At 38.1% G+C, this 115,343-nt stretch carries 112 protein-coding genes (2 of these 112 only partly in view); 42 read left to right on the forward strand and 70 right to left on the reverse strand.

Annotation, left to right across the window (positions count from 1 at the left end; all coding sequences use genetic code 11):
* The 3 genes from CRO15_RS01250 to CRO15_RS01260 all read right to left on the reverse strand — a co-directional run.
* A protein-coding gene (locus CRO15_RS01250; RefSeq protein WP_097044805.1) for an acylase crosses the window boundary here: on the reverse strand, positions 1–2,044 show its 5' portion. The gene continues 119 nt to the left of window position 1, outside the view; only the first 2,044 of its 2,163 coding nucleotides appear in the window; its start codon is at positions 2,042–2,044; its stop codon lies beyond the left edge, outside the window.
* Between the two features lie 46 nt (positions 2,045–2,090).
* Positions 2,091–2,300 carry an alkylphosphonate utilization protein gene (locus CRO15_RS01255; RefSeq protein WP_097043911.1) on the reverse strand — a complete coding sequence of 70 codons (210 nt, stop codon included), beginning with the start codon at positions 2,298–2,300 and terminating at the stop codon, positions 2,091–2,093.
* Positions 2,301–2,364: 64 nt separating this feature from the next.
* Positions 2,365–3,411, reverse strand: coding sequence for a TPM domain-containing protein (locus CRO15_RS01260; protein WP_097043912.1), 1,047 nt, complete (start codon positions 3,409–3,411; stop codon positions 2,365–2,367).
* Positions 3,412–3,543: 132 nt separating this feature from the next.
* Between CRO15_RS01260 and CRO15_RS01265 the strand changes: the two genes are divergently transcribed.
* A complete protein-coding gene (locus CRO15_RS01265) occupies positions 3,544–5,280 on the forward strand; it encodes an ABC transporter ATP-binding protein (protein WP_097043913.1) in 1,737 nt (578 codons plus the stop codon).
* Here the strand turns inward: CRO15_RS01265 and CRO15_RS01270 are convergent.
* The 7 genes from CRO15_RS01270 to trmB form a co-directional block, all read right to left on the reverse strand.
* A complete protein-coding gene (locus tag CRO15_RS01270) occupies positions 5,277–5,609 on the reverse strand; it encodes a 2Fe-2S iron-sulfur cluster-binding protein (protein ID WP_097043914.1) in 333 nt (110 codons plus the stop codon). The two genes, CRO15_RS01265 and CRO15_RS01270, sit on opposite strands and share 4 nt — an antisense overlap.
* A gap of 2 nt (positions 5,610–5,611) precedes the next feature.
* On the reverse strand, positions 5,612–6,670 hold the full coding sequence (locus tag CRO15_RS01275) for an NAD(P)/FAD-dependent oxidoreductase (RefSeq protein WP_097043915.1): 1,059 nt from the start codon (positions 6,668–6,670) through the stop codon (positions 5,612–5,614).
* Positions 6,671–6,739: 69 nt separating this feature from the next.
* On the reverse strand, positions 6,740–6,979 hold the full coding sequence (locus CRO15_RS01280; RefSeq protein WP_097043916.1) for a NifU family protein: 240 nt from the start codon (positions 6,977–6,979) through the stop codon (positions 6,740–6,742).
* A gap of 2 nt (positions 6,980–6,981) precedes the next feature.
* Entirely contained in the window at positions 6,982–8,121 is a 1,140-nt protein-coding gene (locus tag CRO15_RS01285) for an Mrp/NBP35 family ATP-binding protein (protein WP_097043917.1), read from the reverse strand.
* A 232-nt stretch (positions 8,122–8,353) separates the two neighbouring features.
* Complete coding sequence (locus CRO15_RS01290) at positions 8,354–8,680, reverse strand: MGMT family protein (RefSeq protein ID WP_097043918.1); 327 nt, start codon at positions 8,678–8,680, stop codon at positions 8,354–8,356.
* 1 nt (position 8,681) lies between these two features.
* Entirely contained in the window at positions 8,682–9,311 is a 630-nt protein-coding gene (locus CRO15_RS01295; protein ID WP_097043919.1) for a LysE family transporter, read from the reverse strand.
* A gap of 3 nt (positions 9,312–9,314) precedes the next feature.
* Positions 9,315–9,983: a tRNA (guanosine(46)-N7)-methyltransferase TrmB gene (trmB, locus tag CRO15_RS01300; protein ID WP_097043920.1), complete on the reverse strand. Its 669-nt coding sequence runs from the start codon at positions 9,981–9,983 to the stop codon at positions 9,315–9,317.
* Between the two features lie 87 nt (positions 9,984–10,070).
* Here trmB and CRO15_RS01305 point away from each other — a divergent pair, with 87 nt between their 5' ends.
* Entirely contained in the window at positions 10,071–11,183 is a 1,113-nt protein-coding gene (locus CRO15_RS01305; RefSeq protein WP_097043921.1) for a glycosyltransferase, read from the forward strand.
* Here CRO15_RS01305 and CRO15_RS01310 read toward each other — a convergent pair.
* Together CRO15_RS01310 and CRO15_RS01315 are read right to left on the reverse strand one after the other, a co-directional pair.
* Positions 11,108–12,160, reverse strand: coding sequence for a sensor histidine kinase (locus CRO15_RS01310; protein WP_097043922.1), 1,053 nt, complete (start codon positions 12,158–12,160; stop codon positions 11,108–11,110). The two genes, CRO15_RS01305 and CRO15_RS01310, sit on opposite strands and share 76 nt — an antisense overlap.
* Complete coding sequence (locus CRO15_RS01315; RefSeq protein ID WP_097043923.1) at positions 12,160–12,846, reverse strand: response regulator transcription factor; 687 nt, start codon at positions 12,844–12,846, stop codon at positions 12,160–12,162. Before CRO15_RS01315 ends, CRO15_RS01310 begins: the two co-directional genes overlap by 1 nt.
* A gap of 183 nt (positions 12,847–13,029) precedes the next feature.
* On the opposite strand from CRO15_RS01315, the gene CRO15_RS01320 reads away from it, so the two are divergent.
* From CRO15_RS01320 to CRO15_RS01340, 5 genes are all read left to right on the forward strand, one after another.
* Entirely contained in the window at positions 13,030–15,864 is a 2,835-nt protein-coding gene (locus tag CRO15_RS01320) for a TonB-dependent receptor (RefSeq protein WP_097043924.1), read from the forward strand.
* A 98-nt stretch (positions 15,865–15,962) separates the two neighbouring features.
* Positions 15,963–18,188 (forward strand): hypothetical protein, encoded by a 2,226-nt coding sequence (locus tag CRO15_RS19845; RefSeq protein WP_207763785.1) that lies wholly within the window; start codon positions 15,963–15,965, stop codon positions 18,186–18,188.
* A 146-nt stretch (positions 18,189–18,334) separates the two neighbouring features.
* Positions 18,335–18,643: a T9SS type A sorting domain-containing protein gene (locus tag CRO15_RS01330; RefSeq protein ID WP_097043925.1), complete on the forward strand. Its 309-nt coding sequence runs from the start codon at positions 18,335–18,337 to the stop codon at positions 18,641–18,643.
* Between the two features lie 145 nt (positions 18,644–18,788).
* Positions 18,789–19,112 (forward strand): T9SS type A sorting domain-containing protein, encoded by a 324-nt coding sequence (locus CRO15_RS01335; RefSeq protein WP_097043926.1) that lies wholly within the window; start codon positions 18,789–18,791, stop codon positions 19,110–19,112.
* A 71-nt stretch (positions 19,113–19,183) separates the two neighbouring features.
* Positions 19,184–20,170, forward strand: coding sequence for a LuxE/PaaK family acyltransferase (locus CRO15_RS01340; RefSeq protein ID WP_097043927.1), 987 nt, complete (start codon positions 19,184–19,186; stop codon positions 20,168–20,170).
* Here CRO15_RS01340 and CRO15_RS01345 read toward each other — a convergent pair.
* The gene (locus CRO15_RS01345; protein WP_097043928.1) at positions 20,167–20,550 is read right to left on the reverse strand and encodes a hypothetical protein; all 384 of its coding nucleotides are present in this window, start codon (positions 20,548–20,550) and stop codon (positions 20,167–20,169) included. The genes CRO15_RS01340 and CRO15_RS01345 overlap by 4 nt on opposite strands.
* 56 nt (positions 20,551–20,606) lie before the next feature.
* On the reverse strand, positions 20,607–21,902 hold the full coding sequence (tyrS, locus tag CRO15_RS01350) for a tyrosine--tRNA ligase (RefSeq protein ID WP_097043929.1): 1,296 nt from the start codon (positions 21,900–21,902) through the stop codon (positions 20,607–20,609).
* A gap of 83 nt (positions 21,903–21,985) precedes the next feature.
* Here tyrS and CRO15_RS01355 point away from each other — a divergent pair, with 83 nt between their 5' ends.
* Positions 21,986–22,984 (forward strand): SDR family NAD(P)-dependent oxidoreductase, encoded by a 999-nt coding sequence (locus CRO15_RS01355; RefSeq protein WP_097043930.1) that lies wholly within the window; start codon positions 21,986–21,988, stop codon positions 22,982–22,984.
* On the opposite strand, the gene CRO15_RS01360 is transcribed toward CRO15_RS01355, so the two are convergent.
* Genes CRO15_RS01360 through CRO15_RS01370 form a run of 3 tightly spaced genes read right to left on the reverse strand, consistent with a single transcriptional unit; the run spans position 22,981 to position 25,481 of the window.
* Positions 22,981–23,445, reverse strand: coding sequence for a DUF4296 domain-containing protein (locus tag CRO15_RS01360; RefSeq protein WP_243396874.1), 465 nt, complete (start codon positions 23,443–23,445; stop codon positions 22,981–22,983). The genes CRO15_RS01355 and CRO15_RS01360 overlap by 4 nt on opposite strands.
* Positions 23,417–24,751, reverse strand: a complete 1,335-nt coding sequence (locus CRO15_RS01365; protein ID WP_097043931.1) for a dihydroorotase — start codon at positions 24,749–24,751, stop codon at positions 23,417–23,419. Before CRO15_RS01365 ends, CRO15_RS01360 begins: the two co-directional genes overlap by 29 nt.
* 1 nt (position 24,752) lies before the next feature.
* Positions 24,753–25,481: a polyprenol monophosphomannose synthase gene (locus tag CRO15_RS01370; RefSeq protein WP_097043932.1), complete on the reverse strand. Its 729-nt coding sequence runs from the start codon at positions 25,479–25,481 to the stop codon at positions 24,753–24,755.
* Between the two features lie 120 nt (positions 25,482–25,601).
* Between CRO15_RS01370 and CRO15_RS01375 the strand changes: the two genes are divergently transcribed.
* From CRO15_RS01375 to CRO15_RS01385, 3 genes are read left to right on the forward strand one after another with little or no spacing between them, the layout of a single operon-like run.
* Positions 25,602–27,260, forward strand: coding sequence for an ArnT family glycosyltransferase (locus CRO15_RS01375; RefSeq protein ID WP_097043933.1), 1,659 nt, complete (start codon positions 25,602–25,604; stop codon positions 27,258–27,260).
* On the forward strand, positions 27,257–27,913 hold the full coding sequence (locus tag CRO15_RS01380) for a DUF4271 domain-containing protein (protein WP_097043934.1): 657 nt from the start codon (positions 27,257–27,259) through the stop codon (positions 27,911–27,913). Before CRO15_RS01375 ends, CRO15_RS01380 begins: the two co-directional genes overlap by 4 nt.
* 6 nt (positions 27,914–27,919) lie before the next feature.
* The gene (locus CRO15_RS01385; RefSeq protein WP_097043935.1) at positions 27,920–28,663 is read left to right on the forward strand and encodes a uroporphyrinogen-III synthase; all 744 of its coding nucleotides are present in this window, start codon (positions 27,920–27,922) and stop codon (positions 28,661–28,663) included.
* A gap of 56 nt (positions 28,664–28,719) precedes the next feature.
* Here CRO15_RS01385 and pckA read toward each other — a convergent pair whose 3' ends face one another.
* Positions 28,720–30,336: a phosphoenolpyruvate carboxykinase (ATP) gene (pckA, locus tag CRO15_RS01390; RefSeq protein ID WP_097043936.1), complete on the reverse strand. Its 1,617-nt coding sequence runs from the start codon at positions 30,334–30,336 to the stop codon at positions 28,720–28,722.
* A 62-nt stretch (positions 30,337–30,398) separates the two neighbouring features.
* Positions 30,399–30,791: a DUF423 domain-containing protein gene (locus CRO15_RS01395; RefSeq protein ID WP_097043937.1), complete on the reverse strand. Its 393-nt coding sequence runs from the start codon at positions 30,789–30,791 to the stop codon at positions 30,399–30,401.
* A gap of 79 nt (positions 30,792–30,870) precedes the next feature.
* Here CRO15_RS01395 and CRO15_RS01400 point away from each other — a divergent pair, with 79 nt between their 5' ends.
* Both CRO15_RS01400 and CRO15_RS01405 read left to right on the forward strand, forming a co-directional pair.
* Positions 30,871–32,244: a saccharopine dehydrogenase family protein gene (locus CRO15_RS01400; RefSeq protein WP_097043938.1), complete on the forward strand. Its 1,374-nt coding sequence runs from the start codon at positions 30,871–30,873 to the stop codon at positions 32,242–32,244.
* A gap of 199 nt (positions 32,245–32,443) precedes the next feature.
* On the forward strand, positions 32,444–32,914 hold the full coding sequence (locus CRO15_RS01405; RefSeq protein WP_097043939.1) for an Lrp/AsnC ligand binding domain-containing protein: 471 nt from the start codon (positions 32,444–32,446) through the stop codon (positions 32,912–32,914).
* A 66-nt stretch (positions 32,915–32,980) separates the two neighbouring features.
* Here the strand turns inward: CRO15_RS01405 and CRO15_RS01410 are convergent, their stop codons facing one another.
* The 3 genes from CRO15_RS01410 to leuS form a co-directional block, all read right to left on the reverse strand.
* On the reverse strand, positions 32,981–33,676 hold the full coding sequence (locus CRO15_RS01410) for a zinc metallopeptidase (RefSeq protein ID WP_097043940.1): 696 nt from the start codon (positions 33,674–33,676) through the stop codon (positions 32,981–32,983).
* Between the two features lie 99 nt (positions 33,677–33,775).
* On the reverse strand, positions 33,776–34,027 hold the full coding sequence (locus tag CRO15_RS01415) for a SemiSWEET family sugar transporter (RefSeq protein ID WP_097043941.1): 252 nt from the start codon (positions 34,025–34,027) through the stop codon (positions 33,776–33,778).
* 87 nt (positions 34,028–34,114) lie between these two features.
* Positions 34,115–36,991: a leucine--tRNA ligase gene (leuS, locus tag CRO15_RS01420; protein WP_097043942.1), complete on the reverse strand. Its 2,877-nt coding sequence runs from the start codon at positions 36,989–36,991 to the stop codon at positions 34,115–34,117.
* A 144-nt stretch (positions 36,992–37,135) separates the two neighbouring features.
* Between leuS and CRO15_RS01425 the strand changes: the two genes are divergently transcribed.
* On the forward strand, positions 37,136–38,965 hold the full coding sequence (locus CRO15_RS01425; RefSeq protein WP_097043943.1) for a T9SS type B sorting domain-containing protein: 1,830 nt from the start codon (positions 37,136–37,138) through the stop codon (positions 38,963–38,965).
* A 7-nt stretch (positions 38,966–38,972) separates the two neighbouring features.
* Here the strand turns inward: CRO15_RS01425 and CRO15_RS01430 are convergent, their stop codons facing one another.
* A complete protein-coding gene (locus CRO15_RS01430) occupies positions 38,973–39,839 on the reverse strand; it encodes a UbiA family prenyltransferase (RefSeq protein WP_097043944.1) in 867 nt (288 codons plus the stop codon).
* A gap of 75 nt (positions 39,840–39,914) precedes the next feature.
* Here CRO15_RS01430 and CRO15_RS01435 point away from each other — a divergent pair, with 75 nt between their 5' ends.
* From CRO15_RS01435 to CRO15_RS01455, 5 genes are all read left to right on the forward strand, one after another.
* Positions 39,915–40,793 (forward strand): cell division protein FtsX, encoded by an 879-nt coding sequence (locus tag CRO15_RS01435; protein WP_097043945.1) that lies wholly within the window; start codon positions 39,915–39,917, stop codon positions 40,791–40,793.
* Between the two features lie 9 nt (positions 40,794–40,802).
* Complete coding sequence (locus CRO15_RS01440) at positions 40,803–41,066, forward strand: DUF3098 domain-containing protein (RefSeq protein WP_097043946.1); 264 nt, start codon at positions 40,803–40,805, stop codon at positions 41,064–41,066.
* Position 41,067: 1 nt separating this feature from the next.
* A complete protein-coding gene (locus CRO15_RS01445; RefSeq protein WP_097043947.1) occupies positions 41,068–41,862 on the forward strand; it encodes an undecaprenyl-diphosphate phosphatase in 795 nt (264 codons plus the stop codon).
* Positions 41,863–42,051: 189 nt separating this feature from the next.
* Positions 42,052–42,738 carry a tRNA pseudouridine(55) synthase TruB gene (truB, locus tag CRO15_RS01450; RefSeq protein ID WP_097043948.1) on the forward strand — a complete coding sequence of 229 codons (687 nt, stop codon included), beginning with the start codon at positions 42,052–42,054 and terminating at the stop codon, positions 42,736–42,738.
* 87 nt (positions 42,739–42,825) lie between these two features.
* The gene (locus CRO15_RS01455) at positions 42,826–43,545 is read left to right on the forward strand and encodes a hypothetical protein (RefSeq protein WP_097043949.1); all 720 of its coding nucleotides are present in this window, start codon (positions 42,826–42,828) and stop codon (positions 43,543–43,545) included.
* Here the strand turns inward: CRO15_RS01455 and CRO15_RS01460 are convergent.
* From CRO15_RS01460 to CRO15_RS01485, 6 genes are all read right to left on the reverse strand, one after another.
* Positions 43,528–44,160 carry a thioredoxin family protein gene (locus tag CRO15_RS01460; RefSeq protein WP_097043950.1) on the reverse strand — a complete coding sequence of 211 codons (633 nt, stop codon included), beginning with the start codon at positions 44,158–44,160 and terminating at the stop codon, positions 43,528–43,530. The genes CRO15_RS01455 and CRO15_RS01460 overlap by 18 nt on opposite strands.
* Positions 44,161–44,323: 163 nt before the next feature.
* The gene (locus CRO15_RS01465; protein WP_207763823.1) at positions 44,324–45,199 is read right to left on the reverse strand and encodes a YitT family protein; all 876 of its coding nucleotides are present in this window, start codon (positions 45,197–45,199) and stop codon (positions 44,324–44,326) included.
* Positions 45,200–45,245: 46 nt separating this feature from the next.
* Positions 45,246–46,661: a TolC family protein gene (locus CRO15_RS01470; protein ID WP_097043952.1), complete on the reverse strand. Its 1,416-nt coding sequence runs from the start codon at positions 46,659–46,661 to the stop codon at positions 45,246–45,248.
* Positions 46,645–47,997 (reverse strand): HlyD family secretion protein, encoded by a 1,353-nt coding sequence (locus CRO15_RS01475; protein WP_097043953.1) that lies wholly within the window; start codon positions 47,995–47,997, stop codon positions 46,645–46,647. Before CRO15_RS01475 ends, CRO15_RS01470 begins: the two co-directional genes overlap by 17 nt.
* 5 nt (positions 47,998–48,002) lie before the next feature.
* Positions 48,003–49,673: a peptidase domain-containing ABC transporter gene (locus CRO15_RS01480; RefSeq protein WP_097043954.1), complete on the reverse strand. Its 1,671-nt coding sequence runs from the start codon at positions 49,671–49,673 to the stop codon at positions 48,003–48,005.
* Positions 49,666–50,352, reverse strand: a complete 687-nt coding sequence (locus CRO15_RS01485; protein WP_097043955.1) for a TetR/AcrR family transcriptional regulator — start codon at positions 50,350–50,352, stop codon at positions 49,666–49,668. The genes CRO15_RS01480 and CRO15_RS01485 overlap by 8 nt, the downstream gene beginning before the upstream one ends.
* 135 nt (positions 50,353–50,487) lie before the next feature.
* On the opposite strand from CRO15_RS01485, the gene CRO15_RS01490 reads away from it, so the two are divergent.
* Positions 50,488–50,856: a hypothetical protein gene (locus CRO15_RS01490; protein WP_097043956.1), complete on the forward strand. Its 369-nt coding sequence runs from the start codon at positions 50,488–50,490 to the stop codon at positions 50,854–50,856.
* Positions 50,857–50,977: 121 nt separating this feature from the next.
* On the forward strand, positions 50,978–51,541 hold the full coding sequence (locus CRO15_RS01495) for a DNA-3-methyladenine glycosylase I (protein WP_097044807.1): 564 nt from the start codon (positions 50,978–50,980) through the stop codon (positions 51,539–51,541).
* Here CRO15_RS01495 and aat read toward each other — a convergent pair.
* The 3 genes from aat to CRO15_RS01510 are packed head-to-tail and all read right to left on the reverse strand — an operon-like array spanning position 51,538 to position 53,999.
* The gene (gene aat, locus CRO15_RS01500; protein ID WP_097043957.1) at positions 51,538–52,206 is read right to left on the reverse strand and encodes a leucyl/phenylalanyl-tRNA--protein transferase; all 669 of its coding nucleotides are present in this window, start codon (positions 52,204–52,206) and stop codon (positions 51,538–51,540) included. The two genes, CRO15_RS01495 and aat, sit on opposite strands and share 4 nt — an antisense overlap.
* A 32-nt stretch (positions 52,207–52,238) precedes the next feature.
* Positions 52,239–53,615 carry a short-chain fatty acid transporter gene (locus CRO15_RS01505; protein WP_097043959.1) on the reverse strand — a complete coding sequence of 459 codons (1,377 nt, stop codon included), beginning with the start codon at positions 53,613–53,615 and terminating at the stop codon, positions 52,239–52,241.
* Positions 53,616–53,621: 6 nt separating this feature from the next.
* On the reverse strand, positions 53,622–53,999 hold the full coding sequence (locus CRO15_RS01510; RefSeq protein ID WP_097043960.1) for a DUF3127 domain-containing protein: 378 nt from the start codon (positions 53,997–53,999) through the stop codon (positions 53,622–53,624).
* 125 nt (positions 54,000–54,124) lie between these two features.
* On the opposite strand from CRO15_RS01510, the gene CRO15_RS01515 reads away from it, so the two are divergent.
* Complete coding sequence (locus CRO15_RS01515; protein WP_097043961.1) at positions 54,125–55,273, forward strand: sensor histidine kinase; 1,149 nt, start codon at positions 54,125–54,127, stop codon at positions 55,271–55,273.
* A 6-nt stretch (positions 55,274–55,279) separates the two neighbouring features.
* The gene (locus CRO15_RS01520) at positions 55,280–55,633 is read left to right on the forward strand and encodes a hypothetical protein (protein WP_097043962.1); all 354 of its coding nucleotides are present in this window, start codon (positions 55,280–55,282) and stop codon (positions 55,631–55,633) included.
* Here CRO15_RS01520 and CRO15_RS01525 read toward each other — a convergent pair.
* Positions 55,621–56,013, reverse strand: a complete 393-nt coding sequence (locus CRO15_RS01525; RefSeq protein WP_097043964.1) for an HIT family protein — start codon at positions 56,011–56,013, stop codon at positions 55,621–55,623. The two genes, CRO15_RS01520 and CRO15_RS01525, sit on opposite strands and share 13 nt — an antisense overlap.
* A gap of 70 nt (positions 56,014–56,083) precedes the next feature.
* Positions 56,084–56,560, reverse strand: coding sequence for a transcription elongation factor GreA (gene greA, locus CRO15_RS01530; protein ID WP_097043965.1), 477 nt, complete (start codon positions 56,558–56,560; stop codon positions 56,084–56,086).
* Between the two features lie 187 nt (positions 56,561–56,747).
* Between greA and CRO15_RS01535 the strand changes: the two genes are divergently transcribed.
* A complete protein-coding gene (locus CRO15_RS01535) occupies positions 56,748–57,185 on the forward strand; it encodes a Rieske (2Fe-2S) protein (protein WP_097043967.1) in 438 nt (145 codons plus the stop codon).
* Between the two features lie 6 nt (positions 57,186–57,191).
* Here the strand turns inward: CRO15_RS01535 and CRO15_RS01540 are convergent, their stop codons facing one another.
* Together CRO15_RS01540 and CRO15_RS01545 are read right to left on the reverse strand one after the other, a co-directional pair.
* Positions 57,192–58,193 carry a Gfo/Idh/MocA family protein gene (locus CRO15_RS01540; protein WP_243396875.1) on the reverse strand — a complete coding sequence of 334 codons (1,002 nt, stop codon included), beginning with the start codon at positions 58,191–58,193 and terminating at the stop codon, positions 57,192–57,194.
* A gap of 41 nt (positions 58,194–58,234) precedes the next feature.
* Positions 58,235–60,403, reverse strand: coding sequence for a TonB-dependent receptor (locus CRO15_RS01545; RefSeq protein WP_243396876.1), 2,169 nt, complete (start codon positions 60,401–60,403; stop codon positions 58,235–58,237).
* A 346-nt stretch (positions 60,404–60,749) separates the two neighbouring features.
* Here CRO15_RS01545 and CRO15_RS01550 point away from each other — a divergent pair, with 346 nt between their 5' ends.
* Positions 60,750–63,209: a hybrid sensor histidine kinase/response regulator gene (locus tag CRO15_RS01550; RefSeq protein WP_097043971.1), complete on the forward strand. Its 2,460-nt coding sequence runs from the start codon at positions 60,750–60,752 to the stop codon at positions 63,207–63,209.
* Here the strand turns inward: CRO15_RS01550 and CRO15_RS01555 are convergent.
* From CRO15_RS01555 to CRO15_RS01585, 7 genes are all read right to left on the reverse strand, one after another.
* Positions 63,184–64,530: a sigma-54-dependent transcriptional regulator gene (locus CRO15_RS01555; protein ID WP_097043972.1), complete on the reverse strand. Its 1,347-nt coding sequence runs from the start codon at positions 64,528–64,530 to the stop codon at positions 63,184–63,186. The two genes, CRO15_RS01550 and CRO15_RS01555, sit on opposite strands and share 26 nt — an antisense overlap.
* A gap of 135 nt (positions 64,531–64,665) precedes the next feature.
* Positions 64,666–64,971, reverse strand: coding sequence for a hypothetical protein (locus CRO15_RS01560; protein ID WP_097043973.1), 306 nt, complete (start codon positions 64,969–64,971; stop codon positions 64,666–64,668).
* A gap of 678 nt (positions 64,972–65,649) precedes the next feature.
* Positions 65,650–67,188 carry a DUF4301 family protein gene (locus CRO15_RS01565; RefSeq protein ID WP_097043975.1) on the reverse strand — a complete coding sequence of 513 codons (1,539 nt, stop codon included), beginning with the start codon at positions 67,186–67,188 and terminating at the stop codon, positions 65,650–65,652.
* A complete protein-coding gene (locus tag CRO15_RS01570) occupies positions 67,185–67,748 on the reverse strand; it encodes an AAA family ATPase (protein ID WP_097043977.1) in 564 nt (187 codons plus the stop codon). The genes CRO15_RS01565 and CRO15_RS01570 overlap by 4 nt, the downstream gene beginning before the upstream one ends.
* Positions 67,703–68,341 (reverse strand): nicotinamide riboside transporter PnuC, encoded by a 639-nt coding sequence (gene pnuC / locus CRO15_RS01575; protein WP_097043978.1) that lies wholly within the window; start codon positions 68,339–68,341, stop codon positions 67,703–67,705. The genes CRO15_RS01570 and pnuC overlap by 46 nt, the downstream gene beginning before the upstream one ends.
* Positions 68,325–68,585 (reverse strand): YkoF family thiamine/hydroxymethylpyrimidine-binding protein, encoded by a 261-nt coding sequence (locus CRO15_RS01580; protein WP_097043979.1) that lies wholly within the window; start codon positions 68,583–68,585, stop codon positions 68,325–68,327. The genes pnuC and CRO15_RS01580 overlap by 17 nt, the downstream gene beginning before the upstream one ends.
* 45 nt (positions 68,586–68,630) lie before the next feature.
* The gene (locus tag CRO15_RS01585) at positions 68,631–69,272 is read right to left on the reverse strand and encodes a 4'-phosphopantetheinyl transferase family protein (protein WP_097043981.1); all 642 of its coding nucleotides are present in this window, start codon (positions 69,270–69,272) and stop codon (positions 68,631–68,633) included.
* A gap of 74 nt (positions 69,273–69,346) precedes the next feature.
* Between CRO15_RS01585 and ahcY the strand changes: the two genes are divergently transcribed.
* Positions 69,347–70,663, forward strand: coding sequence for an adenosylhomocysteinase (gene ahcY, locus CRO15_RS01590; protein ID WP_097043982.1), 1,317 nt, complete (start codon positions 69,347–69,349; stop codon positions 70,661–70,663).
* Positions 70,664–70,713: 50 nt separating this feature from the next.
* On the opposite strand, the gene CRO15_RS01595 is transcribed toward ahcY, so the two are convergent.
* Both CRO15_RS01595 and CRO15_RS01600 read right to left on the reverse strand, forming a co-directional pair.
* Positions 70,714–71,469 (reverse strand): LytR/AlgR family response regulator transcription factor, encoded by a 756-nt coding sequence (locus tag CRO15_RS01595; RefSeq protein WP_097043983.1) that lies wholly within the window; start codon positions 71,467–71,469, stop codon positions 70,714–70,716.
* Between the two features lies 1 nt (position 71,470).
* Positions 71,471–72,550: a sensor histidine kinase gene (locus CRO15_RS01600; protein ID WP_165769893.1), complete on the reverse strand. Its 1,080-nt coding sequence runs from the start codon at positions 72,548–72,550 to the stop codon at positions 71,471–71,473.
* Between the two features lie 240 nt (positions 72,551–72,790).
* Here CRO15_RS01600 and CRO15_RS01605 point away from each other — a divergent pair, with 240 nt between their 5' ends.
* On the forward strand, positions 72,791–75,166 hold the full coding sequence (locus CRO15_RS01605) for a TonB-dependent receptor (RefSeq protein WP_097043986.1): 2,376 nt from the start codon (positions 72,791–72,793) through the stop codon (positions 75,164–75,166).
* Between the two features lie 125 nt (positions 75,167–75,291).
* Entirely contained in the window at positions 75,292–75,777 is a 486-nt protein-coding gene (locus CRO15_RS01610) for a DUF1569 domain-containing protein (protein ID WP_097043987.1), read from the forward strand.
* A 17-nt stretch (positions 75,778–75,794) separates the two neighbouring features.
* On the opposite strand, the gene CRO15_RS01615 is transcribed toward CRO15_RS01610, so the two are convergent.
* Positions 75,795–76,304, reverse strand: a complete 510-nt coding sequence (locus CRO15_RS01615; protein WP_097043988.1) for a MarR family winged helix-turn-helix transcriptional regulator — start codon at positions 76,302–76,304, stop codon at positions 75,795–75,797.
* A gap of 119 nt (positions 76,305–76,423) precedes the next feature.
* On the opposite strand from CRO15_RS01615, the gene CRO15_RS01620 reads away from it, so the two are divergent.
* Positions 76,424–77,572: a serine hydrolase domain-containing protein gene (locus CRO15_RS01620; RefSeq protein ID WP_165769894.1), complete on the forward strand. Its 1,149-nt coding sequence runs from the start codon at positions 76,424–76,426 to the stop codon at positions 77,570–77,572.
* Between the two features lie 26 nt (positions 77,573–77,598).
* On the forward strand, positions 77,599–78,711 hold the full coding sequence (locus tag CRO15_RS01625; protein ID WP_097043991.1) for a D-TA family PLP-dependent enzyme: 1,113 nt from the start codon (positions 77,599–77,601) through the stop codon (positions 78,709–78,711).
* Here the strand turns inward: CRO15_RS01625 and CRO15_RS01630 are convergent.
* From CRO15_RS01630 to CRO15_RS01650, 5 genes are all read right to left on the reverse strand, one after another.
* Positions 78,708–79,739, reverse strand: coding sequence for a phytase (locus CRO15_RS01630; RefSeq protein WP_097043992.1), 1,032 nt, complete (start codon positions 79,737–79,739; stop codon positions 78,708–78,710). The genes CRO15_RS01625 and CRO15_RS01630 overlap by 4 nt on opposite strands.
* Positions 79,740–79,802: 63 nt before the next feature.
* Positions 79,803–82,613 (reverse strand): TonB-dependent receptor, encoded by a 2,811-nt coding sequence (locus tag CRO15_RS01635; protein WP_097043994.1) that lies wholly within the window; start codon positions 82,611–82,613, stop codon positions 79,803–79,805.
* Positions 82,614–82,796: 183 nt separating this feature from the next.
* On the reverse strand, positions 82,797–83,057 hold the full coding sequence (gene rpmA / locus CRO15_RS01640) for a 50S ribosomal protein L27 (RefSeq protein WP_097043995.1): 261 nt from the start codon (positions 83,055–83,057) through the stop codon (positions 82,797–82,799).
* Between the two features lie 22 nt (positions 83,058–83,079).
* On the reverse strand, positions 83,080–83,628 hold the full coding sequence (gene rplU / locus CRO15_RS01645) for a 50S ribosomal protein L21 (RefSeq protein WP_097043997.1): 549 nt from the start codon (positions 83,626–83,628) through the stop codon (positions 83,080–83,082).
* 101 nt (positions 83,629–83,729) lie between these two features.
* On the reverse strand, positions 83,730–84,176 hold the full coding sequence (locus tag CRO15_RS01650) for a DUF4199 domain-containing protein (protein ID WP_097043999.1): 447 nt from the start codon (positions 84,174–84,176) through the stop codon (positions 83,730–83,732).
* A 180-nt stretch (positions 84,177–84,356) separates the two neighbouring features.
* Here CRO15_RS01650 and CRO15_RS01655 point away from each other — a divergent pair, with 180 nt between their 5' ends.
* Positions 84,357–85,679, forward strand: coding sequence for a M16 family metallopeptidase (locus CRO15_RS01655; RefSeq protein ID WP_097044000.1), 1,323 nt, complete (start codon positions 84,357–84,359; stop codon positions 85,677–85,679).
* 1 nt (position 85,680) lies between these two features.
* Positions 85,681–87,753, forward strand: a complete 2,073-nt coding sequence (locus tag CRO15_RS01660; RefSeq protein WP_097044001.1) for an insulinase family protein — start codon at positions 85,681–85,683, stop codon at positions 87,751–87,753.
* 6 nt (positions 87,754–87,759) lie between these two features.
* Here the strand turns inward: CRO15_RS01660 and CRO15_RS01665 are convergent, their stop codons facing one another.
* Positions 87,760–88,665 (reverse strand): DMT family transporter, encoded by a 906-nt coding sequence (locus CRO15_RS01665; protein ID WP_097044002.1) that lies wholly within the window; start codon positions 88,663–88,665, stop codon positions 87,760–87,762.
* An 86-nt stretch (positions 88,666–88,751) separates the two neighbouring features.
* On the opposite strand from CRO15_RS01665, the gene CRO15_RS01670 reads away from it, so the two are divergent.
* The 3 genes from CRO15_RS01670 (at position 88,752) to CRO15_RS01680 (ending at position 91,005) form a co-directional block, all read left to right on the forward strand.
* The gene (locus CRO15_RS01670; protein ID WP_243396877.1) at positions 88,752–89,126 is read left to right on the forward strand and encodes a hypothetical protein; all 375 of its coding nucleotides are present in this window, start codon (positions 88,752–88,754) and stop codon (positions 89,124–89,126) included.
* Between the two features lie 70 nt (positions 89,127–89,196).
* Complete coding sequence (locus tag CRO15_RS01675) at positions 89,197–90,216, forward strand: transporter family protein (protein WP_097044003.1); 1,020 nt, start codon at positions 89,197–89,199, stop codon at positions 90,214–90,216.
* Between the two features lie 45 nt (positions 90,217–90,261).
* Positions 90,262–91,005 carry a hypothetical protein gene (locus CRO15_RS01680; protein WP_097044005.1) on the forward strand — a complete coding sequence of 248 codons (744 nt, stop codon included), beginning with the start codon at positions 90,262–90,264 and terminating at the stop codon, positions 91,003–91,005.
* A gap of 56 nt (positions 91,006–91,061) precedes the next feature.
* On the opposite strand, the gene CRO15_RS01685 is transcribed toward CRO15_RS01680, so the two are convergent.
* Positions 91,062–93,173, reverse strand: coding sequence for a TonB-dependent receptor domain-containing protein (locus tag CRO15_RS01685; protein ID WP_097044007.1), 2,112 nt, complete (start codon positions 93,171–93,173; stop codon positions 91,062–91,064).
* A 68-nt stretch (positions 93,174–93,241) separates the two neighbouring features.
* On the reverse strand, positions 93,242–93,634 hold the full coding sequence (locus CRO15_RS01690; RefSeq protein ID WP_133067189.1) for a hypothetical protein: 393 nt from the start codon (positions 93,632–93,634) through the stop codon (positions 93,242–93,244).
* 155 nt (positions 93,635–93,789) lie between these two features.
* Here CRO15_RS01690 and CRO15_RS01695 point away from each other — a divergent pair, with 155 nt between their 5' ends.
* Positions 93,790–94,209, forward strand: a complete 420-nt coding sequence (locus CRO15_RS01695) for a hypothetical protein (RefSeq protein WP_097044010.1) — start codon at positions 93,790–93,792, stop codon at positions 94,207–94,209.
* 8 nt (positions 94,210–94,217) lie between these two features.
* Here CRO15_RS01695 and gldD read toward each other — a convergent pair whose 3' ends face one another.
* Genes gldD through mutY form a run of 4 tightly spaced genes read right to left on the reverse strand, consistent with a single transcriptional unit; the run spans position 94,218 to position 97,637 of the window.
* Positions 94,218–94,778, reverse strand: a complete 561-nt coding sequence (gene gldD, locus CRO15_RS01700; RefSeq protein ID WP_097044012.1) for a gliding motility lipoprotein GldD — start codon at positions 94,776–94,778, stop codon at positions 94,218–94,220.
* Complete coding sequence (locus tag CRO15_RS01705; RefSeq protein ID WP_097044014.1) at positions 94,768–96,096, reverse strand: gliding motility-associated protein GldE; 1,329 nt, start codon at positions 96,094–96,096, stop codon at positions 94,768–94,770. Before CRO15_RS01705 ends, gldD begins: the two co-directional genes overlap by 11 nt.
* Before the next feature lie 24 nt (positions 96,097–96,120).
* Positions 96,121–96,576 (reverse strand): single-stranded DNA-binding protein, encoded by a 456-nt coding sequence (locus CRO15_RS01710; RefSeq protein ID WP_097044016.1) that lies wholly within the window; start codon positions 96,574–96,576, stop codon positions 96,121–96,123.
* A gap of 23 nt (positions 96,577–96,599) precedes the next feature.
* On the reverse strand, positions 96,600–97,637 hold the full coding sequence (mutY, locus tag CRO15_RS01715) for an A/G-specific adenine glycosylase (protein WP_097044017.1): 1,038 nt from the start codon (positions 97,635–97,637) through the stop codon (positions 96,600–96,602).
* A 123-nt stretch (positions 97,638–97,760) separates the two neighbouring features.
* On the opposite strand from mutY, the gene CRO15_RS01720 reads away from it, so the two are divergent.
* From CRO15_RS01720 to CRO15_RS01730, 3 genes are all read left to right on the forward strand, one after another.
* Positions 97,761–98,051, forward strand: coding sequence for an HU family DNA-binding protein (locus tag CRO15_RS01720; protein ID WP_036380395.1), 291 nt, complete (start codon positions 97,761–97,763; stop codon positions 98,049–98,051).
* 270 nt (positions 98,052–98,321) lie between these two features.
* A complete protein-coding gene (locus CRO15_RS01725) occupies positions 98,322–99,869 on the forward strand; it encodes an Rne/Rng family ribonuclease (protein ID WP_097044018.1) in 1,548 nt (515 codons plus the stop codon).
* 55 nt (positions 99,870–99,924) lie between these two features.
* Positions 99,925–100,395, forward strand: a complete 471-nt coding sequence (locus tag CRO15_RS01730; RefSeq protein ID WP_097044020.1) for a regulatory protein RecX — start codon at positions 99,925–99,927, stop codon at positions 100,393–100,395.
* A 1-nt stretch (position 100,396) separates the two neighbouring features.
* Here CRO15_RS01730 and CRO15_RS01735 read toward each other — a convergent pair whose 3' ends face one another.
* The 6 genes from CRO15_RS01735 to bioA all read right to left on the reverse strand — a co-directional run bounded on the left by CRO15_RS01735 (position 100,397) and on the right by bioA (position 107,089).
* Entirely contained in the window at positions 100,397–101,272 is an 876-nt protein-coding gene (locus CRO15_RS01735; RefSeq protein WP_097044022.1) for a cupin-like domain-containing protein, read from the reverse strand.
* Between the two features lie 61 nt (positions 101,273–101,333).
* Positions 101,334–102,434 (reverse strand): biotin synthase BioB, encoded by a 1,101-nt coding sequence (bioB, locus tag CRO15_RS01740; protein ID WP_097044023.1) that lies wholly within the window; start codon positions 102,432–102,434, stop codon positions 101,334–101,336.
* A 119-nt stretch (positions 102,435–102,553) separates the two neighbouring features.
* Entirely contained in the window at positions 102,554–103,987 is a 1,434-nt protein-coding gene (locus tag CRO15_RS01745; RefSeq protein WP_097044025.1) for a flotillin family protein, read from the reverse strand.
* Between the two features lie 4 nt (positions 103,988–103,991).
* Positions 103,992–104,570: a hypothetical protein gene (locus CRO15_RS01750; protein WP_097044027.1), complete on the reverse strand. Its 579-nt coding sequence runs from the start codon at positions 104,568–104,570 to the stop codon at positions 103,992–103,994.
* Between the two features lie 64 nt (positions 104,571–104,634).
* Positions 104,635–105,792 carry a beta-ketoacyl synthase N-terminal-like domain-containing protein gene (locus CRO15_RS01755; protein ID WP_097044029.1) on the reverse strand — a complete coding sequence of 386 codons (1,158 nt, stop codon included), beginning with the start codon at positions 105,790–105,792 and terminating at the stop codon, positions 104,635–104,637.
* A 1-nt stretch (position 105,793) separates the two neighbouring features.
* Positions 105,794–107,089, reverse strand: a complete 1,296-nt coding sequence (gene bioA, locus CRO15_RS01760) for an adenosylmethionine--8-amino-7-oxononanoate transaminase (RefSeq protein ID WP_243396879.1) — start codon at positions 107,087–107,089, stop codon at positions 105,794–105,796.
* A gap of 52 nt (positions 107,090–107,141) precedes the next feature.
* On the opposite strand from bioA, the gene CRO15_RS01765 reads away from it, so the two are divergent.
* Entirely contained in the window at positions 107,142–108,632 is a 1,491-nt protein-coding gene (locus CRO15_RS01765; protein ID WP_097044031.1) for an ArnT family glycosyltransferase, read from the forward strand.
* On the opposite strand, the gene bioD is transcribed toward CRO15_RS01765, so the two are convergent.
* The 3 genes from bioD to CRO15_RS01780 are packed head-to-tail and all read right to left on the reverse strand — an operon-like array spanning position 108,618 to position 110,769.
* Positions 108,618–109,232, reverse strand: coding sequence for a dethiobiotin synthase (bioD, locus tag CRO15_RS01770; RefSeq protein WP_097044032.1), 615 nt, complete (start codon positions 109,230–109,232; stop codon positions 108,618–108,620). The two genes, CRO15_RS01765 and bioD, sit on opposite strands and share 15 nt — an antisense overlap.
* The gene (locus CRO15_RS01775) at positions 109,229–109,615 is read right to left on the reverse strand and encodes a putative signal transducing protein (protein ID WP_097044033.1); all 387 of its coding nucleotides are present in this window, start codon (positions 109,613–109,615) and stop codon (positions 109,229–109,231) included. Before CRO15_RS01775 ends, bioD begins: the two co-directional genes overlap by 4 nt.
* The gene (locus CRO15_RS01780) at positions 109,612–110,769 is read right to left on the reverse strand and encodes an aminotransferase class I/II-fold pyridoxal phosphate-dependent enzyme (RefSeq protein WP_097044035.1); all 1,158 of its coding nucleotides are present in this window, start codon (positions 110,767–110,769) and stop codon (positions 109,612–109,614) included. The genes CRO15_RS01775 and CRO15_RS01780 overlap by 4 nt, the downstream gene beginning before the upstream one ends.
* Positions 110,770–110,833: 64 nt before the next feature.
* Between CRO15_RS01780 and CRO15_RS01785 the strand changes: the two genes are divergently transcribed.
* Both CRO15_RS01785 and CRO15_RS01790 read left to right on the forward strand, forming a co-directional pair.
* On the forward strand, positions 110,834–112,630 hold the full coding sequence (locus tag CRO15_RS01785) for a M61 family metallopeptidase (protein WP_097044037.1): 1,797 nt from the start codon (positions 110,834–110,836) through the stop codon (positions 112,628–112,630).
* Positions 112,631–113,161 carry a GNAT family N-acetyltransferase gene (locus tag CRO15_RS01790; RefSeq protein ID WP_097044039.1) on the forward strand — a complete coding sequence of 177 codons (531 nt, stop codon included), beginning with the start codon at positions 112,631–112,633 and terminating at the stop codon, positions 113,159–113,161.
* A 67-nt stretch (positions 113,162–113,228) separates the two neighbouring features.
* On the opposite strand, the gene CRO15_RS01795 is transcribed toward CRO15_RS01790, so the two are convergent.
* The 3 genes from CRO15_RS01795 to CRO15_RS01805 all read right to left on the reverse strand — a co-directional run.
* Complete coding sequence (locus CRO15_RS01795) at positions 113,229–113,507, reverse strand: F0F1 ATP synthase subunit delta/epsilon (RefSeq protein WP_097044041.1); 279 nt, start codon at positions 113,505–113,507, stop codon at positions 113,229–113,231.
* Positions 113,508–113,597: 90 nt separating this feature from the next.
* Complete coding sequence (gene atpD, locus CRO15_RS01800; protein ID WP_097044042.1) at positions 113,598–115,106, reverse strand: F0F1 ATP synthase subunit beta; 1,509 nt, start codon at positions 115,104–115,106, stop codon at positions 113,598–113,600.
* Between the two features lie 163 nt (positions 115,107–115,269).
* Positions 115,270–115,343, reverse strand: the 3' end of a protein-coding gene (locus tag CRO15_RS01805) for a TonB-dependent receptor (RefSeq protein WP_097044044.1). The gene runs 2,692 nt beyond the window's last position; the window shows 74 of its 2,766 coding nt (coding positions 2,693–2,766); its start codon lies off the right edge, out of view; its stop codon occupies positions 115,270–115,272.

Below are 115,343 nucleotides of genomic sequence, written 5' to 3' on the forward strand. Positions count from 1 at the left end.
CTGGGTTTCCACTTTGCCCCCCGGCTAAAATGGTCTTGGCTTTGACCTTATCGCCAAATTCCACTACTGCTACAAAACTATTCCCTCGTGTACCGTAGATTTTTTTTGTTCCATTATCATACCTAGCTCCATAGGCAGCCAACGCACCCCATCGTCCACTGGCAAAACCAATGGGCATACTGGGTTTGGTATCGTCAAAAGCTTGACGGATATCTCCATTCAACCTTTGGTAACGATTTACCTCTCCCCAGGGCATTTGCCATGTTCCAAAATCCTGCTTTAGCCGATATACGGTTTCTTGAAACAAAGCCAATTTTTCCGAATCTGGCGATTCGTCACCCCAATATTCCACCAATTGCATACTATACAATCCATCTGGTCTGTTAGCTTGTCGATAACACTCTGTTCCATAATAATGGGCCAAGGTCATTGCCAAGGATTCTTTGGATGTTCTAAAATCCCATTTTCGTAAAACCTCAATCGGTTCTTTGAGCTTTGAGATTGGATTCTTGTCATACGCCTCTATCAATCCTGGAATCAACGCCTCAAAAGCTGGCAAATAAGTATCATGGGCCAGTTGAATCAAACTATCCAAGGTATACCCACTTTGATTGGTCAACAACTCAATAGCATGGATTCCTCGAAAGTTTTCCTGATCACGGGACATATATTTGGGATAATCATTTCGGTTGGGACTGAACTCCAAAGCTGAGGTGTAAGGTGTTGAATTACAATTTTGAATCCATCCATTTTCAGGATTCAGCACCAAAATGTTTTCATCAACAGTGTGCAATCCTTGCCAATCGGTTTTGGGGTTATTGCCATCAACAGGACTTGAATAATCAAAAATAGTATCCCTTTTAGGGATAAAGTTCCCGTGGAAATAGGCAATATTACCTTCACTGTCAGCATAAACGGTATTGTTGGAGGAATTAGTTCGGATATCCATCATTTCCCGAAATCCCGTGTATCCATCTTGTTTTGTTCGAATGTAAGATTGTTCTAAGGCTTTGACCGGTTCCCACATCATACCCGAAGCAGTCCATTGACCATCTACCGCATGGGTAATGGGCCCGTGATGAGTACGATGCAATGGAAATTTTTTCTCTTTTAGCTCATCTCCCGTTTTATATTTTAATGTAATCTCTGATGTTTCAACCGGCCGCAGTTCCTCTCCATATTGATAAAAAAGGCTGCTGTCATTCTTAACAATTGTTTCCTTAAATTCATCCATCACATCAGTATAGGTAGATGTATGCATCCATCCTGTATTCTCATTGAAGCCCTGATATACAAAAAACTGACCCCAAGTAACCGCTCCGTATGCATTTAGTCCCTCTTCACTAACCACATGCACCTCACCTCTAAAATAAAAAGAGGTGTGAGGATTAATCAATAACATTGCATTGCCCGATTCGGTTAAGTCTCCCGATATGGCAATTCCGTTAGAGCCTTGAGGCTCGGCCATTTCCTTTTCTTTTTTAATTTGAAACTGCTCCATTTCTGGAAGCTCCATACCACTTTCATAAAATGCCTTGATTTTTCTGATTGAAATTCTTTCAATATCCCCACCTATACTCCCTTCACTAAAATACATGGGCATCCATGGTTCAAATCTGGTCAAAAGTTTGGGTTTAACTTCGGGGTGGGTATGTAAATAATAGTTGATTCCATCGGCAAAAGCATCGCAAAGTTCTTTCAACCAGTCAGGGCTTTTTTCATAATTGCCAATGGCTTCTTCCTTTGTCATGAACAAATTAGCACGTAAATCACTATAAATGGCATCTTCTCCCTCTACTTCGGCCAACCTACCTGTTGCCCAAATGTAATTTTGTTCCACACGGTTAAAATCATCTTCACATTGCGCATATAACAATCCAAAAACTGCATCAGCATCTGTTTTGCCATAAATATGGGGTACGCCAAAATCATCTCGTATAATGGTGACGCTTTCTGCTTGGGCCTTCCATTGTTCAACTTCGGTCTGTGGCTTCTCCCCACACCCAACTAGTATCAACAATCCTAGCAATGATAAAATTCTCATTGGTTTTAGTTTTTTAATTCTCAACAGCGCTGGAACTTACATTTCCTTATGCTTTTTTCAAAAACTGGGTCTTCAGAACAATTTGTGCTTTTCCAACACGACATTCAACTTCCTGCGGGCTTCCAGTCAAGCGTATATTTTTTATTATGTTTCCTCTTTTAAGGGTTTTGGACATGCCTTTGATCTTTAAATCTTTAGTCACATGTACATTATCTCCATCCTCAAGAATGTTACCATTGCTGTCTTTGGTATCCATAGGTTTATTTTAGACTGTTAATGTACAGCAAAAGCCATTGAATTACTAATTGAATATGGGCCTGTCACCAACTACCGCTTGCGCCTCCACCTCCCGAACTGCCTCCACCACCAGAAAAACTACTGGAACTGCTACCAGAAGAACTAGAACCAAAGGAGTGGCTACCAGAGGACGAGAAGGTTTTACTTATATATTTACTATCGCTTTTCAATAATGACAGCTTGAAACCATCCTTACCTTTTATCAAAATCTTTACTGAAGCCAACAATATGGTAAAACCAAAAAATCCACCAACAAGCACATAAATCCATGACGAGTCTTCCAACAAGTATCCCAAATTTTCTATGTCTATTCCAAAATCAAACACTTCCGCGGCAAATAACAAAGGCATTAAAATAAAAGCCAATGAAAAGATAACTGGAATGACTCCAAAAACCACCATAAAAAGGCCTCGCAAAACACCAAGTTTGCCAATCAGCATTCCTCTAAATGCTTCCACAATACCCGAGTATGTCCGGTAAAAAATAAAACCCCCGGCAACAATAAAAATTAGAAAGAAAAAACTCATAAAAACCCTTAATCCCCAACCCATCTCATTTTCAGATTCTAGCTCTTCTTTAAATTCTTCAAGAGCTTCAGGGTTGTTCAAAAATTTGATGAGCTGGTCAGTAGCTAAATCCAGTCCCTTAAAATAATACTCTTCCTTAAACTCGGGAATCATGGTGTTTCTAATAATTCCAGAGGCAACGGCATCAGTAATATAGGGTTCCAAACCGTAACCCACTTCAATCCTAACTTCCCTATCGTTCTTGGCAAAAAGAATCAGTATGCCATTATCTTTTTCTTTTTGCCCCAATCTATTTTGATTAAATGTCCCGTTTGCATATTCCTCAATGGTCTCATTTCCCAAAGCGTCAATCGTTAAAATCACCAGTTGGTTGGTGGTTTCGCTTTCAAACCGGGTGAGTTTGGCTTTTAGCCCATCCAGCTCTTGGGTTGAAAAAACAAGAGCACTGTCGGTAACAATTTCTCTTAATTCCAAATAGCGTTGCTGACCAAGAGTTATGAAAGAAGATAAAATCAGAAAAACAACAAGAAAGCTTTTTCTCATAATACTATGCATACCTAAACATCTAAATATACAATATGTTAGACGGATTTTATTACACCTCCATTGTGCCTGCCACAATGGTTTCACGTCAGTATAATTTCAACTAACTTGTACCTTCTTTTAAAATTCTTCATGTCAGAGAAAAAAGTAAGTATCCTAACAGCATTCAAGACCATTATCTGGCCCAAAAGAAAATTGGTGTTTATTGGTTTGTTATTAATTGCTGTTAGCAAAGCAGCAGGTTTTGTTGCCCCAATTGCATCCAAATACCTTATTGATGATATTATCGTCAAAAAAGATGTGACTATGCTCAAATATCTGGTCGCCGGGGTAATGTTGGCCATTTTAGTTCAATCGGTCACTTCGTTTTTGTTAACAAGAATATTGAGTGTCCAGGCTCAATTTTTGATTTCAGAGCTTAGAGCAAAAGTTCAAAAACACGTACTCTCACTACCTATTCGTTTTTTTGACAATTCTAAATCAGGTGCCTTGGTATCTAGAATCATGACCGATGTGGAAGGAGTTAGAAATCTAGTAGGAACCGGTCTGGTTCAATTGGTAGGAGGTGTGATCACAGCCGTAGTTTCGTTGATTCTTTTATTGGATATCGACGTTTTTATGACACTTTTTACTTTTATTCCTTTGATCATATTTGGTTTAATCGCCCTAAAGGCTTTTAAAATTATCCGACCCATTTTTAGGGAACGAGGCAAGATCAATGCTGAAGTAAAAGGAAGGTTGACTGAAACTTTGGGAGGTGTTCGTGTAATCAAGGGGTTTAATGCGGAAAAACAAGAACACGAAGTTTTTGAGGCCGGAGTGGATCGCTTGTACCAGAAGGTAAAGAAGAGCTTGACCACCACTGCATTTATGACCAGTTCTTCCACTTTTTTACTTGGGGTTGCCACCACAAGTGTTATGGGGTTTGGTGGTTATATGATCATTCAAGGAGATCTTAGCGTAGGTGAATTTGTGGAATTTACCGTGTTACTTGGTATGATGATAGCCCCCATTGTGCAAATGAGCAATATTGGAAGCCAACTGACCGAGGCCATGGCCGGTCTGGACCGAACCGAGGAATTGATGAACATGGTTCCCGAGGCTGATGAAGCTGAACGAACCATTACATTGGACTCAATTCATGGGAATATGAATTTCAATAACGTTTCTTTTGCCTATGAGGAGGACAAAGAGGTGCTGCACAACATTAGCTTTAAGGTAAAATCGGGGCAAGTGATTGCTTTGGTGGGCAGTTCAGGTTCAGGAAAATCGACAATTGCAGGGCTTGCCGCCAGCTTTTTGACCCCAGATTCAGGCACCATTACCATTGATGGGAAAGATCTGTCCAAAGTTGAGTTGAACAGTTTTAGGCAATATTTGGGTGTGGTTTTACAAGATGATTTTTTGTTTGAGGGCACTATAAAAGAAAATATTCTCTTTCCGAGGCCCAATGCCTCAGAAGAGCGGTTGCAAAAAGCTGTAAAAGCAGCTTATGTGGATGAATTTACCAACCGATTTGATGAAGGGTTGGACACCTTGATAGGGGAAAGAGGTGTGAAATTATCAGGAGGGCAACGTCAACGCATTGCCATTGCCAGAGCGGTTTTGGCCGACCCAAGGATATTGATTTTGGACGAGGCTACATCCAATTTGGATACGGAATCCGAAGCTTTGATTCAAAAAAGTTTGGCAGAACTTACCAAAGGAAGGACAACTTTTGTCATTGCCCACCGATTGAGTACTATCCGAAAAGCGGACCAAATCTTAGTAATTGAAAATGGTAGGATTGCCGAACATGGCACACATGATGAGTTGATAGCTTCCGAAGGAAGGTATTACAATCTGTTTACGTACCAGGCCAGAATTTAAGCTTCTTCCGGAGCCAATTGCACTTCCAGACCATCTAAATCATCGGTCATATGGATTTGACAGCCTAGTCTGCTATTATCCTCTACGAAAAAAGCTTCAGCTAGCATAGCTTCCTCATCATCCGACTTTTCTGGAAGTTGGTGTTCCGATTTCACATAACATTGACATGAAGCGCACATGGCCATTCCACCACAAATTCCAATAGTTCCCTCAGGAGCTAATTCATAAGAACGAACCACTTCCATAAGGTTCATGTTCATATCAGTTGGAGCATCTACTTCGTGCAATACCCCATCACGGTCGGTTATTTTTATCTTTATATCTGACATTCTTATTCAATACTTTTCACCACAGCCTTTGGAGCCTCTTTTTTACTTCCATCAAATCCAGTAACGCCACCAACAGTAGTATATTTCATTACATATTTTTTATCTGGAAAAATACGTTGATAAGCACTTTGGCACATTAATGTAGCTTCATGGAAACCACATAGAATCAATTTAAGTTTACCTGGATAGGTGTTTACATCACCTATGGCATAAATCCCTGGAATATTGGTTTGATAGTCCAAGGTATTGTCCACTTTTATGGCATTCTTCTCAATTTCCAATCCCCAATCAGAAATAGGGCCCAATTTAGGAGAAAGTCCAAAAAGAGGGATAAAGTTGTCCACATCTAGATCAATTTCTTCTGAATTATCTGTTTTTCTAACAATTATCTTTTCAAGCTTCTCTCCACCCTGAAGGTCAATCACCTCCGCGGGAGTAATCAAATTGATTTTTCCTTGGTTCTTCAATTGTTGTACTTTTTCTACAGAATCCAACGCTCCCCTAAATTCGTTACGGCGATGCACTAAAGTTACCTCAGAAGCAACGTCAGCTAAGAAAATAGACCAATCCAGAGCAGAATCACCTCCGCCAGCTATCAATACTTTTTTATCACGATAAACCTCAGGCTCCTTGATCATATAGGCCACTCCCTTATCCTCAAACTTGAAAAGATTATCCAACATGGGTTTTCTGGGTTCAAAACTACCCAGTCCGCCCGCAATGGCAATAATAGGGGCATTGTGCTTGGTTCCTTTGTTGGTAGTGACCAAAAAAGAGCCGTCTTCCAACTTCTCAATTCTTTCGGCTCGTTCTCCCAAGGTAAAACCAGGTTGGAAAGGCTTTATCTGTTCCATTAAATTATCAACCAGTTCACCAGCCAAGACTTCCGGAAATCCTGGAATATCGTAAATGGGTTTCTTAGGATATATTTCTGCACATTGCCCTCCAGGTTGTGGCAAAGCATCAATTAAATGGCATTTTAGCTGCAAAAGACCTGCCTCAAAAACAGTAAAAAGACCCGTAGGGCCTGCTCCAATAATCAGTATATCGGTTTTAATCATTCAGAATCGTATTTGGATATCCGCGCAACTTAAGATTTGTAATAGGAAGGATTTATGACTTTTATCAGCCTAACTCACATTAATGACCTCTTCAATCTGAGGAACATATTTTTTAATGGTCATTTCAACACCACTTTTAAGGGTCATCTGGTTGACGCTACAGCCAATGCAATTACCCTCAAGCCTTACTTTAACGGAGCTGTCATTATCTATTGAAATCAACGAAATATCGCCTCCGTCACTTTGTAGAAAAGGTCGTATTTCATCCAAAGCTTTTTCAACATTACTTCTAATTTCTTCTGATGTCATGCTCATTTCTTTTTAACGGCAGCACAACCTGCCATTGTTGTAATCTTTATTGCTTCTGTTGGTGGTAAATCAGTATTTCTTCTTACCAATTCCTGCACCACATTTTTAGTCAACTCCTCAAATGCCTCTTCAATAGGGGTGGCAGTTTGCATGGCCGCTGGCCTACCTACATCTCCCGCTTCGCGAATACTCTGCACCAGAGGAATTTCTCCCAAAAATGGTGTATCCAAATCTTTTGCCAAGTTCTTGGCTCCATCTTTTCCAAAGATATGGTATTTGTTATTAGGCAGCTCTGCCGGCGTAAAGTAGGCCATGTTCTCCACTATTCCCAAAACAGGGACACTAATGGCTTCTTGTTGGAACATGGCAACTCCTTTTCTGGCATCTGCCAAAGCAATTTCTTGAGGGGTACTTACCACAACAGCTCCTGTTACCGGAAGTGACTGCATTATGCTCAAATGAATATCTCCGGTACCCGGAGGCAAATCTAATAACAGAAAGTCCAATTCTCCCCAATGGGCATCAAAAATCATCTGATTGAGTGCTTTGGAAGCCATGGGCCCTCTCCAAATCACTGCTTGGTTAGGCTGGGTGAAAAATCCAATGGATAATAGCTTCACTCCATAATTCTCCACAGGTTTCATCTTGGACTTGCCATTAACATTAACCGACAGTGGTTTTTCCAAGGCAACATCAAACATTATAGGCATAGATGGCCCATAGATATCCGTGTCCAACAAACCCACTTTAAAACCCATCTTTGCCAAGGTAACCGCCAAGTTAGCTGTTACCGTAGATTTCCCTACGCCTCCTTTTCCAGAAGCAACGGCAATAATATTTTGAATTCCGGGGATTGGGTCCCCTTTTATTTGATTAACCTTAGGCTTTGAAGGTGCATCAACCTTTAGGTTAACCTTTATTTTTGCTTTTTCATAAACCTCTCTGTGGATAATCTTTAAAATTTCCACTTCGGTTTTCTTTTTGGCTTGTAGGCTTGGATTCTTTATGGTCACATCCACTTCAACTTCATCTCCAAATACCTGTATATTGGTAACCGCACCGCTCTCCACTATATTTTGGCCTTCTCCAGGAGCGGAAATACCTTCTAATGCCTTAAGAATATCTGCTTTGTTCAACTTCATCAATCCTGTTTTTGTTTGCAGTCGTTTAAACTTATTCTAAATTACAAAGATACGGCTTGGTTGTTATATTAAGAAGTTTGGGTATTGAAAATGAAGATGGTGTGATAGTATAGGGTAATAGTTGGCGTGTATTGAATAAAGGTAAAGGGGAAAAGGGATGGAGGTAAGACGTACGAAGTTGGGTTTATAGATTGTTACATTGTTGAGATTTAAGTGAAGGCTATGGTAAATTTCAAAGCAATTCCTGCCCAGGGTCCCAAAAGTGTTTTTTAAAATCAATAATTTGATTGTCTTTCACCTCAATGCCCTCATTCTCCAAAAGTTGTTGCATTAAACTAGTTCCATCAAAATGGTGTTTCCCAGTAAGTACTCCCACTCTATTTACCACCCTATGTGCCGGCACATCTTTTGCCGCGGAATTGTTCATTGCCCAACCTACCATTCTAGCGCTACGGGCCGCACCCAAATACTTGGCAATGGCACCATAGGAGGTTACTCTACCAAAAGGAATTAGTTTGGCAACTTCGTAAACCTTTTCGAAAAAATTTTGTTCTTCCATATTATTTATAAAAAATACGGATTAAGGTGATTACCAGCAGAACCAACATTAGAGCACTTAAAATATAGTTGGAGTTTTTTGAAAATCGATTGGTCTTGGTCTCTAGCTTATTGAAATAAAATGTGTAGAGATACAACACCGAAAATGTTCCTGTACCGGCGGCCAACACAAAGGTAGTAATATCCCAAGCTTCAAATTTAATCCAGCCCGCCTCGTTCCACATGGCATTCAACCCACTATAATAGGGAATGGTGAGCAAATTGAGTGCAGCCAACAATACTCCTTTAAAAAAACTATTCTTTTTGCTTACCCCAACTTCTTGGAAGTTCTGAGTTTTATTTCTTTTGGCCACAACAAAAAAATAAACGGCAAAAAAGGCAAAAACCACCAAAGCAATCTTTAATAAAATGTCAATTACTTCAGGATTCCGATATAAAAACTTAGAAATAAGGACAGCTATATACGCCTGAACCATTATCATGGAAGATACTCCTAAACTAAAAATGACCCCATTCAGCTTTCCTTTTTCAACACTGGTTTTAGCAGCATTCATATTTAATAGCCCAGGAGGTACCGTTGCCATGAATGCAGCCGAGAAAGTAGCAAAGAAAAGTATTAATACGTGCGTCATTGGCTAGTTTATCCTAAACTGGATGTAGGTAATTGGTTTTCCCTTGTCAAGATACTGATTTTCATAAAAAGTTTGTATTTCCAAAACTTCTGGTGGGCTTCCCGCATTTTTATATACATCATGATTGGAGTACAAAACTTCGTTCCCCTGACCTTGTAAAAGCCCTAGGGTATAACCATGCATGAATTCACTATCGGTTTTTAAATGAACTACTCCCGTCGGTTTAAGGATTTGTTGGTATTTCTTTAGAAATACAGGATTGGTCATACGGTGTTTGGTTCTTTTGTACTTGATTTGCGGATCTGGGAAAGTAATCCAGATTTCATCCACTTCATTTTCAGCAAAAAGGAGATCAACAAGTTCAATCTGCGCCCGTAAAAATGCTGCGTTCCCCAAATCTTCTTCCTGAGCCGATTTAGCTCCACGCCAAAATCGTGCACCTTTAATATCAATCCCAATGTAGTTTTTATTCGGGTTTCGTTGTGCAAGTCCAACAGTATATTCTCCCTTACCACAACCCAGTTCCAAAACTATGGGGTGGTCATTCTTAAAAAAATCGTTCCATTTTCCCTTGAGTTGAAATCCCTCAAGAATTTCTTCTCTTTTTGGCTGAACCACATTGGAAAATGTCTCATTCTCCTTAAATCGTTTTAGTTTGTTCTTACTTCCCACTTAAGCATTTTGAGTTGCGCAAAAATTTAATGTTTTGGCAAAACTAAGGAAATCCAAAGGCAATTCTGATTTTGTTTTTTTGTTAGCATGCAAAGTTCTAAACGTATTCTTGTTGCTCCATTGAATTGGGGCCTTGGGCATGCTACCAGATGTATCCCAATTATACATGCACTTTTGGACCATGGTCACCAGCCCTATTTGGCCTCTGACGGGGTTGCCCTTTCACTTTTACAAAAGGAATTTCCTGATTTGCCCTCTTTTGAATTGCCTTCTTACAGAATTAAATATGCAGAAAAAGGGAGAAACTTTAAGCTTAAAATGATTTGGGATTCGCCCAAAGTGGTCAAGGCCATGTCGAAAGAAAAAAAGAGCATAAAAAAATTGGTGAAAGAGCATCATATTGACGGGATCATCTCTGACAATAGACTTGGTGTTTCTTATAAGAAAATTCCATGCGTCTTCATCACGCACCAGCTCAATGTGCTCTCAGGAAACACCACCTGGATGAGCTCTAAAGCACATCAAAAAATCATTAAAAAGTTTGATGTTTGTTGGGTACCCGATGTGAAAGACAAACCAAATTTAACCGGAAAACTAGGGCATTTAAAAAAACCCAAGATGCATGTAGAATACATTGGCCCTTTGAGTCGTTTTGAAAAGATGGACACAGAACTATCCTATGATCTTATGGTGCTTCTTTCTGGTCCTGAGCCGCAACGTACATTGTTGGAGGAAAAACTTCTGAAAGAACTTCAATTATTTGAAGGAAAAATTCTTTTTGTAAAGGGCAAGATTGAAGCTTCCCAGACCAAAGAAGAAATAAAGACCAAAAAAGGGTCAATGACCCTCTTCAACTTCATGCAATCCAAAGAGCTGGAAACTGCTCTGAATCAATCTTCAAAAGTGCTTTGCCGCTCTGGGTATACCACAGTTATGGATTTGGCAAAAATGGAAAAAAAGGCATTCTTCATTCCCACTCCTGGGCAATACGAGCAAGAATATTTGGCAAGGCGCTTACAAAAACAAAAACTGGTTCCGTACAGCTCTCAAAATGATTTTAGTTTGGATGATATAACTCGAATTGAAAGTTACAAGGGATTGAGCCAATTTGAAACAGCAATTGATTATGCAGGGTTATTTGCAGCTTTTTCTAAGGTAAATGAGAACTCAGAACCTACCCCTTCCTCACTTTCCACATAGATTTTCTCATCATGAGCTTCTATAATATGCTTTACAATAGAGAGTCCAAGTCCAGAACCACCTTCGTTACGGCTTCCACTTTGGTCCACACGATAGAATCTTTCAAATAGTCTTGGAATATGTTGCTCGGGTATTCCATATCCATTATCCGTGACCCTAATTATTACCTTGTTCTTGATCAGGTTTTCTACACTTACTTCCGTGGTTCCATTGGCATGCCCATATTTTATTGAATTTACCAGCAGATTGCTTATCACCTGTTGAATTTTCTCCCTATCCGCATTGACATATATGGGTTCATATTCCATATCAAAAGTTAGCATAATGTCCTTTTGTGCAGCTTTCATTTCCAACAAATCAAATACATTCTGAATAAGTTCCAAAACATTAAAATCTTCGCGCTCCAATTTCAGTTCGCCCACTTCTAGTTTGGTAATCAAATCGAGGTCTTTTACTATGTAGATTAACCTTTCTACTCCTTTATTTGCCCGATTCAGGTACTTTTCTCGAATCTTTTTGTCATTCATTGCACCATCCAACAGGGTAAGAATATAACCTTGAACGGTAAAAAGCGGTGTTTTCAACTCATGGGATACATTTCCTAAAAAGTCTTTCCTGTATTCTTCCTGAATTTTTAAGGTATCTATCTCTATCTTCTTTCCTTGGGCAAATTTTTCAATTTCCTGGGTCAAGGTCTTCATATCTGTGGTAACCGCCCTTGATGAGAATGAAGAAGATTCCAAAAGGGAAACATCATCATATATTTTTTTGACGCGTCTGTAAATAAAGCGTTCAACCCGTATTTGGATTATGGTAAAGGACACTACCAAACAAACCAATGAAAACAGTATAACAAAAAGCCAATCTATCTGGTCTTTATAAACAAGGAATGTTATAAATAATCCGGTAAGGGATACCGTTATTGAAAGAGATGACCAAAAGGCAAATTTATAGGATTTCCTAAGCTGAATAGCCATTACAAGACAAACTTATACCCTACGCCCTTAACAGTTTTAAAGTGATCCTCTCCTATTTTTTCGCGTAATTTCCTAATATGTACATCAATGGTCCGGCCACCAACCACTACCTCATTTCCCCAAACTTTATCTAAAATGACTTCTCTTTTGAATACTTTATTGGGTTTTGAGGTCAATAAGGACAAAAGCTCAAATTCCTTTCTGGGGAGCACTATCTCTTCTCCATCATTAACAATCTTATATTCTTCCCTATTGATTACGATATTGCCAACTTTTACAATATCCTCAGTTTCTGCTTTTTCTTCTTTCAACCTTCTAAGCAGAGCTTTTACCTTGCTTACCAATACTTTGGGTTTTATGGGCTTGGTAATATAGTCATCCGCTCCAGCATCAAAACCAGCTACCTGCGAATAATCTTCACCACGTGCGGTCAAAAAGGTAATTATGGTATTTTCAAGGCCAGGTGTGCTCCTTATAATTTCACAAGCTTCAATGCCATCCATTTCTGGCATCATAACATCTAAAATGATTAGGTGAGGATTCTTCTTTTTGGCCTTGGCTACTCCTTCAGCTCCATTTTTTGCCGTAAAAACCTCGTACCCTTCGGCAGATAGGTTATAGCTTACAATTTCCAGAATATCAGGCTCGTCATCAACAAGTAAAATTTTAATGTCCTTCGTTTTCATGTGATGGTATTTAATGCTTAAAATCGCCCAAATGTAAAGATAATACTATAACCGCATTAATGCTTAACATTCATTTAATGTCGTAACGTTATTGTAACAGTTCCTCAATAAATACTTAACTCGTCCATAACATCGCTTTTACAACCTCTAGCGTTCTTTGCGCCATTCATATTTTATACGTAAATGAAACATATCTTATTGATTTTCACGCTATTTGTAGGGTTACAGATGGGTGCACAAGAGACCACTGGAAGCATTGTGGGCAAAATGACGGACAAAGAGTTAAATGATGAACCTCTAGCATTTGCCAATGTACTCATCAAAGGCACAACACAGGGAACTACTTCTGACTTTGACGGACTCTATGAAATTTCAGGAATTGAACCGGGAGTATATACCATTGTATTTAGTTATTTAGGTTACGAAACTATTGAAATCCCAAATGTTGAGGTTATTGCAGAGAAAGTTACCAATATAGATGTGCCCATGAGCGCATCTTCTGGTTTTGAATTGGACGAAGTAGTGGTGACCACTGTGGCCAGAAAAGATTCTGAAGCCGCTCTATTATTGGATCAAAAGAAATCTATTGAAATAAAGACATCTATAGGTGCACAGGAATTGGCCAGAAAAGGGGTAAGTGATGTGGCTGCCGCTGTAACCAAAACAACAGGTATTTCCAAACAAGAAGGTTCCGGGAACATTTTTGTTCGAGGACTAGGTGATCGCTATAATGTAACGACCATGAATGGTCTTCCCTTACCTTCCAACAATCCTTCTAAGAAAAATATTGACCTTAATATTTTTTCTACCGACATTGTAGAGTCTATCGGAATTGACAAAACTTATGTTGTTAGAAACTATGGAGATTTTGCCGGAGCCAACATTGACATCACCTCAAAAGATTATAAAGGAGATGGTTTTCTAGCTATAAGCATCGGTTCAGGAATTAACACTGAGGCAACATCCGTAGATCAGTTCTATTTAAATGATGGCCCAAATAAATCAGGGTTCTATGATATTATCTATCCTGCTTCTCCACTAAGCAATTACAATTTTACCACAAGTTGGGATAGAACCGAAGCTTCTTCTCCAATAAATCTTGATCTATCATTAAAGGGAGGTGATTCTTTTAAAATTGGTGAAAATGGACTCCTCAGTATCTTTGGAGTTGGGTCATATTCTAATGATTACAACTACAATGAAGGAATCTCCAGAGGAGGTGTCAACGTTTCCGGGCTTTCAAGAAGGGATTATACCTATAACACCTACAAATACAATACAAACACGACTCTTTTAGGCAATGTTGGCTATACCACACCTGAACACAAACTTCTTTACAATGCATTGATGGTAAACACCTCTAGCCAACAACAGCAAGAGTACTTTGGTGTTGTAGATGCCTTTGATTACGCCCCCGAAGGAGGTGCTTTTGTTCAAAGAGCTCTTTTTGATCGAACTGTCCTCATAGTCCATCAACTTTTAGGAGAACACTCCCTTTCCGACCAACTTGAGGTTAACTGGGGTGGGGCTTACAACTTTGTTGAAAATGACATCCCAAACAGAAGACAGGTTATTCTAACACCTGATGATTGGGATGAACCTGAAGGTCCAAAATCTTTTCAACAAACTTTGAATTCATCCGACAATCACCGATTCTACCAAAATCTTGAAGAAGAAGAAGTTGCCGCCAATATGGCAATCACCTACAAATTCAAGGAAGATGGGGAAGAAGGCACCTTTGGAGGAAAATTGACCTTAGGTTACAGTGGAAAATTTAAGACTGTTGATTTTGAGGCCATACAATTCAACTTCAATATCACCCAAAGAAATCCTGACAATTCTCTAGCTGACCAACCTATTATTGATGACATTTATAATGTAGATTCTTATTTCAATCAAGAAAATTTGAATGCAGGACTTTTTAGTATTGCAACTTTTAGGGGTGGATTGGGCACTCCAAATGTTTTGGATCCCCAAACGTATGACGGCACACAGGACATTCATGCGGGTTTCCTAAATCTAGAGTATGCTTTTAATCCTAAATTTACTATTACTGCTGGCTTGCGGGGGGAGCAGATAAACCAATCTATTGAATGGAGTACATCATTAGATCCATCTGGAGATAAAAGTGAATTTGACACTTTTGAAGTATTGCCTTCCCTATCCATCAAGTACGAACTTAATGACAAACAAAATTTAAGGTTTGCAACCAGTAAAACTTATACATTGCCTCAATTTAAGGAAAGGGCACTATTTCAGTTTGAAGAAGTCACCCAAGTATATTTTGGAAACCCCTCCCTTTATGCTTCCACTGACTACAATGTGGATGTGAAATGGGAACTTTTCCCTAAATCCACAGAACTAATATCCCTAGGCTTTTTTGGAAAAATGATTCAAGATCCAATTAATGCAGTTACCGTAAACTCGGCCACAAATGATATCAGTTATGTAAATTCTGGGGATCAAGGCACTGCTTTTGGAGCCGAATTTGAATTAAGGAAAAATCTTTTTGAGAGGGAAACGGAGCTTGAAGATTTCTTTGCTAAAGAAAATCTTACTCTCGGCTTTAATATGTCCTATATGACTTCCGATCAGGATTTAGATTCTGAAAAAGTAATTGAAGAAACCACCGAAGCAGGTATTTTACCATTGAGTGTAGATTTTTCTACTGATAGCGATAGACTTTCTGGAGCTTCTGACTTATTGGTCAATGGAGATTTAAGTTACTATAAAGAATTCAAAAAAGATAAAAACATCTTAGCAACCCTGGCCTACAATTATTTTTCGGACCGAATCTATGCTTTAGGAACAGAAGGAAAGGGAAACTTGGTCGATAAAGGTTTTGGAACACTTGATTTTGTTTTTAGAACAAACTTCAACAAGCACGTTGGGTTATCGTTAACAGCCAAGAACCTATTGAACCCAGAGATTGAACGATCTCAAGAAAACCAAGATATAACGGTGTTATCATATAAAAAAGGACAAAACATAAAACTGTCCCTTACATATAACTTTTAATTAAAGTTAAGATTACTAAAATGTAACTATTTGGACAAACCTAAGTTACACACCAACAATATTTTAGCGCCAAATTAAATTATATAAACTAAATTAAAATGAGAAAAACGACAGCATTAATTATGCTTGTATTGGCTACAACAACATTGATTACTTCTTGTAGTAGCGATGACAACAGTCCGCCAATGACAGATACCTGTTCTAACGGCAAACAAGATGGAGATGAAACTGGAATAGACTGTGGTGGTTCCTGTGACCCGTGCAAAACAAACAATGTACTTTCAGGAGATGTAACAGAAGATGTAACATTGGACGCGTCTATAGAATATGACCTTACTGAAGCTTATGTAGTTAAAGATGGTGCTAGTCTAACCATTCCTGCAGGTACGGTAATCAAAGCATCTGGTGGAACCAATGCATACATTGCAGTAGCTCAAGGAGGTAAGATTTTTGTAAACGGTACTTCCGACAATCCTGTTGTTATGACATCTGCAAGCTCTAATCCAGCAGCCAAAGATTGGGGTGGTTTGGTTATCTGTGGCAAGGCCCCAACTAATGTTGGAGCAACTGCTACCTCAGAAGTAGCCGACCTTACCTACGGAGGCACAGAAGCTGGAGATAGCTCTGGAAGCATCCAATATTTAAGAGTTGAATATACTGGTGCCACTTTTAACGGAAGTAAAGAGTTTAATGGTGTTTCCTTGTTTGGTGTAGGTTCCGGAACTACGTTTAAATATGTGCAATCCTATAATGGTGGTGACGATGGCATTGAATTCTTTGGAGGTACCGTTAACGGAGAGTTCTTAGTATCATTGAACAGTGGTGATGATTCCATTGACTTTGCAGATGGATGGGCAGGTACTGGTTCCAATTGGTACATAGCCGGTGGCGCAAAAGCTGGTATTGAAGGTTCTAATAATGGTGACAATGGTGATGCCGCGCCAGTTACCCAAGCAACATTAAAAAACATTACAGTAGTTGGCCCTGTTGATGAGGGAGCACTTTATTACAAAGAAGGTGGCGGAGATTTCACTATCGATAATTTCTTTATCAGTGGTGTAGATCTTGGTGTAAAAGTAAAAGATGGAGACTCAGAAGCTGCTACACGTTTAGAAGCAGACAAATTAGTCATGACCAATGTACAATTTGTGGATGTTGAAGCAAACTTTGTTTACACAGATTACACAGGCGCCAATACAGATTTTATACAGGAAGGTAGTGCCACTGGAGCAGGAAATGGTGCAGCCGCCCCAAACTGGGCCTCGGGCTGGACTGTTGGCCTTTCCAATAGTGGATCTCAAAAAGGTGAAGTTTTGAGTGGGGATATAACTGGAGAAGTTACCCTAGACGCTTCTAAAGAATACGAATTGACAAGCGCCTATACCGTTAAGGATGGCGGCAAATTGACCATTCCAGCTGGAACCGTAATCAAAGCCACAGGAGGAACAAGTTCCTATATTGCTGTTGCCCAAGGAGGTCAGATTTTTGTAAATGGAACATCGGATAACCCAGTTGTAATGACTTCAGGAAAAGCCATTCCTGCCCCTAAAGATTGGGGAGGCTTGGTAGTCTGCGGAAAAGCCCCAACAAATGTTGGAGAAACTGCCACTTCAGAAGTAGCTGACCTTACTTACGGTGGAGCAATCACAGATGATAACTCCGGTTCTATAAAGTACCTTAGAGTAGAATACACAGGAGCCACTTTTAACAACACTAAAGAATTTAACGGGGTATCTCTATTTGGTGTAGGCTCAGGTACTACTTTCGAATACGTACAATCCTATAATGGAGGAGATGATGGCATTGAGTTCTTTGGTGGTACAGTAAACGGTAAATATTTGGTTTCTATTGGTAGCGGCGATGATTCTATCGATTTTGCTGACGGATGGTCCGGGAATGGAGATTATTGGTATATCGCCGGAGGTGCCAAAGCAGGTATTGAAGGTTCTAACAATGGCGACAATGGTGATGCTACACCTGTAACCACTACAACTTTGAGTAACATTACGGTAGTTGGACCAGTTAGTGAAGGTGCCCTTTATTTCAAAGAAGGTGGCGGAAACTTTACCATCACCAACTTCTACACTAGCGGCGTTAATCTTGGTGTTAAAGTTAAAGATTCCGACACCGAGGCAGGTGTACGACTTGAAGCGGATGCATTATCAATTAACCCAATGCAGTTTGATAATCCTGCCGATGGATTTGTACAAACAGATTATGCTGGTGCAAACCAAGACTTTATTACTGTTGGAAACAATACCGGTGCCGGTAACGGTGCTGCTAAACCTGATTGGGCCAACGGCTGGACCATAGGTATAGAGTAGCAATAACATAAATAAGTTTAAAAAGCCCCGCTTCACGGGGCTTTTTTTTGCACTTCATCGAAAAGTGTGGGTTTTTTCCTTAGGCTAGCCCTAATCAGACATCAAATTATTTATATTTGTGGCATAGCCTTTGTAACCAATACTTTATGAAGCACCTTTACCTTGTCTTATTCTTTTTTGTTTGCTCTCTTGGATTCTCACAGAATTCCCAAGCCAGCGCCGATATTGACGGGTTTAAGTTGTATCCCAATCCGGTTACTTATGGTAAGGTCTTTATAGAAACTTCTAATAATTCCCCAAAACAGATTCTTATTTTTGACGTTCTAGGAACGCAAGTGCTTAAAACCACTATTTTGGGCAAGGAGCTTAATCTTTCTAATTTGGATAAAGGTGTTTATATTCTTCGGGTTGTAGAAAATAATAAGGTCGCTACTAGAAAGCTCATTATCAAGTAATTTTAAAGGCTATAGCTGGTTTTTGAATCTAAAACATCATTTTTTCTTACTTCACCTACATAATTCTTTGTTTCACAACATTTTATAGCTCTTTTTAACGAGTTTACATACTTTTATATTGCTAATTATCCCCAAATCAGCATTTATGAAGAAAATCTACTTTGTTCTCATTATGGCTCTACCTATATTATCTTACGGTCAAGAATTGGTCAGTGTAAACACTGAACAAGTACAAGAACTACAGGGTTTTAAAATGTACCCCAATCCCGTTTATGGCGATGAAGTATATGTTACAACCGCTACCAACGGAAGTAAACAGATTAAAATCTACGACGTTTTTGGAGAGGTTGTACTCACGGATAAAATTTCAACCAACACTCTAAATATTTCAAGACTGGTTCCTGGAGTATATGTGCTCCAAGTAACAGAACAGAAAAAAACAATGACCCGAAAGCTGGTCGTAAAATAAAACTATCTCAACCTCATAAAAAGGCCCTTCAATTGAAGGGCCTTTTTATTTTAGGTACTTTTGCAACGCTTATGGATAGGATAAACACGGAACATATTTTTTCTATTTCCACGCCCACAGAATTTGAGTCATTGGCATTGGAAATTTTTAGATTTCAGTACAAAAACAATCCTACATATCAAACCTATTGCGGACACCTAAAAAAATCCCCTTCCAATGTTCTCAAAGTTGAAGAAATTCCATTTCTACCCATTGAATTCTTTAAAACGCACAAAATAAGTTCCTCCTCTAAAAAACCAGAAGCAATTTTTGAAAGCAGTGGTACTACAGTGGGAACGACCAGCAAACATTATGTTTCTGAAATTGAAATGTATCAAAAGAGTTATAGAAAAGGTTTTACCGCATTTTATGGCCCTATTGAACACTACTGCGTCTTGGCCTTGCTGCCATCATATTTAGAGCGTGTAGGTTCGTCATTAGTTTACATGGCCAACGATTTTGTGACTCATTCTCAGCATCCAGATAGCGGGTTTTATTTATACAACCTCAATACACTGCATAAAAAATTGTTTCAGTTAGAAAAAGAGCAGACAAAGACCTTACTAATAGGTGTTTCTTTTGCACTTCTGGATTTAGCAGAACAATTTCCTATGAATTTGAAACATACTTTTGTCATGGAAACTGGTGGTATGAAAGGAAGGCGAAAAGAATTGATTCGGGAAGAATTGCATTCCATTCTTAAAAATGCTTTTGGTGTTTCCCGTATTCATTCTGAATATGGGATGACAGAGTTGCTCTCGCAAGCCTATTCTTTAGGTGATGGCTTGTTCAAATGCCCTTCATGGATGAAAGTTATGACTCGCAATACCGAAGACCCTCTTTCTGTTCAATCCTTTGGAAAAACTGGTGGAATAAATGTCATTGATTTGGCCAACGTGTATTCTTGCTCCTTTATAGCCACACAAGATTTAGGAAAAACCAATGAAAATGGAACTTTTGAAGTTCTGGGTAGGTTTGATTACTCCGATGTTAGGGGATGCAACTTAATGGCGCTTTAATCCTTGGTATAGAACAACCCAATTTCATCATCCGCAATATCAGGGTTATCCACAAATATGAGATTTAGTGAATTCCCTTCTATATCATAGGTATAGAGCCTCCCATTTATGTTTATGGTACTGCCATTATTTATAAATGTGTAAGTCCCAGATTCGGCAACAAACCAGGTATCATCAGTATTTTCAACAATAACCCTTTGCTCAGAACTATCAAACGTTAGTTTATGTCCGCTAAAGTCAAAGTCCTCACCAAAACCACAAAAACAACTCGCTTTATTTAAAACCCATGTTCCGTTCAACGCCGCATCAACCACATCATCATCAGAGGAACAACTGTTAAAAACAAACAATAAGGTAAAAAGAAAGACAGCTTTCCTCATTTAAAAAAATATTGATTCCTTATGTAGATGGGCAGTCTTGCTAAACGTTGCGCAAATTAATCCACGACCAAAACAAAATAATTTTTCTTTCCCCGCTGTAGCAAAACAAATTTGTTGTTAACTAAGTCGGTTTCTGAAATAAGGTAATCTTCTTTTACTTTTTGTTTATTGACCGAAATGGAATTCTGCTTCAATTCCCTTCTAGCTTCTCCATTAGATCCCAAAAAACCTGTTTTAGCGGCTAAGGCACCTATCATATCCAATCCAGGGCTTAGTTCACTTTTAGACACATGGGCCTGTGGCACTCCCTCAAAAACATCCAAAAAAGTTTTTTCATCCAGCTGTTTTAAATCTTCAGAAGTTGACTTGCCAAACAAAATGTTACTTGCCTTGATGGCGTTTTCCAAATCGGCCTTGGAATGGACCATGGTAGTGATTTCTTCTGCCAATCGTTTTTGCAAGGCCCTACGATGTGGTTCTTCCTTATGGGCAACTACCAACCCCTCAATTTCAGTTTGACTTAAAAACGTAAAGATTTTGATATATTTCTCTGCATCTTCGTCAGATGTGTTCAACCAGTACTGATAAAATTTATATGGAGAGGTCCTTTCTGCATCCAACCAAACATTTCCGCCCTCAGTTTTCCCAAATTTGGCCCCATCAGCTTTGGTAATCAATGGGCAGGTCAAAGCAAAACCTTTTCCTCCTCCAATTCGTCTTATAAGCTCGGTTCCCGTGGTAATATTTCCCCATTGGTCGCTCCCTCCCATCTGAAGAGTACAGTTATGGTTCTGAAACAGGTATAGAAAGTCGTATCCCTGCACCAACTGATAGGTGAATTCAGTAAAGGACATTCCTTCTTTGGCATCAGAAGAAAGCCGTTTTTTTACAGAATCCTTGGCCATCATATAATTAACAGTGATGTGTTTTCCAACATCTCTTATGAAATCAAGGAATGAAAAATCCTTCATCCAATCATAATTGTTCACCAAAACCGCTGCATTTTCCGTATCGCTTTCAAAATCCAAAAATCGACTCAACTGTTCTTTTATGGCCTCCTGGTTATGTCGAAGTGTCTTTTCATCCAAAAGATTACGTTCTGCAGATTTTCCAGATGGATCACCGATCATTCCCGTTGCGCCACCTACCAAAGCAAATGGTTTATGGCCAGCCAACTGAAAATGCCTAAGCATCATTACACTTACTAAATGCCCAATATGCAAAGAGTCTGCCGTGGGGTCAATACCAACATAGGCTGCTTGCATTCCTTCCATTAGGTGTTCTTCAGCACCGGGCATGATATCATGCACCATTCCTCTCCATTGCAGTTCTTGTACAAAATTCTTTGTCATTGTAATCTTTTAGAATAGTTGCAAATATAAAATGAAGTTCTTACATCCCTGAATAAATCCAATACAAATGGTATTTTTACGAAATGATTTTGGTTACCGGAGGTACTGGTTTAATAGGTTCGCATTTGTTGTTTCATTTGGTTAAAAGTGGAAAAAGCGTCAAAGCATCCTATAGGAATAAAGATACAATCCATAAGGTTTCCAAAGTTTTTGGGTACTACTCAGATACCCCATCTGATTTTATTGATAAAATAACTTGGATACAGGCCGATATATCTGATATAGAAGCTCTTCGAGGCCTTTTTACAGATATTGAATATGTGTACCATTGTGCTGCCCTGATTTCTTTTGATCCAAAAGATTATGCCCGTCTTGTAAAAATCAATATTGAAGGCACAGCAAATGTTGTCAATCTTTGTTTGGAACATCACATTAAAAAATTATGCTATATAAGCTCTATCGCTGCAATTGGGTCAAGTCTTAAAGACAAGGAGACAACTGAGGAAAATGAGTGGAACGATAGCAATGTTTCTGTTTATGGTCTTACAAAACATGATGCTGAACTGGAAGTTTGGCGTGGCTCCCAAGAAGGTCTGTCCGTGGTAGTGGTAAACCCAGGTGTGGTTTTAGGGCCAGGTTTTTGGAATTCTGGTAGTGGAACTTTTTTCAGGCATGCTTCTAAAGGGAAAAAATCCTTTATTCCTGGTGGAACCGGATTTGTCACTATTCACGATGTGATTAATGCTATGACACTTCTCATGGAATCCCAAATAGTACGTGAACGGTTTATTTTGGTGAATGAAAACCTAACCTATCAACAGATTTTCCAGAAAATTGCAATTAGCCTTGGAGTGGAGCCTCCTCGTAAAAAGATTCCTTTCTGGATGCTTGAATGTTTGTGGAGAACAGATTGGCTGCGGAGTAAACTTAGGGGAAAAAGAAGAAGACTTACCAAAAGTATGGTGAAAGGATTATATCATCAGGAGATGTACAACACTGACAAAATTAAAAAAGCAATTAGTTTTGAGTTTGGTGACTTGAACGCAATGATAGACTTCTGCTCCGAGAAATTTAGAAACTAAGTGTTTGGGGATTTCTTTTTATCCTTATTTGATTTCTTCAAAGAATCATTTTTCTTTTCTCGTGATTTTCTTATACTATCTGTTTTCTTTTGCTCTTTCTCCTTGATTGCGTTTTTTTTCTTTTCAAGGATAGCTTCCACCTTTTCATAAATTTCTTGATATTCCAAAGGAATGGACGCATAATATAAATCGCTTTGCGAAAATTGGACACTGTCAATTTGATGCTTCCTATAAAGAAACTCCATGATTTTTATATCGTTGTTGTCCAATACATGTTTGAAAGATGATTTGGTAGCATTGAGCACTGCTAAATCATGAAGAATAAGTGTCATTTTTTCTTTGGGAATAAGATTCTCTGGCTCTTCCACCACTTTCTCCCCACAAGAGAACAAAAGCACTCCAAAAAACAACAATACAATCTTTCTCAAATCTTTACCTATTGAATGTGAGCCTTTTGGCATTTTTGGTTTTTCCGAAACTTCCGTTGTCATATGCCAGATATCCATTAACAAAAGTACGCATCACTTGAGAGTCAAATGTAATACCTTCAAACGGTGACCAACCACATTTATACAAAACATTATCCTTTTTAACTTCAATTTGTGAATCTCGATTTACCTGAACCAAATCGGCATAATACCCCTCTTTAATAAAACCTCTCCTATCAATATCAAAGAGTTTGGCCGGGTTATGGCACATTTTTTCAACCAGCTTTTCTAGGCTGATTTTTCCCTCTTTCTCCTTCTGGAGCATGGCCTGCAATGCATGTTGCACTAAAGGCCCACCAGATGGTGCTTTAGTGTATGGATTATCTTTTTCTCCTATAGTATGAGGAGCATGGTCTGTTGCAACCACATCTATGCGGTCATCTAAAAGTGCCTCCCACAGTTTTTCTCTGTCCGTTTTTGTCTTTACAGCAGGGTTCCATTTGATCAAAGTTCCTTTTTCTTTGTAATCCTCATCAGAAAACCAAAGATGATGTATGCAAACTTCAGAGGTAATCTTCTTTTCCTCCAAAGGGACAGTGTTCGTGAACAAGTCGGTTTCAATACCCGTTGAAACATGAAAAACATGAAGTCTAGCTCCCGTTTTTTTGGCCAAAGCTATTGCTTTTGACGAAGAGAGATAACAGGCCTCCTCACTTCTGATGATTGGATGAAACTTTACAGGAATGTTATCACCGTATTGTTGTTGGTACTTCGCCATATTTGCTCTAATCGTGGATTCATCCTCACAATGAGCAGAAATTACCATATCTGTATTGCTGAAAATCTTTTCTAGGACCACCTCATTATCCACCAACATGTTTCCTGTTGAGGAGCCCAAAAACAATTTCACTCCTGAACATGCGTTTTTATCCAGTTTTTTTAACTCCTCTAAGTTATCGTTGGTACCTCCAAACAAAAAGGAATAATTGGCGAAAGAATCCTTGGCCGCGATTGAAAATTTTTCCTCAAGTTTTTCAATGGTAGTAGTTTGCGGATTGGTATTGGGTTGCTCCATAAAAGTGGTTATCCCTCCAGCCAGAGCAGCTCTGCTCTCCGAAGCAATATTACCTTTATGGGTAAGTCCTGGCTCCCTAAAATGAACCTGGTCATCAATAACCCCTGGCAACAAAAGGTTTCCTTTTAAATCGATTACATTGGCATTATCATCGGAGATGTTACTATCCAACCGCTCAATAACATCACCATTTAGAAGCACATCGGTCTCAAAAATTGTATTCTCGTTGACGGCTGTCGCATTCTTTAATATGGTTTTTGGCATCCTAAAAACTCTTTTTGAAAAATATACTTCTAAACTTCATCGCAATCACTCCAAAAATCGCTTCCCTAATAATAGCGGAATTCATTTTTGATTTTCCATTTATTCTATCCGTAAAAATGATGGAAACTTCTTCAATATTATATCCTTTTAGATAGGCCCTGAACTTCATTTCAATTTGAAAAGCATACCCAATAAATCGAACAGCATCAAGATTTATATTTTCCAGCACTTCCCTTTTATAACAGACAAAACCTGCGGTTGGATCATGAACTTTCATTCCAGTGATAAACTTTACATAGAATGAGGCTCCATAGGACAATAATATTCTAAAAAGAGGCCAGTTTACAACATTAACTCCTTTTTTATATCTAGACCCAACTGCTACATCAGCATCGTTTAAGCATGCCCGATGCAATCTGGACAAATCTGCCGGGCGATGGGAAAAATCGGCATCCATTTCAAAAATATATTCATACTCCCTTTGTAACGCCCATTTAAATCCATGTATGTATGCGGTCCCCAAGCCAGATTTTTCTTTTCGCACCTCAAGGAATAATCGGTCTGAAAACTGCTCTTGTAGAGCCCTCACATTTGCCGCGGTACCATCTGGAGAGTTATCATCAACAACAAGAATGTGAAAATCTTTCTTTAGGTCGAAAACCGTTTTTATGATGGCCTCAATGTTTTCAATTTCATTGAAAGTGGGTATAATGACTAAACCGTCTGGCATTCGCACAAGATTAGAAAACAAAAATACGGTTTTCTATCTTGCGTTTACAAATTGTTGTATGTATTGCCGCACACCTTGTTATTCAATATTTGTAACTTTGAACCCTATAAAATTCATTTGATGACCCAAAAGTTTCCCAGACTTTTTTTCATTCTTCTGGCCGTTCTTTTTACTCTGAATCTTATTCAAAGTCATTTCACGGAACTTATGTATGATGAGGCTTACTATTGGTATTACTCCCAAAATCTTGATTGGGGGTATTTTGACCATCCTCCCATGATGGCTTTTTTAATTGAAATAAGTAGTTGGTTTTTTAAAGGCGAATTAGGAGTACGGTTCATGAGTTGTGTCCTCTCCATAGGAGTTTACATGATTTTATGGCTGCTTATTGACAACAAAAAAAAGAAGGATTATGTAGTGCATTTTTTTCTTCTAATGTTTTCGATGACTTTGATGAATGCCTATGGGTTTCTTACACTCCCAGATACTCCATTGCTCTTTTTTACAGCTCTTTTCTTGCTGAGCTATAAGTATTTTTTGGAAAAACCCACTGTCTGGATTTCCATTTTTATGGGTACTGTAATGGCAGCCTTAATGTATAGTAAGTACCATGCTGTGCTGGTGATTTTATTTGTTTTTCTTTCCAATGTTAAGCTTGTTAAGGATTGGAGAGCTTGGTTAGCCGTAATTGTTGCTTTGATTTGTTACACTCCACATTTTGTCTGGTTGTACCAACATGATTTTGTTTCAATAAAATATCACCTTTATGAACGTCCAAATCAGGCATACTCGTTTTCCAAGTTTACATTAGGGTATTTTGTAAACCTTGTTGCCATTTTTGGATTGCTTTTTTATTGGGTCTATTTATCCCTTATCAAAACCAAAACAACTGATAGATTTACCAAAGCACTTAAGTATTTGACCTATGGAGTGCTTATTTTCTTTTTCATATCAAGTTTTAACCGTAGGGTACAAACACAATGGATTATTGTTATTTCCATTCCTATGGCCATTATCGCCTTTAATTATCTTTTGGAAAATACCAAAAGTAGAAAATGGATGTATCGTATGGGAATAGTCAGTTTTGTTCTTCTATTGTATGCTAGAGTTTGGATGATGCATCAACCTTTATTCCCTATCTTCTTTGAAACTCATGGCAATAAACAATGGGTTTCTTCATTGAACTCTAAGGCAGGAGACATTCCAATAGTCTTTGAGAATTCCTATAGATTAGCCCCTATGTATGAGTTTTACTCCGGAAACCCTGCTTTTTCCCTTAACAATCACATGTACAGAAAAAATCAATATTCCATTGATGATTCGGAAGAAAGGGTAAGAGGGGAAAAAATACTTTATTCTGCTTATTATAGGAATAGTGGCGATATTTCATATCAACATGCCGATGGCACTGTTTTTCATGGCGTCTTTATAGATGATTTTAAATCGTACCGTAAACTACAATGTATTGTAGAGAAGAATCATGACCCTTTACAATATCATTTAAAGGTTTTTAATCCTTATGATTTTGACATCCCTCTTGATGAATTAAAATATACAGTTGCATATTCCAATAAATATAAAGAGGTAAAAGAAATGAAGTCTTTAAAGGTACAACCATTGTACCCGCACCAAGCAATGCTAAAGTCTAGAGATACGGCTTTTTTTAATTTTCAATTACCACTAACAAAAATGGAAAGTCCTGGTTATTTTAGAATTGGAATATCTGAAAATGGCCTATTGCCAGGATTAAATGGCAAGCCAATAAAAATTACAGAATGAATCCAATTTATAAAGCAGTTGAATCCTTAGATTGGATAACCATTGTACTTTTTTTTAGCATGGTTGTACTTGCTTTGGGAAAATATCTGTTTCAAAGTAGATTCTGGAATTTTATGATTTTGCCCTTTAACAACAGATATGTCGTGCTTTACAATAAGAAAGGTCAATTATTGAACTGGTTTCATATTCTATTGACCATATTTCAACTGGTCAATCTTTCACTTTTCGTCTTTTTGCTTCAAAAAGATCTGTTCAACCTTTCTTCCCAGTCCCCTGTCCAGTATTTTTTCACCATAATGGGGGTCTTGGTCCTTTTTCAAATTATAAAAGTGCTTCTTCAATTTACCAAAGGCTTTGTCTTTAATACCATGGAACTTGTTTCTGAATTATCATTCAGTAAAATCACCTACTTAAACTATAGTAGTTTAATAATGTTCATAAGCAATATTGTTCTTGTATACATTTTTAAAGATTCAAAGATTGTACTTTATACTGCCTTAATCTTAATTGTTTCCATTAATCTCATTGGTGTGGCAAAGCTGTTGAAGAACCATCAAAAAGCCATAATTTCTTACTTTTTATATTTTATTTTGTACCTTTGCGCACTCGAAATTGCACCCTTAGTGATAGTTGGAAGCTATCTAAAAGACTGAAAGCTTATGAAAGTAAAAACAATTTTGGTTTCCCAACCTGAACCCAAAATCGAAAACTCCCCCTATTCACGCTTAATTGAAAAAGAAAAAGTAAAAGTGGATTTCAGGCCTTTTATTCATGTAGAGGGCGTGGAGGCAAAAAGCGTAAGGCAACAAAAAATTGATTTGAACAATTTTACTGCCATTATTCTTACTAGCAGAAATTCAGTTGATCACTTTTTCAGAATAGCCGAGGAAATGCGTTTCAAGGTTCCTGATTCCATGAAGTATTTCTGCCAATCTGAAGCTGTAGCTTACTACCTTCAAAAATATGTGGTATACCGCAAGCGTAAAATATATGTAGGTAAGCGAACCTTCAACGAGTTGGTTCCCCTTATAAAAAAGTATAAGGATGAAAAGTTTCTATTGCCTTCTTCAGACACACTTAAAGCTATAGTGCCCTTAGCGCTAGATGAATTGGGTGTTGATTGGAAGAGAGGTATTTTCTATAAAACCGTAATCAGTGATTTATCTGATTTAAGAAAAGTCACTTACGATGTTTTGGTATTCTTTAGTCCTTCCGGGATTGAATCACTCTTGAAGAATTTTCCAGATTTTGAGCAAAACGATACCAGAATTGCTGTTTTTGGAAACAGTACGGTAAAAGCTGCTACTGAAGCTGGTTTACGAATAGATATTCAAGCGCCAACTCCTGAAACGCCGTCTATGACCATGGCTTTGCAGAAGTACATTACCAGCGTAAACAAATAGTTCAGTATTTATATAATAAATAAAGGCCCGATTCTTGGAATCGGGCCTTTTCATTTTTAGAAAGCGTAACGCTGTGGTCCGCCCCGCCTTATTTCTTCGCTGGCGTAGACTTCAAACTTTTTAAAGTTTTCCCTGAACGCATTCGTTAACTTAAATGCTGTAGTATAATAAGCTTCATCATCATTCCAAGTAGCTCTAGGGCTCAACACACTAGTAGGTACGCCTGGACATTCCCTTGGTTGGGCAACACCAAAAACAGAATGTATGTGATAATTATCATAACTATATAGTCCCAGCTCGCCACTAAGTGCAGCACTGATCATGGCTCGCGTATATTTCAATTCCATTCGCTTGCCCACACCATATGACCCTCCAGTCCAACCGGTATTAATCAACCAAACATCAACACCAGATTCCAACATTTTTTTGCTCAGCATTTCGGCATAAGCAGCTGGGTGCAATGGCATAAAAGGAGCGCCAAAACAGGCTGAAAATGATGGCTGGGGCTCAACAACTCCAGCCTCTGTACCTGCCACCTTTGCAGTATAGCCAGAAATAAAATGATATGCCGCCTGTGCCGGCGTCAATTTAGAAATTGGGGGCAGTACCCCAAAGGCATCTGCAGTAAGGAAAAATATATTCTTTACATTTTTGCCAATAGAAGGTTGCTGAATATTATCAATATGGTAAATGGGGTAACTCACCCTAGTATTTTGGGTAATAGAAGTATCGGCAAAATCCACCACTCCCCGGCCATCCATAATTACATTTTCCAGAATGGCTCCTTTTTTAATAGCCCCGTATATCTCAGGTTCCTTTTCCTTAGAAAGATCTATCACCTTTGCGTAGCACCCTCCTTCAAAATTAAAAACCGAATTATCTGCGGTCCACCCATGTTCATCATCACCAATTAACTTTCGGTTAGGGTCTGTAGAAAGTGTTGTTTTACCAGTTCCAGAAAGGCCAAAAAAGATGGCAGTATCCCCTCCTTCACCAATATTGGCCGAACAATGCATGGGCAAAGTGTTTTTATCTACTGGAAGGATGAAATTTAAAGCGGAGAAAATTCCCTTTTTAATTTCGCCGGTATATCCAGTACCTCCAACCAATGCAATTTTTCTTGAAAAATTAAGAATGGCAAAATTGTGTTGCCGTGTGCCATCAATTTTGGCATCCGCCATAAATCCAGGCGCATTCACAACAGTCCATTCAGGGTCAAAACCTGCCAATTCTTGATCAGTTGGTCTCAAAAACATATTATGAGCAAACATATTGGACCATGGATACTCATTAATAACCCTAATATTCAATTTATAAGCTGGGTCTGCACAGGCATAACAATCCCTCACAAATAATTCTTTTTCATTCAGATAAGCAATGACCTTGTCATATAGCTTATCAAATTTTTGCGGCTCAAAGGGAATGTTAATGTTTCCCCACCACACTTTATCCTTGGTAATATCGTCTTCTACGATAAAGCGGTCCATGGGAGATCTTCCAGTAAACTCTCCTGTATTTACGGCCAAAGCCCCTGATGAAGCTTCTTTCCCCATATCCTTTTCTATGGTAATCCGGTGTAGATCATCAGAAGAAAGCTGATAATGTATTCGATTATGGCTGATTCCATAGGAATCCAACGAAATCGATTTCGTAGTTGAATTAGGCGTACTCATTGAGTTAATTTTAAGTTGGTGCAAAGCTAGAAAATCTAACCAGTTTCACCTTAAAATATTGTCTATTTATGTGTTTTATCCCTCAAAATATAATAGCCAAAGATGGCCCATCCTGCAATTAATATACTACCACCAATGGGAGTGATAAATCCAATCTTTTTAAAGTCGAAAGAAGTAAGTTCATTAATGGCCAATAAGTAAATTGAAAACGAAAAGAATAGAATTCCAATGCATATCACTAGGAACACCACTTTTTTCCGGTTTGACTCCATACCATCCCACATTCCCAAAAACAGCAGAAAAAAAGCATGGTACATTTGATAACGAACACCAGTTTCAAAGGTTTCTACAGCGGTCTTTTCTATCACTTTTTCAAGGCCATGCGCGCCAAAGGCTCCTAATATGATGGCCAACAATCCAAAGCCAGTTGCCGTCGCCAAAATTGTTTTGTTCATAACTTTGTATTCTTATTTTTTTAGAAATATAACAATTTGATACTTTAGTGTCCGTTTTAATCAAAAGTAAACAAAACGCATGGTTCGCACTATTTTGGTTCTTGGAGCGGGAAAATCCACTTCCTATTTGTTGGATTACATCCTTGAAAATTCTAAAAAAGAAAATCTTCAGATGGTCATTGGTGACCTCCATCCAGAAAATATTTCCCAAGATATTTCTACTCATCCCAATTGCAATGTAGTTGCACTGGATATATTTAATGATCAAGAAAGAGGAAGGTTGATAGAATCTTCTTCTATAGTAGTTTCCATGCTACCAGCTAGGTTGCATATTAAAATTGCAGAAGATTGCATTAAATACAAAAAACATTTGGTCACCGCCTCTTATATTAGTGATGAAATTGCTGCCTTAGATAAAGAAGCCAAGAAAAATGGGCTTGTTTTTATGAATGAGATTGGGCTAGATCCAGGGATTGATCACATGAGCGCCATGGAAATTATTGACCGTATCCGATATGAGGGCGGAAAAATGTTACTTTTCGAATCATTCACCGGTGGATTGGTAGCACCTGTCAATGATACCAATCTTTGGAATTATAAATTTACATGGAATCCGCGCAATGTGGTTTTGGCCGGACAAGGAGGGGCTGCGAAATTTATTCAAGAGGGAACCTATAAATACATTCCTTATCAAAAATTGTTTAGACGAACAGAACTTGTTGATGTAGAAGGCTATGGTTCTTTTGAGGTATATGCCAATAGAGACTCTTTAAAATATACTGCCGCATATGGACTTCAAGATGCATTGACCCTTTATCGCGGAACTATGCGTAGAGTTGGGTTTTCCAAAGCATGGCACGTATTTGTGATGCTTGGCATGACAGATGACAGTTATGTGATAGAAAATTCCGAAGGGATGTCTTACCGTGATTTTGTGAATCTGTTCTTACCCTATTCACCAACGGATTCGGTTGAGTTGAAATTACGACACTATCTCAAGATAGATCAGGATGATATAAGGTGGGGGAAACTAATAGAGCTAGATCTTTTCAATTCTTCTAAAAAGATTCCTATTAAGAACGCCACACCTGCCAAAATGCTGCAATACATTTTGGAGGATAGCTGGACCCTTGGAAAGGATGAAAAAGACATGATTGTGATGTACCACAAGTTCGGTTACGAAATTAACGGCAAGAAAAAACAGATTGATGCCAATATGGTGGCACTGGGAGAGAACCAAAGTCATACTGCGATGGCCAAAACCGTAGGGTTGCCAGTAGCCATGGCAACACTTCAAATTCTCAACAAGAAAATCACTACGCCGGGAGTTCAGATTCCAATAAGTCAAGAAGTCTACAAGCCTATTCTTTCTGAGTTGAAGTCTTATGGAATAACCTTTAAAGAATACGAGGTTCCCTATTTAGGCTACAATCCTGATTCAATTGGAAATTAGGGCTTTAAGTATCATGTCAGGTCGAGCGCAGTCGAGACCTATTCAAAGAGGCAATAGTATAAAACTTCTCAATGCTCCTTCGACTGTGCTCAGGATGACATCTCGAAGTGACATTTCGATATATAATCTTATTTAACCTCAAGGAAAATTCACTTTTATAGTTTTTCGGTATCTTTAGCTTCAATTTTGAAGCTTTTCCATGAAAAACACTAACACTTCCGTCAAGATTGACGGTATTGACAAAAAAATACTTAGGTATTTAATGGAAGATGCCCGTAGGCCCATTCTTGAAATTGCCAGAAATATCGGAATATCTGGCGCCGCCATTCACCAACGGTTGAGAAAACTGGAAAATTCAGGGTTGTTATCCGGTTCAAAGTTTGTTATCAACCCTAAAGTGTTGGGGTATACCACTATGGCATATATTGGTATTTTTTTAGATAAAGCAATGTCCAATCCACAAGCGGTCAAGCAACTGGAAAAAATTCCAGAAGTGTTAGAATGTCATTACACCACCGGTAATTGGTCTATATTAATCAAAGTACTCTGTAAGGACAACGAACATTTGATGCACGTGCTCAACAAACGCATCCAGCAAATTGAAGGCGTTTCGCGGACAGAAACCTTCATTTCATTACATCAACAAATAGATCGACAGATTTCAATCTAAAAAACCTGCTTGGGTTTCTCCAAACAGGTTTTCATATCCATTCCTTCTAAAGAAGGAAATTATTTGTTAATCCCTACCTCCAAAAACTTGGAAAGCCCAATACACCAGTGAGGCCAAAGCACCTAAAGCTGCCACCAAATACGTTCTTGCGGCCCATTTTAAAGCATCCTCAGCACCTGCATACTCCTCTTGACTCACCATATTCTTTTGTTTTAACCATGCCAAAGCTCGGTTGCTGGCATCGTACTCCACAGGTAATGTGATAAAACTAAAAATCGTTGCCAATCCCATCATAATCAATCCAGCAACTGCAATATAAAACCCAAATCCAACTCCTGCTGCAGCACCCAGCATCAATCCTCCAAAAACTATCCATGTTGACATTCCTGAGGTCACACTTACCACAGGAACCAATTTAGATCGCATGGCCAACCATTCATAAGCTTGTGCATGCTGAACGGCATGACCTACTTCGTGAGCAGCAACGGCAGCAGCAGAAGCATTGCGTTGGCCATACACTCCTTCACTAAGGTTCACTGTTTTATTCTTTGGATTGTAATGATCCGTAAGCATTCCCGGAGTTGAAATCACTTTTACATCGCGAATACCATGGTCATCCAACATTTTTTGGGCAATTTCGGCACCACTCATACCATTGCGTAGATGCACTTTGGAATAATGCTTAAATTTACTTTTCAATCTACTGCTTACCAGCCAGCTAATCAGTGCTATCCCACCAATCAGTATATAGTATGTCATCATAATTGTTTCGTTTTATTCTTATAAATATACCAACTATACAGCAAAAATCTAGCCATTGCATAGATACTGACAATTTGTTAGTTGTCAATATATAACCTATCAATACCTAAGTTTGAGTAGAATAACAAAAATGACTAAAATGCCCGTAATGGCATTTGCCAAAATAATGGCCAAACTTCCATGTTCAATGCCATAGTATAACCAAAGTATGGTTCCGACCAAAAATGCCAAATACATGGTTAAGGAAATATCCCTGGTAGATTTATGTCTCCACGTCTTATAGACCTGAGGCACAAACGAACTAGTTGTCAATGTAGCGGCTATTAGGCCTACAATCTCAATGGTATCCATGGCGATGTATTTATCTGGTTATATTGAGCATCTATCTCTTCACTACAAAAAAGCACCTACTGGCTCAGCGCGATATTTAGAATCAAACTACCCAACAATATTCACAATTCTTCCCGGTACTACAATTACTTTTTTTGGTGTACGTCCTTGCAGCTGTGCCTGTGTTTTTTCATGGGCCATTACAGCAGCTTCAATATCATCCTTGCCCATATCCAATGGCAGTTCCATGGTGAAGCGCATTTTACCATTAAAGGAAATGGGATATTCTTTACTGCTTTCCACCAAATACTTTCCTTCAAATTTTGGAAATGGCGCTTCTGAAATGGATTCAGAATGACCCAATTTTTCCCATAACTCCTCTGCTATGTGCGGAGCATAAGGTGACACCAAAATGGCCAATGGCTCTAAAATGGCCTTGCTGGTACATTTTTGGGCGGTCAACTCGTTTACACAGATCATAAAAGTAGATACAGAGGTGTTGAAGGAGAAATTTTCAATATCCTCCTCTACTTTTTTGATGGTCTTGTGCAATGTCTTTAGATTTTCAGCGGTGGGTTCCGCTTCGACTCCACTCAGCGACCCATCCACAAAAGGGGAATAGAGCTTCCATATTTTTTTAAGGAAAGAATGTACTCCGCTTATCCCAGCAGTGTTCCATGGTTTAGATTGCTCCAAGGGACCCAAGAACATTTCATATAGCCTTAACGAATCGGCTCCGTATTCCTCACAAATGGCATCCGGGTTAACGACGTTGAACCATCTTTTGGACATTTTCTCAACCTCACGGCCAACAACATATTTGCCATCTTCCAAAATGAATTCTGCTTCTTTAAAATCGGGCTGCCATTTTTTTAAATCTTCTATATTAATCTCATCCGAAGTATTCACTAAATTGACATCAACCCTTAACTCCTCAACTTCATAATCTTTTTTTAAACCACAGGAAACATATTTATTAGTCCCCGAAATTCTATAAACGATAGCACTCGTCCCTGTAATCATCCCTTGGTTGATCAGCTTTTTGGCAAACTCCTCTTTGGGTGCAATGCCTTTATCAAACAAAAACTTTTGCCAAAAACGGGAATACAACAAATGTCCAGTAGCATGTTCACTTCCTCCTATATAAAGGTCTACATCCTGCCAATAGTCAATCGCTTCTTGGGAATAAATAGCTTTGCTATTCTGTGGGTCCATGTAGCGGTTAAAGTACTGGGAACTTCCTGCCCATCCCGGCATGGTATTCAACTCCAAAGAAAACACAGTAGTGTTGTCTATTTGTTCATTTTCCACTACAGAATTGGTATCAGTATTCCATGTCCATTTGGTAGCGTTTCCCAGCGGCGGTTCTCCAGTTTCAGTAGGAAGGTACTTTTTTACCTCCGGCAATTCCAAAGGCAAATGCTCATCAGAAATCATCTGTGGCATTCCATCCACATAATAGACGGGAAAGGGTTCTCCCCAATACCGCTGACGACTAAAAACAGCATCGCGAAGACGGTAATTGATCTTACCTTCTCCTTGTCCTATCTTTTCAAGTTCTTCAATGATTTTTTTTGTTGCTTCCTTATATGGAAGGCCATCTAAAAAGTCAGAATTGGCAATAATAGTGTTGGCTTTATCCGCAAATGCTTCTTCAGAAATATCCACTCCTTCAAAAATATTGGGAATTGGAATGTTGAAGTGTTTTGCAAAGTCATAATCGCGCTGGTCCCCACAAGGAACGGCCATAACGGCCCCAGTTCCATAGCTTGCTAAAACATAATCTCCAATCCAAATTGGAATGGGTTCCTTGGTAAATGGATGCTCCGCATAACCTCCGGTAAACACTCCGGAAATGGTCTTCACATCCGCCATTCGGTCACGTTCAGAACGTTTGGCCGTAGCCTCAACATAGGCATCCACTGCCTCTTTTTGATCAGGAGTTGTAATTTTTGCCACCAATTCATGTTCTGGTGCCAAAGTCATAAAGCTTGTTCCAAAAATAGTGTCGGGGCGAGTAGTGAAAACTTCTATTTGAAATTGGTGATTGAGCGGAGCCGAAATCACATCTTGGTCACTTCGACTTCGCTCAGTGTCCAAATTATCAATAACATTAAAAGTTGCGGACGCTCCTTCAGAGCGACCTATCCAGTTGGTCTGGGAATCTTTTAAAGGTTGTGGCCAATCAATAGTATCCAATCCATCCAACAAGCGTTGGGCATAGGCTGTGATACGCATCATCCATTGGGTCATCTTTTTTCGAATCACAGGATGTCCCCCTCGTTCCGAAACTCCGTTGACCACTTCATCATTGGCCAAAACAGTTCCCAAAGCTGGGCACCAATTCACCTCTGCATCTGCTAAATAGGTGAGCCTATATTTTAAAAGGATTTCTTGCCTGGTCTTATCGGAAAAATTTGCCCAATCTTCTGCCGAAAATATCGACGTATCATCATCACAAACGGCTTCGACTTTTTCGTTTCCTTCTTTTTGGAAAATGGAAATCAATTCAGAAATATCCTCAGCCTTATCCGTTTTTTTATTGTACCAGGAATCGAACAATTGGATAAAAACCCATTGTGTCCATTTATAATATTGTGGGTTAGAAGTACGTACTTCACGGCTCCAATCAAACGAAAACCCAAGTTCATCCAACTGCTCACGATAGCGTTTTATATTGGTCTCCGTGGTTATAGCAGGGTGTTGTCCTGTTTGAATGGCATATTGTTCCGCAGGCAGACCAAAGGAATCATATCCCATTGGGTGCAATACATTGAAACCCTTATGCCTTTTGTAACGGGCATAAATGTCACTTGCAATATATCCCAAAGGATGCCCTACATGCAATCCGGCCCCAGAGGGATATGGAAACATATCCAATACATAATATTTTGGCTTGTCAGAATCATTATGAGCCTTGAATGTTTGGTTTTTAGCCCAATACTTCTGCCATTTGGCCTCTATTTCCCTGAAATTGTAATTCATTTTATATCTTAATCCTTTGATTTGGCAAAAATAGGCTTAATCATGCAAAGCGAAAAAGATAATCTACACAGTCCAGTAAAGCCATAAAGAAGCCATCCATTGCAAAAATTCACCCCCATTCTTTCCATCTTGTTTTTTTGCTTTATGGCAAACGACATTCATGCGCAATTAGGATTTTGTAATGGAAACTCGGGCGACCCTATTTTTACCGAAAATTTTGGGTCAGGGACAACCAATGGACCGGCTTTATCCAGTGGAACAACTTCGTACAGCTACACAAGCGGACAACCTATTGATGGTAGTTATACCATTTCCAGTTCAACACCATATTTTGATTGGTTCAATATTGACGATCGTACTCCGGGCGACACCAATGGAAAAGCTCTTATTGTAAATGCCAGCTATACGGCTGGAGAATTTTTTAGACGTACCATTGATGATCTTTGTGAAAATACGTCTTATGAATTCTCATCTTGGTTGATAAACTTATTGCCTTCAACATCAGGCTGTCCTAATGGTGGTATTCCTATCAATGTGAAATTTCAAATTTGGGACAATACGGATACTAATTTATTGGCATCTGGCGATACCGGAAGTATTTTTGGCAAGACCTCCCCAACTTGGGAACAGTATGGATTGGTGTTCCAGACTTTACCTGGGCAAACTTCTGTAATTCTGAAAATGCTCAATAACGGAGCGGGGGGTTGTGGCAATGACCTAGCTATTGATGATATTGTTTTTAGAACTTGTGGAGACCGAACCACTTTGACAGATACGGCAAATAACACCAATATCCTTGGCGTGTGCAAAGAAAACACACCCACATCTATTGAATTAACAGCAACACCAGATTTTTCCGTCTATTCCACCCATGCTTACCAATGGCAGGAAAGTACAGATGGCATAAATTGGAACAATATTATTGGGGAAACAAATCAAAAGTATACCTCACCACCAATCTTTGGAACTACATATTATAGGGCGAAGGTTGCTGAAGATGCCATTAACCTTTCTAACCCTAAATGTAATACGGTGTCCGATGTTTTTCAGGTTATTATTGAAGGAAAGCCAAATGCCCCAGTACACCAAGGTGATGTAACCCTTTGTGCTGGTGAAACAGGAGGGGTTTCTGCTTCTGTACCTAACGGGATAACCATAGATTGGTACGATACTCCCACGGGAGGAAACCTTTTACTAGCTGGTAATTCATTTTACGAAACCAAGACCAATGGCACCTACTATGCCGAAGCAGTAACCAAAATTGCGGGGTGTTTTTCAGATACAAGAACCGCTGTTTCCATTGTTTACAATGATTTGCCGGTTTTGCAAGATGAAAAACTTATTCTCTGTGAAGGGGAAGCTATAGTTTTGTCCGCAAATTTTCCAAATGCCTCATATTCCTGGAGCACTGCGGAAACCAGCCCTCAAATATCTGTGGATACTCCGGGGACATACACGGTGAAAGTAACCGATATGAATGCATGTAGTGCCACAAAAACCATTGAGGTCACGCAGATTGACAAACCCATTATTCAAGATATAGTCTCAAACCATAGAGATTTAACTATTCTAACTAAAAATTCAGGTAATTTCGAATATTCCCTCAATGGCTTTATTTATCAAGATAGTCCGCTTTTTGAAAATCTTAAAGGGGGAACGTATACAGCCTATGTTCGGGAAAAGGATTATTGCAGTATAGTCCAGTTTCCATTTACACATATTGTGATTCCAAAGTTTTTCACTCCAAATGGAGATAACTTCAATGATAATTTTAAACCAGAGGGCATTGAAACCTTCGCCAATTTCGAGATTCGCATTTTTGATCGTACTTCAAAACTCATAGCCCAATCAAAAAACAAAAATTATTCATGGAATGGAACCTATAACGGTAGGCCATTACCAGCTTCGGATTATTGGTATGTTCTAAAAGTTGGTGAAAGTTTGTTCAAAGGGCATTTTGCCTTAAAGCGTTAATCCAAAACTATTGTACTTCCAGTAGTTTGGCACTGTACAATACCCATATCATGGACAAAATGGCCGAGATATTAATGGCATACCCAAAGAGAAGCATCTGCTTTTGGGAATAAGGTTTGTCTTTGAAAATAAAAAAGGCATCCAATATCAACCAAATGGAAAAAAGCATCAGAAAGGAGGCCAAAACCAAATCGTTAAACCAATGCAAGAGCAAATACGATTCAACCACCAGTAGCACCAACATCAATATCTTGGTTTTCTTTCGGCCTAAAACAACAGCTGTGGTAGCTTTCCCTGCTTGTCTATCTGGTTCAATATCCATTATTTCACCGGCAATATGCGCTTGAAAGGCAAATAGTGCCAAATAAATTACCGTTTGCCATGGAAGTGTTGGTAGTTCATTGAGTAGGATGCAAAAAAAAGCTGTGAGCACATATCCAGACTGCATCAAGATTTCAAACGGAGGTCTTCCTTTTAACCTAAAGGGTTCAAAATTGTAGATGATGTTCACAAACACCATTACAATCAACAGGATCAACATTTTTACACCAGATAACATGGTGAAAACAACAACAAAAGGAAGTATCACCAAACTAATCCTTCCAAGTATTGATTTCAGTTGTTCCTTATTTGCTTTTGCCCCGAAAAGATAGTTTCCCTTTCTTTGATTGATCTTATCCGCATCAAAATCTTTGTAATCGTTTAGCCCATAAACAAGGTAGTTCAATGGAAATGAAACAAAGAGCAGGCCTGCCCAAAAGGTAAATGATTGCAAAAAATCCTCCTGATTGCCAAAAGGAACTAGATAAATCCAAATTGTGGGAAACCATAACCCTGGCCTTGATATTTTTAAGTCCAATAAAAATCTATCCATAAGTTGAAATCACAAAAGTAAGTTTATACAAAGATTAAGATTTACTTTTCTATTTTTACATATTGATTTTTCTATATGGCCCAATATATTGAACGATATCAACGAAGAAGGCTGATCTCGTCTTATTTTTCAGTTGTTCTAAGTATTGCCCTTGTGCTTTTCCTTTTGGGCGTCTTGGGGCTTTTGGTATTGAACACCAAAAAATTAGCAGATCATTTCAAGGAACAAATTACCATCTCAGTCTTTTTAAAGGACAATGCCAAACCTGTAGAAATTGAACAACTGCAAAAAAGCTTGGCCATGGCAGAGTATACCAAATCGGCAGATTTTGTATCCAAAGAAGATGCAGCAGAGCAATACAGTGAAGACATCGGTGAAAATTTTATTGAGTTTTTGGGGTACAATCCACTTAAAAATGCCCTAGATGTAAATCTTAAAGCAGATTTTGTATCTCCAGAGCAGATTGCCGATATTACTGAGGGCATTTCAGCAAAAACTTATGTGGATGAAGTTAGTTATGACAAACCTCTGATTTCTTTGCTCACCAATAATGCACGCAAAATTAGTTTGTGGATTCTTGTGGCCACTGGCATTTTTACTTTTATAGCTGTGTTATTGATCAATAGTTCCATTAGGCTATCTATTTATTCAAAAAGATTTATAATCAAAACCATGCAAATGGTGGGCGCCACCAAAAAATTTATTCGAAAACCATTTATTTGGACAAATGTTAAACTGGGAATGTTGGGTGCCACTATCTCACTTGTTGCTTTGGGGGTTGTTCTTTATTATGTGAACACCAACTTTCCAGAACTGAATATTTTCCATGATGTAATTGTCCTTATTATTCTCTTTACCGGAATTTTTGGGCTTGGAGTCCTTATTTCTTGGTTCAGTACGCATATAGCGACCCAACGTTTCTTGAATTTAAGGACAGATGATCTTTATTATTAACTTTACGCCATGAGTAAGAAAAATAAGAACATTCAAAAGCCATCCAAAGAATTTATCTTTCAAAAAAGAAATTATACTTTCCTTTTTATTGGCCTAGGTTTTATTGCTTTAGGGTTTATTTTAATGAGCGGAGGTGGAAGTGACGACCCCAATGTCTTTAATCCTGACATCTATAATTTCAGAAGAATTCGCTTGGCCCCCACTTTAGTACTTATAGGTCTAGGCATTCAAGTCTATGCCATTTTGTTGAACCCTAACAAAAGGAATAAATAGTTTGGAAATTATAGATGCTATCATCCTTGGTATTATTCAAGGACTTACGGAGTTTTTACCAGTATCATCCAGTGGACATTTAGAACTTGGCAAAGCTATTTTGGGTGCAGATTCACTCCCTGAAGAAAGCTTGTTGTTCACTGTGGTTCTTCATTTTGCTACAGCCCTAAGTACACTTATCGTATTTAGAAAAGATGTAGCGGAAATTTTTAAAGGACTCTTTCAGTTTAAATGGAACGAGGAAACCCAATTTTCCTTAAAAATTATCATTTCCATGATTCCTGCGGCTCTAGTAGGTTTCTTTTTAGAAGATTTTCTGGAGGTTTTCTTTGATGGCGCCATCATTATAGTTGGGATTATGCTATTAATCACCGCCATTTTACTGTATTTGGCAGATTTGGCAAAAACCACAGATAAAGGTGTCTCGTGCCGAGGGGCATTTGTTATAGGAGTGGCGCAGGCGGTAGCTATATTACCTGGAATCTCACGAAGTGGCGCCACTATTTCGGCTGCTGTATTACTAGGGGTAGATAAGAGCAAATCTGCACGTTTCTCATTTTTAATGGTAGTCCCATTGATCGTTGGCAAAATGGCCAAAGATCTTTTGAGTGGCGATGTTAATTTTGTAGGCGATCAGGCCATAGCTATGGGCGCTGGGTTTATTGCAGCATTTGTTGCCGGTCTGGCAGCATGCACATGGATGATTAAATTGGTACGCCAAAGTAAGTTAAGCTATTTTGCCATTTATTGTTTAGTAGTTGGCCTAATTGCAATTGCGTGGAGCATTTGGGGATAAGGCATTCGTACAAACCCACAATCTTTATATAATGATTCTTAGTATGATTGGTCCTTGGCAGATTATTTTACTTCTTATTTTTCTTTTAGTTCTTTTAAGTGCCGTTTTTTTTATTGGCTATGTCATTGGCAAAAAATCAGGTTACCTCAAAAGAATCAAAGAAACTGAAAATCAATAGATTCAATTAAGTTGAAAACCAAGGACGATTTTTTAAACGGACAGATTCTTTTAATCGACAAGCCATTGGAATGGAGTTCGTTTCAGGCAGTAAATGCCCTAAAATGGGCCATCCGAAAAAAATTTCACCTTAAAAAATTCAAAATAGGCCATGCAGGAACGCTAGATCCTTTAGCAACTGGTCTATTGATAATATGCACAGGTAAGTTCACCAAAAAAATTCCTGAATTACAGGGGCAGGTCAAAGAATATACCGGCACCTTTACATTAGGGGCAACTACCCCCTCTTATGACCTTGAAACCGGTGTAGATAAAACCTTTTCCACAGAACATATTACGAATGAGCAAATAAAAAATGTAGCCAAGCAATTTCTTGGGGAAATAGAACAAGTACCTCCAGTATTTTCTGCCTTAAAAAAAGATGGTAAACGTCTTTACGAGTTTGCTAGGGAGGGAAAAAAAGTAGAGGTGAAATCTCGAAAAATTGAAATTCTTGAGTTTGAAATTGTTCAAATAGAAATGCCAAAAATCCATTTTAGGGTAGTCTGTAGTAAAGGAACCTACATACGTTCCTTAGCGCATGATTTTGGCAAATCATTGCAATCTGGAGCTCACTTATCTTCCCTCAGAAGAACCAAAATTGGTGATTTCAACGTAAATAATGCTGTTACTCCAATGGTTTTCAAGGAAAATCTGTAAAGATTAAAGATTTAATATCTTTAAGAATCAGGCTTCCATAACCCTTTGAGTAAAATATTTTTAGAAAAACACGGTTATAATAGCACCATGAACCTAAACAGAAACCAGTTATCGTTTTTAATAACTTTTTTCTCCATGTCCCTCATTGTATTGTTGTTGTACAATATTCATTTAGGAGGCGTGCAGGAGGAAGAGTATGTTATTGAAATGAGCTTGGCAGATGAGGATATTGAAGAACTTTTAAAGGAAGAGGAGGAGCGGCTGGAAGAATTGGCCAACAATGACCCTATTAAAAGTCATATGGCATTCAATGAAACCGCCAAGCCCTCTGTTGGAAATCCAGAACCCTTAAAAACTCTTGAGGAAATCATGGAAGAAAGGGCCTTGAATAGTGATGAAGGTGAATATTCAGATGCCGATGGTGAATTTGCCGAGCAACTTAAGGAGTTAGCCGCCAAACGTGAAGAGAAAAAACAACTTTTAGGTGAACGTGAAGCCCAAAAAGAGGAGTTTACCAATAATCTGAAAGATAAGCGCACATCTATTTCCTACTCTTTAGTGGACCGAAATGCCTATTCCCTTCCCCCGCCAATTTATACTTGTATTGAAGGAGGAAAAGTAGTTATCAATATAAAAGTAGATAGTAACGGTTATGTTCTGGAAGCGGATTTTAATGACCAAAGCTCCGGAACCAGTAATGGCTGCCTGGTAGATAATGCCATTTCCTACGCTCTAAAAGCACGTTTTAGTCCAGATTCCAAAAACTCACAAATAGGAACAATCACTTATTTATTCCAAAGGAAGTAGGGCTACAATATCTGATAGGGCGTTCTGTCCTTTATCCTTATTATACCATACCTGGAGTGCCTGTTTAAATTCGGAAGTCAAGCTACCATATTCTTGCTTAAAATCCTCCACCATCTGTGTTGCTATGCTAGGTCTTGGACCCCACTCTGCAACAACTTTCTCATCTTCCCTATCCCAAATAATCAATTTTGGAATAGATCGCGCCCCATTGGTCAAAAATTCATCCATCAATTCTGGGTTCTCATCCCGTAGCAGAACTTTAAAATCAATGTTAGGGTTTAATTCAGAAATCCTATTAATAACAGGAAGACTGGGGGCAGCATCCCCACACCAACTTTCACTAAGGGCTAAAAATGTTAGTTTTGAATTTATATTTGAAATCTTTTCTTGGATTTCGTTGGGCACCTTCAAGGTCTTGTCCCATCTATTCATCCGACGATCATTCAATTCTGTATAATTTATTAGAGATTCCAGTTGATCCATTCCAGTGGTCTGTCTATGTACCGTAAGTTGATGCACCAAATCTCTATACTCATTATAACACATCCCTTCTGAAATGCTTCTACGGATGAGTTCTACCTGCTCTTTCCCTGTATGTTTCTCTACCACTTCCATTTTAAAATTTTTCCAAAATTAAAAGTATCAACCCTCTTATTTTGTGACTTTTGTCACATTGGTTGCAATCTTTTCTTAAAACTTACAAGCATTAATTCATAAGGAATCTACAATAGTGAAGAAGTATCTTCCTTAAAGATAAAAGCTATGTTTTTTGTTGACACTACGTATTGAGGAACCTTTTCTTTACCATGCCTCCTTTGGTGTCATTAATACTGTTCATGACCACAAATGCCTTTTTATCTAACTTTTCAATTTCGATATGCAGCTTTCTAATTTCCAGACGAGTGATCACGGTATAAATAACATCATATTCATTATGCCCCCCATTTTTACCATAGCCTCCCTTTGCTTGATAAATTGTAAGCCCCCTGCCCATTTTCCCAATGATCATTTCCCGAATTTCCTCGCTTTTATCAGATATAATGGTGACTCCCGTATATTCCTCAATCCCTTCCACAACAAAATCCAAGGTTTTTGAAGCCGCCAAATAAGTGAGCATAGAATACAAAGCAGCCTCAATAGACAATAGATAAGCCGCCGCCATAAAAATGACAACATTGACCAGAATTATGACATCACCAATTTTTACACCCCATTTTCTGCTAAGAAATATGGCCAAAACTTCTGTGCCATCAAGAACACTGCCTCCTCTTATTGACAATCCTATACCGGCCCCAAGAAAGAAACCTCCAAAAACAGCAACCAACAACTTATCCTGTGTCACCTCCGGAAAATCAATCGCAACCAACACGAGGGCCAATCCCAAAATGGCAATAATGGCCTTTATGGCAAATTGACGCCCAATTGCTTTATAAGCCATAAAAATGAAAGGCACGTTCACAATAATAATTAAGAGCCAAAGCGGTATTTGCGTGATTTCTGTAATCAAAAGGGAAATACCAGTAACTCCTCCATCAATAAATCTATTTGGCAATAGAAAACTCTCCAACCCAAAGGCTGCCGAAAAAATTCCCGCAGCTATAAAAAATGCATCTTTTAAATATATGTTGATGGACATCAAGTTTAAACCATCCATTTTAGGAATTTCTTTCTTCTGTTTTTCTTTAGTCATTGCACTAATATTATAGATTCAACGGGTTAATTGCCAAACTCTTAAAAAGCATTGCTTTTGTGTAAAAAAACTTGTTCTGCATTTGGTTTCGCTTTAAGTAGGCATCAATAAGTTTACTTTCACGGGAATTGATTAAGAACAAAGAACTTTCACCAAAGCCAAACTTTCGTTCTTCCGCAGCCAGCAATGTGCCATAGTCTTCTACAATGTTAGCAATCAATTGGTTTTGAACGACATATGAATCCAGTTCGCGATATATGGCCTGTACCTTGTTCTGAACCTCAACAAATGCATTATCTCTCTCAAACTCAGCGTCCCTAAGTTTAAACTTAGCCAGCTTTAAATCACCACGTTCCTTTCTTAAAAACAGTGGAAGCTTAAATGTGACTCCTCCCTTAAATGCCTCTGCATCAAAAGAGTTTATGTTTTTGGGAATTTCCGATAAAAAATTGTACTCCACATCCAATTTTGGCAATAACTTATTCGCCTTAAAACGCTTTTCCACCACAAGACCATCTATCTTATATTCCAAAGATCTTAGCTTGGGATGGCTCTCTAGCACAAAACTGTCCAAAGACCTACCCATTATTTCCAAAGTAAGGTCTACATCTCTTTCAACATTGATTTCAGGAACAACCTCCGCTTGAAGCTCTACGGGCACATCATTTATCCATAGAAAATTGGAAAGTTGCAATGACTTCTTCATAAGTTTTACATTGCTCTGCTCCAAACTTAATGCTCTGTTCCGCACTGCAATTTTTGCCTCAACGGTATCGATCATGGCAATTTCACCAGCCATTGCGCTTTTTTTAACCCCTTCAAAACGTTCCTCCGCATTCTTTAAAAAATCCTGGAAAACCTGTTGGTCTCTATAGGCCTGTAACCAATCAAAATATGCCAAGGATGCCTTGTAGAGGACTTCATTAACAAAAATATCTTGGTCTGCTTTGGATTGTTCCCTATAAAATTTTGCCTTGTGCAATGTGGCCATACGTTTGTTCACCCAAAAACCTTGGCCCAACGACATGGAAATTCCTGCGCTGTACAAGCCATCGGCCGGAAGGGTTTCATCTGGATTGATGAATTGTCCTTCACTGCTCTCATAACTTCCCTTTAGTTCTATTCCAAACCAGGTAGGAATTTTGAATGTCGTGTTGAGGCGGTTCCAATATTCGGTTCCCTTAAACTCCTTTCGATCATAATCCACTTCAATCTTGGGGTCAAAACCACCTCGGGCCTTCATCAAATTGGCCTGTCCAATAGCAATAGTAAGTTGGGCCTGTTTTACCACAGGGTGATATTTTTTCACATACCCTAAATACTCTTTAAAATTGAGCACAGTAGTATCTTGTTGACCATACATCTTTCCGAAAACAGAAAGAAAAAATATGCAGAAAAGAATGTTGAATCTACTTCTTTTTAACATCGGCCACCTTGTTTTGGGGTTGATAATAGTTAGGCGGAAAACCGTTCAATTGTCGCCACAACTCAAACCAAATGGGCACATCTTCCAATAAAGCCATGGTGTTGGCCCCTGAGCCAACCCTAACATCTTTGGGCCAAGGTGTATCTTCCTGGTCTGGTGCTAACAGCACCCTATATTTTCCGTTATCGCTAATAAAGGTTTCAATAGCAACCACTTTCCCTCCAAATGTTCCAAAAGAAACGTTGGGCCAACCGCTAAAAACAATAGCAGGCCAGCCATCAAATTGAATACGCACCTTTTCACCAATGTGCAACAACGGTAAATCAATGGGTTCAACATAGGTCTCCACCGCCATATCATAATCTGAAGGCATAATTCCCACTAAACGATCTCCTTCCTTAAAAGTCTCCCCAATTCCAGATTGCAAAGCCTTGTTGATAAATCCGTTTTGTGGTGCGCGGATATACAACAAATTATTTCGCATTTCATAATTGGTGTATTCATTTTCCAATTTGGTCACTTGTGCCTCAGAATCAAATTGGTTGGACCGAGCAGTGAACTTATTGCTCTTTGCTTTTGAAATCTTGTCGGTGTACTCTGCCTGCACCCTACTGATTTCAACTTGGGCATTAATGACATTGTTTTTGCTAGCCAATAATTTGTTCTCCTGTGAAATAAGCTTTGCTTGGGTCTCTTGCAGCTTTAGGCGTTTGGCCTCTACATCCGTTATGGCCTTTAATCCTTCTTTCTCTAGTTGAGAAGTACGATTATACTGGCGTTGGGCAATGGTGATATTGGTCTTTGCCGCCGCCAAATCAATACTATCACTTTGAACCTTGAGTTTGGATTGCATCAATTTGTTTTTGGCCTGCTCTAATTTCAGTTTACGCTCATTGAAAAGTGCTCCTATTTGGGTATCCAAGGCTTTGACCTTTTCTTGGTATGAGGTCACTGCCATGTTCTTTGCCTGAATCTGTTGGCCGGTTCTTTCTACCAGGTTGGGGTCAAAATATTCACTTTTGATTTCCGAAATATGTAAAATAGTATCTCCTTTTTTTACAAAGTCCCCTTCTTGAACATACCATTTTTCAATACGACCGGGTATTGGGGATTGTATAGTCTGTGGACGCTGGTCGGGCTTTAATGTTGTTAAGTATCCCTTGCCGGAAATGTTCTGGGTCCATGGTAGAAACAGCACAATGATGGCAATAACAAAAAATGCAGCCAAAAACCTATTGAAATGTTTGTAGTGCGTTTTATGAAAAACTTTTATCCCCGACTTATATCCGGTTAGGTCTACCTTTTGATTTAATTTATTATGTGAAATGTTCAGCATATCCTCTATCTTTCATTTATCAATTTTCCATTTTCAACGGTAATTATGCGCTTGCAACGTTCTATCCATTTGGGATTCTCACTTACAATTACCAAGGCCCATCCGTTGGCACTATCCGTTAAAAAGTCCATGATCTCTGTAGCTTCTGCATCGCCAAATTGGTCCAACGGATCCTTTAGGATCAAAAGTTTGGGTTTTGCAACTATACTTCGTGCCAAAACAATCTTTTTGGAAACGGTGTAGGGGATTTGTCTCCCTTCAGGGTATAAAATCGTATTCAGTCCTTGGGGCTGTTCTTTGACAAATTGGGTCAATCCGGTTTTTTCCATGGCCCAGTATATATTTTCCCTTGGAATATCTTTATTTCCAAAGGTGATGTTGTCGAGAATGGTGCCTTCAAAAGGTGATTCTTCACTCAACGATTGCCCAATTTGGAAACGGTAGTCATTAAGATTTACCCCTTGCAGCGCTACATCGTCAACAAATATTTTACCCTGGTCAGGTTCTAGAATTCCTGCTATTAACCGCAATAAAGTTGATTTCCCGGAACCACTTGAGCCTTGCAACAAGGTTGTGCTGGATGGTATAATTGTCAAGGAGATATCATCAACTATTTTTTTTCCGCTATCTGGAACTTTATAAGAAACATCTTGAAGTTCAATGGTGAATCCTTCTCTCTTGGCAAAAGGATTCTCTCCATTTTGCGGTTCCAATTCCTTATCCACAACCTGGCCCAGTTTTTCAAGGGATGTCAATAGATCATAAAAGGTTTCCAATCCTAAAATCATCTTTTCCACGGAGCTTATCACCAAAAGAATGATGATTTCCGCGGCTACAAACTGCCCAATATTCATTTCTTGGTTCAACACTAAAAGTCCCCCTATCAAAAGAAGTCCGGCCGTTACCAAAACCTTAAACCCGATCATCTGCACAAATTGCAACACCAATACCTTAAAATGACTTTCACGGGCATCTAAGTAATTGGCAACCAAAGTGTCATTTTTATCAATGGCATGGGTCGTCTTTCCAGAAAGTTTAAAACTCACCAAGGATCTGGCAATTTCTTGAATCCAGTGAGCCACTTTGTATTTGTTTTTGCTCTCGTCTAAACTAGTCTCCAATCCTCGTTGTGCAGTAAACTTGAAAACAACATAAATGAGCAAGAGCAGGAGTAGGCCATAAATAATAAAAAAGGGATGATAGAAAGACAGCAGCAAAAGCCCAAATACTATTTGCAGGAATGCAGCAGGGAAATCTATCAGAATTTTTGATAATCCTTTTTGTATGGTCAATGTATCAAAAAACCGATTTGCCAATTCTGGAGGATAGTAATTGGTCAGTTGACTCATCTTAATTTTGGGAAACCTGTAGGCAAACTCAAATGAGGCCCTAGTGAATATTTTTTGCTGGATATTCTCAATGATCCTGATTTGCATCAACTGCAATGCCCCAACAAAAGCAACTCCAAGCGTGACCAACGCGACCAAAACAATCCATGAGGTACTTACCTGAGCCCCTTGTATTAAATTGATTATCACCTGAATCCCCAATGGAAGTGAAAGATTTACCACACCGGCAAAGACGGCATAATAAAAAACTTGTAACACATCCTTCTTGTCCAAGGTCAACATCCCTATAAGGCGCTGCCAAGCAGTTAGAATGTTTTTTTCAGCCATATGTTTTTGGGTTTAGGGCTCTAAAGACCAAATCAGTAAAATATTCTGTTGGAGTGATGTTATCATTACAATCTGTAAGCATTGGAAAATGCTCTTTCAAAAAATATTGGTGTAATGATCCTTCAAGAACGGTACTCGCCAAACTTGAAGGATAGGGGTAGCTTTCATTAACGGCCTTAATCATTTCATGTAACCGATTAACCAGCCTCTTATAGATTACAAAATAACCTTCCTTATTTTCCTGATCCACTTCTTTGGTCAAGTAAGATTTGGAGTATTCATTGATTACTATTTTGTTGAGTAGCACCTCATTAATATGGGAAAAAGACACATCCTCTTTTACTGTTTGTGTTAGAATTTCAATGGCCCTTTTCAATTTTTCGTTTTTATCCGTCATACCTGTTGTGGCAAACACCATCTTATACTCCACCCAGCCCCAATACCAAGAAGCCAAATAGAGCAGCAGTTTGTGTTTGTTTTCAAAATATCGATAAATAGAGCTTTCATTGGATTTGATGCACACCCCAAGTTTTTTGAACGTAAAGCTTTCAAAACCCATTTCGTCAATCATCAAAATACTTTGTTCAATAATCCGTTTCCCCAAATCTGAAGATTCAGGGTCTTTGACATAGATTTTATCATTGATTCCTATACGAATGGATTGCATTAATCTTTCCATAATTTTTCTTTTGAAATATTATATCGCAAATATAATAGTAATACTATCAATATCTAATAGTTTAACTAATATTTATAATAGCAATACTCATTTTATTATGTTACTACTACTTTTATGTTGTAAATTGTATTTGAAATGAGCAAGATTTACCTCTTAACTATCGTATTTTTTTCTTCCCTGTCTTTTTTATCAGCGCAGGAAATCCAGATTGACACTGTCAAAATTGGAGATAAGCTAATTATCGGACAGCCTTCAAGCAATTCATTTATCCATATTGATATCCCAAGAAATAACTTTGTCATAAAAAGGGGAGGCCTTCCTAATATAAGTAGCCTACAAAATCAACAGGTTATGGTCACCGACATTTCCTACGGAAAAAGTACCGTTGTAACTTTTAAAAACGTCAGTGGCAAAAAATTTTTCAAGGTCTACAAAACCTTTTCGACCAACCTTGATAAAGCCCTGGAAACTGGGGAGCTTATGCTTCATAAAAGCAAGGTTTAACATCATCCTTCTCGAGCAAATTCAATCTTTTTTGAAATAGGCTAACATGCTGCCCTTGTTGGTTAAAAAAGTGGAGCTTGTTAAAATACAATTTGCAGTATCTTTAAGCAAAAACTTACTTATGAGCAAACATCGCTGCGGATGGTGTGAAGGTGATTTATTGTACGAAGACTACCATGACCGAGAATGGGGAGTACCTGTCAAAGATGATGAGACCCTTTTTGAATTTTTGATTTTAGAAACTTTTCAAGCAGGTCTTAGCTGGATTACCGTATTAAAAAAGCGGGAAAACTTCAGAAAGGCTTTCGATAATTTTGATTACAAAAAAATTGCAAAATACAATCAAGATAAAATTGATGAGTTACTTGACAACCCTGGAATCATTCGTAATAAACTAAAGGTAAATGCCACCGTCTCCAATGCGCAGGCATTTATAGAGGTTCAAAAAGAATTTGGGAGTTTCAGCGATTACATTTGGAAATTTGTGGACGGTAAACCCATTAAAAACTCACTCAAAAATTATAAGGAAGGACCAGCAACCACCCCGCTATCGGATACTATTAGTAAGGATTTGAAAAAGCGAGGTTTTAAATTTGTAGGCAGCACCGTAATTTATGCCCAAATGCAGGCCACAGGAATGGTCAATGACCATGAGGTTAGTTGTTTTAGGTACAATGAAGTCTAGGGTTTAGCCTGTAGTATTTTTAAAAACTCTTCTCTCGGAATTTCCCCAGCACCTAAACTTTCCAAATGGTCGGTATGCACTTGGCAATCCACAAGTTCGTAGCTTTTGTCCTGTAGTTCTTGTACCATTTTAATAAAGGCATATTTGGAAGCATTGGGCACTTTACTGAACATACTTTCGCCACAAAAGACATGTCCTAAATCCACCCCGTATAATCCTCCTACCAACTCTTCATTCTCCCAAACTTCGTAAGATTTTGCAAGACCTTTATCAAAAAGTGTTATGTAAGCCGATTTCATTTTAGGTGTTATCCAGGTACCTTCTTGATCTCTTCGTTCCGCTTTGGCACAATTGTCCAATACTTTTTTAAAACATGTATTTTGAGTGATTGTGAATTGATTGCTTCGCAACACTTTGCGCATACTTTTGGAAATCCTTATTTTCTCTGGGAAAAGTACCATCCTTGGGTCAGGACTCCACCACATAATCAAGGTATCTTCGTTGAACCAGGGAAAAATTCCGCTTTTATAGGCCAATAACAAGCGTTCCGGTGACAAGTCACCCCCTACAGCCAATAAGCCATCATCATTTGCATTTTCAACAGGAGGAAATTCCAATCGGTCTCCCAAAAAGAATAGCGGAAAGTCTTTTGAGTCTTTTTCCAAAATGCAATTTTAAATAAAGTTACAAATACCTTCTAAAAAACAAGAAGTCCTCCAATATAAATAAGACTGCCCACCAACATAAAAAGTAAGGTGTACGGTAATATTTCTTTGGCCTTTAGTTTGGTGATTCCCAACAATGGCAACGCCCAAAACGGCTGCAACATATTGGTTATTTGATCACCATATGCCAGGGCCATTACCGCTTTTGGCAGTGAAACACCCAATTGAAGCGAAGATTCTAGCACCAAAGGTCCTTGAATGGCCCATTGCCCTCCCCCACTAGGCACAAAAATATTGACCACCCCAGCACTTATAAAAGTGAAGATTGGTAATGTTGTAGTGGTGCTTATGGACGCAAAAAAGTCAGAAATTCCATTAATCATACCACTACTTGCCATTATTCCCATGATTCCAAAATACAAAGGAAACTGAATCAAAATACCTGCGGTATCGCCTATTGCCTCTTCTACAGCTATTAAAAAGCTTTTAAAGCTTCCATGTAGTGCTATGGCCAACCCCAACATAAAAAAATTGAGCATATTTGGGGTAATGTTCAGCTTACGCAACGCAGGCAAATATTGAAATAGAAATGTCAACAAGATCAATCCTCCAAAAATAGATGCCGCAATTCTTGAGTAATCCAATTTCTCAGCACCTTTTAAGTTTTCTCTACCAATGGATTGGAATCGATATTCTTTTAACTCAACACTTTTAGGAGCTGCCAGCTTGCCCAAAAAATAGACCAGCGCGCTTATTGCTATAGCAACAAGAAGAAATAAGGTAAGATTCCATCCGCTGAAAACAGTCAATGAGGTGGAGATGGTTTCAGGTAGTTGACCAAGCACTTCCTGATTTGTGACACCTCCCATCAATTCCCTTAAATGTCCTGCTTCAGAAACCTTGATCGGGGCAGACCCGCTTATTCCTCCATGCCAGACCATTAAACCCACATACCCGGAAGCACCTATCAATGGATAATTGACAGGAACATTGTTGGCTTGCGCATATTCTCCCACTTTTCTGGCCAAAATAGCTCCAAAAACGAGCCCCAACCCCCAATTAAAAAACGAAACCAACATGGTTGGTAACGCAACCAACACCGCCGCATTAGACGTGTTTTTTACAAACTTGGTGATACGAAGTATCAATCTTTCCATGGGTTTGCTCAGTACCAAAACGTGACCCAAGACCAGAATCAACATCATTTGGTAGGCAAACACCAAAAGACTGTTGTTCCAGATACCATTTTCCCAATAGGAAAGAATGGTCACTAAATGGTTTCTCTCCGAAATGTTGTCCGTGAAAACAAGTGCCAATACAATTGTCAACACCGTTAGGAGTACCGCAATTGTAAACGGGGAAGGTAAATACCTTCTAAAAATATGTTCTATGACCTTTGTAAGGCCCATAGTGGATTAAAACGGTAAGTCGTCGTGATCCTCTTCATTGAGATCATCCGCAGGCTCAAAAGCTTCCATTGGCGGAACCGGCGGCATATTTTCGCCTCCTTGAGCAGCCTCTAGGTTTTCAATACGCCATCCCTGGATTGAATTAAAATATTTGGTCTCACCTTGCGGGTTAGTCCACTCTCTACCTCTTAAATTGATACTCACTTTAACCATTTGTCCAACAGTATAGCTGTTTAAAAGATCACATTTATCCTGAACAAATTCTACCAAAATATGTTGTGGGTATTGCTCTTCTGTAGTGACTACCAATTCTCTTTTTCTGAAACCATTGTTGCCATAAGTTTTGGTCTCATCAATCATTTTAATTCTTCCCTGAACTTCCATTTACGTTACTTTTCAATAAGCTCCAAAAATACATAAAATGAAGTCTAATAAAAACCACAAGAAACCACGAACTATCAACATAATTTTACATTTTCTCCTATCTTTAATCCGAATTCTGCCAAAAAATGAACTTCAGCCCCAAAAACAAAGCATCCAATATTACCCTATTGATATCTGCATTTGTTATTGTAAGCCTCATTCTTTGGAATACAAACAGTTTTTTTAAGAAATTCAAAGAAGAGGAACGTTTAAAAATGGAAATTTGGGCAACTGCCCAATCAGAGCTCATACAATCTTCAGTAGATCAAGAATTAGGAAACCTCACTTTGAAGGTAATGGGAAACAACACCTCAACTCCTATGATCTTGGTAAACGAGGAAGGTTCTATAAAAACTCACAATATTTCAACTGAAAAAGTTACTGACAGTGTTTACATACAAAAAAAAATACGGCAGTTTGAAAGTGAGAACAAACCTATCCATATAATTCAGGAAGGAGAGCTTTTGGAAACTCTTTACTATGGAAATTCCGAAGTTTTGAACAAACTAAAATACTATCCTTTGGCCTTGCTTCTGATCATCTGTCTTTTCGGAGCGGTCATTTTCTTTTTCTTTAAAACCAACAAAGCTTCAGAACAAAACAAGCTTTGGGCAGGAATGGCCAAGGAGACCGCACACCAAATTGGAACTCCGTTGACATCGCTCTTGGGCTGGAACGAGCTTTTAAAGTCTGAGGACATCAATCCTGACATTACCAAAGAAATAGCAAAAGATATTACTAGATTGCAGACCATTACAGATCGATTTTCCAAAATTGGATCCATTCCAAATCTTGAGGTGCATGATATTGTTGAAGAAACGGAAAAAGCTTATCAGTATTTAAAACGAAGAAGCTCTAAATTGGTTCACTTTTCTTTTAGTTCTGAAATAGATGAGCTACCCGTTTTACTGAACGTGCCATTATATAATTGGAGTATTGAAAATTTGGTAAAAAACGGGATAGATGCCATGAAGGGAAAAGGAAACATTGCAATTCAAATTGAACAAAAAGGGCAAAACGTAAATATTTTAGTATCGGATACAGGACACGGAGTACCCAAAAGTGATTTTCAAAACATATTTAATCCTGGGGTAACATCAAAACAAAGGGGCTGGGGCTTAGGACTTTCACTTGTTAAAAGAATTGTGGAAGAGTACCATAAAGGAAAAATTAAAGTACTTTCGTCAAGTAAAGAAGGAACAATCATGCAAATTTCCCTTAGGGCTAACACTTAATATGTTATGGCAAAGGAAAAACAAGTTGCAATAAAAGATGCGGCATTGACCAACAATTGCCCTGAGTGCTTCAATCAGGAGTTAAAGCTCACCTTTTATCAAAAGCACACCTTCAATTCGTTTTTTCATAAGACTACAGATCAAGTAACATCTGAGATAAAATGTAAAAAATGTTATTCCATTATTTACCCGGTAAATTGGACTCCAGACATTGAAAGGGTGTATGAATATTATAATAAGTTAGTAACCCCGGACAAGGCTTCCATACGATTCACGACACTCTTCCTCGTTATTCTTGTATTAGTGCTGTGTTTGGTCACAGTTGGAATTTATCTTTATATGGAAGGCTATTTTAGATAATTTCTGATTTTCTCTGCAATAGTTTCAAACTCTTCTGAATTCAAATTTTCTTTATGTTGAAAAGTTGCATCTTTCATACTATGCAACGGAATGAGATGAACATGAACGTGTGGCACTTCTAATCCAATCACAGACATTCCAACCCGCTTACAGGCAACAGCCGCTTCAATAGCTTTACCAATCCTTCGGGAAAACGACATTAACTTCATATAAGCTTCTTCATCAAGGTCCATTATTTTGTCCACTTCTTTTTTGGGGACACAAAGGGTATGGCCTTTTGCATTAGGGTTTATATCGAGAAATGCAAAATTATCGGCATCCTCCGCAATTTTATAGCAGGGGATGTCTCCATTAATAATCTTGGTAAAAATACTTGGCATGTTTGGTTTGAGTTTGAATAAAAAATCCTGTCACCAGGGACAGGATTAAATATAAGAATTTAAGTATCTCTTAATCCCTGGTAATTTCCAAAATATCAAACTTTAACGTTCCATTAGGGACCTTTATTTCAGCCACATCACCGACCGATTTCCCCAATAATCCTTTTCCTATAGGAGATGTCACCGATATCTTTCCAGTTTTCAAATCCGCTTCGCTTTCCGCCACCAGCGTATATTTCATTTCCATACCATTGGTCTGGTTCTTCAGTTTTACCGTGGACAGTACCAATACTTTTGACATATCTAATTGGGACTCGTCAATCAATCGTGCATTGGACAAGGTCTCCTCCATTTTGGAAATCTTCATTTCCAAAAGGCCCTGTGCTTCTTTTGCCGCGTCATATTCTGCATTTTCAGACAAATCTCCTTTATCCCTTGCCTCTCCAATAGCCTGGGAGGCCTTTGGCCTTTCCACATCTTTCAAGTGGTTCAACTCCTCTCTTAATTTCTTTAATCCTTCTGCTGTATAATATGATATTTTGCTCATATTGTCTTTTTTTAATGCAAAAGAACATTGAAGAAAATGCAATTATTTTCCCAATGTGCTTTATCGCTAGAAATACAAAAAATCCTCTACGACCCCTATGTCCAGCATAGTTTTTTTGCGAGGATTTAACGCAAATATAGGTAATTTTTACCCAAATTTGCCTCTGTAATGTTTTGAAACCCTAACTATGAGGCATCTGTGGAGCTGTATTTTATTGTTTTTCTTAATTTCTTGTAATTCAGATGGTACCAACCGAAATCCTTACCTTCAGGAGGTGAGTTTTAGGTTTGATTTAAACCTAAATCTGCCCTCATACAATAAATTGAGTACTATTGGCAATCCAGTCTATATTCCTAATAACGGTGTTGGCACCAGAGGGGCTTATGTAATGAAAACCGGATTTGACACATTTTTTGCCTTTGAGGCCAGTTGTCCCAACCACACCCCAAATAATTGTTCCACTATGTCCTTGGATGGCCAAAATGTGGTTTGTTCCTGTGAGGATTTTACATACAACCTTTTTACAGGCGAACAATTGAACAGACCTGATGATGGTAAACGTTATTATGACCTGCTTTTTTACAGGACCACACAACGCGGAAATATTATCACCATTTCCAATTGATCAAAATTATAAGTTCCCTAAGATTTTATCCATTGCCCAACTTGTATTCAGACCTGAATCTCCCGTAGAAGGATGTGTTGTATTGTCCAATAAGTGCCTTTTAATATTTTCTACATGAAATTGCTGAATATGCACTGGGTGGGAAATTTCCAAACTTTGTTTACCAGAAGCATTTTCAAGCAATATTGGAGCCTCATCTAGCACCGAAAAACTTATTTTTCCTTCCGAACCCATTATTTCAACCTTGTCTTTCCGTTCACCAGCCCCAAAATTCCAACTTCCACTTCCCACAACACCATTTTTATGCTTCCATGCTCCAGTAACCGCATCATAAGCTGAATATAATCCAAGTTGATTTGAAGCAACTCCATGAGCTTCTTTAATATCGCCCAATAAATAAGCAAACAAATCTAACCCATGACTTGCCAAGTCATCAAAATATCCACCAGGAGCCACTTTTTTATCAGTTCTCCAGTTGTAAGAACCACTCAAATCCATTTCGTTTGATTGTTTTGTTTTTTGCCAATGGATACATCTAGCCTCGCCAATCAACCCTTCATCCAACCACTGTCTTATTCTTAAAAATCTAGGCAAAGAGCGTCGGTAATAAGCAATAAAAAGCGGAAGGTTTTTTGATTTGAAGGCTTCATGAATTGACAAACTATCCTGATATGTGGGAGCCATAGGTTTTTCTATGCAACAGGGTTTCCCTGCCGCTGCTACTTGGAGTCCATAAAATCTATGGGTATCTGGTGGAGTGGCAATATAAATGGCATCTATTTTTGGGTTTTCAATAACCTCTTTCGCATCTGTTGTCCAATGAGGCACCCTATGCCTTAAGGCGTAGTCCTTTGCTTTTTCGGCATCCCTCCGCATCACCATGCTGACTTCAAATCCAGCAGTCATGCGGTATGCTGGCACACTTTTTTTCTCTGCCACACTTCCACAGCCAATAACACCCCAACGAATTGGGGTTTTATCAAAAAAATTAAGGGATTCTGTCATCATTTATAAAAATACAGAATCCCTTAAAAATGTGTTACTGCTTTCTAAAAATTAACCGTGGCTCCCAACAAAAAGTTGATTCCAGCTTGGGGATAATAGTAAATATAGCCTCCTCCATAATCTGCTCCATTGGAAACAATATCCTGATCCAAAATATTGTTCACTAAACCGGTTAGTGCAATATTCTTTACAAAAGAGTTGATTTCAATAACATATTGTACGTTAAAATCTGTTTGGGAATAACTGTCCAACACGGATGCCTCAGAATCTATATTGCCCATATATTGCTCTCCCACATATTTTGAAAGCAATGAAACCTGCAGGTTGTCATTAGGTGCAAAAGCCAAGATACCTCCAGCAACTATGCTGGGTGAAAATGCAATATGGGTATTTCCTAGGTTTTGAAGCACATCATCATTTTGAGTAATAAAGTCCACATTTTTATTATCACTAAGGGCTATATTGGGTCTCAACATAAATTGTTTTCCCAATTGGATATTAGCATCCAATTCCAGTCCTAAGCGATAGCTGTCCCCCACATTTTCTCTAAGCGGAGCTCCAACATCATTCAATTCACCAGTGAGTACCAATTGATCTTTGTAACCCATATAGTATGCGTTTGCATTCAATTGAAATGAAGGGGAAACATAACGCCATCCCAATTCAAAATCATTCAAACGTTCTGGTTTAGGATTTCCATTTTTATAATCATTACGATTAGGCTCTCTATTAGCCACAGCATATGAAAAATAGAAGTTGTGGTTAGGGTTAAGGTCAAAAGTGATTCCAGCCTTGGGGTTAAAAAAATTGAAGGTGTCATCCACTAGGCCAGTATCCGCAGCATTGGCTTCGTAACCTACTCCTCGATATTGGATATCACCAAAAACCGACCATTTATCATCCAATCTATAGTTTGCCTTTACATAAGCATTGAAGTCGGTTTTTGTTGAATTGTTATCATAATAACGATCTCTAATATTACTATTGCTTGCAAAACGGGCCCAAACAACCTCTCCAAAATGATCTCCTTTATAGGAATTATACCCCCCTCCCAAAATTAGGTCAAGGTTTTCTTTTTTGTGGTTAATGGATGTCACAAAACCATAAACATCATTGTCCAACCATCTTCTTCTTACCAAATCAGTTGTATTGACAATCTCTCCATTTACTGTCAAAGGTTCAAATCCATAGGTTGCGAAATCATCGTCTTCCTTGAATTGCTCAAAAAACCCTCGCCCGCGAGTATAGTGTAATGCTATATTGGCATTCCATGAAGGATTGATTGTTTCATTCCAATGTAATTGAAAATGGTCTTGCTTATAATTGTCCTCTTCCTTTTCATAGAACTGTGTGTTTCCGTTTTCATCGGTATAGATTCCTGCAGAATTAAACGTCCTATTAGTTCTCAAAGTTTCTGCATCAATGCCATTCCATGCTTGATACGTTACCTCATGTCCCCCAAAAAGCAAAGCTTTTATCAAAGTGTTCTCATCCTTATATGTCCCCTGCAAAAAATAACCATCCAATTCGGAAGTGGCCCTATCAATATAGCCATCAGATGTAATACGCGATAATCTTCCAGAAAGTTCAAAATGATTGTTCATAAGCCCAGTACTGAACTTCATATTATTTCTGAGTGTGTTAAAACTCCCAATTGATGAAGATATTCTACCATAGGCCTGTTCTGAAAAAGCATCGGTAAGCAAATTCAGACTAGCACCAAAAGCACCTGCTCCATTAGTAGATGTACCAACACCTCTTTGCAACTGTAAACTTTCGGTAGATGACGCAAAGTCTGGCATATTCACCCAAAAGGTACCCTGCGATTCAGCATCGTTGTACGGGATTCCATTGATGGTAACATTTACCCTAGTGGCATCGCTTCCACGAACCCGAATTCCAGTATAGCCAATTCCAGCGCCAGCGTCAGAGGTTGTCACCACAGCAGGCAGAAAATTCATTAAAACAGGGATATCTTGCCCCAAATTTCTCGGAGTGATTTCTGCTTTGTTCAAATTGGAAAAAGTGATGGGGAACTCTTTAGTTACCCGAACTGCTTGAACCAATACCTCGTCAAGCACAATTTTCTTGCCTTCAAGCGAATCTGTTGGCGATTGTTGTGCACTTACTGTAAGTGCCAGCCCTGTAAGGGCAATTGTTGTGAATAAAGATGTTTTAACGCGATAGTTCCTATTGTTTTTTAGTTGTCGCATTGAACCGCTTTTTACCTCCGCGGCCTTGAGGTTGATCATTGAATAAATCGGTTTCATCCGTAAAAATGTTTACGAATAAAAGGGGCCATTATTCCTGTTAATTAATTTGATTTTGTTTCAAAAGAAACATAGAAATTCCAAGATGCGCTAAGCGCAATCCCTTGGCAGCATTACCCGCCCAGGTTCATTGGGTATAATCTCAGCCTTCATTATAAAAGCACCCCTTTGAGATGCCACAAATGTAAGATTGGATATTGATTTTTCATAGTAAAAAAGTATCATAATTAACATTTTTATAGAACTACCATTAATACGCCTTACGTACATATTTAAGCAAGACTCTTTTATGCTCACCAAATCCAGAAAAAGATTTACTATAAAAATTATTGCCGGTTATTTAATATTGGGCATGATAACCCTATTGGCCGGTTTTTTTATCTATGCTGAATTCAACAACTACTCAGCTGGTCAAAACAAAGAAAATGAAAGCACCAAGTTACTAAAGACCAATTCATTGCTCACTGAGCTTTATGAAGCGGAGAACCTCTCCAAGTTGGCATTACAAAACAAAAAAAGGAAGAGCTTGAATACCTACGCAAAAAAGGTAGACTCCATTTTCCATACTATAGAGGCGTTAAAACTACTAGCAAAAGATACAGGTCAAATTGGCAAGCTGATCACTGTACAAAAATTATTGCAGCAAAAGGTTTACAACAATGCTGAGCTTAGAAAGCTTAAGGTGAAAAATGAGAATAATGCCCCTATAGACTCTCTTCTGAGCGCTTTTAAAAAAATGGAAACGGATTTAGGCAGGATTACCCCTGAGACTTTTGTGCCCAATTTTTATCAACTTCCTGCCAAGACCCAAAAATCTATCCGTGAATATGTAGCCATTTTGAACGAAAATATTCCAGAAAATGCTTCAAGAAAAACCAGCGCCAATGCATTGGATTCGATTCTAAATCTATCTAAATCAATGTTGGAAGATGCAAAGATAGAAACAGCAAAATTAGAGCGTTCTATGATAGCCAAAGAGCTGCAGATCTATAAGGTAGACCTTGAACTTTCCCAAAAACTCAGGAGTATAATTTCCGCATTTGAGCAAGAGCTGATCATGGAGGTCTATTCCAATAATTTAAGCAAGCAAACACTCCTTAAAAGAAGTGCGCAATTTGCGTGGGCAGCAGCTATTCTAGGATTTATACTTGTATGTGTCTTCACTTTTTTGATTGCTAATGATTATTGGAAAGGTCAACTATATAGGGAAAGATTGGAAAAAGAAAAAAGGTATTCCGAATCTCTCTTGAAAAGTAGGGAGCAATTGATATCAACGGTAAGTCATGATATAAGATCTCCGTTGCATACCCTGAAGGGCTACATGGAATTATTGGAACATGAATCCACGGACAACGAGCAGGCACACTATTTTGAAACTATGAAATCAGCAGCAGGATATGTAGAGAATCTCATGAACGACCTGTTGGATTTTTCAAAATTGGAAGCAGGCAAGACATCCATAGAAAATGTTTCTTTTATTATTTCCGATTTAATTTCGGAAACAATCTTAAATTTTGAAGAAACAGGTTTGGAAAAATCCATTCCATTGCATCTAGAAATTGCTGAAAATTTGAAAACTCCAATAATTGGAGATCCATTAAGGGTAAGACAAATATTGACCAACCTAATTGGGAATGCCTTTAAATTTACCTATAAGGGTTCAGTGAAAATCAAGGCTTTTGTCAGGGAAGAGCATAGAGTTTCTAGAGTACAAATCCAAGTTGCCGATACCGGTATTGGTATTGAGAAAGAGAAACAGGAGCTGATATTCAAGGAATTTGTGCAAGCAGGAAATTCTTCTGAGGAGAAAATAGAGGGGTACGGATTAGGACTTACAATCTCAAAAAAACTTGCCGAGTTATTAGGAGGAACTTTAGAGGTTGAAAGCGAAGTAAACAAGGGCAGCACATTTACTTTTTCAATGCCGTTGACATTTTCAAGAAACAACATTCCTTCCAAAGAAATTTTAGAGCCCCATTTTGAAAATAGGTTATCACTTATCATTCTTGATGACGATAAAACCCTGTTGAAACTTTTAAAGGAAATCTGTGAAACATATGGTCTTAGAATAGAAACGTTTTCGTCTTTTGAAGATTTAAAAAAAGTAAGTCCATTGGACTATGATGTTGTTCTGACAGATATTCAAATGCCAAAAATTAGTGGGTTTGAAGTAATAAAGGAGTTTAAAAAAGGAGCTGTTCCTAATTATAAAAGCCAACCTATTATCGCAATGACCGGTAAGCGTGAAATTCCCAAAAGCCAATTCCTCAATGTTGGATTTAGAGATGTTCTGTTAAAGCCTTTTTCCGGAGAAACCTTGCTAAAAGTCCTGAATGGAATTAACAAACCTTTTGATTCAGCAATTGAAAAAATTAATCAGATGAAAGGTGTATCCTCTGACTTGTTCAGTACGGAAATCATCTCATCATTTTTGAATAGTGATCAGGCAATCCACGAGGTTTTGAACACTTTTTTGAGCAATACGGATAAAAACCTGAAACTCCTTTCAAAGGCCGTCAAAAAAAGAAAGCATCTTGAAATCATTGCTGTTTCGCATAAAATGCTTCCTATGTTCAGGCAACTCAAAGTTGATAGTGCAGTGCCCATTTTGGAAAATTTTGAACAGGTAACACCCAATATTTCATACCAAAAAAGCCTAGAGGATTTGGAACTGTTAAACCTTTCTATCTCCAATTTAAAAGAAGAAATGCAAACGTATTTGACTACACTTCTAGTTGATAATAATTAATCTTGTTGTATAAGGTCTTTCTTGTTATTTGCAAAAGTTTGGCAGCTTTGCTCTTATTAAAATTGGTTTGTTTCAATGCCTTGAGAATCCTTTCCTTTTCAAATTTATGTTTTGAAAAATCTCCTAATTCATCTTCTTCAGATTCAGTCTTCAAAGTTTGAGGAACAGCATCTAAACCTATGATATCACCATCAGTGAATAGCACAGATCGTTTTATCACATTGTTCAGTTCTCTTAGATTTCCGGGCCAATTGTAACTAAAAAAAATTTGTTTTACTTCCTTCGATAGTTGGTTTACATTTTTGTTCAGTTCGGCATTGGCATTTTTCAAAAAGAACTCGACAAATAACATTAAATCCTCTTTTCTGGCTTTTAGTGATGGGATTTCAATTGAAAATTCATTCAGGCGGTGAAATAAATCTTCCCTAAAATTGCCCTGTGCAACAGCTTCGGTCAAATCTTCATTGGTAGCGGCCACAATCCTAACATCCACAGAAACCTCTCTGGTACTCCCCACCCGTTTTATTTTTCGTTCCTGAATTGCCCGGAGCAGCTGTACTTGGTTTTCATAGGAAAGATTTCCTATTTCATCCAAAAAGAGCGTACCTCCATTTGCTGCTTCAAAATGCCCTATTTTGTCTTCAATGGCCCCTGTAAAGCTCCCCTTTATATGACCAAAAAACTCACTGGTCGCCAACTCTTTTGGGATGGCCCCACAATCAACAGCCACAAAGTTTTTGTCTTTTTGTTTACTAATATTATGGATTGCCCTAGCAGTAACCTCCTTTCCTGTGCCACTTTCTCCAATTAACAAAACAGACATGTTCGTTGGGGCTACCAGCTCAATATATTGTTGTAATTTTTTTGACGCCTCTCCACTCCCTATTATTTTGTTTGTACTCTTATTGGCACTTATAGTGCTTAATTTAATCGTTTCGTGAAGTTTCAATTCCTTGGAACCATTTGCATTTAGTGCACTGGCAATTACTTCCAAGATACTTTCAGGTGTAAAGGGTTTAGATATATAATCAAATGCCCCTTTCTTCATCGCCTGTACGGCAGTTTTAACCTCGGCAAAGCCTGTCATTAAAATTACACGGGTTTTGGGTGACTTCTCTTTTATTTTGGAAAGCAATGAGATTCCATCTCCTTCCGGCAGTCTAACATCACACAAAATGATATCGAAAAAATCAGTCGCCAATTTTTCTCGGGCCTCTTTAAGATTAAAGCTTGCGGAAACCCCATAGCCTTGTCTGGTCAAAAACTTTTGAAGCATTTGACAAAAAGCAGTATCGTCTTCAATGATTAAGATTTTGGGCATCTCAGTATCTAATATACGATACCGATCAAGTATGGGATTTTAACTATTTGGTAAAATTATCACAAAAGGGAGGGGCCTGCTACAGCAGACCCCTCTCAAACCAAACTAACCTAACACGATTAATCAAAACTCATGCTATATCTCTATCCAGTTACCTTCGGCATCTGCATAAACAGTTCCCTTAGTTCCATCTTTAAGGGATAGTTCCAATTTATACTGATCTGACTCATTTTTATAAGCTTTGTCAATACTCGCCGTTGGGTAATCTTTTTTGACAGCAGCTTTAACTGTCTCAGGCAAATCTGAAATATTGATTTCCTGAAAATCCTGTATTGAAGCTACTGTGGTAGTCTCATCCATTTGTGCCTCTGCGGTCTCTTCTTGCGCCATAGCTGTTAAACCAACAAAAGATAAAACTGTAGCAAAAAATAAATTTTTCATGTGTATTCTATTTTTAAAAATTAAACTTGACTATTCTTATGAAAATCCAATGCCATTATTTATTAGATTTGGATTTTATCTTAATCCACTGATATATAGATGTTTAATTTCTTATTATGAAAAGAGGCGGTGTGTATTTTTGTTTACAGTAAGGTGAAAACTGTATATTTTTTATACAGAAAAGGCTGCAGAAGCAGCCCTTTCAATTTCACCAACATTCTAACCTTAAAGGATATTGGCTACTATGGATAACGCAAAGGTTAGTGTTTGCATAGCATCATCCTGATTTTCTTTTTTTTCTTGCCTTATATTCACTGTTTAAATGGGGTACCACTAAACAAACAGCCAATACAAATGAGAACAACCCAAGAGCAAATACGATTTTAAAAAGCATTTTCAGTGTTTCTATATATTGGACACTACTTTTTCATTTAGGTCACAAAGAAAAGGTCGCACCGTGTACGACCTTTCAACCAAATCAACCAACCAAAAAAATCTAGACATCTCTATCTAGATGTATTTTTAATTTCTTTTGCTTACAATTTCTTTTTTCTTCGAACATTTTTCATTCTTCTATTTATTGGACACCATTTTTTTAATTAGGTCACATTGCGAACAAAAAATGCGGCTTTGGAATTTTTTATCCAAAGCCGCATTTCAGTAAAATAAGTTCTACAATTATGCTTGGTGTGTAGCTTTTAGTAAATCGTTCACAGTTTTCACCGGATTAAATGTTACCAAAGGGACCTCAACAAAAATTGTATTCCAAAAGGCCATGGCGCCATTCCAAAGTCCAGGGAGCTCTAAAGCCTTCAGTTCTTTTCCTTCTTTTGTTTTGTTGGTGATAAATCCTTGCTTTTCATCCACAAAATCCAAAAGGTTATACTTTTCTCCTTTAAAATTTCTTACTCCACAAATCAAATCGACAGGATTAAAGTGTGTTGAATTTTTTAAAATAGCGACCTGCTTTTCATTGGACATATCAATTTGGGCAGATTCTATAATCTGAAGTGATATATTTCCCTGAGGGTCACTTATCCAGAATGGGCCTCCTCCGGGTTCACCTTCATTTTTTACCATTCCGCAGACTCTAATGGGGCGATTCAATTTGTCGTTCAACATATTCATTTGCTCGTTTAGGCTGGAACCATTAAACTCCTGCGGTAATCTTGCGTTCAATTCTTCTTCCAAAAAATGTTTGATTTCTGCCACTTGCTCTTCAGAAACATTGTTGTCTTCAAGCTGCTTTGCATAAGCAAATGCCTTAGTTTGGGCTTTTTTTAAAACCCCTGCCAGCATTTTTTTACTGTCTGCAACCTCTCTCAGGTTTTCATCAATGACCACATTGTCAATATTCTTGATAAAAATAATGTCAGCATCTTGGTCATTCAGGTTTTCAATTAACGCACCATGACCCCCAGGCCGGAAGAGTAAAGAGCCATCATTGTTTCTAAAAGGTTTATTTTGCATATCCACCGCAATGGTGTCCGTAGAAGGCTTTTGGTTAGAATAGGAAATATTGAACTGTGTTCCTGTTGTTTTTTCTGTCTTTGGACCTACCTCTTGGTGTTCCGCCTTGAACATGTCATTATGTTGCTCCGAAATGGTGAAATGAAGATTCGCCTTTCCATCTGTTTTGGCATAAAGGTAAGCTTCCTTTAAATGCTCTTCAAAAGGAGTGGCACTTCCAGAATTGTATTTATGAAAAGGAAGTAATCCTTTGGGATAAAAGCCGTAGTTCAATCCTTCCGCCACCAACATCTCCTTTACAAACAAATAGACTTCTTCATCTTTATTAGATGCCTTTCCTGAAATTCTTTCCATAATCAAGTCATAGAATGAAAAGTTTTCTATATTCTCAGAAAATTGTTTAACAGCAGCATCTCCAGTTCTATCTATGTAGGTCGATAATGTTTCTTTAGAAAAGTCATATGCCTCCAAAAAATTGAACATGGCCTTGAACATACGTGAAGCAGCGCCTGAGGCTGGCACAAACTTCAATAATTGTAGTTCACTTCTAGAATCCTCAAAATACTCCACCAGTTCTTTTTGCTCCTTTTCCGATGGTTTGAAAATGCCATCTTCAACCACGGCCTCTTTTTCAAGCTTAACAAATGGGATACCATCCTTAAAAGTGCTTATTTGGTTTTCAACTTTTTCTTTGGAAATGCCCTTCTCTTGAAGTTGCTCCTGATCTTTTACAGTTAGGTCTATCATGCTTTGAGGAGTTTATCGATATGTTTGATTGCTGTTTTGAGCCTTGTTTTTTTATCTCCTTTCAAGATAATGAAATTCCTATCATATTTTTCCAAGGTTTCCTGAAAACACTTGAACATTTTTTCTCTTTCATTTGGCTTATCCCTAAGATCATCGGCCTCCCAAGGTGTGTCTATATAGGTTAAAAAGTATAGGTCATAGGTATTCTGCAGGGCATACTTCTCTAAAACCGGATCACAATATCCAATATAATAGGCTTCTGAATAAACTTTGGTCTCTAACAAATCGGTATCACAAATAAGGACATCGCTTGTTTTTTTAGACAATTCATTTTCCAATCGGATCTGTCCCTCGGCTATTGGTAATAAATCATGGGGTTCGCAAGTTTTACGCTCGTTGTTCCATTTATCCTGCAAATATTCCCGAGCGTATTCTGGAACCCAAACTGTATTATAGTGTCTGGCCAATTGTTGGGAAAGTGTTGTTTTTCCAGTAGATTCTGGGCCAAAAAGGACTATTTTAATAAGGTTTGAGGGCTCTTGCCTAAGTTTTTCTTCCATGCTTTATAACCATAAATAGCAATAATAGTTAACAAAAAATATAGCAAAGAGCTAAAAACAAGCCCCTTATACCAATACAAGGGCACTGTAATAATATCTCCGATGATCCAATATATCCAATTCTCTAATTTCTTTTTTGCCATCAACCACATGCCCACAAAAAAGATAGCTGTAGTCATTGTATCCACATATGCCGTCCATACATTGAATTTATCAGCAAGAAAATAAACAACACTAACAAATACTATAGTACCTATAAAAAGAAAAACGGCCCATTTTTTTTCATTCGTTGTCATTTTGGTAATTGGCACAAAATGGGTTTCATCTACTTTGCGCGTCCACAGGTACCAGCCAATAATACTCATTACAAAATAATAAGCATTAATGAGCATATCACCCAAAAGTCCCCAAAAAAGTAAAATATACGCAGCAATTCCGGTTGCGATTATTCCAGTAGGATAAACTAAAATATTCTCCCTTTTGGAATACCAAACACTTAAAAGTGCGAAGACTACGCTTATGAGCTCCAATACCACAATATGTGCAGAAACTCCTTCGTATTGCGAAAAAATCCAATCAAAAATGTGGTTCATACCCGCTTCGGTCTGATTTTACCATCTTCATTGTCAATACCACATGGTCTAAATTTGAGAAAGCTTCCTTTATTTCAGTTTGAAGCAATCCCGTTACCTCCTCATAATCCCCATAAACTTGGGTACTCAAGGGGTTCTCTAAAACCTTTAGTCCGGAAGCTCTTAATTTTTTAATGAATTCAATAATCGGAGGCTCAAAGTTATCTTGAAGCGGGGTCAGGGTAAGTTCAACAGATATGTTCATGGGTATAGTAAAAAATTACAATGGCAAAACTACTAAAAAGAAGTATCACCCACCCATCATACGAAGTGCATATACGCAGGTAAAACCTTCAAATTCCATAAATTCTACCTCATAGTGCGATTTAGTTCCCTTATATAAAATTTGTGCAATAGTTCTTTTATCGTCAAAAGCAAAATCCATTACGTCAATATGTTTTAAAAAACTAAGCCCCTGTTGTGCATAAATCTTATAAAGAGACTCTTTTGCTCCCCAAACTATGGTCAACTTCCTAATAATCGCCTCGGTATTGGCCAAAGTTCTATATTCTACTAATGGAGTAAATTTATTGGCAATTCTCAAGATTTTATCTCGCTGCATTTCAATATCAATCCCAACCTCATCCGTTTCACTTATAATGATTCCAGTAAAATTATGGGAATGGGTTATGGAAATGTAATTTCCGTCCTTTAAATGAGGTTTACCAAAATCGTCATAATACAGATCATCATCCTTATATCCTGCTTGACCCATTAAGTGGCGAATGCTCAGAAAAGCTCTTCTATGCGCTTCAGACTTCATACCATCCATTCGTTTTTGGCAATGCGAGGTGAGCACAATTCCTTGGGATAGTTGCTCTTCCGACTCTTCAACTTTCCAGATATGCGCTTTAGTCGTGGGTGAAACTGTTATGGTTTTGTAAATAGGCACCGTTAAAAATTAAGTGATTTCGTATCTTTGCATCCTATTTTAGCTAAGCTACAAAAAGTAAATCGAAGATAAATATGAGCACAAAGACAATTCCATATGTTCCTTACAAAGTAAAAGACATTTCACTAGCAGATTGGGGACGGAAAGAAATTGAACTTGCCGAGGCTGAAATGCCAGGTTTAATGTCATTGCGTGAAGAATATAAAGAAGAGCAACCTCTTAAAGGTGCAAGAATTGCCGGATGCCTGCACATGACCATCCAAACCGCTGTTCTTATTGAGACTTTGGTTGAATTGGGAGCTGATGTTACCTGGAGTTCTTGCAACATTTTCTCTACGCAAGATCATGCAGCTGCAGCGATTGCAGCAGCGGGTGTTCCTGTTTACGCTTGGAAAGGCATGACAGAGGAAGAATTTGATTGGTGCATTGAACAAACTCTGTTTTTTGGTGAAGATAGAGAGCCATTAAATATGATCTTGGATGACGGAGGAGATCTTACAAACATGGTACTAGATCAGTATCCTGAATTGGCAGCAGGTGTTAAAGGTCTTTCTGAAGAAACTACCACCGGGGTACATCGTCTGTACGAGCGAGTGAAAAATGGAACGCTCCCTATGCCCTCCATTAACGTGAACGATTCGGTCACCAAATCCAAGTTTGACAATAAATATGGTTGCCGCGAAAGTGCCGTTGATGCTATCCGAAGAGCCACCGATACCATGCTGGCCGGTAAAAAAGTGGTGGTTGCCGGTTATGGAGATGTAGGAAAAGGAACAGCTGCTTCGTTTAGAGGGGCTGGTGCTATTGTTACCGTTACCGAGATCGATCCTATCTGTGCGCTACAGGCCTGCATGGATGGTTATGAAGTAAAGAAGTTGGAAACCGTGGTTGGCAAAGCTGATGTGGTCATTACAACTACTGGAAATAAAGACATCATTCGTGAAGAGCATTTTAGAGCATTAAAGGACAAGGCCATTGTTTGTAACATTGGACATTTTGATAATGAGATTGACATGGCTTGGCTGAATGGAACTTATGGAAATACCAAAGATGAAATAAAGCCTCAAGTAGATAAATACACCATTGAAGGCAATGATGTTATTGTTTTGGCAGAAGGTAGATTGGTTAACCTAGGTTGTGCAACTGGGCACCCAAGTTTTGTAATGAGCAACTCATTCACCAACCAAACTTTGGCACAAATTGAGCTTTGGAACAACAGTAACAATTACGAAAATGACGTCTACATGCTTCCCAAGCATTTGGACGAAAAGGTGGCTAAACTTCACTTGGCACGTTTGGGTGCCGAACTTACAGAGCTTAAACAAGATCAGGCCGAATATATTGGCGTAAAAGTAGAAGGCCCGTTTAAGCCTGATTACTATAGATATTAGATTTAAGGGGAAATAAAATCAAAACCCTCGTATTTGCGAGGGTTTTTTGTTTACATATCCAACCACTTTTTAAAATTGGTGGTGCGTTCCCTAGAAACAATCACCTGTTCGTCTACCATAGGAAGTAATTTTAAAAGCAGACGACTGTTAAAATAGCTATGGATCTCCACCACGGCCTTTACGGAAACCATAAACTTACGGTTGATTCGAAAAAAATGTATGGGATTAAGAATATTTTCGAGCTGATCAATAGTGTATTCAATGGGGTAGGATTGTCCCGAATGGGTCTGTAGGCAAATCAACCCGTCCTGGGATTTAAAGTATGCAATGTCCTCAACATTGAAAGATCTGAATTGATTACCCACCTTCACCATAAATCGGTGCTTATATTCTTTATGAAAAAGCTGTTTTAGATGCTCCAAATTATCAGTATGGGTGTGGCCATTTCGGGTTACATTTTTTTTGAACTTTTCCAGAGCTGCTTTCAAATCCATTTTTACAATGGGTTTTAACAAATAGTCCACCCCATTATATTTAAATCCACGAATGGCAAATTCATTATAAGCGGTTGTGAAGATTACTGGAGGATGATCTTCTATATCATCCAAAATATCAAAGCCATAACCATCATTTAATTGAATATCGAGGAATACCAAATCTGGCAGTTCATTTTTTTTGAACCACTTAGCACCACTTTCCACAGAATTCAACCTAGCTTCTATTTCAATTTCTGGGGCCAGCTCCCCTACCAGTTGTGCCAGCCTTTTTGATGCAAATTCTTCATCTTCAACAATTACTGCTCTCATATCATGAAATTGACTTAAGGTTCATTTTTGTTACATCTTTATCCAATAGCGGAATAATGACTTCAAAGTAATCATTTTCCTCCCTCACCAATACCTGTTTATTGGTATAGTACGAGTATCTTTTTTTAATATTTTCCAACCCAAGCTTTGTAGTGTCCTGTTTTCGCTTTCGTTTTCTAAGATTGTTCTTAACAGCCAACGCATCAGCACCTATTGAAGAAATTGAAATTTGCAATGGCCTCTCCTTGGAATATAGATTGTGCTTCATTGCGTTTTCAATCAACATTTGTAAAGCTAGGGTAGGAATCCAGTAATGGTCCGGCGAAACTTTAATATCAATTTTAATGACAACTGCATTTTTATGCCTGACCTCCATCATAAATACATAGGCATCCAAAAAATTCAGTTCTTTTTGCAAGCTCACCAAGTCTTCTTCTTTGTTGTCCAAAATATAGCGATAGCTAGAAGCCAATCTTGTCACAAAATCTGAGGCCAAATCTCTGTCCTCATACATTAATGAGGTCAAAGTGTTTAGACTATTGAACAAAAAATGGGGGCTTATCTGATTTTTGAGTGAGGTATATCTTGAAGCCATCATTTCCTTTTTCAGGTCCTCCATTTGCTTATTCATTTCTTCCCTTTGGTTCATGGCAAAATGAAACATATTGAAAAAAATAACCGTCAGACCAAGGAGTATTGCCCTAAAAAAATCTATGGTAAACTCGATCAAAGGTGGATCGTCACAAATAATTCCAAAGGTTTCCCTAAACGGAAACAATCCTAGGTAATAGACCAAAGCTGCAACCGGGGCAACCAAAGTCATATTTTTCCCTATAATAAGCAAACTGCTTTTAAAATCAAGGCCACCCTTGGCTCGCTGTTTTTTTAGAAACCAATCATTGAGTTCCCAGGTAAGCATAAACAGAATGAAAGCTGAAACATAATAGAAAATGCTAGTAGCGCTAAAAAAGCCCTGAACACCATCATCATCACGTTCCATGGTGATTTTTACAAGAAAAAAGACCACGTTGATTACCGTCAACCTGAACAGGAATTTCTTTGAAGCTTTCTTTTTAAACATTGCCATTTGTTAAAGATACATAAGGCTGTTCTACGATAACGAACACCTGAAAGCTCAATCGTTAAAAAAAAGGTTGGATCGTAACCAAATCTATTTCAATTGAGTTTAACCCTTGAAGAGTTCGATGGCAATATTCAACTCCTTCTTTAACACTCCAACTTTTAAAAGATCATCCCATCCTTTTTCCTTCGCAATCCTCACAGTATTGCTTCAATTTCGGCAAAAACAAATAAACAAGTCATGAAAAAAATCATTTTAACGGCCGCTTTCCTGTTTACACTAACCGGTTGGGCTCAAACGGGTATCATCAAAGGAATTGTTTTGGACAAGCAATCCGAAAGCCCTTTGGAAGGAGCAACCGTTCAACTAATGGATATGGAAATAGCTACAGGTGTTATTACTGATCTTGATGGAAGATTTATCTTAAAAGATGTTCCAATTGGCAGACAAAGTATACAGATAAGCTATATAGGTTTTGAAAGTTCTACTGTCCCCAATATAGAGGTTACAACGGGAAAAGACGCTGTAGTCAATATTACATTGCAGGAAAGTTTTAATCAACTTAATGAAGTTGTTGTATCATCCAATACCACTTTGGATAAACCTAAAAACAAATTGGCTGTTGTATCAGCAAGGCAATTCGGAATTGAGGAAGTAGGGCGGTTTTCTGGCGGAAGGGGCGACGTTGGAAGACTGGCCTCAAATTTCGCAGGAGTGTCTGCACCCGATGACAGTAGGAACGATGTCATTATTCGAGGAAATTCTCCAACCGGATTATTATGGAGAATAGAAGGTATTCCAGTTCCCAACCCCAACCATTATTCTTCTGCCGGTACCACGGGGGGGCCTGTATCTGCATTAAACCCCAATATGCTTAAAAATTCCGATTTCATTACCTCTGCTTTTCCAGCAGAATATGGCAATGCCATTGGAGGGGTATTTGATATTGGGCTTAGAAATGGCAATACTGATGATTATGAATTTTCCGCCCAAGCTGGTCTCTTCTCGGGAGTGGAAGCCAATGCCGAAGGTCCAATGGGGGAAAAGGGTTCCTTTTTAGTAGCAGCTAGGTACTCCTTAATCGGATTAACAGGTGGAGCCGGAACTTCGGCCACTCCCAATTATGGTGACCTTTCATTTAATTTCAATTTTGGAAAAGGAAAACTGGGAAGTCTATCACTATTTGGCATTGGAGGCACCTCAGACATAGAATTTTTGGGGGATGATATAGAAGCCGACGATCTTTTTGCAGCCGAAGATGAAGATGCTTTTGTTAAATCCGGTTTTGGTGTGTTGGGATTAAAGCACAGTTTGCCTATTGGCAAAAATTCATTTGTTAGAACAGTGATTGGTTATTCTACTTCACAAAGTCAATATACCGCCGACAGATATTTTGATAAGGACACCCCTCAAGAAAATATCATATTATACACTAAAGACGATGAGACTGAAAACAGGTTTACCATTTCATCCTTGTTCAATTCAAAGATCAATAATAAGATTACCCTAAGAACCGGACTTGTATATGAAAACCTAACCCTGGACTACATCAACCAAGACCGCGAAGAACAGCCAGATAATGATGGTGATGGTTTTTCAGATCTTGTTACGCTAGTTGATGTCAATGAAAGTCTTAACCTTTTTCAACCCTTTGTTCAAGGCCAATTCAGGCTTAGTGAAAAACTGACCTTAAATGCAGGATTAAATGGGCAATATAGCAACTTGAACAAGCAATTTGCGCTAGGACCAAGGGCCGGACTCAGTTTTGATGCCAATGACAACCATAGGTTCAGTTTGGGTTATGGCTTGCACTATCAAAACATACCTTCTCCCATACTTTTCCTAAATGAAAATGTGAATGGCAATTTGGCTCAGACCAACAGGGATTTAGAGTTTGTGCGCAGTGCACATTACGTGATGGGATATGATGTTAAACTTGGTAATAAATGGAGAGGAAAAGTTGAAGCCTATTACCAAGATATTGACAATGCACCTGTACATCAGTTCTCATCAAGCTATTCCACATTAACAGAAGGTGCCGATTTTGGATTCAGTAAAGATGCAGTATCATTGGTAAATGAAGGGACCGCTTTTAATCAAGGTATTGAACTGACCTTGGAAAAATTCTTTAGCCAAAATTATTATATGCTCTTTACCTCATCATTTTATCAAAGCAAATACAAAGGCAGTGATGGTGTTGAGCGCAATTCCCCGTTTAACAATGGACAGGTAATCAATTTTCTGGCGGGCAAGGAATTTGTTGTTGGGAAAGCTAGAAAGAACAGGTTTTTTATGGACACCAAAGTGACTTTCTCCGGAGGGAGGTACTATACCCCAATAAATTTAGAAGCTTCCCGAGCAGCCAAATATGAGGTGCTCTATGATGATTTGGCATATAGCCTTCAATATGATAATTACTTTAGATGGGATGTAAAACTAGGTTTCAAAATCAATAGTAAAACCAAAAAACGGTCTCATCAATTCTATGTTGACCTACAAAATGTGACCAATAACAAAAACATTTTTTCTAGAATGTACAATAGGCTAACGGATAATATTGATCGCGAGGATCAGATTGGGTTTTTCCCAGATTTTGGGTATAGATTTCAGTTTTAGTGGTTTGTTTGGTAGTTTGCGTAGAAACCCTTGCTCTTGGCAAGGGTTTTCTTTTTATAAGCACTATCATACGTTAAGCTGATAAGATTTTATTAGTTTTAAGACTCAACTTTAAAACCTTCCCGTTGGCAAAAAGTGAATTGAATTCAGCTTCATTTTTAAATAAAGAATTGTCTAAAATTGAAGCGTATATTTTGCAAAGAGATTCTTTTAATCCTAAAGTATCCAAGGTCGATGTTGCTTGGCATTTAGATCATATGCTTAAGACCGTTATTGTAATATGCAAAGCTCTGGAGGCTTCCAATCCTGCAGCATTTAAACCAAACTTTAATCTTACGAGGTCTTTAATCTATATATGGGGTGATTTCCCTAGAGGTGTTGCCAAATCTCCCAGGGTTGTGCTACCTCCAGATAATATTCTGACCGAAGACCTTCACCTACAAATTGAAACAGTGAAGGAAAATTTAAAAAAGATCCAAGGTTTAGATTCCAAAGCACATTTTGAACATCCCTATTTTAGCGTTATCAATAAAAGGCAAAGCATCAAGTTTTTAAAAATACATACTCGTCACCATTTAAAAATTGTAGCGGATATTTTAAAAGGGCGGTAGCCCTCGTCATCATGACTCTATTGTTTTTCCATTGAAACAATAATCTTTTTTAAAAGTTGAGTAAGCTGCTCCCTGTCCGATTTGTTAAGTCCAAGGAGATTAGATTCTGCCGCTCTAAATCGTGATGAAATCGCTCTATCAATAACCCTTCTTCCTTTATTGGACAATACAGCCAGACTCACCCTTCCATCCTTTGGGTCTGGCAATCGAAACAACAACCCCATTTTCTCCAACCTATCCAACAAAGCTGTCATAGCACCAGAGGTAATCAAGACCGATTTTCTGAGCTGAGTTGGTGTAAGCTGAAAGGGCTTCCCCGACCTTCTCAAAGTTGCCAATACGTCCAAATCTGTATAATAAATCCCATATTCCTGAAGTGCCAAACTGGTTTGTTTTTCAAATTTTTTTCCAAGAAAAAGTATCCTGCCCACAACATTCATAGCAGATGCATCCAAATCTGGTCTTTCTCTTTTCCAGTCGACAATCAATTCATCCAATAAATCGGTTTCCTTCATTTGATCTTTCATAACAACATGAATTTTCTTAGAATTTATCTCAATATTAAGATAAATATCTTAATATTGAGATAAATTTAATGAATTGGATTCATAATCAAAAAACATATAGTATATCGAACTATTTACTTATGAAAAATCACTCTTTTGCAACTAAACAACATTCCAAATTCTTGACTCTAAGACTATCTAAAGCGCAAGCGTTTTTTTACTTGCTAGCTTTCTTAGCAATAGCACCCCATACCTTTCACGCACAACAAGCATCAAGCATAATAAAAGCTAATCATTTTTTAAAAAAAACACTACTGAAAAACAACTTACCAAGTCTTTCTGTTGCAGTATCAAAAGAAGGGCAACTTGTTTATGCAAGTGCCCAAGGTTTTGCCGACTTGGAACTTAATATCCCTGCCACCACAGAAAGTGTCTATAGAATTGGTTCTATTAGCAAAAGTATGACCGCTGTTTTAACAATGACCTTAGTAGAAAAAGGTAAATTGAAAATTGACATTCCAATACAAAATTATTGCGGCATCTTTCCTGATAAAAATGTACCAATAAATCTAAAACGATTATTAACACATCAAGGTGGGATTCGACATTACAATTTTGATAAAATCGAAGAGGAATATTATAGTATTACGAGATACTCTTCCTCCTCTGATGCAATTTCAATATTTAAGAACGATTCTTTAATCACAATACCAGGCACAAAACACTTTTATAGCAGCTATGGCTACACCCTTATCGGTTGTGCAATAGAGCATATAACCAATACCTCATTTGAAGAAGCATTGCAAAAATACGTCTTAGATGTAGCACAAATGAGTCAAACGCAACTTGACTATTATGAAAAGATTATCCCTAACAGGGCAAAAACGTATGACTTAGAAAAGGATAGCGGTTTCAAAAATACAAGACAGGTAGACTTAAGCAACAAGTTTCCAGGAGGAGGTATTTTGTCTACTCCCACTGATTTGGTGAAATTTGGCAATGCATTGCTTAATCATACATTGCTCAAAAATGCAACTTTGAAGAAAATGTGGAAGGAACAAAAGACTTCAACCGGTGAGTCGACCAATTATGCCTTGGGATGGCGCATATCTAATGATAAAAAAGAAATTTTTCATGGTGGATCAAGCGTTGGCGGCAAATCCTTTTTATTGATTATTCCAAAAGAACAAATAGTGGTTGCATTTACAACTAATTCTTCATCTTTTTCCACTTCTCGTCTGAAATTTGCGCAGCAAATAGCTACATTGTTTTCCAAATCAAATAACTAAGGCTTTACTTCTTAAAATAAAAGAAAATGACAACAAATTGGTTTAAAATAAAAAATATCGACTCGGTGGATTCCCCGTCCATTGCATTGTACAAAGAACATTTACAGTTCAACATTGACCACATGCTAGCCATGGTGAACGGTGAAACGCATAGGTTAATGCCCCATGTTAAAACCAATAAAATGCCAAAGGTCTTAGAATTACTTGTGGCATCAGGAATTACAAATTTTAAGGCCTCTACTGTTTCTGAAACCGAAATTGCTGCTGAAGCTGGGGCCAAATCTGTTCTAATAGCTCATCAATTGGTAGGGCCCAAAGTAGATCGTTTTCTTTCTTTGATAGTGCATTTTCCTAACACAGATTTCTCAACAATTATTGATACAGAAGAAACTGCTTCTCTTCTTAACCGAAAAGCCTTAGAAAAAGGGATACTTGTAAATATTTACATTGACATCAATAATGGCATGGACCGATCTGGGATAAAAATTGGCCCTAATCTTGATTCGCTTCTTTCATCCATCAAAGAATGTGAAGGTCTTCAATTCAAAGGCTTCCATATCTACGATGGTCATTTAAGGGATACTGAATTTACTGTCCGAAATAAAAAAATTGAAGCTGGATTGGAAGATGCTACCACTTATTTTGAGGCATTACAAAAAGTGTATCCCTCTATCAAGTTAATATGCGGTGGAACACCTTCCTTCACTTCCCATCTTTTGCAAGAAAACAGGATTACCAGTCCAGGAACCTGTGTTTTATGGGATTGGGGATATGGCGAAAAGTTAACTGAGCAAAAGTTCAAACATGCCGCTCTTTTGGTCACCCGTATTATTTCAAAACCTGCCAAAGGTGTTGTAACCTTAGATTTAGGCCACAAATCTGTAGCTCCTGAAAATCCCATTGACAAGCGGGTCAAGTTCCTGAACATAGAAAATTATGAACTCCTCTCACAAAGTGAGGAACATGGCGTGCTTCAAGTCTCCAATTGGGAAGAGCTCAAAGTAGGGGATGTTCTCTACGGAATCCCCTATCACATTTGCCCTACCATTAACTTACATGACGAAGTATCTGTTATTGAAAATGGAGAAAAAAAGGATTCTTGGGAAATTACCGCCCGAAAACGGAAGCTTCGGTTTTAATTTTCTATTGCTTCCCCCAATACTTTTCCCAGATCATGGAAAAAGAAGTTTTGTTCATCGTTCATGGAAACAAAAAGTCCATTTGGAAAGGTTTTATTTAATGGAACGGTTACTACCTCACAACCATCGGTTTCCAGTGTAGTCAAGTTCACTGCCTTTACAAATGAATTGTCTTTTCTTGAAAAGATATTGAACTGGCCACGCTGCTGGTCAGACACAAGGATATATCCCTCCCCATTAGGATATGTAGCAACTGCAATTCCTTCAATGTCATTCAAAAAGTGTTCCCCACCAAAACATGAAAGCTCATCATTGCCTTTATAGGGTTCTGCATAGTATTTTCTGATACAAACCCCTTCATCTGAATAATATATCATTCCATTTTCATCATCCACGGCAATCGCCTCAATCTCCTTCTGCCCACTGAACTTTCCAAATTTTCGAACTAATTGAGATTGTACTTCACCACTATCACTTATCAACCTATATTGGTACAAATGGTTATCTAACGGGCCTGTTTTTCTCCCTACAATTGCATATACCGATGAATCATTGGGCGATTTATATAGGCTAATTCCCATGGGCAATCGTTGTTCAATATTTGACTCATCTTCAAAGACAGGAAATCCACCTCCATCCAATGGCTTCATGTCTGGAACAGAGAATACCCTTATTTGTTGTTTCTCACGCTCGGTGAAGGCCAAAATATCGATGGTTACGGAATCATTCAACTGAAAACCATACTCCACATCCACATTATTGGGTCTTTCAATATTTCTTATGGTTTTTTCCTCTATAATCTTTCCTTCCAAATCAAAAGCATAAATGGCTCCATTGGTTTTTTTGTCTGTTCCAAAAACAACACTTTTTGACGCATCAATGGGATTCACCCAAATCGCTGGATCATCAGTATCATTAAGTGTTTTTTCGGTAATTACATCTGGTTGGATAGGTGGCAAAGTACTTTTGGTGCCGCAGGATGCTAATCCTACAAAAGCTAAAAATAATATGGTTCTATTTTTTGTCATTTTATTTTGTTTTACGACAAAAGCTGCCCAAAGGCAGCTTTAAAGACTGTAGGTTAATGGTTTTTATTTTTTGAACAGGTCATACTTTAATCCGAAGGTCAACCTTTTTTCATAAAATTCAACTTGTTGTGTTCTGTTTTCAACACCTTGATAATAACGCAACGGCTGATTGGTGATATTGTTCAAATCAGCATACAAACGCAAGTTTTTATTGATGGTAAATGAAGCATTCAAGTCTACAAAAAACTGCTTGTCATAATATCTGTCTTCAAAAGAATTCTCACCCAATTCATCAATATAAGCATCTGAAAAATTGGTAGATAGACGAAGGCTGAACTTTTTATCCGCATAGCCCAATGAACCATTGAACATGTTTGGGGCTGTTCCTGGAAGATCTATATTCTCTCTAATTTCATCTCCATTTCTGATTCCATCAGTTGAAGAGGTAAGCATTGTATAATTTAAATAGATGCTCAAGTTTTTGGCAAACCCAGGGAGGAAATCCAATTGTCTTTGGAATGCCACTTCGGCACCAAAAATGGAAGCACTATCACCATTTAAAGGCTGGAACAGATCATACCCTGTGGCTGTATCCTCACTCAATGATGTATAGATAAAATCTTTGATATCCTTATAGAATACCCCTCCAGATATGATTCCAACTGACTCAAAATAATGTTCTGCCACCAAATCAAAATTCATGGAGCGGGTTGGGTCCAATTCTGCATTTCCTGTTTCAATTTCCTCATCTTCATTGATCACATTTCTAAATGGAACCAAATCCACATAATTAGGCCTTGCAATGGTGTTGGTCCAAGCAAAACGCAACACCGTTCGGTTGGTTGGGTCAAATTTAAAGTGGATTCCTGGAAGTACATTGGTATAGGAACTCTCATCACGAACTTCGTTAAAGCTCTCAAAATCTCCTTCATCATCAAAAATCACTTCATTGCCTAAACTATTGATTTTTGTATTTTCAAGCCTTACCCCAGCGAGTACAGATAGTTTTTCTGAAAGTTTTTGATTGGCCATAACATAACCCGCGTAAACTTTTTCATCCACATCAAAATTTCCTGCCAAGAATTCATCCTCTACTGAACTTTTATCAAAGCTAGCTGCATTTGAAAAATCAAGTCTCCCCAAAAAAGCCGGATCAACAAACTCACCAGCAGCATATTGACCTCCGGCCAAGAAATCAGTTTTAGTATAGTCACTAACCTCTACATCAGCTAACGTGTCAAAACCACTAACAGGCTCCACTTCTATAAAGTCATTGTCCCTTTCCTTATTTTTTGATTTAAATCTTGCGCCAAATTTTATAGTTCCATCCCCTGCCCCAAATATATCAGCTGGTATTTGAAAATTTAAAAACGCATTAAAATCTTTTTCTTCAGTAAACTGGTTTTCTTCGGTAAATTCCTTAAGCTCAAAATTGGAGAGTGTTGCATCAGAGGCATTTGAAGGACTAAAAGAAGGGTACCTTGGGTTTCCTAAATTTGCATTAATTCCAATGGCATCACCAATTTCATATTCGGCATAGCGTTCATTGGGTCTTTCTTCAGAAGCCATTGCATAAGAGGCCATCCAATCTACTTTTAAATTTCCAAGTAAATGGTTTCCTCCCAAGCTATAATTCTGCATACGTTGGTCTTCCAATCTTGTATTTTTGATTCGACCTCCAGGGATTCCACCTTTGGTCTGTCTTCGTATTTCACCTTCGTAACCAATGATATTCTCTGTACCATCGGCAAAAACTGGTTCCATTTTTCTGAAACGAAGACGAAATCTATTCTCACGATCATCACGCCAGTTATACATTGTTTTTAGATAGATGGTATTGTTTGCATCAAAAGCATAATCCACATTGGCAGAAAAACTTCTGCGGATACGCTGAACCTGATAGGTTCTGATATCTGATTCTTCTACAAATGGATTTACCTCAATATCTTCTTCAGTCAATGGACTTTCCGCTTCATTGACCCATTCGGCCTCAACATTGTCTGAGCCAAAGTCCACATTGTTATAGGAGGTAGCAATCATCCAGCCAAACTTGCCATTTTTGGTACGATCCCCATATAAAAAACCAATATTGTATATAGGTTCATCATTTATGAAACTCACGCCTGAACCCAGAGTTGTTGATAATCTAAAACTTTGTGGTGAGGAGCGTGTGATAAGATTGACAGACCCACCTAACGCATCACCATCCATGTCTGGAGTAACCGCTTTATTCACCTCAATGGTCTGAATCATATCCGAAGGAATCAAATCCATCTGAACATTCCTATTATCTCCTTCTGCGGATGGAATACGACTACCGTTAAGGGTTACAGAGTTCAGTTGTGGAGCAAGCCCACGGACAATAACATTTCTGGCCTCGCCTTGATCTACTTGCATTGTAATACCAGGGATACGTTTTACCGCATCGCCTATATTTGCATCTGGGAATTTCCCTATTTGATCAGTGGATACTACATTGGTAATGTTTTGATTGGTCTTTTGGGTATTCAGCGCTTTTGCTTGACCGCTCAATCCATAAGCCGATACTTGTACCTCATCCAACTCCAAACTCTTAGGATTTAAATTGATTGACACAACCGTAGTTTCTCCACCTTTTATATTTATGTTTTGTTCTATGGTAGCATATCCTAAATAGGATATTTGAAGGGTATGGTCTCCGGTTGGAACATCTAGTATTGTAAATTTTCCGTCAAAGTCGGTAATTGCTCCTTTGGACAATTCCGAGATTATAACGTTTGCCCCTGGAACATAGATTCCATTTTGATCAGATATGGTTCCTTGAATATTACCTGTTTGGGCAAAAACAGATAATGGAAGAAAAATTAGGATAAAAAACTGTAAATATTTTTTCATTTCTAAGTGGTTGTTATTTCGCCACAAAGAAATTATTATGTCTAAAAAAAGGAGTTAGCTAATTTTTAAGAATAAGTCATTTTTGATGTCTTTTTCAAAGCAGTTTAGAATAGCTTAACAATGAACTAACAAAAAACCCCCACTAAAAAGTGAGGGTTCATCAATTTTTTATTGCTTAAGTCATTAAGCTTCAAATGGGTCAATGGAAACAAATGATTTTCCACCAGCCTTCTTTTGAAACTTTACTATACCATCAACTTTGGCATGCAATGTATGGTCTTTTCCAAGGTAAACATTTTCACCAGGATTGTGTTTTGTTCCTCGCTGTCTAACAATAATGTTACCAGCTACCGCAGCTTGTCCACCAAAAATCTTAACACCAAGTCGTTTCGATTCTGATTCTCTACCGTTTTTTGAACTACCTACACCTTTCTTATGTGCCATGATATTTAAATTTTAGTTCTTTCTATTTGTTTAAAGCCTCTATTAAATCAGCTTTCTTCATAGAGGAAATACCAGCAATTCCTTTTGCTTTTGCCATTTCCTTCAATTCAGCAACAGTTTTTCCGCTCAAATCCTCAGCTACCTTTTTTGGGGCTGCTTTCTTTGGAGCTTCTGCTTTCGCTTTTGCTGGAGCTGCTTTTTTAGGTTCAGCCGCTGGCTTTTCAGCTTTCGCTTTTGCCGGAGCTGCTTTCTTCGCTCCTTTGGCTACGATACCTTCAACAACAATCTCAGTCAAATATTGTCTGTGACCATTCTTTACACGGTAACCTTTACGTCTTTTCTTTTTAAAGACGATTACTTTATCTCCTTTTAGGTGTTTTACTACTTTGGCCTCAACAGCCGCACCTTCTATGACCGGGGCGCCAATGGTAACGTTGCTTCCGTCATCCAAAAGAAAAACTTTGTCAAAAGTGACTTTTTTGCCTTCTTCCGTCTGTAAACGATGAACGTACACCTTCTGGTCTTTTGCAACTTTAAATTGCTGCCCTGCCATCTCTACAATTGCGTACATAATGCGTTAATTAGATTAATTATTTTCGCTTTACTAAAATTAGCGGGTGCAAATATACTGCTAAATCCTTAATGCACAAGTATTATTGGGGCATTTGAAACTTATTTTTTTAGATTATTGGAGGTTTTGAAAAGTTGCATAAAAGATAATGTTAAAACCAAGGTGGTGGTAAAACCCATAATTGCCACGGTAAAAAAAACGATGGCTTCAAAATTATGATAATCCTTTGCCCATACCTCAGAAAGTTCATCCAAGAAACCCGCATCCAGTTCGGTTGCATAAAATGCAAAGAAAATAGTGAACAACAAGGTAGCTACAAATCCGGTTGTAATACCTGCCATAAAACCCTTACCGTAACCAAAATCCTTTCCCAACCTTAACTTGAAATACTTGATAGTCTCATAGATTCCAAAACCAGTGATTACCCCATTGAACAAACTATAAAAAACATTGGTATGCTTTCCCATGAGGGACAAAATCAGGAAATAGGCTATAAGAACGGCACTGGTAACCATACCAAAACGAATGGGCAAGGATAAATTTTTCATTTCGCTAAATTTATGGATGGATGTATAATTTACTGAATATTGACGAATTATGCTACAAATTCTTGTTAAAGACTTACCTTGTAATCTCTAGATTTTTTAATTTTTGTCCCCATTTAATGTAACATCAATTCAAAAATTGACACTAATCCTATTTATTAAACCATTACAAAACACATGATCATGAAAAGATATTTGCTATCCATGCTTTTCATATGTGCAACGGGCTACTTTGCAAATGCCCAAGAAGTTGCTTTTGAAGAGTACAATCTGGACAATGGGCTCCACGTAATTCTACATCAGGACAATACTGCTCCGGTTGTAACAACAGCTGTTATGTACCATGTAGGTTCCAAAGATGAAGATCCAGAAAAAACCGGTTTCGCCCATTTTTTTGAACATCTTTTGTTTGAGGGAACCAAGAATATTGAGCGCGGTGAATGGGACAAAATAGTCGCATCCAATGGCGGAAGTGGAAATGCAAACACCTTTCTGGACCGAACTTACTATTATGAAACATTTCCATCAAACAGTTTAGAAACTGGATTGTGGTTAGAGTCTGAAAGATTACTTCACCCGATAATAGGCCAAGTTGGTGTAGATACCCAGAAAGAAGTTGTACAAGAAGAAAGAAGATTACGGGTTGACAACTCCCCTTATGGAGCTTTCTTTGAAGTATTACTTAAAAACTTATACAAAAAACATCCATATAGATGGGGTGTTATTGGCTCTTTGGATCATTTGGCCAGTGCAACTCTGGATGATTTTAAAAATTTCAATAAAACCTATTACGTACCTAACAATGCTGTTTTGGTAGTGGCCGGAGATATTGATGTCTCCAAAACAAAGAAAATGATCTCAGATTATTTTGGCCCAATACCTAGAGGAGCTGAAATAAATAGAACAAATGTGGTTGAAGATCCCATCAACAATACCATACAAACCACATATTATGATCCCAATATTCAAATTCCCGCTATTTTATTGGCGTATAGAACTCCGGGGCAAGCCGAAAGAGATGCTTATGTAATAGACATGATCTCTACTTATTTAAGTGATGGAGAAAGCTCCAAACTATACAAGAAATTGGTTGATGAGAAAAAAATTGCCCTTCAGATATTTTCTGTCCCTATAAATGCCGAAGATTACAGTTCCTATGTTGTTGGAGGTCTTCCTGTGGGTGAAAATTCAATCAAGGATATCAAAAATGAGATTGATGCTGAAATATTGAAAATACAAACAGACCTTATCTCAGAAAAGGATTATCAGAAACTACAAAACAAATTCGAGAACAACTTTGTGAATGCCAATAGTAGTATAGCTGGAATTGCCAATTCTCTTGCTGAGAATTATATGTTGAGGGACAACACCAATCTCATCAACACCCAAATTGACATATACCGCTCCATAACACGAGAAGAGATTAGGGAAGTTGCCAAAAAATACTTGAAGGTGAATCAAAGGGTGGAGTTAGAATATTTACCAGAACAAAAAGAAGCCAATTAAGATGAAAAAGTATATCATTTTTTCCGTTCTGTCAATCTTTATGGCAGTATCACATGCCCAAATAGATAGAAGCAAACAACCCAAACCTGGACCTGCTCCAGAAATCAATCTACAGGAGCCAGCTCGTTTTGAATTAAACAATGGCCTTAAGGTCATGGTAGTAGAAAATCACAAATTGCCCAGGGTTTCCATGCAGCTATCCATTGATAACCCTCCCGTTTTGCAGGGCAATAAAGCAGGTGTAACAGATTTGACCTCAAGTCTTCTGGGAAAAGGGTCCAAATCCATTTCCAAAGATGATTTTTATGAAGAAGTGGATTTTTTAGGCGCTTCCATAAACGTAAGTGACCAAAGTGCCTCAGCAAACTGTCTTTCTAAATATTTTCCAAGGATTTTGGAACTAATGGCAGATGCTGCCTTAAATCCAAATTTCACCCAGGAAGAGTTCAACAAAGAAAAAGACCGGATAATTACTGGAATAAAATCTGAAGAAAAAGATGTTTCTGCCATTGCAAATAGAGTACAATTGGCATTGGCCTATGGAAAAAATCATCCATATGGCGAGATTACAACCGAAGAAACCGTAAACAATGTAACCCTAGCTGATGTAGAAAAACATTACAGAGACTATTTTGTTCCTGCCAATGCTTACTTGGTTATTATTGGTGATATAGAACTGGAAAACGTAAAAGAGCTGGTCACAACTCATTTTACTCCATGGTCAAAAGCTGCGCCACCATCTTTTAGTTATTCAAAACCAACTGACGCCCAGTATAACCAAATCAATTTTATTGATGTACCCAATGCTGTACAATCCGAAGTTGCTGTTCAGAACATTACTGAACTTAAGATGAAAGATGAAGATTATCTGGATGCTCTCTTGGCCAATAGAATATTAGGTGGAGGTTCACAAGCAAGACTGTTTAAAAACCTTAGAGAGGACAAAGGATATACTTATGGGTCATATTCTGGAATCCGTGCCAACAAGTATAGTCCTATGCGGTTCAATGCGTATGCACAGGTTAGAAATGCAGTAACGGACAGTTCCGTTGTTCAAATTTTGGATGAAATCAACAAAATTGTCCATGAACCCGTCACCGAAGAAGAGCTTACCAATGCCAAAGCCAAGTATGCAGGTAGTTTTGTAATGGCTCTTGAAAACCCTTCTACCATTGCCAATTATGCCTTGAACATAGAAACAGAAGATTTACCCAAGGATTTTTACAAAACCTATTTGGAACGAATAGAGGCCATCACGGCAGAAGATGTTCAAAAAGCTGCCCAAAAGCATTTTTCAACTAAAAATGCTAGAGTGATAGTTACTGGAAAGGGAAGTGAAGTCTTGGAGAATTTGGAAAAAGTTGACTTCAATGGCAAAAACATTCCTGTCCTATTTTATGACAAGTATGCAAGTAAAACGGAAAAACCAGATTACAGCGCTGCAATACCTGAAGGCATCACGGTTGAAAGCATTCTAAAAAAATATATAGAAGCAATTGGGGGTAAGGAAAAACTTGAAGGAGTAGAGTCTTATGCCATGATTGCCGAAGCTGAAATGCAAGGTGCCAAATTGGAATTGGAGATGAAAAAAACTACCAAAGACCAGTTTATGCAAGATGTAAAGGTGATGGGCAATTCCATGCAAAAACAAGTTTTAGATGGCGATAACGGTTACGTGGTCTCTCAAGGACAACGTAAGGACCTTACTGAAGAGGAAATCACAAAAATAAAGGAAGAATCTGCAGCATTTCCGGAACTGAACTATTTAGTTGCGGGTGGAATTACTTTAGAAGGTGTTGAAACTGTTGGTAATAAAAAAGCCTATAAACTCAAAATCACGGATAGCAAGTCATCTTTTTATGATATTGAAACTGGACTTAAACTTCAAGTGATAAATCTTGAAAAAGTACAGGGGCAACAAATGACAAATACTTTGGAATTTGACGATTACCAAGAAGTATCAGGAATAAAATTTCCATTTAAGCTCACCCAAACCATGGGGCCACAAAACCTAGAATTTATTGTTAAAGATATCAAGGTCAATGAAGGAGTAAGCCCTTCAGATTTTGAATAACTTTCATCAACTTTTATTTAAAGACGCCCTTTGAGGCGTCTTTTTTTTGTTGACCATATACACCCCAAAAAGTATCACCAAAGCGGCAATAAATTGCCATAGTGTGAATTTTTCTCCATCCACCAAACCCCAAAAAATACCAACTATTGGAATCAAATAGGTGACTGATACAGAAAAAACCGCGGTAGAAATCTGAATCAATCTATTGAACATAATCTTGGCCACACAGGTACTGATTATACATAAGGCAGCAATATATCCCAGAGAAGTTAAAAAATGCGGCCCGGCTACAACCTCCCTATCCAAAAATCCAGAAAATAGGAGAACAATTGTTCCAGGGATTAATATTACAGCAAAATTTCCAACCGCAATCCCCATTGGCGAAACGTTTTGCAATTTACTTTTTATGATATTGGCGTTGCATGCATAGCATATTGTAGCAACAATGACAAACCCAGCATACCAATAATTCTGATCAGGATTTACCGTTGTACCAAAGAAAATTAGAAATGCCGCTCCTATCAAACCAATAACAACACCCAAAAGTTGATTCCGGTTAAACCCTACACCAAACGCAAACAATCCAATAAACAAAGTAAAGAGCGGCACCAAGGAATTTAAAATGGAAGCTATACTACTATCAATTTCCGTTTCGGCAAAAGCAAACAAAAACATAGGTATAAAACTCCCAATGATACCGGAAACCCCAACCCAAAACCATTCCTTTTTGGATATGGTCTTCATAGATTTAAATCCAACAACAAACAAAAAAAAGGTAGACAATACAGCCCGAATGGCACCTAGCTGAATAGGGCTAAAACCTCGTAACCCCTTTTTAATCAAAATATAGGATGTACCCCATATTATGGAAAGCGTTATTAAGTAAACCCATTTTTTGTTATGCCCCTGCAAAACTCAATTTTAAGATGCAAAAGTGCGCCTTATTTGAGACTTTTTATCATTATATGGTTTAATTTTGCACTTTGAAAGTTTTCTGGTTGAAACATTCCATTGTACACGGATTTGTATTGCTCTACTTAATAGCCATGGTGCGTCCAATTGCCCCTGTCATTGAGTACGTTATCAATGAAGATTATATAGCAGAGTTTCTTTGTATCAATAAAGACAAGATAGAACTGCAATGTAATGGAAAGTGTTATCTGATGCAGCGTCTTTCAGAACAAAATGAAGAAAAGGGGAAAAATCTTCCCAAAATAACCTTAGAAGAGTACCCCATTGGTTTTATAGAAATTACTTCTTGCTCCTCCGGAAGTAGAACCGACCATTCTTTACAGCACATTTTTGGTTATTACAACCATTACAACTATTTGTTCTTTACCAGTAGTTTCCACCCTCCAAGTATTTTTTCCTAACTATTCCCTAAATCAACATTTATTTAAAGGCTATAGAAATATTGCCTAAAACTTCAATTGCAAAAACCGAATGAAAATATATATATCGGTCATTCTTATGATGGCCACAATTACATTTTATGCACAAGAAACAAATGATCAATATCAAAAATGGTCAGCCGGAAGGCCTGATGGCCATGCCCCAATCTCTGTAATGGGAGATCATATGCATGGCAAGGGAGAATGGATGTTCTCCTACCGATACATGCACATGAATATGGGAGATCTTAAATTGGGAAGTGATGATACCACAACCGACAGTGCTTTGAACAATTATATGGTAACCCCAACCAATATGCCCATGAACATGCATATGTTAGGTGCCATGTTTGCTCCAAGTGATAAAATCACCCTAATGGTAATGTTCAATTATTTATCTATGGAGATGGAACACCTTACCAGAATGGGAGGAGCTTTTACAACAGAGGTTAGTGGCTTTGGAGATGTCAATCTTGCATTACTCTATAAATTTTTCAACAAAAACCAACAAACCCTTCATGGACAATTAGGGTTTTCTATTCCAACCGGAAGTATTACGGAAAGTGATGTTACCCCGGCTTCTACACCAAATGAAACGGAATTGCCCTATCCTATGCAATTGGGCAGCGGTACTTTTGACCCTAATCTGGCATTGACCTATTTGGGTCAGAACGCCTCCATTTCTTGGGGAAGTCAGGTAAAAGGTGTTTTCCGTATTGGAGAAAATGACCGTGAATTCCGTTATGGAAACCGATATAACCTCAATAATTGGCTTGCCATAAAAGTAGCTGACTGGTTAAGTTTTTCGGCACGACTTGAAGGTTTGATCATTGGGGAAATTGAGGGAACAGATCCTAACCTAAATCCAATGATGGTTATTACTGCCGATACTACCAATTCTGGAGGAACTTTTATGAACGGTGGTGTTGGGTGCAATATATATTTACCCACAGGCGCCTTAAAAAATCTTAGATTTGGTTTTGAACTTGCTGCACCTTTATATCAAGACCTGAATGGCTTACAGCTTAAAAACAAGGAGACCCTGACCTTTGGTGCTCAATATGCATTCTAAATTTTAAATCCTGGGACGTTTACCGTCCCAGGTCAATTCAACTTTATGACCAAGAGAAAATTTATACAACTTAATCGAAAATGGCATCGGTACTTGGGGGCTGTTTTGGGTATTCAATTTTTATTGTGGACGCTGGGGGGATTATACTTCAGTTGGACCAATATTGACGAGATCAGAGGAGATAATTTAAAGCAATCTAAACCGTCCCTTTCCATTTCGGATGATTTTGTTTCGCCGAGTACTTTTTTGAATACTGGGTTTACTTCGGAAGACAACGTTCAATCATTGGAATTGACCACTATTCTAACTAATCCTATTTATAGGGTTGTATTAAAAACAACCGATGGGGTAAAAGTTAAGCTTTATAATGCCAAAACAGGCAAGCAAAGATTACCTCTAACAGAAGATGAGGCTGTTCAAATAGCAAAAGAAGGCTTAAAAATTAGCGCTAACCTAACGAACGTAGAATACTTGACCGAAACTGGAAAGCATCATGAATATAGAGGGAGACCCCTGCCCGCCTATGCCATTACTTTTGCAAAACCAGCAAATACCACAATTTATGTTTCTCCAGAACATGGAAACATTCAAACATTTAGAAGTAATAAATGGCGAGTTTTTGATTTCTTTTGGATGCTGCACACCATGGATTATGAAGGCAGGGATGATTTCAACAATCTATTGTTAAGAGCTTTTGCCTTTTTTGGGCTTTTTACAATTTTTTCAGGTTTCAGTCTATTCATAATCACCTCAAAAACAATTCAAAAAAGTTTCTTTAGAAAAAAATGAAATAAAAAGGGCAGGTTATCTCTTACATACCTGCCCAAGTTTCATCAACTATAATCTTAAAAACTATATTGAATAAAGGCCGATAAATTTCTGCCCGGATCATTAATAGGTACTCTTCCAAAATCAGCTTGATTAACAAAGGAAAAGTTCAAGTGATTATTATAGGTAACATCAAAAACGTTCATTGCGGCCACACCAATATTCACATGCTTAAACGGTTTTGCTCCAAATCGAAAATCCACAATACCATAACCGTCAGTAATCTGCTCTCCAAAAGATGGTGCAATATCTGATTGCTCTGAAGTAAGTGTGTATGTTGCTCTAGCCCATATTTTTTTCTTTTCGTAGCGTAAATTAAAACGTGTAACCAATGGTGAGGTAAGAGGAAGTGCTTCATCCAAATCCTTGTTTTTGGTATAAACGTAAGCAACTTCGGTCTTGAAATTAAAATCGTTTAAAAATTGTAGCTCTCCATATACTTCAAAGCCAGTTTTATAAGCATCATCAACGTTGGTAAAACGCTTAACTTCCCTAGGTTCTGCCATAGGCATGTATTTTTTCTGTATCGATGGGTCAATCAATCCAGCAATATAATTGTCATAAACAGCGTAGTAGGCAGAGGCTCCATAATTAATCTTATCTAAAAAGGACTCGGCAAACGTAGCTTTTGCCTTCATTCCTAATTCAAATTGATTGTTCACTTCAGCATTCAAAAAAGGATTTCCAACATATTCATAAGGGTCTTGCCCTGCATTAAAATGGTTGATATACCTTTCCAACATATTGGCTGACCGCACACCTCTTCCATAAGCCAATTCGAATAGGATATCAGGAGTTGCCATATATTTTATTGAAGCTGTAGCGCTAACGTTGTTCTCCGTTCTACTATCCAATTCCGGATAGAGTGCTACAAAATCTTCCGCAGGGGTATCACTTTTAGAGTATACCATGTCATATCGTACTCCAGCGTTTAGCAAGAGTTTTTTTGCCAACGGATATTTCCCTTCCACAAAGACACCATAGTCATCTATTCGGGATTCTTGCCATATATCATCAGTGAACTCCATGGGCATTGGAAGTAGATCACCATTCATATTTTGTTTCATTGTGCGGACTCGCTCTCCATTTCTACCTATGGAGATCATATCTACCCCGGTGAACAGTTTGAAATTGGCAGATGGCTTCCATTTTAGTTCTATCCGCCCTCCCATTGTGGTGGCATCAACCGTCGAGATTCCGCTCATACGTACAAAACTAGGTCTTAAAGTATTGGACATTATATGATCTACTTTTGAACGATATGCTTTGGCACTCACCTCTTTTAAAGCCCCTTTTAAATCTTTTACCTTGTAATCCAAGGAAACTATAGTGCTATTATCCTCATCTGTGTCCATGGGCAGACCAGCATGCATAACATCCCGTCCAAATGATTGCCTGAACCCAAGCTGAAACCGTTGTGTTGTGCCCAAATTATATCCAAGCTGTACCCCATAATCCGTACTCTTGAATGAGGCGGGTATTTCATTTCCATCGCCATCTTCATAATCACCAAAATCACGATACCCTACATTAAAATTCACATCGTACTGGTCATGTACATACTTTAGGTTTGCCAAGGTTGTAATCGAGTTTCCATTGCTTTCATCACCAAAATTGATCTTGCCATGATAGCCTTTTTCCTCTTTTTCAACTTCTTGGGTCACAAGATTAATGACACCACCAAATGTAGGCCCATATCTAAAAGTATAAGGCCCTTTTACCACCTCTATGCGTTCAATTTCCTCAGGAATCACATGAGTGGTTATTGGGTCCATTCTGTTGGGGCATGCATGCATCACTTTGGTACCACCATTAAATTGGACATTTAACTGCTCGTACTGTGATGCGCGAAAAGAAGGATCTATAGCATAGTTTCCGCGCTTGATCAGTGCAAAACCATTTAAGCCATTAAATAGGTCGGCCACATTCTTGGGCTGAACTATTTTTTTCGAATTTTCGCTCCTGACCATGGAAAAAACAGGGTCAGATTTACTCTCTCCGGTTATTAGGACTTCATCCAACCGAATAAGTTTGTTTGTTAAAGAATCTTGCTCGTTTTGAGCCTGGACATGAATTATGCACGTTCCGAGGAGCAAGGCTAAAAGCCTTGCTTTTATATGAGTTTTCATTTTAAATAAATGTTTAAGATTATACCTATTTGGTGAGAATGACAATCACCTGATGCTGTAACAAAATCTTAAACAATTGGAGGTTTATGGGAAATACCGCTAAACTTATAGGAATACGTAATGGTATAATGAAAGTATGCTTTATGATTTTGCCCAATAAAGAGAACACTATAAGAAGACAGGTCCTTTATAAAAAATAATGTTTGCTCCCAACCAATCAGAGGCATCGGCAATTCTTTGTCATCATCTTGTGTTACCAACATTTGGGACAACATACACTTTCCCTCGCATTTTAGCTCAGGCTTATCTGTATTCTCGCAAAGCGCTTCTATGAATCCCTCCCTATCAACACTATAATATAGATACATAGATGAAAACCGAAGATTGCTCACCAAGACCAAGGCAATAAAAAGCGCCGAAAAAACAACAGATCTATATTTTATATATGTTGCTGATTTCAATAGAATTATTTTAAGAACCTAATCTTTGGCAAATTTACTGGCGATCCCATTCTTAAAACCTGATAATTGTCACTCTTTTAACTACTATAAAATTCCCTGGAACATCTCAGTGGAATAGAACAACAATCCCTAAATTTGTTGTTCAAATACACATCATGAAAAAACTCATCTTTTTACTCCTTTTGGCCCCATTCGTTTTGTCCGTTTCCTGTAAACAAGAAAAGAAAGTAGACAATAAACTTACCCAAATGCAAGAAGTAATGGCAATCCATGATGAAGTAATGCCAAAAATGGGAACCCTAGGTAAATTAGTGGGTGAACTCAAGAGCAAAGTTGATACAACTGCCACAGGACAAGAGTATGAAGCTGCCATGAAAGATTTACAAGAAGCCAACAAGGCCATGATGGATTGGATGAGAAGCTTTGGCCTCCGTTTTGACTCTGATGAAATTCTAAATGGTAAAGAACTTACCGAAGAAAAACAGAAATGGTTGAATGAAGAGGAGGTTAATGTAAAGGCTCTTAAAGAGCAAATCAATTCCAGTATTGAAAAAGCCCAAGGTTTATTAAAGTAAAAGTCGCACTATTTTTTCCAACGTAGTGTTTCCATTATTCTTCTAATGTCTTTTTGCAAATAAGCCGCCGCCGGGAGAATGGAGTCATAATTTGGCTTGGCATAGAAATAAAGAGACCCTGTTACAAAGTGGTTTGTACTGTCCGTTACATAAAACTGGGATTGTGATGCAGCATCTCCACTTACCTCATAGAACATCCCGTAAACTTCATCTTCAGGATTTATAAAAGGTTGCTCAACAATATTATCTGCCTTTACAACATGCTCGTACGATAGTTTTTGGGCATCGGTCAGCAAGGTCTTGAGGTTATCATCCACCGGTTTATAGGTAAGGTAAACCGATCCTTTCATCATTGGGTAATCCAAAACCAATGAACAATCCTTGTTTTCTTTAATGTTTGATATGGTGTTGAGTTCAAAGGTATAGGTGCAATCTCCTCCAATATTTTTATATTTTGCTTCAGGATATTCCAGCCGCAACATCGCTTTGGGTTTGGGCAATACTTCTTCCTTACAACCTACAAAAAGTATAAGGAACATAACAAGTACTGGTAGTGTGTCAACCTTCATGGGGCAATGTAATTTTAATGCGTTTTAATCTTTTTTTATCTAAACTTTCAACAACAAATTGATAATTCTTGAATACTACCTTTTCTCCTCGTTTGGGAAAACTTCCTGATATTTCCAAAACAAATCCTGCAATGGTCTCAGATTCTCCTTTCTGATTTTCAAACTCCTCTTCGTCCTCAATTTTTACCACCCGATAAAAATCTTTCAGCGTCGTTTTTCCATCAAACACATAATTATGGTCATCCAATTTAGAGTAAACAAGGTCCTCATCATCAAACTCGTCGCTAATGTCACCAACAATTTCTTCAATAATGTCTTCCAAAGTAACAATTCCGGAAGTTCCCCCATACTCATCCACCACTACAGCCAAATGATTCTTTTTATCCTGAAACTCCAAAAGTAAATCATCCAATTTCTTGTTTTCCGGAACAAAATAAGGCTCCCGTATCAACGACATCCAGTTAAAGTTCTTCCGGTCTATATAGGGCAATAAATCTTTTACATATAAAACACCCAATACATTATCCATATTTTCAGAAAAAACCGGAATTCGGGAATAGCCGTTCTTTTTTATTTCTTCAAGAACTTCAGGGAATTTCATTTCCTCGTTTAACGCAAAAATGTCAATTCGAGGCCGCATGACCTGTTTGGTATCCGTATTGCCGAAGGTTACAATCCCCTCCAAAATTTTCTGTTCTTCTTTTGTAGTATCTCCTTCCGATGCCAGTTCAAGGGCCTGAGACAGATGATCTACACTCAGGTTTGATTTCCGTTTCCCCAACTTTTCCTGAAGAAATCCAGAAGCGGAACTCATAGGAGAACTTAAAGGTGTAAACAAGAAGTTCAACATTTTTAAAGGAATGGACATGAAATGTGAAAACTGAATCCTATTCCTATTGGCATAAATCTTTGGAAGAATCTCACCAAACATCAAAATCAAAAAAGTAGCCACAACAACTTCCAAAAGAAAACGTACCGATACAACTCCAAACAAAGTTTGGTTAACCTCAGAGAAAATGACATTTCCAATGGAGCTAAACAATAGTACAATGCCAATATTGATGGCATTGTTGGTAATTAAAATAGTTGCAAGTAGCTTTTTGGGATTTTTCAATAATTGAACGATAAGCTTACCTCGAGAAGTATTTTCTTCATCCAGTTCGTTCAAGTCGGTTTGTGAAAGTCCAAACAAAGCTACTTCTGCACCCGAAATAAGGGCAGAACATGCCAAAAGTAGTATGAGCACAATCACTTTTGCGGTGAAAATACCGCTAAATGTGGTTAAGAAAATTGCCAAACAATAGGGCTCGGGATCCAAATTTGTATTGTTTAAACTTACTTTTTAGAACGGCAAATCATCATCCTGCTCTGTTTCTTGAACAGGCGCAGGGTTGGAAGGCTTTACCGGTTCGCTCTGCTGGGTTGCTGTGGGCACCTGTTGAGCATTTGCCATACTTTCCTTTTTGGTTGATAAAAACGTAAAATCTTGTACGTGCACCTCAGTGGTATATCGGGTATTCCCATCTTCACCTTGCCATTGTCGATTCTTCAACCTTCCTTCAACATAAACTTTATCTCCTTTACTCAGGTATTTTTCGCAAATTTCAGCGGCTTTGTTTCTAACTACAATGTTGTGCCAATCTGTATTGGTCACTCTTTCTCCCGTTTGTTTGTTGGTATAGGTCTCATTGGTAGCCAAAGGAAACCTTCCTATACAATTGCCCCCTTCAAAATAGTGGATTTTTACTTCGTCTCCCAAATGCCCAATCAGCATCACTTTATTTAATGTCCCGCTCATAATTTTTTAATTAATCAAAAGTACTAAATTTTATATGTCTTGATGAAATCTGCAATCAAAACAGGCACCGGAAAAGACGTAATCGTTTCCCATGAAATTCCCTCTTTTAATCTATCCGTAGTTTCCAAAATCCAAAACCGGGTATGCAGGTGTTGGTGCGAAAGTTTGTGAATTAATGGTTCTTTATTATATAATGTTAATGATTCTATTTTTGGAAAACCACTTTCCTCCATAATCTGTTCTTTAAGTTCCACCAAATTCAAAGCTTTTTTAGCTTCCAATAAGGGAAATTGATAGAGGTTTTGCCAAATGCCCTTTCCTCTTCTTTGCTCCAATGCCGTGTTTCCATTTGGATCTATAAAAACCAAATAGTTAAAATATCTGTTCTTGATTTTAATCTTATTGATTTTTACAGGAAGTTCTGTCACTCTATTTTCCTTAAGTGCAATACAACTTTCATTCAAAGGGCAGTGTAGGCAATATGGTTTTTTAGGAGCACATTGGATAGCTCCAAACTCCATAATTCCCTGATTATAGTCCCGTATATTCTCAATATGCATGACCTCTCTGGCCAATTCCTTAAAGTATTTGATTCCTTCTGTGCTATTTATAGGTGTATCAATACCAAAATATCTGGATAAAACCCTATATACATTCCCATCCACAACAGGCTCCGGTTCATCAAAACAAATTGATGCAATGGCGCTTGCGGTATAATCGCCAACGCCTTTTAATTTTTTAAGTTCTTTATAAGTATCTGGAAACCCTCCAGCATATTTTTCAACCACCATTTTGGAAGTTGCGTGAAGGTTTCTGGCCCTGGAATAATATCCAAGTCCCTGCCATAACTTCAAAACTTTCTGCTCATCAGCGTTGGCCAGATCGTAAACTGTAGGGAAAGCTTCCAAAAATTTATAATAATAAGGCATTCCCTGGGCAACTCTGGTCTGTTGCAACATAATTTCAGAAAGCCAAATTTTATAGGGGTCCTTTGTGGTTCTCCATGGGAGTTCACGCTTGTGTTGGCCATACCATTTTAGAATACGCTCAGAAAAAGTCATGCAAGAAAATAATAAGCGTTAAAAGTATCAGTTTATATACTTAAAATTAAAGGGTTTAAACAAAAGATTAATTTTAATTTTTATATTTGCAAGCCTAAAAAAATAAGAAAATAATAATACGAAATGACGAAAGCGGATATTGTAACTAGAATCTCAGAAAAACTAGGTATAGAAAAAGGAGACGTACAAGCGACTGTAGAATCTTTTATGGAGGAGGTAAAATCGTCCTTAGAGAATGGAGATAATGTTTATTTAAGAGGTTTTGGAAGCTTTATCATAAAGACCAGAGCGGAAAAAACAGGTAGAAACATTTCAAAAAACACTACCATTAAAATTCCAGCACACAATATACCTGCATTTAAACCTGCCAAGGTTTTTGTTGAAGGTGTAAAAAGCAACGTTCAAGTAAAATAAAATATAACTAACACTAAAGGAAGAGCCATATGCCGAGTGGTAAAAAAAGAAAAAGACATAAGGTAGCTACCCACAAGCGTAAAAAACGCAGAAGAGCTAACCGACACAAGAAAAAGTAGTTGTTGCAACTACTTTTTCATTTTACACACATACGTTCTTTGACATAGAGATTCAAGTAAAGAATTTCAATTGGTTTGCTAGCAAACCAATTCTATATATTGTTTAATCATTTATACCTCAATTTAAGAGGGTAAATAAAAATCGATTCAGGTGAATAGAGAATTAATTGTTAGATCTAGCGCTGATGCAGTCGATTTTGCCTTACTAAAGGATGGAAAACTAATTGAATTACACAAAGACGAGGACGACAACAACTTTTCTGTTGGGGATATCTTCCTAGCCAAGATAAGAAAACCCGTCACTGGCCTTAATGCGGCATTCGTAAACGTAGGTTATGAAAAAGATGCGTTCCTGCACTACCATGACCTTGGTCCGCAATTGTCCTCCATGCTGAAATTCATTAAAAAAGTTAGAACGGGAAAGCTAAAAGATTATTCCCTAAAAGATTTTCCATTTGAAAAAGATATAGACAAGAATGGCAGTATTAACGAAGTTATTAAAGCCAATCAGTCATTATTGGTACAGATTGTAAAAGAACCCATTTCCACTAAAGGACCACGAATAAGCTCCGAGCTTTCCATAGCCGGACGTTATTTGGTAATGGTTCCTTTTTCGGACCGTGTTTCCGTTTCACAAAAAATAGGAAGCAAAGAAGAAAAAGACAGGTTAATACGACTTGTAAAAAGTATTAAACCCAAAGGATTTGGAGTAATTATACGTACCGTTGCAGAAGGCAAAAAAGTTGCAGAGCTTGACAAAGATCTTCAGAATTTGTTATCCAAATGGATATCAATGTGCAAGAAATTGCAAAAAGCACCTCATCCATCCAAAGTTTTGATAGAGCTCAATAGGGCCTCATCAATATTACGGGATGTTTTTAACGATTCCTTTACAGGAATACATGTAGATGATGAGACGCTACATGATCAAATCAAGGATTATTTACATGAAATTGCGCCCCAAAAAGAATCCATTGTAAAACATTATGCTGGTTCGGCACCAATTTTTGAGAAGTTTGGAATTGAACGCCAGATTAAAACTTCTTTTGGTAGAACAGCCTCAATGAGCAAAGGAGCCTACCTTGTTATAGAGCATACCGAAGCACTTCACGTAGTAGATGTGAACAGCGGTAACCGTTCTAACAAGGCCAAGAACCAAGAAGACACAGCTTTAGAAGTAAACCTATTGGCCGCTTCTGAAATTGCACGTCAACTTAGGCTTCGCGATATGGGTGGAATTATTGTTATCGACTTCATTGACATGACCAAGGGTGATCACAGAAGAAAGCTGTATGACCACCTTAGGGATGAAATGAAAGATGATCGTGCCAAACATAAAATTTTACCTCCAAGTAAATTTGGATTGGTACAAATTACAAGGCAAAGAGTTCGTCCAGAGATGAATATCAAAACAAGTGAGCAAAATCCAAATGGTTCAGGAACCGAGGTAGAAGCTCCCATTGTTTTGATTGATAAAATCAATGTTGATCTAGAGCGAATCATGAAAGGCAATCAAAAGGATAGTGGCATAATATTGAACATACATCCTTTTATTGCAGCATACCTTACAAAAGGATTTCCATCTGTACGCTACAAATGGTTTTTGGAGCATAAAAAGTGGATAAAAATCCAACCAAGGGATGCCTACACATACCTTGAATATCGTTTTAAAAACAAAGACGGTAAAACAATTAGATAATACAAAAAGCGACTTCAGCAATGGAGTCGCTTTTTTTGTTTTATATATTTGAAAAATGCACTCTTCCAAATCTTACACCCTTACCGAAGCTCAGAAGAAAATAGAGCGTTACTGCGCCTATCAAGACCGCTGTCACAAGGAAGTGTTGGGGAAATTAAGGGAAATGCGAATGATTCCCGAAGCCATCGACCAAATTATGACACATCTTATCCAAGAAAATTATTTGAATGAGGAACGCTTTGCCAAAAGCTATGCAAGAGGCAAGTTTTCCATAAAGAAATGGGGGAGAAATAGAATTGTGAACGAGTTAAAACAGCGTCAAATTTCAAGTTACAATATAAAAAGTGCTTTAAAGGAAATCAATGAAGAAGACTACTTGGACACCCTGAACACTCTTGCCCTTAAACGATTAGCACAAATTCATGAATCCAATCTTCAAAAGAGAAAGAAAAAATTGGCCGATTATCTCCTTTATCGCGGATGGGAAAGTAATCTTGTATACGAAAAATTAAAAGAATTGATCTAAGCTATCGCCATTTCTCCACCAACAAACGATGGGTGCGTATTACAGCTCTTTCGTTTTTCCAGTCAATCCATTTTTGACCTTTCATTTTGCGCATTAGATTATCAAAGTGACGCATGAAAAATATATTGTAGATAGCCTTTCCAAAATTTCGAGGTTTCCTCGGTATTGCTCTCAAGCTCATAGAAAATCCAGGGGTCATATATTTCATGTGATGCCAATATCCCTCAGGTATATAAAGTAAGTTTCCATGTTCCAATTGGGCAACATGTCCTTTTGCATGTTTCAACGCTGGCCATTTTTCTAAATCAGGATTTGCAAAATCAATATCCTCACGGGTAATTAAGGAGTGTGGAATCTTGTACAAAAACTTGGTTTCGGATTGAGGAAAAAGAATACATTGTTTTTTTCCTTCAAAATGAAAATGAAAAATATTGGCCAAATCAATATCATAATGCATAAAGGTGTGGGAGTCACTACCTCCAAAAAATAGCATAGGCAAGCCCTTCATCAATCTTAGTCCAAAATCTGGATACTTAAAATCTTTTTGAAGCATGGGAACCTCTTTCAAAACATTCCAAAGAAATATGCGGTATTTGGTGGGTTCTCTTTTTAGTAGGTCTACATAGTCCCGCATCTTCATTTTGGCGTGGGGCTCATTGAATCCCTCGTCATGCCGCACCGGCCTATCGTCGTATAAAGGGACCGTTTTATTGCCTGCAATCTCCTTTATATAATCAAAATCCCATTTGGAATAGGCAGGCCAATCCTCAATAAAGTGTTCAATGACCACCGGTTTTTGAGGTTTAAAGTATTTATGGAGAAATTCTTTTTTGGAAAGCGTTTTCTCTCGAGGAATTTGTTCAAGGTTAAGCTCCAAAATTTAAATGATTTTGAAACAGCTAAAATAATAAAAAGGTTTTTACACAGTTTTTGTAAGTCTATTCCTTAGCAACCAATTTTGATTTTTGCTTTGCCACCTCATTGCGTTCAATGGTATGTTCTGGGCGCGACCATTTTGGTTTCTCTCCCAAAGGTTGGAGTTCAGAATCTTTGGCCTCAACAGTTTTGGGCTGAGAAATTTTAGTGAAAGGCTTTTGTGGATTCAATCCCAGCAACTTGAACATTTCCATATCCTCATTTACATCGGGATTAGGTGTAGTCAATAATTTATCCCCGGCAAAAATAGAATTTGCCCCAGCAAAAAAGCACATTGCCTGCCCTTCGCGGCTCATCTCTGTTCTACCTGCAGACAGTCTAACCTGTGTTTCTGGCATTACAATTCGAGTAGTGGCCACCATTCTTATCATTTCCCAAATAGAAACGGGCTCCATGTCTTCCATAGGAGTACCTTCAACAGCCACAAGCGCATTTATTGGTACTGATTCTGGTTGCGGGTTAAGCGATGAAAGTGCAACGAGCATACCTGCACGATCTTCCAAGGCTTCTCCCATTCCAATAATTCCGCCACTACATACAGTAACATTACTCTTACGCACATTATCAATGGTCTCCAATCGGTCTTCAAAAGCGCGGGTAGAAATCACATCTTTATAATAATCCTCCGAAGTATCAAGGTTATGATTGTAGGCATAAAGTCCTGCTTCAGCAAGCCTTTTTGCCTGGTTTTCCGTTAGCATTCCCAGAGTACAGCACACTTCCATATCCATTTTGTTGATGGTACGCACCATTTCCAATACTTGATCAAACTCCGGTCCGTCCTTTACATTTCGCCATGCAGCTCCCATGCAGACCCTAGAACTTCCAGATGTTTTAGCACGAAGTGCCTGGGCTTTTACGTGCTGCACACTCATCAAATCATTCCCCTCAATATCGGTGTGGTATCTGGCTGCTTGTGGACAGTATCCACAATCTTCCGAACATCCTCCTGTTTTAATGGAAAGTAAGGTAGAAACTTGCACCACATTTGGGTCATGATGCTGTCTGTGAATCGTTGCGGCCTCATATAACAACTCCATCAATGGTTTGTTATAGATATCTAAAATCTCTTCTTTCGTCCAGTTATGTCGTGCTACAATCATGGGTTGAGTATAAATCAAGGTCAAAAATAGGTCTTTTCCTAAAAAGCTGTAATAATATCACCTTAAAAAGAAAAAGGCCATGATAATTATCATGGCCTTTTTTTCATATGATCAGGGATTTATTCTAAATCTTTTATCTCTTTCTCTATACCTCCTTCTTCTTTTTTATCAGATGAATCAGTTATATCTTTACCTTTCAGGTATTCAGGTAATTGCATTCCTGCCATATTGAACATCTCCTGTAATGGCGGAACTGACTTGTACATGCCTGAGATAAAATTAGCCGTGGAATTTTTACCATCTTCTGAATTTGCTCCGGAATCCCAAACAGTGACCTTGTCAATCTTGATATTTTTAATTGCCTCGGCTTGTTTTTCAACCAATTCTGGTAATTTATCAGCAATAAGCAATAGTGCTGCATCCTTCGGGTTATCTCCAGCAGCTTTCACAATCCGATCAAGCCCTTCTGCCTGTTTGGTCAAAACTTCAAAAATACCCTTGGCTTCGGCCTCTGCTTTAAACAAAATAGCATCAGCTTCACCTTTTGCTTTTCTCCGAATCATTTCGGCTTCGGCTTCGGCATCAATTTCAACTTTTTTCTTGTCAATTTCTGCAGGAACTACAATATCCGCCATTTGTGAGCTTCGTTCCCGTTCAGCTCTTGCTATTTCCGCATCTTTTTCAGCCGCATAGGATTCTTCCAAGGCTTTTGCAGTCTGTACTTTCTCTGCAGCTATTGCGGTCCGTTCTGCCTCTGCCTCTCTTTGTCTCCTAAGGGAATCTGAGTTGGCAACATCAATTTTTGCGATGTTTTCCCCTTCTACAGCTTTGGCATTTGCGGCTGCTACCTGGGTTCGTTCATCTTGAACGGCATTGGCTTCTCCAATAGATCCATCTCTATTCTTTTCGGCAACCGATTTACGTGCCGCGTTAATTGCATGTGCCGCAGCCTCTTTACCAAGAGCTTCAATATAACCAGATTCATCAACAATATCTGTAATGTTAACGTTGATGAGTTTTAATCCCACCTTTTTCAATTCTGATTCAACACTCTGGGAAATGTTGGACAAAAATTTATCTCTGTCCGAGTTTATTTCCTCAATGTCCATGGAGGCGACCACCAAACGAAGTTGACCAAAAATGATTTCTTTGGCTAAATCTTGTACCTCTTGCATTCCCAATCCCAAAAGACGCTCAGCAGCATTTTGCATGATTCCGGGTTCGGTGGAGATACCAATAGTAAACCTTGAAGGGACATTTACCCTAATATTCTGTCTACTCAAAGCGTTGGTCAAATCCACTTCTATGGAAATTGGGGTCAAATCCAAAAACTCATAGTCTTGGATAACGGGCCAGATAAAGGCCGCACCACCATGAATACATTTTGCAGAATTACCAGAACCTACTTTTCCATAAACCACCAGTATTCGGTCAGATGGACATCTTTTATACCTTCGAATAAAGGAAATGATGATGATAAAAAAGAACAGTATGGCAAAGCCAATAGTTAAGAGCGAAGCTCCTCCGCCCAATTGTAAGGGAATTAATAGCATATGGTTATTTATTTAGGAGTTTAACAATCAATATTCCGTTATCGGTAACTTTGTGAACCTTTACAACATTACCTTGCTTAAGGTCTGCATCTTCATCCGTCAATGCTTCCAATTCTCGAAGTGTTCCTTGCACATTGATGCTCACCTTTCCAATACTAGATCTATTGGCACCAATGGTAAGGTATACTTCCCCAATCTGATTCAGAGCATTTTTTAGTTTCAAAGTCCCGCTACTTTGCAGCTTGCTCAAATAATAGAACAAAGAGGCCATGGCCAACATCATTAGCAGTCCACAAACAACCGAAACCAAAATAGTTACGCTGGTTGAAAGGTCATTTTCAATACATGAGATTCCCGACCAGCCAAAAATGGTGAAAAACCCCATGAGGTTTTTAAAGGAAAGAAACTGAAACCCTATTCCACTATCTCCATCTATGTCTGCATCAATATCACCACTTACATCCTCAACATCTCCTCCAACGAATGTTAAAACCATTAAAACCAAAAGCACAAAAGAGCCAATGATGGCGGTAATCCAATAGACTTTTTCAAATAATGTAAGGGCGGTAAACCATTCTTCCATAATCAATAGTTTTTAGGTTGTTATTTCGATGAAAAAAGATAAGACTTTATATGTAATATTTGTCTTATTTGGAAAGTAAAATTGAGACTGCATTTCCTCCAAAACCTACAGCATTTACCATTACCTTCTGAATTGGTTTGGCTCCAACATCCTGTTTTAAAAATGGAGTTTGAATGTAGGTTTGATTTTGCAACATAAGTAGTGCCATTTCAACACTTAGAAGTCCCGAAGCACCAAAGGTGTGACCTACTTTCCATTTATTGGTTGTTAAAAATGGGATTTTGTTACAAAAAACTTTTTCAATGGCGTTAACTTCGGAGATATCTCCCTTGATTGTACCTGGTGAGTGCATGACCACAATGTCTACTTCTTCAGGGTTCATATCACCAAGTGCCATTTTCATGGAATCTTGAAAACACTGTGCCTCTGTTGAAATGGAAATACTATGTTTCAATGTTTCCGTGGCATATCCAATTCCTGCAATTAAAGCTAATGCATTGGTCTTTTTTCCTTTTTCCAAACAGGCCATCCCCGCTCCTTCACCAAGAACCATGGTGTTTTTCTTCTTTTTTAAATCCAAAGCTTTACATGGGTACTTCCCCTCTTCTTTAGAATAAATCTTTAAAGCCTGCATTTGTGCAATAGTGAATGGGGTTAACGGCGCTTCAGCACCCCCAACTAAGAATTTGTCGGCCATTCCACTTTGAATCCATGCAATTCCATTCAATATGGCATGCAATGCCGTAGAGCAGGTGATTGAATGTGAAATATCTGGTCCTTTGGTTTTTAAATCGTGTGCAACCCATGAGGAAATATTGCCCAAAGTTGTTGTAGGCGATGACAAGGTTGAAGATTTTCCGCTTTCCAAATATTCTTTATGATACTTTTCAAAAAGTGAAGTGGCTCCGCGTGATGACCCTATATTAATCCCAAAATTGTCTGAACTGTTCCAACTTGCTTGTTCCACTGCTTTTCTAGCCGAATACACAGCATAAAGTACCGTCTCATCCAAAGCTGCATACTTAGACTCAGTCTTTCTTAGATCTTGCAAGGAAGCTTTAATATCCTTGGGTAATTTGGAAACCCAAACTTTTTGTGCAGCAATATCAATTTTGGAAAAAGAATGGTTGTTATCCAAATAAGTGCTCCAAACTTCTTCCGCTGAGTTTCCCAACGCTGAGATAGAGGATAATGCTGTTATGGATATTGGTTCTTTTAGCATGCTAAACTATATCCAAGGCGGATTGAATGGTTGAATAAATCTTTTCCATTTGTTCTTGAGAAGTAACAAAGGGTGCCAAGATATAAATGGTATTCCCCAATGGACGTAGAAATACTCCATTCTCCATAAAATGATTGAACAATTTATCTCTTAAATTCCCATAGCGTTCCATCTTCACATTTAAATCCAACGCATATATAACCCCCAACTGCCTTGTTGCAGCAACTTTTGTGTGATTTTTGATTTTAGCATCAAATTCTTGATGCCATTTTATAATGTTCTGGATGTTATCTTGGATTCCCTCCGTTTGCAACAATTCCACAGCCGACAAAGCGGCTGCACAGGCCAAAGGATTTGCCGTATAAGTATGTCCGTGAAATAACCCTTTGGAAATATCATCACTATAAAAAGCCTGATACACCTTTTCTGTACACGTGGTGAGTCCCATGGGAACCAATCCAGCCGTAAGCGCCTTTGAAAGACACATAATGTCCGGTTTGGTTTGTATATGATCAGATGCAAAATATTTTCCTGTTTTACCAAACCCTGTCATGACCTCATCGGCAATGGTCAGGACATCATCTTCTTTCAACAATGCCAATATTTGATTAAGACCATTGGCATCATGCATTTTCATTGCCGCAGCTCCTTGAACCAAAGGCTCATAAATAAATCCTGCAATGTCTTCTTGTTTTAATCTCTCTTTTAAATTGGTTAAAACCTCTCTAATATTTTTTTCGGTCGGAACGGGTATTCTTTCCACTGAAATAAAGAAATCTTCAAATGGCCCATTATAGACCGAAAGTCCTGAAACCGACATCGAACCAAAGGTATCTCCGTGAAATCCCTCTTCAAAGGCCAACAGCACATTCCGTTTTTCACCTTGGTTGAAATGATATTGTAGGGCCATTTTGATTCCAATTTCCGTACTTGTAGAGCCATTGTCCGAAAAGAACAGTTTCTCTTGATTCTCTGGAAGTATCTTTATTAATTCTTCAGATAGTTTAACGGCAGGTTCATGAGTAAATCCGCTAAAGACCACCTGATCCAATCGTAGCATCTGTGCCCTCACTTTTTCCAAGATATAGGGATGGCAATGACCATACATACAAGTGTACCAAGAGGCAATGCCATCAATATATTCCTTGTCATTCTCATCAAAAAGCACAGCCCCCTTAGCTTTGGAAATGCCCAACATCTCAGGGTGGGTCTTATGCTGAGTCAATGGATGCCAAAGATGTTTCTTATCTCTGTCCGATAATTTTTCCAATACAACTGGATTAGTAAAACGCTTCAATTTATCTATCTTGCAAAGATGCTAATAAAACGCATAAAACTCCTTACCAACCATGCTTAAAAAGGCTAACTTGTATTTAACCTTCAATTATCAAGCACTTGATTGGAAAACAGTTTTCTTAATCTTGTTTTTGATTGCTTTTTTTATCCGGTTTCCCTTCTTTTTTCGAGATTACATTGATAGGGATGAAAGTACATTTATCATCATGGGGCAATCATGGGCAGATGGTTATTTACCTTACACCCAGCTTTGGGACCTAAAACCTCCCATTACCTTTTTGTTTTTTGCTCTTGTTATCAAAATTTTTGGGAAGAGTTTTATAGCTATCCGATTTTTTGGAACTCTATTGGTTGTCATTACGTCACTGTTCACATATGGGATTGCCAAAAGGATCGTATCTAAAAAAGTAGGCTTTTGGAGCGCAATTTTCTGCGTTTTCTTTTTAAGTATGTTCGGTAGTTTACAAGGTGTTATGTCAGAACATATTTGCACCTTATTTTTTGTAATGGGAGTTTACCTCCTACTTTTTAAAGAAAGTATGGGCTGGTTTTTTGTTGTCGGCATTCTTTTTGGACTGTCCGTGATGTCCAAATTAAACATGGCCTATCCTTTATTGACCTTGATGGCATATTGGGTTTGGAAAGCCGTCACAGAAAAGCGATTTTGGCATAGTTTTCAGCAGCTTGGTATTCTGGGCATTGGTTTTTTGGTATTGATTGTTTTAACTGCCACTCCCTATTATCTTCAAGGAGAAATTCAAATTTGGTGGGGATCTATTTTTGAAGCGCCCCTGGCTTATGCTGGATCCAAGCAACATTCAATAGTCAAAACGCTACCTTTTGTGTTTGTAGTAGCCATACTATTGTACATAGGGTTTGCATCAAAAGTGATTGATTTCAAATCCAAACCCATTCAAATACTCACAATAGTAATTGTTGGCGTTTTATTTTCATTCATGCAAACTGGCAAAGTAAATGGTCACTATTTAATTCAATTATATCCATTTATCCTAATTCCTGCAGGAGTCGCTGTTAGCAAACTTCCACCAATAAAAAAGAAATATAATATCCTCATTGCCTCGCTCTTGATTCTTCTTCCCATGGAGGCTTATCTAGAATACACCAATGTTATTTCCAATAAGATGGAAAAAGGTTCTTTTTATAATGGGGAGGGAGTTGACATTCCCAACTATATTATTGAAAATAATGTGGATACAAAAAATATCTTTTTTACCGAATATCATATTGGTTATTGGGTGTTAGGGAAAAACCCGCCGACAAAGGCAGTAACACACCCCTACAATATTCAAAGAGAAGAGCTTTTCCCTTTTATGCAGAATGCCAGAAAAACTGGGATACAGGAATTACAATATATAATGGACGTTATTAAACCAAAAACAATAATAGTCCGAGAAGCTGAAAGAATCTATGATGAAGAACTGCCTGAATTCAATTTCTACATGAATTTATGCTTAGCACGTCATTATACATTGACAAAGACCATTGGCAGAGGATTAATTTATCAACGACTAGAAGGACAGTAGAGCAGACCTGAATTGGGTGGCATATTTTTTAACCACTTCCTTATCAAAGCTTTCCTCTTCATTGATCCTACCCAAAAAAAATACTCCAGTTTTTTTAAGAATAATACTTTCAGTAGTTGGGTGTTCATTCCCGCTAAAAATGATGCCAATTTCCAGATTTCTTTCTTGAAGTTTTTCAATGGTCAAGAGTGAATGGTTAATACTTCCCAAATAATGTCGAGAGACCACAATGACCATATCTTCGGGTTGAATAATATCAAAAATCGTATCGATATCATTTAATGGCACCAACAACCCTCCTGCTCCCTCAATCACCAAATGATTTTCTGTTTGTGGAGGAGTAATTTTACTCAATTCGATAGTGATTCCATCAATTTCTGCTGCTGCATGTGGGCTCATGGGTGTGTTCAGCGCATAACTGTTCTTATGGATTTTTGTCTTATTGTTTGAAATGAGATTTTGAATCTTATGGCTGTCAGAATTATCCAAATCTCCTGCTTGGACGGGCTTCCAATAATCGGCCTCAAGTGCTTCTACCACAATGGCAGAAGCTATTGTTTTGCCCACTTCCGTGGATATACCTGTGATAAAAAAGTTCATTGCTGGGCTTTGGTAATAAAATTACAATGGGTACACCGATACTTTTTAGGTTCAAAAAAGGGAAAAAGCTTATAGAATATGGTGTTTCTCAGGTAATGTGTTTCAGATTTACGCTCACCACAGTTTGGACATTTTACAAGAAGCCCATTTTCATCTACTGCATAATTTCGGACTTCATTAAAAATAACTTGTGCCCTTTCTTTGTCAGAATTATAAACTTGTAATTTAATGCCTCCGAGAGCATTACTGGCAAATGGATCTATACTTACAGTGTTTTCATCTTTTAAAACAACTTCAATACCTTCGGCTTCTAGCCTTCCCTTGATTATTTGAACATCCGCCAAAAACTCAAAACTTCCTAAAGTCACTAAATCCTTACTCATATTTGCGCTCTGATTATTTGAAATAAACTCTCTATTTCTTCTTTTGTATTGTACGAATGTAAACAAAATCGAAGTCGTTCCTCTCCGGCTTTTACCGTAGGAGAAAGAATGGGTTTCACATCAAAGCCTTCTTCCCTCAACCGCTTGGATAATTGTTTTACTTTTTGGTTTCCCGGCACTATCAAACAACAGATTGCTGAATCACTCTTAACAAACATACTTCCATACTTCAATAAGCTAATCTGCTTCTTAAAACAATGAATGTTGGAATATAGTTTTTTACGCTGTACTTCACCTTCCTTCATCATAAAACTATATGCAATCAAAACGGAGGCAATAGAATGCGGAGAAAGTGCGGTGGTATAAATCAAACTTCTTGCAAAATTAACGAGATATGCTTTTAATTCACTATTGCACAATATGACTGCCCCATGACTTCCCAGAGCCTTACCAAAGGTAACTACCCTAGCAAAAACTTCTTTTTCCAGTCCTAACTGACAAATCAATCCTTTTCCTTCACCAAAAATTCCTACTGCATGGGCCTCATCCACGATCAAATTATAGTCATTTTCGCTGCAAAACTTTACCAAAGCTTCTAAATCTGGGGAATCGCCATCCATAGAAAAAACGGATTCAGTGATGATGTAAATTTCCGTTTCCATACTTCTCGACTGCACTCGAAGTGACATTTCTACCTTTTGTCTTAAGTCATTTAAATCATTGTGTGCAAACCGATAACTTTTGGCATTACCCATTTTGATGCCATCACGAATGCTGGCATGTATCAATTCATCGTAAAAGATAATGTCTCCACGTTGTGGAACAGAAGAGAAAAAACCAATATTGGCATCATAGCCCGAATTAAATATCAAAGCTGACTCCGAATCGTGGTAATGTGCCAAGAACTCTTCCAAATCACCATACAAAGTATGATTGCCACTTAGCAAGCGAGAGCCGGTAGAGCCGTTTTTGTACAATTGACTTAGATCCAAAAGCTCATCGGTCAATTTGGACAACTCAAAAGTACCCGCCAGCCCCAAATAATCATTAGATGAAAAATCAATAAGGGATTGTTGCTCTGGTAGAATCCTTAAAGCATCTTCCAGTCTTCTTTTCTCCAATTTTTGTTCTAACTTCTTGGGAAGTTTTGCCATAGAACAAATTTAGCATTTACTATCCTTAAACATTATATTTAGTCCTTAATAAACCCATTGGAAGATGAAAATCCCGTTTACTCTTTTTACAATTCTGTTTGCATTGACCACATTTGGACAAACCAACACCTATAAAATTTCATTTGAGAATGCCGTACATCATGAGGCTGCCATTGAAGCTATTTTCCCTAAGTTGACCATGGATACAGTTTCATTTCGAATGAGCAGGACATCTCCTGGAAGATATGCCCTGCATGAATTTGCCAAAAACGTGTATGGATTCAAAGCCGTGGATGGTAAAGGAAATCTATTAAAGATCCATAGGCCAAACCCTTATGAATGGGAAGTGACAGGCCATGATGGCAGCATAAAAATAAGTTACATCCTTTTTGCCAATCGAGGGGGAGGCACCTATTCCCAAATAGACGAAACTCACGCCCATTTGAATATTCCAGCAACATTTATGTATGTGTCTGCTTTAAGCGACCGCAAGATTGAGGTTGAATTTGATGTTCGCAAGGATTTGAATTGGAAAGTGGCTACACAATTGCCCTTGGTTTCTGGAAACACCTTTATGGCACCAAACCTGTATTATTTTATGGATAGTCCAACAGAAATCAGTGATTTCACTTTAAAATCTTTTGAAGTGGATTCAAAAAAGATACAATTGGCCTTGCATCACAATGGAATTGAAGAAGAGGCTTATGAATATTTTGAAAAGGTCAAAAAAACGGTGCTAGAACAAAAAGAGGTATATGGCGAGCTTCCTGAATTTGATTATGGCACTTACACTTTTCTGGCATGTTATATTCCAAATGCCTCTGGTGATGGCATGGAGCACAGGAATTCTACCATCTTAACCAGTACCAGAAGTTTGGCAGATGGAGGAATGAAACGAAATATTGGAACGGTTTCCCATGAATTTTTTCATGCTTGGAATGTGGAACGCATACGTCCACAAAGCTTGGAGCCTTTTGATTTTGAAGCTGCAGATATGAGCGGAGCTCTTTGGTTTGCCGAAGGGTTTACAAGTTATTATACCAATTTAATTTTATGCAGGGCCGGTCTTATTTCCCCTAAAGAATATGTAGAAGGGCTTGCTGGTAATTTCAATTATGTCTGGACTTCTCCGGCTCGACAGTTTTTTAACCCCATTGAGATGAGTTATCAAGCTCCTTTTGTAGATGCGGCTACCTCAGTTGATCCTGTAAACCGAGAAAACACCTTTATCTCCTACTATTCATACGGTAGCGTTTTGGGATTGGCTTTAGACTTATCCTTAAGGCAAAGTGGTTTGAATTTGGATGATTATATGAAATTGGCTTGGCAACGTCATGGAAAAAAGGAAATCCCGTATACCATAGAAAATTTACACACACTACTGAATGAATACGCAGGTAAAACTTTTGGAGATAACTTTTTCAACAAGTATATATATCAAAGCGAGATGCCTAATTATGCAACACTTTTTGAATCTGTTGGGGTAGTTTTAAAACAAAAGAAGGAAGAACCATATTTTGGCGCATATATCTCCATAAGCGAAGATGACGCCAAAGGTACTATTAAAAGTAATCCGAAAATTGGAAGTCCATCTTACAATTCTGCATTGAGTTATGGGGATGTCATCACAAACATCAATGGCGTTCCTTTCTCCAAAGGACAGCGATTAGCTGATTATCTTAAACTATTTAATCAGGGTGATTCGCTACTTGTAAACTTCTCTAGATTTGGTAATACTAAAACCACAACTTTGGTATTGACTCCAAGTCCTAGTTATTCCATAAAATTAATGGAAGATATAGAGCAAAAACCTACGGGCAATATGCTAAAAAACCGAAAGGAATGGCTCAAAAATGAATAGATGATACGCTATATTCAAGCTTCAACAATTAATCATCTTGAACAGATTCTGTTGTTACAGCAACATAACCTTCCCAAAAACCTTACAGATGAAGAAAAGGAATGCGAGGGTTTTCTAACAGTGGAACATTCATTGGAAATTCTAAAAGAAATGAATGATGAGTGTGGTCATATCGTTGCTTTGGAAAATGAAAAAGTGATAGGCTACGCACTTTGTATGCTCCCAAAGTTTGCAGAAAGCATTGAAGTTTTAAAACCCATGTTCCATGAAATCAACAAAGTTGTAAAGGGCAAAGACAACTATATGGTGATGGGACAGATTTGTGTGGCCAAATCACATAGAGGTCATGGTATATTTAGACAACTCTACAAAACCATGAAAGAAAAACTGCCCTATGGTTTTGATACTATCATTACAGAGGTGGATGCTAAAAACCGAAGATCTATGAATGCACATCTAACAGTTGGTTTTACAGAACTCAAAAAGTATTGTTCGGATGGAAAAGATTGGGTTTTAATTATTTTGAAATAAAAAAGCCGCTGCACTTCGACTTCGCTCAGTGACCGCGGCTTTTTAATCTATAATGTTTGTAATTGGCTTAATCTGCCAACACAATAACCTTGTTATCTTTCATTTCAATAGTGCCACTTGAAATGGACAATATGGTTCCTCCATTTGGTCCTTTGGAAAATTTATTTTGAAAATCTTCCTCAATAGTGATATCCCCCTGCACTTTAACATCTCCTTCTTGCAACAAGGAAACTATAGGTGCGTGGTTTTGCAACATCTGAAATTCGCCATTGATACCAGGAACGGTAACCGACGTTACTTCTCCGGCAAACAAAGTGGCTTCTGGTGATACAATTTCTAAATACATTCCTTTTGGTTATGAGTTATGAGTTATGAGTTATGGGTTACGAGTATCAGATTGAAAACTCTGAACTCATAACTTTATAACTCTGAACTTTTATGCCTCGGCCAACATTTTTTCTCCAGCCTCAATAGCATCTTGGATGCTTCCTTTAAGGTTGAATGCAGATTCTGGAAGATGATCTAACTCTCCATCCATAATCATGTTGAAACCTTTAATGGTATCTTTAATGTCTACCAATACTCCAGGGATACCTGTAAACTGCTCGGCAACATGAAAAGGTTGTGACAAGAAACGTTGTACCCTTCTTGCTCTACCTACTGCCAACTTATCCTCTTCAGAAAGTTCTTCCATACCAAGAATGGCAATAATATCCTGTAGTTCTTTATAGCGCTGCAACAACTCCTTTACTCGTTGTGCACATGCGTAGTGATCTTTTCCTAAAATTTCTGCAGTCAAAATTCTTGAAGTTGAATCCAAAGGATCCACAGCAGGATAAATCCCCAACTCAGCAATTTTACGTGAAAGTACAGTTGTAGCATCCAAGTGAGCAAACGTTGTTGCTGGTGCAGGATCCGTTAAATCATCCGCAGGTACGTAAACCGCCTGTACCGATGTAATGGAACCTCTTTTTGTTGATGTAATCCTTTCCTGCATGGCACCCATCTCTGTTGCCAAGGTTGGTTGGTATCCCACCGCTGAAGGCATACGTCCCAAAAGTGCAGATACTTCAGAACCAGCTTGTGTGAAACGGAAGATATTATCTACGAAGAAAAGTACATCTTTTCCTTGACCGTCTCCAGCCCCATCACGGAAATATTCCGCAATGGTCAATCCTGAAAGTGCCACACGTGCACGTGCTCCAGGAGGTTCGTTCATCTGTCCAAAAACGAAAGTTGCTTTGGACTCCTTCATTGCTTTCTTATCTACTTTGGATAAATCCCATCCACCTTCTTCCATGGAGTGCAAGAAATCATCTCCGTATTTGATAATACCTGATTCCAACATCTCACGAAGCAAATCATTTCCTTCACGAGTTCTTTCACCAACACCAGCGAATACAGAAAGACCACCATGTCCTTTTGCAATGTTGTTGATCAATTCCTGAATCAATACTGTTTTACCAACACCAGCACCACCAAACAATCCAATTTTACCTCCTTTTGCGTAAGGCTCAATCAAATCAATTACCTTGATTCCGGTAAAAAGTACTTCGGTAGATGTAGAAAGGTCTTCGAACTTGGGAGCTTCCCTGTGAATTGGAAGTCCGTTATCACCTGTTTTTGGCAAGTTTTCCATCCCATCAATCGCGTCTCCAATTACATTGAAAAGTCGTCCGTAAACATCCTCTCCAATTGGCATTTGAATTGCATTTCCAGTTGCATGAGCTTCAACTCCCCTGCTCAAACCATCAGTTGAGTCCATAGAAATGGTTCTCACCGTGTTTTCTCCAATATGGGATTGAACCTCTAAAACCAACTTGGAACCATCGGCTTTATTGATTTCAAGGGAATCGTAAATTTTTGGGATTTCTGTTCCCGACTCAAACTCAACGTCAATGACCGGGCCTATAATTTGGGCAACCTTACCTGTAACTTTCGACATTACTGTGTTTATTTTTAATTGAATACGAAGGAAAAAACTGCTTTTTTTCCGGCTGCAAAGATATACTATTCCATTTGTAATAAGAAACTTAAAATTTGTTTTTTTAGCAACAAAAAAGGCATCGAAAAATTCGATGCCCTTACTATTTGTTTATGTAATTCTTTTATGGGTTGATTGTCCACGAAATATAGTAGATGGAACCTATATTACCTGTACCAATGGCTTGAAAGTATTCAT

The organism is Flagellimonas pacifica (genome assembly GCF_900215465.1).
GTDB lineage: Bacteria > Bacteroidota > Bacteroidia > Flavobacteriales > Flavobacteriaceae > Flagellimonas > Flagellimonas pacifica.

Excerpts from the sequence above, each read along its gene's own strand:
- CRO15_RS01545 (WP_243396876.1), bottom strand. The coding sequence starts at position 60,403 with ATGCGACAACTAAAAAACAATAGGAACTATCGCGTTAAAACATCTTTA.
- CRO15_RS01425 (WP_097043943.1), top strand. The coding sequence starts at position 37,136 with ATGGCAAACGACATTCATGCGCAATTAGGATTTTGTAATGGAAACTCG.
- CRO15_RS01655 (WP_097044000.1), top strand. The coding sequence starts at position 84,357 with ATGAAAAGATATTTGCTATCCATGCTTTTCATATGTGCAACGGGCTAC.
- CRO15_RS01570 (WP_097043977.1), bottom strand. The coding sequence starts at position 67,748 with ATGGAAGAAAAACTTAGGCAAGAGCCCTCAAACCTTATTAAAATAGTC.
- CRO15_RS01730 (WP_097044020.1), top strand. The coding sequence starts at position 99,925 with ATGCACTCTTCCAAATCTTACACCCTTACCGAAGCTCAGAAGAAAATA.
- CRO15_RS01455 (WP_097043949.1), top strand. The coding sequence starts at position 42,826 with ATGAACCTAAACAGAAACCAGTTATCGTTTTTAATAACTTTTTTCTCC.
- CRO15_RS01685 (WP_097044007.1), bottom strand. The coding sequence starts at position 93,173 with ATGAAAACTCATATAAAAGCAAGGCTTTTAGCCTTGCTCCTCGGAACG.
- CRO15_RS01440 (WP_097043946.1), top strand. The coding sequence starts at position 40,803 with ATGAGTAAGAAAAATAAGAACATTCAAAAGCCATCCAAAGAATTTATC.
- CRO15_RS01485 (WP_097043955.1), bottom strand. The coding sequence starts at position 50,352 with ATGGAAAGATTAATGCAATCCATTCGTATAGGAATCAATGATAAAATC.
- CRO15_RS01490 (WP_097043956.1), top strand. The coding sequence starts at position 50,488 with ATGAGCAAGATTTACCTCTTAACTATCGTATTTTTTTCTTCCCTGTCT.
- rplU (WP_097043997.1), bottom strand. The coding sequence starts at position 83,628 with ATGTACGCAATTGTAGAGATGGCAGGGCAGCAATTTAAAGTTGCAAAA.
- CRO15_RS01345 (WP_097043928.1), bottom strand. The coding sequence starts at position 20,550 with ATGAGGAAAGCTGTCTTTCTTTTTACCTTATTGTTTGTTTTTAACAGT.
- CRO15_RS01540 (WP_243396875.1), bottom strand. The coding sequence starts at position 58,193 with ATGATGACAGAATCCCTTAATTTTTTTGATAAAACCCCAATTCGTTGG.
- ahcY (WP_097043982.1), top strand. The coding sequence starts at position 69,347 with ATGAGCACAAAGACAATTCCATATGTTCCTTACAAAGTAAAAGACATT.
- CRO15_RS01255 (WP_097043911.1), bottom strand. The coding sequence starts at position 2,300 with ATGGATACCAAAGACAGCAATGGTAACATTCTTGAGGATGGAGATAAT.
- tyrS (WP_097043929.1), bottom strand. The coding sequence starts at position 21,902 with ATGACAAAGAATTTTGTACAAGAACTGCAATGGAGAGGAATGGTGCAT.
- CRO15_RS01560 (WP_097043973.1), bottom strand. The coding sequence starts at position 64,971 with ATGAAAAATTTATTTTTTGCTACAGTTTTATCTTTTGTTGGTTTAACA.
- CRO15_RS01435 (WP_097043945.1), top strand. The coding sequence starts at position 39,915 with ATGGCCCAATATATTGAACGATATCAACGAAGAAGGCTGATCTCGTCT.
- CRO15_RS01790 (WP_097044039.1), top strand. The coding sequence starts at position 112,631 with ATGATACGCTATATTCAAGCTTCAACAATTAATCATCTTGAACAGATT.
- CRO15_RS01290 (WP_097043918.1), bottom strand. The coding sequence starts at position 8,680 with ATGGAAGAACAAAATTTTTTCGAAAAGGTTTACGAAGTTGCCAAACTA.
- CRO15_RS19845 (WP_207763785.1), top strand. The coding sequence starts at position 15,963 with ATGAGAAAAACGACAGCATTAATTATGCTTGTATTGGCTACAACAACA.
- gldD (WP_097044012.1), bottom strand. The coding sequence starts at position 94,778 with ATGAAGGTTGACACACTACCAGTACTTGTTATGTTCCTTATACTTTTT.
- CRO15_RS01375 (WP_097043933.1), top strand. The coding sequence starts at position 25,602 with ATGACCCAAAAGTTTCCCAGACTTTTTTTCATTCTTCTGGCCGTTCTT.
- CRO15_RS01355 (WP_097043930.1), top strand. The coding sequence starts at position 21,986 with ATGATTTTGGTTACCGGAGGTACTGGTTTAATAGGTTCGCATTTGTTG.
- CRO15_RS01555 (WP_097043972.1), bottom strand. The coding sequence starts at position 64,530 with ATGCCCAAAATCTTAATCATTGAAGACGATACTGCTTTTTGTCAAATG.
- CRO15_RS01745 (WP_097044025.1), bottom strand. The coding sequence starts at position 103,987 with ATGCTATTAATTCCCTTACAATTGGGCGGAGGAGCTTCGCTCTTAACT.
- CRO15_RS01550 (WP_097043971.1), top strand. The coding sequence starts at position 60,750 with ATGCTCACCAAATCCAGAAAAAGATTTACTATAAAAATTATTGCCGGT.
- CRO15_RS01405 (WP_097043939.1), top strand. The coding sequence starts at position 32,444 with ATGAAAAACACTAACACTTCCGTCAAGATTGACGGTATTGACAAAAAA.
- CRO15_RS01505 (WP_097043959.1), bottom strand. The coding sequence starts at position 53,615 with ATGGGCCTTACAAAGGTCATAGAACATATTTTTAGAAGGTATTTACCT.
- CRO15_RS01400 (WP_097043938.1), top strand. The coding sequence starts at position 30,871 with ATGGTTCGCACTATTTTGGTTCTTGGAGCGGGAAAATCCACTTCCTAT.
- CRO15_RS01475 (WP_097043953.1), bottom strand. The coding sequence starts at position 47,997 with ATGCTGAACATTTCACATAATAAATTAAATCAAAAGGTAGACCTAACC.
- CRO15_RS01270 (WP_097043914.1), bottom strand. The coding sequence starts at position 5,609 with ATGTCAGATATAAAGATAAAAATAACCGACCGTGATGGGGTATTGCAC.
- CRO15_RS01720 (WP_036380395.1), top strand. The coding sequence starts at position 97,761 with ATGACGAAAGCGGATATTGTAACTAGAATCTCAGAAAAACTAGGTATA.
- atpD (WP_097044042.1), bottom strand. The coding sequence starts at position 115,106 with ATGTCGAAAGTTACAGGTAAGGTTGCCCAAATTATAGGCCCGGTCATT.
- CRO15_RS01780 (WP_097044035.1), bottom strand. The coding sequence starts at position 110,769 with ATGGCAAAACTTCCCAAGAAGTTAGAACAAAAATTGGAGAAAAGAAGA.
- CRO15_RS01595 (WP_097043983.1), bottom strand. The coding sequence starts at position 71,469 with ATGAGAGCAGTAATTGTTGAAGATGAAGAATTTGCATCAAAAAGGCTG.
- CRO15_RS01600 (WP_165769893.1), bottom strand. The coding sequence starts at position 72,550 with ATGTTTAAAAAGAAAGCTTCAAAGAAATTCCTGTTCAGGTTGACGGTA.
- CRO15_RS01620 (WP_165769894.1), top strand. The coding sequence starts at position 76,424 with ATGAAAAATCACTCTTTTGCAACTAAACAACATTCCAAATTCTTGACT.
- CRO15_RS01580 (WP_097043979.1), bottom strand. The coding sequence starts at position 68,585 with ATGAACATATCTGTTGAACTTACCCTGACCCCGCTTCAAGATAACTTT.
- CRO15_RS01795 (WP_097044041.1), bottom strand. The coding sequence starts at position 113,507 with ATGTATTTAGAAATTGTATCACCAGAAGCCACTTTGTTTGCCGGAGAA.
- CRO15_RS01515 (WP_097043961.1), top strand. The coding sequence starts at position 54,125 with ATGAACTTCAGCCCCAAAAACAAAGCATCCAATATTACCCTATTGATA.
- CRO15_RS01465 (WP_207763823.1), bottom strand. The coding sequence starts at position 45,199 with ATGGATGGTTTAAACTTGATGTCCATCAACATATATTTAAAAGATGCA.
- CRO15_RS01605 (WP_097043986.1), top strand. The coding sequence starts at position 72,791 with ATGAAAAAAATCATTTTAACGGCCGCTTTCCTGTTTACACTAACCGGT.
- CRO15_RS01430 (WP_097043944.1), bottom strand. The coding sequence starts at position 39,839 with ATGGATAGATTTTTATTGGACTTAAAAATATCAAGGCCAGGGTTATGG.
- CRO15_RS01630 (WP_097043992.1), bottom strand. The coding sequence starts at position 79,739 with ATGACAAAAAATAGAACCATATTATTTTTAGCTTTTGTAGGATTAGCA.
- CRO15_RS01310 (WP_097043922.1), bottom strand. The coding sequence starts at position 12,160 with ATGGCTATTCAGCTTAGGAAATCCTATAAATTTGCCTTTTGGTCATCT.
- CRO15_RS01535 (WP_097043967.1), top strand. The coding sequence starts at position 56,748 with ATGAGGCATCTGTGGAGCTGTATTTTATTGTTTTTCTTAATTTCTTGT.
- CRO15_RS01680 (WP_097044005.1), top strand. The coding sequence starts at position 90,262 with ATGACCAAGAGAAAATTTATACAACTTAATCGAAAATGGCATCGGTAC.
- CRO15_RS01750 (WP_097044027.1), bottom strand. The coding sequence starts at position 104,570 with ATGGAAGAATGGTTTACCGCCCTTACATTATTTGAAAAAGTCTATTGG.
- CRO15_RS01615 (WP_097043988.1), bottom strand. The coding sequence starts at position 76,304 with ATGAAAGATCAAATGAAGGAAACCGATTTATTGGATGAATTGATTGTC.
- CRO15_RS01285 (WP_097043917.1), bottom strand. The coding sequence starts at position 8,121 with ATGAAGTTGAACAAAGCAGATATTCTTAAGGCATTAGAAGGTATTTCC.
- CRO15_RS01755 (WP_097044029.1), bottom strand. The coding sequence starts at position 105,792 with ATGCTAAAAGAACCAATATCCATAACAGCATTATCCTCTATCTCAGCG.
- leuS (WP_097043942.1), bottom strand. The coding sequence starts at position 36,991 with ATGAATTACAATTTCAGGGAAATAGAGGCCAAATGGCAGAAGTATTGG.
- CRO15_RS01305 (WP_097043921.1), top strand. The coding sequence starts at position 10,071 with ATGCAAAGTTCTAAACGTATTCTTGTTGCTCCATTGAATTGGGGCCTT.
- CRO15_RS01360 (WP_243396874.1), bottom strand. The coding sequence starts at position 23,445 with ATGCCAAAAGGCTCACATTCAATAGGTAAAGATTTGAGAAAGATTGTA.
- CRO15_RS01365 (WP_097043931.1), bottom strand. The coding sequence starts at position 24,751 with ATGCCAAAAACCATATTAAAGAATGCGACAGCCGTCAACGAGAATACA.
- CRO15_RS01385 (WP_097043935.1), top strand. The coding sequence starts at position 27,920 with ATGAAAGTAAAAACAATTTTGGTTTCCCAACCTGAACCCAAAATCGAA.
- CRO15_RS01470 (WP_097043952.1), bottom strand. The coding sequence starts at position 46,661 with ATGTTAAAAAGAAGTAGATTCAACATTCTTTTCTGCATATTTTTTCTT.
- CRO15_RS01480 (WP_097043954.1), bottom strand. The coding sequence starts at position 49,673 with ATGGCTGAAAAAAACATTCTAACTGCTTGGCAGCGCCTTATAGGGATG.
- CRO15_RS01415 (WP_097043941.1), bottom strand. The coding sequence starts at position 34,027 with ATGGATACCATTGAGATTGTAGGCCTAATAGCCGCTACATTGACAACT.
- CRO15_RS01565 (WP_097043975.1), bottom strand. The coding sequence starts at position 67,188 with ATGATAGACCTAACTGTAAAAGATCAGGAGCAACTTCAAGAGAAGGGC.
- CRO15_RS01340 (WP_097043927.1), top strand. The coding sequence starts at position 19,184 with ATGGATAGGATAAACACGGAACATATTTTTTCTATTTCCACGCCCACA.
- CRO15_RS01370 (WP_097043932.1), bottom strand. The coding sequence starts at position 25,481 with ATGCCAGACGGTTTAGTCATTATACCCACTTTCAATGAAATTGAAAAC.
- CRO15_RS01280 (WP_097043916.1), bottom strand. The coding sequence starts at position 6,979 with ATGACATCAGAAGAAATTAGAAGTAATGTTGAAAAAGCTTTGGATGAA.
- CRO15_RS01675 (WP_097044003.1), top strand. The coding sequence starts at position 89,197 with ATGAAAATATATATATCGGTCATTCTTATGATGGCCACAATTACATTT.
- CRO15_RS01265 (WP_097043913.1), top strand. The coding sequence starts at position 3,544 with ATGTCAGAGAAAAAAGTAAGTATCCTAACAGCATTCAAGACCATTATC.
- bioB (WP_097044023.1), bottom strand. The coding sequence starts at position 102,434 with ATGATTGTAGCACGACATAACTGGACGAAAGAAGAGATTTTAGATATC.
- CRO15_RS01495 (WP_097044807.1), top strand. The coding sequence starts at position 50,978 with ATGAGCAAACATCGCTGCGGATGGTGTGAAGGTGATTTATTGTACGAA.
- CRO15_RS01275 (WP_097043915.1), bottom strand. The coding sequence starts at position 6,670 with ATGATTAAAACCGATATACTGATTATTGGAGCAGGCCCTACGGGTCTT.
- CRO15_RS01710 (WP_097044016.1), bottom strand. The coding sequence starts at position 96,576 with ATGAGCGGGACATTAAATAAAGTGATGCTGATTGGGCATTTGGGAGAC.
- mutY (WP_097044017.1), bottom strand. The coding sequence starts at position 97,637 with ATGACTTTTTCTGAGCGTATTCTAAAATGGTATGGCCAACACAAGCGT.
- CRO15_RS01785 (WP_097044037.1), top strand. The coding sequence starts at position 110,834 with ATGAAAATCCCGTTTACTCTTTTTACAATTCTGTTTGCATTGACCACA.
- bioD (WP_097044032.1), bottom strand. The coding sequence starts at position 109,232 with ATGAACTTTTTTATCACAGGTATATCCACGGAAGTGGGCAAAACAATA.
- CRO15_RS01395 (WP_097043937.1), bottom strand. The coding sequence starts at position 30,791 with ATGAACAAAACAATTTTGGCGACGGCAACTGGCTTTGGATTGTTGGCC.
- CRO15_RS01330 (WP_097043925.1), top strand. The coding sequence starts at position 18,335 with ATGAAGCACCTTTACCTTGTCTTATTCTTTTTTGTTTGCTCTCTTGGA.
- CRO15_RS01320 (WP_097043924.1), top strand. The coding sequence starts at position 13,030 with ATGAAACATATCTTATTGATTTTCACGCTATTTGTAGGGTTACAGATG.
- CRO15_RS01380 (WP_097043934.1), top strand. The coding sequence starts at position 27,257 with ATGAATCCAATTTATAAAGCAGTTGAATCCTTAGATTGGATAACCATT.
- CRO15_RS01260 (WP_097043912.1), bottom strand. The coding sequence starts at position 3,411 with ATGAGAAAAAGCTTTCTTGTTGTTTTTCTGATTTTATCTTCTTTCATA.
- CRO15_RS01650 (WP_097043999.1), bottom strand. The coding sequence starts at position 84,176 with ATGAAAAATTTATCCTTGCCCATTCGTTTTGGTATGGTTACCAGTGCC.
- CRO15_RS01775 (WP_097044033.1), bottom strand. The coding sequence starts at position 109,615 with ATGAGTAAGGATTTAGTGACTTTAGGAAGTTTTGAGTTTTTGGCGGAT.
- CRO15_RS01410 (WP_097043940.1), bottom strand. The coding sequence starts at position 33,676 with ATGATGACATACTATATACTGATTGGTGGGATAGCACTGATTAGCTGG.
- rpmA (WP_097043995.1), bottom strand. The coding sequence starts at position 83,057 with ATGGCACATAAGAAAGGTGTAGGTAGTTCAAAAAACGGTAGAGAATCA.
- CRO15_RS01315 (WP_097043923.1), bottom strand. The coding sequence starts at position 12,846 with ATGAAAACGAAGGACATTAAAATTTTACTTGTTGATGACGAGCCTGAT.
- CRO15_RS01660 (WP_097044001.1), top strand. The coding sequence starts at position 85,681 with ATGAAAAAGTATATCATTTTTTCCGTTCTGTCAATCTTTATGGCAGTA.
- CRO15_RS01295 (WP_097043919.1), bottom strand. The coding sequence starts at position 9,311 with ATGACGCACGTATTAATACTTTTCTTTGCTACTTTCTCGGCTGCATTC.
- CRO15_RS01695 (WP_097044010.1), top strand. The coding sequence starts at position 93,790 with ATGAAAAAACTCATCTTTTTACTCCTTTTGGCCCCATTCGTTTTGTCC.
- CRO15_RS01525 (WP_097043964.1), bottom strand. The coding sequence starts at position 56,013 with ATGCCAAGTATTTTTACCAAGATTATTAATGGAGACATCCCCTGCTAT.
- CRO15_RS01460 (WP_097043950.1), bottom strand. The coding sequence starts at position 44,160 with ATGGAAGTGGTAGAGAAACATACAGGGAAAGAGCAGGTAGAACTCATC.
- pckA (WP_097043936.1), bottom strand. The coding sequence starts at position 30,336 with ATGAGTACGCCTAATTCAACTACGAAATCGATTTCGTTGGATTCCTAT.
- CRO15_RS01635 (WP_097043994.1), bottom strand. The coding sequence starts at position 82,613 with ATGAAAAAATATTTACAGTTTTTTATCCTAATTTTTCTTCCATTATCT.
- CRO15_RS01510 (WP_097043960.1), bottom strand. The coding sequence starts at position 53,999 with ATGGAAGTTCAGGGAAGAATTAAAATGATTGATGAGACCAAAACTTAT.
- greA (WP_097043965.1), bottom strand. The coding sequence starts at position 56,560 with ATGAGCAAAATATCATATTATACAGCAGAAGGATTAAAGAAATTAAGA.
- CRO15_RS01765 (WP_097044031.1), top strand. The coding sequence starts at position 107,142 with ATGCTTAAAAAGGCTAACTTGTATTTAACCTTCAATTATCAAGCACTT.
- pnuC (WP_097043978.1), bottom strand. The coding sequence starts at position 68,341 with ATGAACCACATTTTTGATTGGATTTTTTCGCAATACGAAGGAGTTTCT.
- CRO15_RS01625 (WP_097043991.1), top strand. The coding sequence starts at position 77,599 with ATGACAACAAATTGGTTTAAAATAAAAAATATCGACTCGGTGGATTCC.
- CRO15_RS01520 (WP_097043962.1), top strand. The coding sequence starts at position 55,280 with ATGGCAAAGGAAAAACAAGTTGCAATAAAAGATGCGGCATTGACCAAC.
- CRO15_RS01335 (WP_097043926.1), top strand. The coding sequence starts at position 18,789 with ATGAAGAAAATCTACTTTGTTCTCATTATGGCTCTACCTATATTATCT.